General features: G+C 32.2%; 124 protein-coding genes and 27 tRNA genes (2 of these 151 only partly in view). 135 read left to right on the forward strand and 16 right to left on the reverse strand.

Annotated features, from left to right (window positions below; all coding sequences use genetic code 11):
* The 19 genes from C7J89_RS06250 to C7J89_RS06320 form a co-directional block, all read left to right on the forward strand.
* Positions 1 to 14: transfer RNA gene (locus C7J89_RS06250), tRNA-Ala, on the forward strand (it extends 62 nt beyond the left edge of the window).
* Positions 15 to 31: 17 nt separating this feature from the next.
* A tRNA-Met gene (locus C7J89_RS06255) sits at positions 32 to 105 on the forward strand.
* A 26-nt stretch (positions 106 to 131) separates the two neighbouring features.
* Positions 132 to 205 (forward strand) — tRNA-Ile (locus C7J89_RS06260).
* A gap of 8 nt (positions 206 to 213) precedes the next feature.
* Positions 214 to 306: transfer RNA gene (locus tag C7J89_RS06265), tRNA-Ser, on the forward strand.
* Positions 307 to 350: 44 nt separating this feature from the next.
* Positions 351 to 443, forward strand: a tRNA-Ser gene (locus C7J89_RS06270).
* 17 nt (positions 444 to 460) lie between these two features.
* A tRNA-Met gene (locus C7J89_RS06275) sits at positions 461 to 534 on the forward strand.
* A 12-nt stretch (positions 535 to 546) separates the two neighbouring features.
* A tRNA-Asp gene (locus tag C7J89_RS06280) sits at positions 547 to 622 on the forward strand.
* 4 nt (positions 623 to 626) lie between these two features.
* Positions 627 to 699, forward strand: a tRNA-Phe gene (locus C7J89_RS06285).
* Positions 700 to 711: 12 nt separating this feature from the next.
* Positions 712 to 784, forward strand: a tRNA-Thr gene (locus C7J89_RS06290).
* Positions 785 to 790: 6 nt separating this feature from the next.
* Positions 791 to 874, forward strand: a tRNA-Tyr gene (locus C7J89_RS06295).
* A gap of 13 nt (positions 875 to 887) precedes the next feature.
* Positions 888 to 961 (forward strand) — tRNA-Trp (locus C7J89_RS06300).
* Positions 962 to 963: 2 nt separating this feature from the next.
* Positions 964 to 1,036: transfer RNA gene (locus C7J89_RS06305), tRNA-His, on the forward strand.
* 11 nt (positions 1,037 to 1,047) lie between these two features.
* Positions 1,048 to 1,119, forward strand: a tRNA-Gln gene (locus C7J89_RS06310).
* Between the two features lie 6 nt (positions 1,120 to 1,125).
* Positions 1,126 to 1,199: transfer RNA gene (locus C7J89_RS06315), tRNA-Cys, on the forward strand.
* Between the two features lie 8 nt (positions 1,200 to 1,207).
* Positions 1,208 to 1,282: transfer RNA gene (locus tag C7J89_RS13200), tRNA-Gly, on the forward strand.
* 18 nt (positions 1,283 to 1,300) lie between these two features.
* A tRNA-Gly gene (locus C7J89_RS13205) sits at positions 1,301 to 1,375 on the forward strand.
* Positions 1,376 to 1,393: 18 nt separating this feature from the next.
* Positions 1,394 to 1,468 (forward strand) — tRNA-Gly (locus tag C7J89_RS13210).
* A gap of 18 nt (positions 1,469 to 1,486) precedes the next feature.
* Positions 1,487 to 1,561, forward strand: a tRNA-Gly gene (locus tag C7J89_RS13215).
* A 39-nt stretch (positions 1,562 to 1,600) separates the two neighbouring features.
* A tRNA-Leu gene (locus C7J89_RS06320) sits at positions 1,601 to 1,684 on the forward strand.
* A 200-nt stretch (positions 1,685 to 1,884) separates the two neighbouring features.
* On the opposite strand, the gene C7J89_RS06325 is transcribed toward C7J89_RS06320, so the two are convergent.
* Genes C7J89_RS06325 through C7J89_RS06335 form a run of 4 tightly spaced genes read right to left on the reverse strand, consistent with a single transcriptional unit; the run spans position 1,885 to position 4,394 of the window.
* A complete protein-coding gene (locus C7J89_RS06325; RefSeq protein WP_103296167.1) occupies positions 1,885 to 2,931 on the reverse strand; it encodes a tyrosine-type recombinase/integrase in 1,047 nt (348 codons plus the stop codon).
* A gap of 54 nt (positions 2,932 to 2,985) precedes the next feature.
* On the reverse strand, positions 2,986 to 3,612 hold the full coding sequence (locus C7J89_RS06330; protein ID WP_103296166.1) for a hypothetical protein: 627 nt from the start codon (positions 3,610 to 3,612) through the stop codon (positions 2,986 to 2,988).
* The gene (locus tag C7J89_RS13480; protein ID WP_258027144.1) at positions 3,609 to 3,743 is read right to left on the reverse strand and encodes a hypothetical protein; all 135 of its coding nucleotides are present in this window, start codon (positions 3,741 to 3,743) and stop codon (positions 3,609 to 3,611) included. The genes C7J89_RS06330 and C7J89_RS13480 overlap by 4 nt, the downstream gene beginning before the upstream one ends.
* Positions 3,744 to 3,755: 12 nt before the next feature.
* On the reverse strand, positions 3,756 to 4,394 hold the full coding sequence (locus C7J89_RS06335) for an XRE family transcriptional regulator (protein WP_103296165.1): 639 nt from the start codon (positions 4,392 to 4,394) through the stop codon (positions 3,756 to 3,758).
* 192 nt (positions 4,395 to 4,586) lie between these two features.
* Between C7J89_RS06335 and C7J89_RS06340 the strand changes: the two genes are divergently transcribed.
* Together C7J89_RS06340 and C7J89_RS06345 are read left to right on the forward strand one after the other, a co-directional pair.
* The gene (locus C7J89_RS06340; protein ID WP_103295501.1) at positions 4,587 to 4,841 is read left to right on the forward strand and encodes a helix-turn-helix transcriptional regulator; all 255 of its coding nucleotides are present in this window, start codon (positions 4,587 to 4,589) and stop codon (positions 4,839 to 4,841) included.
* A gap of 13 nt (positions 4,842 to 4,854) precedes the next feature.
* Entirely contained in the window at positions 4,855 to 5,166 is a 312-nt protein-coding gene (locus C7J89_RS06345) for a Thoeris anti-defense Tad2 family protein (protein ID WP_106884399.1), read from the forward strand.
* Here C7J89_RS06345 and C7J89_RS06350 read toward each other — a convergent pair.
* Positions 5,156 to 5,818, reverse strand: a complete 663-nt coding sequence (locus C7J89_RS06350; RefSeq protein WP_103295500.1) for a hypothetical protein — start codon at positions 5,816 to 5,818, stop codon at positions 5,156 to 5,158. The genes C7J89_RS06345 and C7J89_RS06350 overlap by 11 nt on opposite strands.
* Before the next feature lie 64 nt (positions 5,819 to 5,882).
* On the opposite strand from C7J89_RS06350, the gene C7J89_RS06355 reads away from it, so the two are divergent.
* The 59 genes from C7J89_RS06355 to C7J89_RS06620 all read left to right on the forward strand — a co-directional run bounded on the left by C7J89_RS06355 (position 5,883) and on the right by C7J89_RS06620 (position 46,030).
* The gene (locus C7J89_RS06355; protein ID WP_103295499.1) at positions 5,883 to 6,176 is read left to right on the forward strand and encodes a DUF771 domain-containing protein; all 294 of its coding nucleotides are present in this window, start codon (positions 5,883 to 5,885) and stop codon (positions 6,174 to 6,176) included.
* A gap of 15 nt (positions 6,177 to 6,191) precedes the next feature.
* On the forward strand, positions 6,192 to 6,374 hold the full coding sequence (locus C7J89_RS06360; protein ID WP_103295498.1) for a DUF1270 family protein: 183 nt from the start codon (positions 6,192 to 6,194) through the stop codon (positions 6,372 to 6,374).
* 67 nt (positions 6,375 to 6,441) lie between these two features.
* Positions 6,442 to 6,705: a DUF1108 family protein gene (locus tag C7J89_RS06365; RefSeq protein WP_103295497.1), complete on the forward strand. Its 264-nt coding sequence runs from the start codon at positions 6,442 to 6,444 to the stop codon at positions 6,703 to 6,705.
* Complete coding sequence (locus tag C7J89_RS06370) at positions 6,702 to 6,932, forward strand: DUF2483 family protein (RefSeq protein WP_103295496.1); 231 nt, start codon at positions 6,702 to 6,704, stop codon at positions 6,930 to 6,932. The genes C7J89_RS06365 and C7J89_RS06370 overlap by 4 nt, the downstream gene beginning before the upstream one ends.
* Entirely contained in the window at positions 6,916 to 7,608 is a 693-nt protein-coding gene (locus C7J89_RS06375; RefSeq protein ID WP_103295495.1) for an AAA family ATPase, read from the forward strand. Before C7J89_RS06370 ends, C7J89_RS06375 begins: the two co-directional genes overlap by 17 nt.
* Entirely contained in the window at positions 7,601 to 9,016 is a 1,416-nt protein-coding gene (locus C7J89_RS06380; RefSeq protein ID WP_103295494.1) for a DEAD/DEAH box helicase, read from the forward strand. The genes C7J89_RS06375 and C7J89_RS06380 overlap by 8 nt, the downstream gene beginning before the upstream one ends.
* 14 nt (positions 9,017 to 9,030) lie before the next feature.
* On the forward strand, positions 9,031 to 9,597 hold the full coding sequence (locus C7J89_RS06385) for a DUF669 domain-containing protein (protein WP_103295493.1): 567 nt from the start codon (positions 9,031 to 9,033) through the stop codon (positions 9,595 to 9,597).
* Complete coding sequence (locus tag C7J89_RS06390; RefSeq protein ID WP_103295492.1) at positions 9,578 to 11,884, forward strand: phage/plasmid primase, P4 family; 2,307 nt, start codon at positions 9,578 to 9,580, stop codon at positions 11,882 to 11,884. The genes C7J89_RS06385 and C7J89_RS06390 overlap by 20 nt, the downstream gene beginning before the upstream one ends.
* 280 nt (positions 11,885 to 12,164) lie before the next feature.
* Positions 12,165 to 12,371, forward strand: a complete 207-nt coding sequence (locus tag C7J89_RS06395) for a hypothetical protein (RefSeq protein ID WP_103295491.1) — start codon at positions 12,165 to 12,167, stop codon at positions 12,369 to 12,371.
* Positions 12,368 to 12,706: a VRR-NUC domain-containing protein gene (locus C7J89_RS06400; protein ID WP_103295490.1), complete on the forward strand. Its 339-nt coding sequence runs from the start codon at positions 12,368 to 12,370 to the stop codon at positions 12,704 to 12,706. The genes C7J89_RS06395 and C7J89_RS06400 overlap by 4 nt, the downstream gene beginning before the upstream one ends.
* Positions 12,684 to 12,875: a hypothetical protein gene (locus tag C7J89_RS06405; protein WP_103295489.1), complete on the forward strand. Its 192-nt coding sequence runs from the start codon at positions 12,684 to 12,686 to the stop codon at positions 12,873 to 12,875. Before C7J89_RS06400 ends, C7J89_RS06405 begins: the two co-directional genes overlap by 23 nt.
* A 2-nt stretch (positions 12,876 to 12,877) precedes the next feature.
* Positions 12,878 to 13,114 (forward strand): hypothetical protein, encoded by a 237-nt coding sequence (locus C7J89_RS06410; protein WP_103295488.1) that lies wholly within the window; start codon positions 12,878 to 12,880, stop codon positions 13,112 to 13,114.
* Positions 13,111 to 13,788: a hypothetical protein gene (locus C7J89_RS06415; protein WP_103295487.1), complete on the forward strand. Its 678-nt coding sequence runs from the start codon at positions 13,111 to 13,113 to the stop codon at positions 13,786 to 13,788. Before C7J89_RS06410 ends, C7J89_RS06415 begins: the two co-directional genes overlap by 4 nt.
* Positions 13,785 to 14,258, forward strand: a complete 474-nt coding sequence (locus tag C7J89_RS06420) for a DUF3310 domain-containing protein (protein WP_233432446.1) — start codon at positions 13,785 to 13,787, stop codon at positions 14,256 to 14,258. The genes C7J89_RS06415 and C7J89_RS06420 overlap by 4 nt, the downstream gene beginning before the upstream one ends.
* Before the next feature lie 2 nt (positions 14,259 to 14,260).
* The gene (locus C7J89_RS06425) at positions 14,261 to 14,953 is read left to right on the forward strand and encodes an N-6 DNA methylase (protein ID WP_106884400.1); all 693 of its coding nucleotides are present in this window, start codon (positions 14,261 to 14,263) and stop codon (positions 14,951 to 14,953) included.
* Positions 14,950 to 15,144 (forward strand): SAV1978 family virulence-associated passenger protein, encoded by a 195-nt coding sequence (locus tag C7J89_RS13585; RefSeq protein WP_103295486.1) that lies wholly within the window; start codon positions 14,950 to 14,952, stop codon positions 15,142 to 15,144. Before C7J89_RS06425 ends, C7J89_RS13585 begins: the two co-directional genes overlap by 4 nt.
* A 5-nt stretch (positions 15,145 to 15,149) precedes the next feature.
* Entirely contained in the window at positions 15,150 to 15,605 is a 456-nt protein-coding gene (locus C7J89_RS06435) for a hypothetical protein (protein WP_103295485.1), read from the forward strand.
* Positions 15,606 to 15,713: 108 nt separating this feature from the next.
* Positions 15,714 to 16,265, forward strand: coding sequence for a hypothetical protein (locus C7J89_RS06440; protein ID WP_103295484.1), 552 nt, complete (start codon positions 15,714 to 15,716; stop codon positions 16,263 to 16,265).
* Positions 16,265 to 16,417 carry a hypothetical protein gene (locus C7J89_RS13220; protein WP_159031770.1) on the forward strand — a complete coding sequence of 51 codons (153 nt, stop codon included), beginning with the start codon at positions 16,265 to 16,267 and terminating at the stop codon, positions 16,415 to 16,417. Before C7J89_RS06440 ends, C7J89_RS13220 begins: the two co-directional genes overlap by 1 nt.
* Positions 16,418 to 16,915, forward strand: a complete 498-nt coding sequence (locus tag C7J89_RS06445) for a dUTP diphosphatase (RefSeq protein WP_103295483.1) — start codon at positions 16,418 to 16,420, stop codon at positions 16,913 to 16,915. It abuts the gene before it with no gap.
* 36 nt (positions 16,916 to 16,951) lie between these two features.
* The gene (locus C7J89_RS13295; RefSeq protein WP_170066440.1) at positions 16,952 to 17,125 is read left to right on the forward strand and encodes a hypothetical protein; all 174 of its coding nucleotides are present in this window, start codon (positions 16,952 to 16,954) and stop codon (positions 17,123 to 17,125) included.
* Positions 17,122 to 17,376, forward strand: a complete 255-nt coding sequence (locus C7J89_RS06450; protein WP_106884401.1) for a DUF1381 domain-containing protein — start codon at positions 17,122 to 17,124, stop codon at positions 17,374 to 17,376. Before C7J89_RS13295 ends, C7J89_RS06450 begins: the two co-directional genes overlap by 4 nt.
* Before the next feature lie 16 nt (positions 17,377 to 17,392).
* Positions 17,393 to 17,593: a hypothetical protein gene (locus C7J89_RS06455; RefSeq protein ID WP_103295482.1), complete on the forward strand. Its 201-nt coding sequence runs from the start codon at positions 17,393 to 17,395 to the stop codon at positions 17,591 to 17,593.
* Between the two features lie 168 nt (positions 17,594 to 17,761).
* Complete coding sequence (locus C7J89_RS06460) at positions 17,762 to 18,022, forward strand: hypothetical protein (protein ID WP_103295481.1); 261 nt, start codon at positions 17,762 to 17,764, stop codon at positions 18,020 to 18,022.
* A 1-nt stretch (position 18,023) separates the two neighbouring features.
* Complete coding sequence (locus C7J89_RS06465) at positions 18,024 to 18,206, forward strand: hypothetical protein (protein WP_103295480.1); 183 nt, start codon at positions 18,024 to 18,026, stop codon at positions 18,204 to 18,206.
* Positions 18,207 to 18,209: 3 nt separating this feature from the next.
* Entirely contained in the window at positions 18,210 to 18,368 is a 159-nt protein-coding gene (locus tag C7J89_RS13225; RefSeq protein WP_159031771.1) for a hypothetical protein, read from the forward strand.
* A gap of 1 nt (position 18,369) precedes the next feature.
* A complete protein-coding gene (locus tag C7J89_RS06470) occupies positions 18,370 to 18,813 on the forward strand; it encodes a hypothetical protein (RefSeq protein WP_103295479.1) in 444 nt (147 codons plus the stop codon).
* Positions 18,814 to 18,816: 3 nt separating this feature from the next.
* Positions 18,817 to 19,005, forward strand: coding sequence for a transcriptional activator RinB (gene rinB / locus C7J89_RS06475; RefSeq protein ID WP_103295478.1), 189 nt, complete (start codon positions 18,817 to 18,819; stop codon positions 19,003 to 19,005).
* The gene (locus tag C7J89_RS06480; RefSeq protein ID WP_103295477.1) at positions 19,006 to 19,419 is read left to right on the forward strand and encodes a DUF722 domain-containing protein; all 414 of its coding nucleotides are present in this window, start codon (positions 19,006 to 19,008) and stop codon (positions 19,417 to 19,419) included.
* A 111-nt stretch (positions 19,420 to 19,530) separates the two neighbouring features.
* The gene (locus C7J89_RS06485) at positions 19,531 to 19,848 is read left to right on the forward strand and encodes an HNH endonuclease (RefSeq protein ID WP_103295476.1); all 318 of its coding nucleotides are present in this window, start codon (positions 19,531 to 19,533) and stop codon (positions 19,846 to 19,848) included.
* Positions 19,849 to 20,099: 251 nt separating this feature from the next.
* Positions 20,100 to 20,465: a hypothetical protein gene (locus C7J89_RS06490; RefSeq protein ID WP_103295475.1), complete on the forward strand. Its 366-nt coding sequence runs from the start codon at positions 20,100 to 20,102 to the stop codon at positions 20,463 to 20,465.
* A complete protein-coding gene (locus C7J89_RS06495; RefSeq protein WP_103295474.1) occupies positions 20,462 to 22,114 on the forward strand; it encodes a terminase TerL endonuclease subunit in 1,653 nt (550 codons plus the stop codon). The genes C7J89_RS06490 and C7J89_RS06495 overlap by 4 nt, the downstream gene beginning before the upstream one ends.
* 18 nt (positions 22,115 to 22,132) lie before the next feature.
* Entirely contained in the window at positions 22,133 to 23,305 is a 1,173-nt protein-coding gene (locus tag C7J89_RS06500) for a phage portal protein (RefSeq protein WP_103295473.1), read from the forward strand.
* Positions 23,286 to 24,065, forward strand: a complete 780-nt coding sequence (locus tag C7J89_RS06505) for a head maturation protease, ClpP-related (protein WP_103295472.1) — start codon at positions 23,286 to 23,288, stop codon at positions 24,063 to 24,065. Before C7J89_RS06500 ends, C7J89_RS06505 begins: the two co-directional genes overlap by 20 nt.
* A 17-nt stretch (positions 24,066 to 24,082) precedes the next feature.
* The gene (locus C7J89_RS06510) at positions 24,083 to 25,294 is read left to right on the forward strand and encodes a phage major capsid protein (RefSeq protein ID WP_103295471.1); all 1,212 of its coding nucleotides are present in this window, start codon (positions 24,083 to 24,085) and stop codon (positions 25,292 to 25,294) included.
* Between the two features lie 17 nt (positions 25,295 to 25,311).
* Positions 25,312 to 25,482, forward strand: coding sequence for a hypothetical protein (locus C7J89_RS13300; protein ID WP_170066441.1), 171 nt, complete (start codon positions 25,312 to 25,314; stop codon positions 25,480 to 25,482).
* Positions 25,483 to 25,487: 5 nt separating this feature from the next.
* Positions 25,488 to 25,775: a hypothetical protein gene (locus C7J89_RS06515; RefSeq protein ID WP_103295470.1), complete on the forward strand. Its 288-nt coding sequence runs from the start codon at positions 25,488 to 25,490 to the stop codon at positions 25,773 to 25,775.
* Positions 25,756 to 26,109 carry a phage head-tail adapter protein gene (locus C7J89_RS06520; protein ID WP_233432447.1) on the forward strand — a complete coding sequence of 118 codons (354 nt, stop codon included), beginning with the start codon at positions 25,756 to 25,758 and terminating at the stop codon, positions 26,107 to 26,109. The genes C7J89_RS06515 and C7J89_RS06520 overlap by 20 nt, the downstream gene beginning before the upstream one ends.
* Positions 26,106 to 26,501, forward strand: coding sequence for a hypothetical protein (locus tag C7J89_RS06525; RefSeq protein WP_103295469.1), 396 nt, complete (start codon positions 26,106 to 26,108; stop codon positions 26,499 to 26,501). Before C7J89_RS06520 ends, C7J89_RS06525 begins: the two co-directional genes overlap by 4 nt.
* A complete protein-coding gene (locus C7J89_RS06530; protein ID WP_103295468.1) occupies positions 26,501 to 26,923 on the forward strand; it encodes a hypothetical protein in 423 nt (140 codons plus the stop codon). Before C7J89_RS06525 ends, C7J89_RS06530 begins: the two co-directional genes overlap by 1 nt.
* Positions 26,924 to 26,961: 38 nt before the next feature.
* Positions 26,962 to 27,600: a major tail protein gene (locus C7J89_RS06535; protein WP_061855036.1), complete on the forward strand. Its 639-nt coding sequence runs from the start codon at positions 26,962 to 26,964 to the stop codon at positions 27,598 to 27,600.
* A 106-nt stretch (positions 27,601 to 27,706) separates the two neighbouring features.
* Complete coding sequence (gene gpG, locus C7J89_RS06540) at positions 27,707 to 28,039, forward strand: phage tail assembly chaperone G (RefSeq protein ID WP_103295467.1); 333 nt, start codon at positions 27,707 to 27,709, stop codon at positions 28,037 to 28,039.
* Positions 28,040 to 28,125: 86 nt separating this feature from the next.
* Positions 28,126 to 28,278, forward strand: coding sequence for a hypothetical protein (locus tag C7J89_RS13305; RefSeq protein ID WP_170066432.1), 153 nt, complete (start codon positions 28,126 to 28,128; stop codon positions 28,276 to 28,278).
* Positions 28,279 to 28,323: 45 nt separating this feature from the next.
* On the forward strand, positions 28,324 to 33,858 hold the full coding sequence (locus C7J89_RS06545) for a peptidoglycan DD-metalloendopeptidase family protein (RefSeq protein ID WP_103295466.1): 5,535 nt from the start codon (positions 28,324 to 28,326) through the stop codon (positions 33,856 to 33,858).
* Between the two features lie 15 nt (positions 33,859 to 33,873).
* Positions 33,874 to 34,698, forward strand: coding sequence for a phage tail domain-containing protein (locus C7J89_RS06550; RefSeq protein ID WP_103295465.1), 825 nt, complete (start codon positions 33,874 to 33,876; stop codon positions 34,696 to 34,698).
* Between the two features lie 8 nt (positions 34,699 to 34,706).
* Complete coding sequence (locus C7J89_RS06555; protein WP_103295464.1) at positions 34,707 to 36,293, forward strand: phage tail protein; 1,587 nt, start codon at positions 34,707 to 34,709, stop codon at positions 36,291 to 36,293.
* Positions 36,286 to 36,852 (forward strand): hypothetical protein, encoded by a 567-nt coding sequence (locus C7J89_RS06560; RefSeq protein ID WP_103295463.1) that lies wholly within the window; start codon positions 36,286 to 36,288, stop codon positions 36,850 to 36,852. Before C7J89_RS06555 ends, C7J89_RS06560 begins: the two co-directional genes overlap by 8 nt.
* Before the next feature lie 12 nt (positions 36,853 to 36,864).
* Positions 36,865 to 38,799: a phage baseplate protein gene (locus C7J89_RS06565; RefSeq protein WP_103295462.1), complete on the forward strand. Its 1,935-nt coding sequence runs from the start codon at positions 36,865 to 36,867 to the stop codon at positions 38,797 to 38,799.
* 15 nt (positions 38,800 to 38,814) lie between these two features.
* Positions 38,815 to 40,296: a BppU family phage baseplate upper protein gene (locus C7J89_RS06570; RefSeq protein ID WP_103295461.1), complete on the forward strand. Its 1,482-nt coding sequence runs from the start codon at positions 38,815 to 38,817 to the stop codon at positions 40,294 to 40,296.
* Entirely contained in the window at positions 40,296 to 40,700 is a 405-nt protein-coding gene (locus C7J89_RS06575; protein WP_103295460.1) for a DUF2977 domain-containing protein, read from the forward strand. The genes C7J89_RS06570 and C7J89_RS06575 overlap by 1 nt, the downstream gene beginning before the upstream one ends.
* A complete protein-coding gene (locus C7J89_RS06580; protein WP_103295459.1) occupies positions 40,675 to 40,836 on the forward strand; it encodes an XkdX family protein in 162 nt (53 codons plus the stop codon). The genes C7J89_RS06575 and C7J89_RS06580 overlap by 26 nt, the downstream gene beginning before the upstream one ends.
* 36 nt (positions 40,837 to 40,872) lie before the next feature.
* Positions 40,873 to 41,316 (forward strand): hypothetical protein, encoded by a 444-nt coding sequence (locus tag C7J89_RS06585; protein WP_103295458.1) that lies wholly within the window; start codon positions 40,873 to 40,875, stop codon positions 41,314 to 41,316.
* Positions 41,289 to 41,702, forward strand: coding sequence for a hypothetical protein (locus C7J89_RS06590; RefSeq protein WP_103295457.1), 414 nt, complete (start codon positions 41,289 to 41,291; stop codon positions 41,700 to 41,702). Before C7J89_RS06585 ends, C7J89_RS06590 begins: the two co-directional genes overlap by 28 nt.
* A gap of 38 nt (positions 41,703 to 41,740) precedes the next feature.
* Positions 41,741 to 41,998 carry a phage holin gene (locus C7J89_RS06595; protein WP_103295456.1) on the forward strand — a complete coding sequence of 86 codons (258 nt, stop codon included), beginning with the start codon at positions 41,741 to 41,743 and terminating at the stop codon, positions 41,996 to 41,998.
* The gene (locus C7J89_RS06600; protein WP_103295455.1) at positions 41,998 to 43,371 is read left to right on the forward strand and encodes an N-acetylmuramoyl-L-alanine amidase; all 1,374 of its coding nucleotides are present in this window, start codon (positions 41,998 to 42,000) and stop codon (positions 43,369 to 43,371) included. Before C7J89_RS06595 ends, C7J89_RS06600 begins: the two co-directional genes overlap by 1 nt.
* An 882-nt stretch (positions 43,372 to 44,253) precedes the next feature.
* The gene (locus C7J89_RS06605) at positions 44,254 to 44,709 is read left to right on the forward strand and encodes a Panacea domain-containing protein (protein ID WP_103295454.1); all 456 of its coding nucleotides are present in this window, start codon (positions 44,254 to 44,256) and stop codon (positions 44,707 to 44,709) included.
* 2 nt (positions 44,710 to 44,711) lie between these two features.
* Positions 44,712 to 45,281, forward strand: coding sequence for a hypothetical protein (locus tag C7J89_RS06610; protein ID WP_103295453.1), 570 nt, complete (start codon positions 44,712 to 44,714; stop codon positions 45,279 to 45,281).
* Between the two features lie 133 nt (positions 45,282 to 45,414).
* Entirely contained in the window at positions 45,415 to 45,699 is a 285-nt protein-coding gene (locus tag C7J89_RS06615) for a hypothetical protein (RefSeq protein ID WP_103295452.1), read from the forward strand.
* Between the two features lie 94 nt (positions 45,700 to 45,793).
* Positions 45,794 to 46,030: a hypothetical protein gene (locus C7J89_RS06620; RefSeq protein ID WP_103295451.1), complete on the forward strand. Its 237-nt coding sequence runs from the start codon at positions 45,794 to 45,796 to the stop codon at positions 46,028 to 46,030.
* A gap of 284 nt (positions 46,031 to 46,314) precedes the next feature.
* Here the strand turns inward: C7J89_RS06620 and C7J89_RS06625 are convergent, their stop codons facing one another.
* The gene (locus tag C7J89_RS06625) at positions 46,315 to 47,199 is read right to left on the reverse strand and encodes a sulfite exporter TauE/SafE family protein (protein ID WP_103295450.1); all 885 of its coding nucleotides are present in this window, start codon (positions 47,197 to 47,199) and stop codon (positions 46,315 to 46,317) included.
* A 480-nt stretch (positions 47,200 to 47,679) separates the two neighbouring features.
* Between C7J89_RS06625 and C7J89_RS06630 the strand changes: the two genes are divergently transcribed.
* The 13 genes from C7J89_RS06630 to fumC all read left to right on the forward strand — a co-directional run bounded on the left by C7J89_RS06630 (position 47,680) and on the right by fumC (position 63,433).
* The gene (locus tag C7J89_RS06630) at positions 47,680 to 51,252 is read left to right on the forward strand and encodes a YSIRK-type signal peptide-containing protein (RefSeq protein ID WP_158260858.1); all 3,573 of its coding nucleotides are present in this window, start codon (positions 47,680 to 47,682) and stop codon (positions 51,250 to 51,252) included.
* A gap of 174 nt (positions 51,253 to 51,426) precedes the next feature.
* Positions 51,427 to 52,713: an LLM class flavin-dependent oxidoreductase gene (locus C7J89_RS06635; protein WP_103295267.1), complete on the forward strand. Its 1,287-nt coding sequence runs from the start codon at positions 51,427 to 51,429 to the stop codon at positions 52,711 to 52,713.
* A 205-nt stretch (positions 52,714 to 52,918) separates the two neighbouring features.
* On the forward strand, positions 52,919 to 53,716 hold the full coding sequence (locus tag C7J89_RS06640) for a carbon-nitrogen hydrolase family protein (protein ID WP_106884403.1): 798 nt from the start codon (positions 52,919 to 52,921) through the stop codon (positions 53,714 to 53,716).
* Between the two features lies 1 nt (position 53,717).
* Entirely contained in the window at positions 53,718 to 55,043 is a 1,326-nt protein-coding gene (locus tag C7J89_RS06645; RefSeq protein WP_061854311.1) for an APC family permease, read from the forward strand.
* Between the two features lie 144 nt (positions 55,044 to 55,187).
* Positions 55,188 to 56,246: a PTS sugar transporter subunit IIC gene (locus C7J89_RS06650; protein ID WP_061854312.1), complete on the forward strand. Its 1,059-nt coding sequence runs from the start codon at positions 55,188 to 55,190 to the stop codon at positions 56,244 to 56,246.
* 154 nt (positions 56,247 to 56,400) lie between these two features.
* Entirely contained in the window at positions 56,401 to 57,864 is a 1,464-nt protein-coding gene (locus C7J89_RS06655) for an ABC transporter substrate-binding protein/permease (protein ID WP_103296011.1), read from the forward strand.
* Entirely contained in the window at positions 57,857 to 58,579 is a 723-nt protein-coding gene (locus C7J89_RS06660; protein ID WP_061854314.1) for an amino acid ABC transporter ATP-binding protein, read from the forward strand. Before C7J89_RS06655 ends, C7J89_RS06660 begins: the two co-directional genes overlap by 8 nt.
* 151 nt (positions 58,580 to 58,730) lie before the next feature.
* Positions 58,731 to 59,846: a tRNA epoxyqueuosine(34) reductase QueG gene (queG, locus tag C7J89_RS06665; protein ID WP_103296010.1), complete on the forward strand. Its 1,116-nt coding sequence runs from the start codon at positions 58,731 to 58,733 to the stop codon at positions 59,844 to 59,846.
* A gap of 13 nt (positions 59,847 to 59,859) precedes the next feature.
* A complete protein-coding gene (trmL, locus tag C7J89_RS06670; protein WP_061854316.1) occupies positions 59,860 to 60,330 on the forward strand; it encodes a tRNA (uridine(34)/cytosine(34)/5-carboxymethylaminomethyluridine(34)-2'-O)-methyltransferase TrmL in 471 nt (156 codons plus the stop codon).
* 182 nt (positions 60,331 to 60,512) lie between these two features.
* Positions 60,513 to 61,112 carry a 6-phosphogluconolactonase gene (locus tag C7J89_RS06675; protein ID WP_048792910.1) on the forward strand — a complete coding sequence of 200 codons (600 nt, stop codon included), beginning with the start codon at positions 60,513 to 60,515 and terminating at the stop codon, positions 61,110 to 61,112.
* Positions 61,113 to 61,149: 37 nt separating this feature from the next.
* Positions 61,150 to 61,329 (forward strand): SAS053 family DNA gyrase inhibitor, encoded by a 180-nt coding sequence (locus C7J89_RS06680; RefSeq protein WP_061854318.1) that lies wholly within the window; start codon positions 61,150 to 61,152, stop codon positions 61,327 to 61,329.
* 118 nt (positions 61,330 to 61,447) lie between these two features.
* A complete protein-coding gene (locus C7J89_RS06685) occupies positions 61,448 to 61,864 on the forward strand; it encodes a hypothetical protein (RefSeq protein WP_061854319.1) in 417 nt (138 codons plus the stop codon).
* A 183-nt stretch (positions 61,865 to 62,047) separates the two neighbouring features.
* The gene (gene fumC, locus C7J89_RS06690) at positions 62,048 to 63,433 is read left to right on the forward strand and encodes a class II fumarate hydratase (protein WP_061854320.1); all 1,386 of its coding nucleotides are present in this window, start codon (positions 62,048 to 62,050) and stop codon (positions 63,431 to 63,433) included.
* Positions 63,434 to 63,491: 58 nt separating this feature from the next.
* Here fumC and C7J89_RS06695 read toward each other — a convergent pair whose 3' ends face one another.
* Positions 63,492 to 64,316, reverse strand: a complete 825-nt coding sequence (locus C7J89_RS06695; protein WP_103296009.1) for an RluA family pseudouridine synthase — start codon at positions 64,314 to 64,316, stop codon at positions 63,492 to 63,494.
* 160 nt (positions 64,317 to 64,476) lie between these two features.
* Between C7J89_RS06695 and C7J89_RS06700 the strand changes: the two genes are divergently transcribed.
* The 3 genes from C7J89_RS06700 to C7J89_RS06710 all read left to right on the forward strand — a co-directional run bounded on the left by C7J89_RS06700 (position 64,477) and on the right by C7J89_RS06710 (position 67,646).
* Complete coding sequence (locus C7J89_RS06700; protein ID WP_061854322.1) at positions 64,477 to 65,586, forward strand: GAF domain-containing sensor histidine kinase; 1,110 nt, start codon at positions 64,477 to 64,479, stop codon at positions 65,584 to 65,586.
* A gap of 23 nt (positions 65,587 to 65,609) precedes the next feature.
* Positions 65,610 to 66,233 (forward strand): response regulator, encoded by a 624-nt coding sequence (locus C7J89_RS06705; RefSeq protein ID WP_061854323.1) that lies wholly within the window; start codon positions 65,610 to 65,612, stop codon positions 66,231 to 66,233.
* A gap of 117 nt (positions 66,234 to 66,350) precedes the next feature.
* A complete protein-coding gene (locus C7J89_RS06710) occupies positions 66,351 to 67,646 on the forward strand; it encodes a dicarboxylate/amino acid:cation symporter (RefSeq protein WP_103296008.1) in 1,296 nt (431 codons plus the stop codon).
* 57 nt (positions 67,647 to 67,703) lie between these two features.
* Here the strand turns inward: C7J89_RS06710 and purU are convergent, their stop codons facing one another.
* Positions 67,704 to 68,552: a formyltetrahydrofolate deformylase gene (purU, locus tag C7J89_RS06715; protein ID WP_103296007.1), complete on the reverse strand. Its 849-nt coding sequence runs from the start codon at positions 68,550 to 68,552 to the stop codon at positions 67,704 to 67,706.
* A gap of 427 nt (positions 68,553 to 68,979) precedes the next feature.
* Here purU and xdrA point away from each other — a divergent pair, with 427 nt between their 5' ends.
* From xdrA to yhaM, 6 genes are all read left to right on the forward strand, one after another.
* Positions 68,980 to 69,444 (forward strand): XRE family transcriptional regulator XdrA, encoded by a 465-nt coding sequence (xdrA, locus tag C7J89_RS06720; protein WP_103295441.1) that lies wholly within the window; start codon positions 68,980 to 68,982, stop codon positions 69,442 to 69,444.
* A 223-nt stretch (positions 69,445 to 69,667) separates the two neighbouring features.
* Positions 69,668 to 70,798: a DUF445 domain-containing protein gene (locus tag C7J89_RS06725; protein WP_061854327.1), complete on the forward strand. Its 1,131-nt coding sequence runs from the start codon at positions 69,668 to 69,670 to the stop codon at positions 70,796 to 70,798.
* Positions 70,799 to 70,867: 69 nt separating this feature from the next.
* Positions 70,868 to 71,212 carry a YlbF/YmcA family competence regulator gene (locus C7J89_RS06730; RefSeq protein ID WP_048792920.1) on the forward strand — a complete coding sequence of 115 codons (345 nt, stop codon included), beginning with the start codon at positions 70,868 to 70,870 and terminating at the stop codon, positions 71,210 to 71,212.
* A gap of 202 nt (positions 71,213 to 71,414) precedes the next feature.
* Positions 71,415 to 72,599: a metallophosphoesterase family protein gene (locus tag C7J89_RS06735; protein ID WP_061854328.1), complete on the forward strand. Its 1,185-nt coding sequence runs from the start codon at positions 71,415 to 71,417 to the stop codon at positions 72,597 to 72,599.
* A gap of 1 nt (position 72,600) precedes the next feature.
* On the forward strand, positions 72,601 to 75,534 hold the full coding sequence (locus tag C7J89_RS06740; protein ID WP_103295442.1) for an ATP-binding protein: 2,934 nt from the start codon (positions 72,601 to 72,603) through the stop codon (positions 75,532 to 75,534).
* Entirely contained in the window at positions 75,534 to 76,475 is a 942-nt protein-coding gene (gene yhaM / locus C7J89_RS06745; protein ID WP_061854330.1) for a 3'-5' exoribonuclease YhaM, read from the forward strand. Before C7J89_RS06740 ends, yhaM begins: the two co-directional genes overlap by 1 nt.
* Before the next feature lie 114 nt (positions 76,476 to 76,589).
* Here the strand turns inward: yhaM and prsA are convergent, their stop codons facing one another.
* From prsA to C7J89_RS06765, 4 genes are all read right to left on the reverse strand, one after another.
* Entirely contained in the window at positions 76,590 to 77,591 is a 1,002-nt protein-coding gene (gene prsA, locus C7J89_RS06750; RefSeq protein WP_061854331.1) for a peptidylprolyl isomerase PrsA, read from the reverse strand.
* 198 nt (positions 77,592 to 77,789) lie between these two features.
* A complete protein-coding gene (locus tag C7J89_RS06755; protein WP_103295443.1) occupies positions 77,790 to 78,359 on the reverse strand; it encodes a DUF3267 domain-containing protein in 570 nt (189 codons plus the stop codon).
* Between the two features lie 185 nt (positions 78,360 to 78,544).
* Positions 78,545 to 78,919: a YtxH domain-containing protein gene (locus tag C7J89_RS06760; RefSeq protein ID WP_061854333.1), complete on the reverse strand. Its 375-nt coding sequence runs from the start codon at positions 78,917 to 78,919 to the stop codon at positions 78,545 to 78,547.
* Positions 78,920 to 78,994: 75 nt separating this feature from the next.
* The gene (locus C7J89_RS06765; RefSeq protein WP_061854334.1) at positions 78,995 to 79,420 is read right to left on the reverse strand and encodes an HIT family protein; all 426 of its coding nucleotides are present in this window, start codon (positions 79,418 to 79,420) and stop codon (positions 78,995 to 78,997) included.
* 129 nt (positions 79,421 to 79,549) lie between these two features.
* On the opposite strand from C7J89_RS06765, the gene ecsA reads away from it, so the two are divergent.
* Positions 79,550 to 80,287, forward strand: coding sequence for an ABC transporter ATP-binding protein EcsA (ecsA, locus tag C7J89_RS06770; RefSeq protein ID WP_103295444.1), 738 nt, complete (start codon positions 79,550 to 79,552; stop codon positions 80,285 to 80,287).
* Entirely contained in the window at positions 80,284 to 81,507 is a 1,224-nt protein-coding gene (gene ecsB / locus C7J89_RS06775; RefSeq protein WP_103295445.1) for an ABC transporter permease EcsB, read from the forward strand. The genes ecsA and ecsB overlap by 4 nt, the downstream gene beginning before the upstream one ends.
* A 64-nt stretch (positions 81,508 to 81,571) precedes the next feature.
* Here the strand turns inward: ecsB and C7J89_RS06780 are convergent, their stop codons facing one another.
* Positions 81,572 to 82,075 carry a hypothetical protein gene (locus C7J89_RS06780; protein ID WP_061854337.1) on the reverse strand — a complete coding sequence of 168 codons (504 nt, stop codon included), beginning with the start codon at positions 82,073 to 82,075 and terminating at the stop codon, positions 81,572 to 81,574.
* Between the two features lie 267 nt (positions 82,076 to 82,342).
* Here C7J89_RS06780 and hemE point away from each other — a divergent pair, with 267 nt between their 5' ends.
* The 14 genes from hemE to C7J89_RS13515 all read left to right on the forward strand — a co-directional run bounded on the left by hemE (position 82,343) and on the right by C7J89_RS13515 (position 91,989).
* Positions 82,343 to 83,377 carry a uroporphyrinogen decarboxylase gene (hemE, locus tag C7J89_RS06785; protein WP_103295446.1) on the forward strand — a complete coding sequence of 345 codons (1,035 nt, stop codon included), beginning with the start codon at positions 82,343 to 82,345 and terminating at the stop codon, positions 83,375 to 83,377.
* 68 nt (positions 83,378 to 83,445) lie between these two features.
* Entirely contained in the window at positions 83,446 to 84,369 is a 924-nt protein-coding gene (hemH, locus tag C7J89_RS06790; protein ID WP_103295447.1) for a ferrochelatase, read from the forward strand.
* A gap of 18 nt (positions 84,370 to 84,387) precedes the next feature.
* On the forward strand, positions 84,388 to 85,782 hold the full coding sequence (gene hemY / locus C7J89_RS06795; protein ID WP_103295448.1) for a protoporphyrinogen oxidase: 1,395 nt from the start codon (positions 84,388 to 84,390) through the stop codon (positions 85,780 to 85,782).
* A gap of 79 nt (positions 85,783 to 85,861) precedes the next feature.
* On the forward strand, positions 85,862 to 86,419 hold the full coding sequence (locus C7J89_RS06800; protein ID WP_103295449.1) for an RBBP9/YdeN family alpha/beta hydrolase: 558 nt from the start codon (positions 85,862 to 85,864) through the stop codon (positions 86,417 to 86,419).
* 329 nt (positions 86,420 to 86,748) lie between these two features.
* Positions 86,749 to 86,822 (forward strand) — tRNA-Met (locus C7J89_RS06805).
* 12 nt (positions 86,823 to 86,834) lie between these two features.
* Positions 86,835 to 86,910, forward strand: a tRNA-Asp gene (locus C7J89_RS06810).
* A gap of 4 nt (positions 86,911 to 86,914) precedes the next feature.
* Positions 86,915 to 86,987, forward strand: a tRNA-Phe gene (locus C7J89_RS06815).
* Positions 86,988 to 87,002: 15 nt separating this feature from the next.
* Positions 87,003 to 87,078, forward strand: a tRNA-His gene (locus tag C7J89_RS06820).
* Positions 87,079 to 87,091: 13 nt separating this feature from the next.
* Positions 87,092 to 87,165: transfer RNA gene (locus C7J89_RS06825), tRNA-Gly, on the forward strand.
* 11 nt (positions 87,166 to 87,176) lie between these two features.
* A tRNA-Asn gene (locus C7J89_RS06830) sits at positions 87,177 to 87,251 on the forward strand.
* A 1-nt stretch (position 87,252) separates the two neighbouring features.
* Positions 87,253 to 87,324 (forward strand) — tRNA-Glu (locus C7J89_RS06835).
* A gap of 47 nt (positions 87,325 to 87,371) precedes the next feature.
* Positions 87,372 to 87,460: transfer RNA gene (locus C7J89_RS06840), tRNA-Ser, on the forward strand.
* Positions 87,461 to 88,504: 1,044 nt separating this feature from the next.
* Positions 88,505 to 88,744: a hypothetical protein gene (locus C7J89_RS06845; protein WP_061854342.1), complete on the forward strand. Its 240-nt coding sequence runs from the start codon at positions 88,505 to 88,507 to the stop codon at positions 88,742 to 88,744.
* A 668-nt stretch (positions 88,745 to 89,412) separates the two neighbouring features.
* Positions 89,413 to 91,989: a YSIRK-type signal peptide-containing protein gene (locus C7J89_RS13515; protein WP_159031772.1), complete on the forward strand. Its 2,577-nt coding sequence runs from the start codon at positions 89,413 to 89,415 to the stop codon at positions 91,987 to 91,989.
* 268 nt (positions 91,990 to 92,257) lie between these two features.
* Here the strand turns inward: C7J89_RS13515 and C7J89_RS06855 are convergent, their stop codons facing one another.
* Complete coding sequence (locus C7J89_RS06855; RefSeq protein WP_103296174.1) at positions 92,258 to 92,689, reverse strand: GNAT family N-acetyltransferase; 432 nt, start codon at positions 92,687 to 92,689, stop codon at positions 92,258 to 92,260.
* 392 nt (positions 92,690 to 93,081) lie between these two features.
* Here C7J89_RS06855 and C7J89_RS06860 point away from each other — a divergent pair, with 392 nt between their 5' ends.
* Both C7J89_RS06860 and C7J89_RS06865 read left to right on the forward strand, forming a co-directional pair.
* Positions 93,082 to 93,369 carry a hypothetical protein gene (locus tag C7J89_RS06860; RefSeq protein WP_103296170.1) on the forward strand — a complete coding sequence of 96 codons (288 nt, stop codon included), beginning with the start codon at positions 93,082 to 93,084 and terminating at the stop codon, positions 93,367 to 93,369.
* A 127-nt stretch (positions 93,370 to 93,496) separates the two neighbouring features.
* Positions 93,497 to 93,907 (forward strand): YolD-like family protein, encoded by a 411-nt coding sequence (locus C7J89_RS06865; protein WP_103296171.1) that lies wholly within the window; start codon positions 93,497 to 93,499, stop codon positions 93,905 to 93,907.
* 616 nt (positions 93,908 to 94,523) lie between these two features.
* Here C7J89_RS06865 and C7J89_RS06870 read toward each other — a convergent pair.
* Both C7J89_RS06870 and C7J89_RS06875 read right to left on the reverse strand, forming a co-directional pair.
* Positions 94,524 to 95,162 carry an HD domain-containing protein gene (locus C7J89_RS06870; RefSeq protein WP_103296172.1) on the reverse strand — a complete coding sequence of 213 codons (639 nt, stop codon included), beginning with the start codon at positions 95,160 to 95,162 and terminating at the stop codon, positions 94,524 to 94,526.
* 293 nt (positions 95,163 to 95,455) lie between these two features.
* On the reverse strand, positions 95,456 to 95,638 hold the full coding sequence (locus tag C7J89_RS06875) for a hypothetical protein (protein ID WP_103296183.1): 183 nt from the start codon (positions 95,636 to 95,638) through the stop codon (positions 95,456 to 95,458).
* Positions 95,639 to 96,010: 372 nt separating this feature from the next.
* On the opposite strand from C7J89_RS06875, the gene C7J89_RS06880 reads away from it, so the two are divergent.
* The 15 genes from C7J89_RS06880 to C7J89_RS06950 all read left to right on the forward strand — a co-directional run.
* Positions 96,011 to 97,906: a glycosyltransferase gene (locus C7J89_RS06880; RefSeq protein WP_159031773.1), complete on the forward strand. Its 1,896-nt coding sequence runs from the start codon at positions 96,011 to 96,013 to the stop codon at positions 97,904 to 97,906.
* Between the two features lie 261 nt (positions 97,907 to 98,167).
* On the forward strand, positions 98,168 to 98,386 hold the full coding sequence (locus C7J89_RS06885; RefSeq protein WP_103294881.1) for a hypothetical protein: 219 nt from the start codon (positions 98,168 to 98,170) through the stop codon (positions 98,384 to 98,386).
* A gap of 280 nt (positions 98,387 to 98,666) precedes the next feature.
* Entirely contained in the window at positions 98,667 to 99,383 is a 717-nt protein-coding gene (locus C7J89_RS06890) for a trypsin-like serine peptidase (RefSeq protein ID WP_103294882.1), read from the forward strand.
* 743 nt (positions 99,384 to 100,126) lie between these two features.
* Positions 100,127 to 103,522, forward strand: coding sequence for a YSIRK-type signal peptide-containing protein (locus tag C7J89_RS06895; RefSeq protein ID WP_219727442.1), 3,396 nt, complete (start codon positions 100,127 to 100,129; stop codon positions 103,520 to 103,522).
* A 205-nt stretch (positions 103,523 to 103,727) separates the two neighbouring features.
* Positions 103,728 to 104,573 carry an NAD(P)H-binding protein gene (locus C7J89_RS06900; protein ID WP_233432425.1) on the forward strand — a complete coding sequence of 282 codons (846 nt, stop codon included), beginning with the start codon at positions 103,728 to 103,730 and terminating at the stop codon, positions 104,571 to 104,573.
* A gap of 630 nt (positions 104,574 to 105,203) precedes the next feature.
* Positions 105,204 to 105,878: a Wzz/FepE/Etk N-terminal domain-containing protein gene (locus C7J89_RS06905; protein WP_103295754.1), complete on the forward strand. Its 675-nt coding sequence runs from the start codon at positions 105,204 to 105,206 to the stop codon at positions 105,876 to 105,878.
* Between the two features lie 13 nt (positions 105,879 to 105,891).
* A complete protein-coding gene (locus C7J89_RS06910; protein ID WP_103295753.1) occupies positions 105,892 to 106,578 on the forward strand; it encodes a polysaccharide biosynthesis tyrosine autokinase in 687 nt (228 codons plus the stop codon).
* The gene (locus tag C7J89_RS06915) at positions 106,575 to 107,324 is read left to right on the forward strand and encodes a tyrosine-protein phosphatase (RefSeq protein WP_103295752.1); all 750 of its coding nucleotides are present in this window, start codon (positions 106,575 to 106,577) and stop codon (positions 107,322 to 107,324) included. Before C7J89_RS06910 ends, C7J89_RS06915 begins: the two co-directional genes overlap by 4 nt.
* Positions 107,325 to 107,350: 26 nt before the next feature.
* Positions 107,351 to 109,153 carry a polysaccharide biosynthesis protein gene (locus C7J89_RS06920; RefSeq protein ID WP_103295751.1) on the forward strand — a complete coding sequence of 601 codons (1,803 nt, stop codon included), beginning with the start codon at positions 107,351 to 107,353 and terminating at the stop codon, positions 109,151 to 109,153.
* The gene (locus C7J89_RS06925) at positions 109,146 to 110,339 is read left to right on the forward strand and encodes an MATE family efflux transporter (RefSeq protein ID WP_103295750.1); all 1,194 of its coding nucleotides are present in this window, start codon (positions 109,146 to 109,148) and stop codon (positions 110,337 to 110,339) included. The genes C7J89_RS06920 and C7J89_RS06925 overlap by 8 nt, the downstream gene beginning before the upstream one ends.
* Complete coding sequence (locus C7J89_RS06930) at positions 110,329 to 111,531, forward strand: hypothetical protein (RefSeq protein WP_103295749.1); 1,203 nt, start codon at positions 110,329 to 110,331, stop codon at positions 111,529 to 111,531. Before C7J89_RS06925 ends, C7J89_RS06930 begins: the two co-directional genes overlap by 11 nt.
* Before the next feature lie 5 nt (positions 111,532 to 111,536).
* Positions 111,537 to 112,088 (forward strand): acyltransferase, encoded by a 552-nt coding sequence (locus tag C7J89_RS06935; RefSeq protein ID WP_103295748.1) that lies wholly within the window; start codon positions 111,537 to 111,539, stop codon positions 112,086 to 112,088.
* Position 112,089: 1 nt separating this feature from the next.
* The gene (locus C7J89_RS06940; RefSeq protein WP_103295747.1) at positions 112,090 to 113,091 is read left to right on the forward strand and encodes an NAD-dependent epimerase; all 1,002 of its coding nucleotides are present in this window, start codon (positions 112,090 to 112,092) and stop codon (positions 113,089 to 113,091) included.
* Positions 113,092 to 113,109: 18 nt separating this feature from the next.
* Positions 113,110 to 114,384, forward strand: coding sequence for a nucleotide sugar dehydrogenase (locus C7J89_RS06945; RefSeq protein WP_103295746.1), 1,275 nt, complete (start codon positions 113,110 to 113,112; stop codon positions 114,382 to 114,384).
* Positions 114,385 to 114,395: 11 nt separating this feature from the next.
* Positions 114,396 to 115,343, forward strand: the 5' portion of a protein-coding gene (locus tag C7J89_RS06950) for a glycosyltransferase family 4 protein (protein ID WP_233432454.1). The gene runs 198 nt beyond the window's last position; only the first 948 of its 1,146 coding nucleotides appear in the window; it begins with the start codon at positions 114,396 to 114,398; its stop codon lies beyond the right edge, outside the window.

Raw genomic sequence — 115,343 nt, forward strand, 5'->3', positions numbered from 1 at the left:
GCTAGTCTCCACCATATAAAACATATTTAACGGCGGTGTAGCTCAGCTGGCTAGAGCGTACGGTTCATACCCGTGAGGTCGGGGGTTCGATCCCCTCCACCGCCACTAAATTTTATTTTGAATTATATTTAGGACCTTTAGCTCAGTTGGTCAGAGCTAACGGCTCATAACCGTTCGGTCGCAGGTTCGAATCCTGCAAGGTCCATTAAATACGGAGGAATACCCAAGTCCGGCTGAAGGGATCGGTCTTGAAAACCGACAGGGGCTTAACGGCCCGCGGGGGTTCGAATCCCTCTTCCTCCGCCATTTATTTTTCAGCAATATAATTCAATAAAATTATTTATTAATACGGAGGAATACCCAAGTCCGGCTGAAGGGATCGGTCTTGAAAACCGACAGGGGCTTAACGGCCCGCGGGGGTTCGAATCCCTCTTCCTCCGCCATTAATTATTTTTATTACCGCGGGATGGAGCAGTTCGGTAGCTCGTCGGGCTCATAACCCGAAGGTCGGTGGTTCAAATCCGCCTCCCGCAATTACATATTTTTGGTCTCGTAGTGTAGCGGTTAACACGCCTGCCTGTCACGCAGGAGATCGCGGGTTCGATTCCCGTCGAGACCGCCATTATGGTTCAGTAGCTCAGTTGGTAGAGCAATGGATTGAAGCTCCATGTGTCGGCAGTTCGACTCTGTCCTGAACCATTTTTTATACAAGCCGGCCTAGCTCAACTGGTAGAGCAACTGACTTGTAATCAGTAGGTTGGGGGTTCAAGTCCTCTGGCCGGCATCACATGGAGGGGTAGCGAAGTGGCTAAACGCGGCGGACTGTAAATCCGCTCCTTCGGGTTCGGCAGTTCGAATCTGCCCCCCTCCACCATCTATAATTTAATAGGGGCATAGTTCAACGGTAGAATAGAGGTCTCCAAAACCTTTGATGTGGGTTCGATTCCTACTGCCCCTGCCATGGCGGTTGTGGCGAAGTGGTTAACGCATCGGATTGTGGTTCCGACATTCGTGGGTTCGATTCCCATCAACCGCCCTTAATATTAATGGGCTATAGCCAAGCGGTAAGGCAACGGACTTTGACTCCGTCACGCGCTGGTTCGAATCCAGCTAGCCCAGTTAATTGGCGGCATAGCCAAGTGGTAAGGCAGAGGTCTGCAAAACCTTTATCACCGGTTCAAATCCGGTTGCCGCCTCCATGTGATATGCGGGAGTAGTTCAACACTTAGAACAGGTTCCTTCCCGGAACAAGGTATAGGTGCAAATCCTATCTTCCGCTCCATTTAATTTAATAACTCATGCGGGAGTAGTTTAACTCTTAGAACAGGTTCCTTCCCGGAACAAGGTATAGGTGTAAGTCCTATCTTCCGCTCCATTTAATTTAATAACATATGCGGGAGTAGTTTAACTCTTAGAACAGGTTCCTTCCCGGAACAAGGTATAGGTGTAAGTCCTATCTTCCGCTCCATTTAATTTAATAACATATGCGGGAGTAGTTTAATTCTTAGAACAGGTTCCTTCCCGGAACAAGGTATAGGTGTAAGTCCTATCTTCCGCTCCATAATTGCTTCCAATGGGAAGTTTTTTATTTATCTATTGAGCCGGTGTGGCGGAATTGGCAGACGCGCGGGACTCAAAATCCCGTTCCTTCATTGGAGTGTCGGTTCGAACCCGACCACCGGTATATTCTAACAATCATAGAGTATCAGTATTTTTAAGAAATCCCATAACGACGGGGTTTCTTTTTATTTTTTCTATCATTAGAAATCATTAAATATAAATATTTTGGTCACTGTGTGGTCACGCGAGCCAATTTTTATGTTACGTGTCCAATTGCGTGACCAGAAATCTTTGTAAGTTAACGACCACAATGGATAGGGCGATTTATAAATTTTCCATTAGCTTTACAGTGCGTTCTTTATCTTCTTCCAAACTCTCTTTAAGTAGATGACCATATTTATTAAGTGTGACTGATATATCTGAATGACCTAGATACTTAGAAATGTAATAAATATTAATGCCTTTATATATTAAATAAGAAGCTACCGTGTGTCTAAAAGCATGGCTGGTTATTTTTCTTTTAATACCTAAATTCGTACACGCTTCTTTTAAAGATTTATTTATAGTAGCATTTGTAATTTGTTTCCCATCATAAGCAAATAAATATTTATTAATATGAGTAGGGCGTTTATTTGCATAATTAATGAGTATTTTAATTAACTCTTTAGAAACAACCACATGACGAGGGGCAGTCCTATTTTTTGTACCATTTAAAAATATTTCGTTTTTAGTTTCGTTTATATCTTCGCGTTTTAAATTAATACAATCACTATAACGACCACCAGTTTCAATCATGAGTAGTATAATATGTGTGGATGCTGATAAATGGTGCGTACGTGCTTTATAATATTTTTTCAATGCCGTTAGTTCTTCGATATTTAAATATTTATCTGTTTCTTGTTTATTAGGTGCTTTAGTAGACTTAACTGTAATATCGAAAGTAAAATTTTTAATGAGTAATCCATCGTAAATAGCATTTTCAATCACTTTCTTACACAATGCGTGTATACGTCCTAACTGGTCTTGTGATAATTCAGATTTATATTCGGTTAAAAACTTTTGATATTGTGGTCGAGTTATTTTATTAATAGGGGTGTCATCAAAATACTCGAATATCTTTTCGTATATACGATAGTTATCTTTATATGTTTTTGCAGATATATAAGGTTTTTTATAGGTTTCTATCCACTCTAGTGTATATTGCGAAAAAGCAATTTTATTATCTAGATCAATACCTTTTGATGCATCGTTATATCTTTCATTACCTGCGTATTCTGCTTCTCTCTTTGTTCGAAATCCACCTTTTCGGTAACGTTGCTCATTATATCTGAAGTCGTATTGCCATTTACCATTGCGTTTAGTTATGTTCATCAGTATTCCTCCTTAAAAAAGATAAAAATATATAGGGCACTGTAGGAGTGCCCGTTATTTATTCGCTATAGTTTTAAGTAATTCTATAATTTCATTATTTTGTTTAATTAATTTTTCATTTTGCTCGCATAATTCTTTGTTATCTTTTAACATATTATCCATTAATTTAATTTGTGCTAAGTTTGTATCTAATTGGCCTATATTCGTATTTATAATTGTATTTTGATAGGGGTTACCACTTATTTTTGCCCAACCACTTTGAAAACTATCCAAATTACTTTTATAATTTCCATCGATTAATAGTTTTTGAGTTTCTTTTGTTAAATTTGTTAATCCTCTTCTTGCCATGTAGCCACCCAATGCAGCTTTAGCTTCTTTAAATTCAATTTGTTCATCGTTTAAATTATCAAATTTTTTGTTTACTTTCTCTTCTTTTCTTAAATTCTTCTCAACTATTTCTCTACTTTGTTCTTTTTCTCTCTCGTTAATACGATTGCTTAATTCAGAGAACCAGTTTCTATCACTCAAACTAATAGGAGTATCATCAAGATAAAATAATACTAAATAATCCTTCTCATTTCGAGTTAAAGATTTGTAAGTTTTCAACTCTTCATCGCTTAATGTTTTCTTATATTTACCTTCATTCCAACTAACTTTAGTTTGCTCTTTAAATGTAATCATTTTTTCTCTCCTTTATCTTTTATTTCATCCTGTCTTTTCATTTCTCTAGCCAAACCTTCCATAGTAAAAACAGGTATTTTAACTTTAATTTCACCGTTAACATCTATAAATTTTTCGTTTTTAATTTCCATATTAACCACTCCTTATTCAAAAGATTGATAATTGTATATAACTTTACCTATTACTTCTATTTCATCCAAACTATCTAAATTGAATGTGTTAGTTTTAAATTCGTCAGAATAGCTACTAGGATCTAAATGTAACTTAGTTTCTGTACGACGAACACGTTTTACTGTGTATTCACCGCCTAACCGCAAAACTAAAATATCATTGTTGTTTAACTTATGGTCTTGATTAATTCTATAGTCATGAACGATTATGTATGAACCATTAGCTAATATTTTATTCATACTATCTCCATTTACTTGTAAAGCGATACATTCTTCAGGGTTGCGACCTTTATATACAAAAGAGGGAGTTCTAACTTTTGAGTCTTCTATAGAAACCTCTTCAAAATTACCAGCAGACACTTTGCCAAAATAAGGGATTTCAATTTCTTTATCTAATTCTGGCATATCTATAATTTCTACTTCTCCTAATAAGTAACTTTTAGAAACATTAAATAGACTAGAAATTTTTTCAATCATACCCATTCTTGGTTCGTTTTTACCATTTTCCCACATTCTTATTGTACCTTCAGAAACATCTAATTTTTTAGCCATTTCTACTTTTGACAATCTGTTTTCAAGACGTATTTCTTTGATTGAATTTTTGAAAGCCATTTTTAAAACCTTCCTTTATATGTAGTTCGTATCTTATATATTATTATACTATGAAAAATCGTAATTTCAACACTTAAAATACGAAAATTTAAAATAAATATACGAAAATGAATAAAAAAATTACTGTAAATACTTGTAATCGAATTTAAAATGCGATAAACTATAATTAACTTAAAAAAAGGAGGTATACAAATGACTAGTTCAGCTGAAGGTTTAACACTCGAAGAGTGGAGATCTAGAAAAAAAATTACTCAAGCAGATTTTGCTAAAAAAATTGGAATATCACCATCCACTTATAATATTTGGGAAAATAATCCAGAAATTATAAAACCTAAAGATGCATTTAGGATTGCAGGTATTCTAAAAGTCTCAATCGATGAGATTATTTTTTTAAAAGACAAATCGTATTTTAAATACGTTTTAGTCGAAGAAAAACAACCAACTTAAAGGAGGAAACGGAATGAACATTCAAGAAGCAACAAAATTAGCGATGGAAAATGGAACAGCTATTTATCGCTCATCACAGTTCGACAGAGATGCTGAGCCAGGGAGCACAGTTGAATTTATACCAACTAACTCACATGGCTATATAGTAACTGTACCCAATCAAAAAGCCTTCACACCAATGTGGCAACCAATGGCAGAAGACTTATTAGCAAATGATTGGGAAGTGGTAGGGGCAGAAAATAAAAAACCTCAAACTACTCATGGTAGTGAGCAGAATGAGGAATCAAAATTTGATTTAGGCGTAGATGTAAATCTTAATCTTTAGAGTAAGGATAAAAACTATAGAGATACATTAATAAAGCCATTACAACTACGATTAGAGACCTTTCAACATGCAAAGAATTATCATTTATAAAATTTATTAGAAAGTTACCTGCATCAGTAGTAATTGCAAAATGCCCAGAATTTTTAACATAGACGTTGTAAGGGAGTGCATTTTTATCCAAGAACATTTTTTCAAACTTATTATCGTTTGCTTGATATTGATAATTTTTTACTGGATTGGTCGTATTGATGGTTTCAACCAAAGTAGAAATAGCAGTTGGATTGATATAAAGATTTCTAATAGCCTTTTGAGCTTGAAACACTATCTCATCATTAAACCTATAAGTATTCTTAAAAGAATGTATAAGTTCTTGAGAAAATAATCGCTTAGGCATTATTGCTGAATTAGATGATTTCATTGCTTTAGCTAAACCTGTTTGCAATCTTAAAAAATCATTAACAGATTCAAAGTTATTTTTATTTAACAAGCTTAAAACTACAGACGACTGTATATCGGAATACTTTTTAGCATTAAAAGCTATGCTTCTTAAATTTTGATCATGCTTATTAGTTATATTTTGCGCATAATTTGTTTTCAGTTTTAGGTCACTAATTATTTTCTGTAATTCAGAATTGATATATGGATTACTCATTAATTAAACACCACCCACTATCGCAGTAGCGATAACAACATTATACACGAAAGGAGTGATTGAGATGACACAACTTACAGTAACGATACCACCTGAATTTGTATTAATAACTACAGATGAACATACACAGTTATTGATGAATCAGCAAAAAGCAATTTGGAGTAAGAAAGACTTTGTCGAAAATTCACCGTTCAAATCTGAAACAACAGTCAACGAAAGAATATTGGATAAACCAAGATTTCGGAAAATATTAGAACGTGAAAATATTGCAAGTTATCCAGGTAATGGTCGTAAGAATTGGTGCTTTGATGGACCTAAAGCATATGAGTTTTTAAGAAAGTATCGAGATGAATTTTAGAAAGGAGGGATAGGCATGAACAAATCATTTTATATTGCATTCACAGCGTGGATGGTATTTACACTAGTTTTAATGCTCATCGGTGTTTACTTCACAACAGCAATATTTGTAGGGACATTCATTGCAGCATTGACGTATGCGTTCTTTGATAACTATTTTTTCGAAAATAAAAAGACTGCAAAGCGCGCCAACGCTTAACAGTCAGAAAGTATATTTGTGTAATTAGACAACACAAGTATACCACCAAAACTAGGAGGTAGACAAGATGTATTACGAAGTAGGTACTACAAAGAGTAAAAAAATAGAATTATTAGGGTTCAAATTTAAAATCAATATTTATAGAAATGAAGATAGTATCGATGTCACATTAGTCGATGAAAACAATAAATTTATTGATGCTATTCAAATCTACGAAGAATATGCAGGATTAACCACTGCTCAGGAAATACTTGAACAAGCAGCATTTAATTGGATTTATGAAAATACAAGTGAAACAGATCGCATTATGAATCGAGTGATGCAGTGGTGAATGAAACAGTAACTTATATTATTCGTCACAGAGATATGCCGATTTATATCACTAATAAACCTACCGATAGTAATTCGGATGTTAGCTATTCAACAAATAGAAATAGAGCAAGAGAATTCAACGGTATGGAAGAAGCAAGTATCAATATGGATAACCACATAGCGATTAAGAAAACAGTAACAGAAATAACTGAATACGAGGAGGTTAATGATGAGTTTTCAAATTAAGTCTGCAAAAAACATGAACAAAAATACTGATACATTTTTAATTTACGGTTCCCCTGGTAGAGGGAAAACACACACGATTAATTTCTTATCTGGAAAAACACTTTATATCAGTATAGACAAATCAGAACGACCACTTAAAGGTAATGAGAACATTGACATTTTAGACTTTAATACCCATGAAGCTTGGCAGGAGTGGGGAGATTTAACTATATGGTTAAACGACCAAGATATTAGCGAATACGACAATATTGTTATTGATAACATTTCAGAATTATTTAGATCCATGCTAGCAAATTTAGGTCGAAATGGTCGTAATAACCGTACTCCTGAAATGGCACATTACCAACAGGTCGATTTTTTCACAATAGATAGTTTTCGTTTCTTACAAAATTTAAATAAGCGACTAGTGTTTCTGGCGTGGGAAACGACAGCAGAACATTACACAGAAGGTGGACAACAATTTACAAGAACAATGCCTGATATCAGACATACAATTCGTGACAACGTTGCAGGTTTGTGCCAAGTAGTTGCACGATTAGTTATCAATGAAAAATCAGGTAATAGAGGTTTTATTTTACAACCTAGTAATACAGTTTGGGCTAAAAACCAATTATCCCAAGATGAACATTGTAAACAAGATGAATTGTTCCAATTAGGAAGTGGTGAAAGTGACTAGGTTCCAACTATTCGATTATCAACTTGAGTTAGTTGATAAGGCAAGAAAGTTATTACCTAAAAATCAAGGCGTATTAATACAAAGTCCACCAGGTAGTGGCAAGTCAGTAATGATTGCAGAAGTAGTGAAGAAAGCAGTTCAAAAAGGTGGTCGCATATTATTCATTGTTCATCGTAAAGAATTGATAATGCAGATTACTAAAACTTTAACTACGCACGGTGTGGATTTAAATCATGTAGATATACTCTCAGAAAAAAGAGCGAAAAATATACTCGAACAATTAACACCACCGACAATTATATTAACTGATGAAACACATCATAGTAGAGCGAAGACTTATACAGAAATATATGAGCATTTTCCACAAGCACTGCGTTTGGGGTTTACGGCGACACCTTGGCGATCAAATGGTAAAGGGTTCACTGATATATATAACGAAATGGTCGAAGGTCCAAGTGTTGAGTGGCTTATTAACAATAGCAAATTAGCAGATTATGAATACAAAAGTATTGTAATGGCAAATACTTCTAAACTAAAAAAGTCATCAACAGGTGACTATACAAAGAAATCTATGGATGAGGCTATACCTAAAGCGATTTACGGTGACATTGTTGCTAACTATAAAAAATATGCTTACGGTCAGAAAACTATACTATATGCCCACAGTGTTGAATCTAGTAAAGATATAGCTGAAAAATTTCAAAGCCAAGGCATCAATGCTGTTCATGTAGACGCTAAAACGAAATCTGTTGAACGTGAACAAATCATGAATGATTTTAGAAATGGCACTATCAAAGTTTTATGCAATGTGGATTTAATTAGCGAAGGTTTTGATGTTCCAGATTGCACTTGCGTAATCCTAGCAAGACCCACAGATTCATTGGTTTTATTTATGCAGCAAGCTATGCGCTCAATGCGTTATCAACCTAATAAAAAAGCATTGATTATAGATCACGTCGGAAATTATGCGAGACATGGACTTCCTGATACAAAGCATAATTGGAAAAAATATTTCAATGGTTTTAAGAAAAAACGCAATCAACAAGAAAATAACGAATTAGGTTTAACATCATGTGATGAATGTTTTGCAGTCTACGAAAACACATTACCTGCATGTCCCGAGTGTGGTCATGAAAACGAAACAGAAAAAGAGAAATCAGAATTAAACAAAGTAGATGCTGAACTTACAGATATTAAACCTTTTAAAGTAGATTACACACTCAAACGATATAGCAAAGACAATATATCGCAATCAGATTTAGAAACATTAGAAGATTATTATTTATACGCAAAAGCAAATAACTACAAAGAAACATGGATTAAATTTAACTATCCAGAATGTTCAAGAATGAACTTCCCGCAATTTTACGCACAGATTAAACCATTAAGAGAAAAATATAAAAATTAAAGGAGAAATTAATTATGACATTATTTACAACAGATTATTCAAATATCGAGGAAAACAATCAAGAATTTGGACCACTTCCAGAAGGTGATTACGAAGTTATTATCAAAAATGCAACAGAACGTTCAACACCTAACGGTAAAGAAGAAACGCAATTAACTTTAGTAGTACGTAACGATTTAACAAAAGTACCTGAATTAGCAGAACAAAAAGGTAAATACGCTAACCGACACATCTTTGTTGATGAATGGAAACGTACGATTGACGGTGAATACAAATATAAAATGGATAATTTCATGCACTATTTAAATGGTGTAGGTGTTCCAGAAGGAACAAAAGTAGAAAGCTTTGAACAATTACTTTCTATGTTCCGTGGCAAACCTGTAAGAGTTTTCGTTAAGCAAGAAGAAAATGAATACAAAGGCAACAAACAAACAGTAAATCGTGTAGCACCATGGAATTTTAAAAATACCAAATACCCACAAGTGAATCATGAGTGGAAAGAAAAAGATAAAGACAGTAAACAATCTACTAACCCGTTCGAAGGTGGTGCAGATATTAACGATGACGACTTACCTTTCTAACATTCCAGATGAATTAAAACAACTTAATAACTGGTGCGTTTGGAAACTTCAAGAACGCAATGGTAAAAAAACTAAAATACCTTTCAATGCTGAAACAGGAGAATTTGCGAAATCAAATGATAAAAGCACTTGGTCAAGTTATGAAACAGCAGTTAATGCAGAAGGTGTCGACGGTATAGGGTTCTTCTTTGAACCCCCATACCTTGGCATTGATATAGATAAAATTGATGATGATCTTCACAGATATAAACAAGGAGATAAACTCGACAATATCGTTAGTGAATTCAACGAAGCATTTAAAAGTTACACAGAAGTAAGTCCTAGTGGCACAGGATTACACATAATTGTTAAAGGTAAAATACCGGGCAGTCGTAGACGTAAAGGTAACATTGAAATGTACGACAGCGGCAGATTCTTTACTATGACTGGCAAACGTATTGGTAAGTATACAGAAGTAACAGAAACATCTGAACGCGTATTTAAAACAATTTATGATAAGTATCTACCTGATAATACAGTTAAATATCCAACACAGAACAATTACCAACAAAATATCCACAACTTATCAGAGATTGATGTAATCAATGAAATCTACAAATCAAAGCAATCAAAATTATTCGATGACTTAATGAAAGGTAATTTTGAACCTTATTATAATTCTCATTCTGAAGCAGATATGGCACTTGCAAATATTCTAGCATTCTGGTGTGCAAAAGATTATTCCCAAATGGATAGTATATTCAGACAATCCAATCTATATAGAGATAAATGGGATGAGAAACGTAAGAACTCCACATACGGAGAACAGACATTATTCAAAGCAATCAATGAAGCAAATAACATTTACACACCAAAAGAAGAAAAGGAACCGCTGCGTTATGCATTAAGCCACATCTTTGATACTAAAAAAGAAGAAGTAGATTATCCAGTACGTAGTTATGATGATACAGGCAATGCAGATCGTTTTATCGATAGATACGGTAACTTGTACAAATTCAGTTACGTAGAAAAGAAATTTTATATCTACGATGGTACTAAGTGGACCTTAGACGATAGAGGTTCAATACGTAAGCTCATTGATGAAATGATAGAAAGCATGAAAAAAGAAAAAGTAATACACAACGAAGATGTTACGGAAGAAGAAGCTAAAGAGTTCTTCCAGAAATTTTATAAAAAAACACGTGGTACCCAATCTAAGAAAAATATCACAGATGAACTAAAACATCGTAGACCTGTAACACCAGATAGCTTCGATAAAGATAACATGCTGCTCAATGTAGCTAATGGATATATCGATTTAACTAGTCGTGAATTATACAAACATGACATCAATAAAATGTTTTCTCAAATTACGAATACTGATTATTCAGAAAAAATGCAACCTGCAGTATGGTTAGATTTCTTAAACGACATCTTTGCAGGAGATAAAGAAGTTATTCGATACATTCAAAAAGCATTAGGTTACTCCTTAACTGGAAGTACAAGAGAACAAGTGATGTTCATACTTCACGGTAAAGGACGTAATGGTAAAAGTATATTCGTTGAAACCATAGCAGAGATACTTGGAGATTACTCAAACAACATGCAAGCAAAATCGTTAATGGTTAAGAAAAACGACAATGTAAATACAGATATAGCTAGATTGAGTAAAGCAAGATTTGTTACTTCATCAGAACCTAACGAAGGTTTCAGATTCGATGAAGGACTAATTAAGCAAATTACTGGTGGAGATAAAGTTACTGCTAGATTCCTATACGCAGAAGAATTTGAATACACACCTAAATTCAAGATATGGGTTTCAACAAACCATAAGCCAATTATTCGTGGTACTGACGACGGAATATGGAGACGCTTAGTACTAATACCATTTGAAGTTCAGATACCCGAAGAAAAAGTCGACAAAGATCTAAAGTATAAATTACTTAGAGAAGCACCTGCAATCTTAAACTGGATGACTGAAGGTGCATACATGTGGATGCGAGAAGGATTAGAAATGCCAGAGAAATTAAGAAGTGCCGTTGCTAGCTATAGAACTGAAATGGATGAATTACAAGAATTCGTCAATGATAAATGTACCATTATTGACCAAGGTAGAGAAAAAAACAAAGACTTATATAACGCTTATGTTGATTGGTGTAATGAAACTGGAAATTATAAGTTAACTTATAAAAAGTTCACCGAAAAGATGAAAGAGAAGTATAAGAATAAAAAAATGAATGACGGTATTAATTTCTTTGGGATTGAATTGAAACAAAAGTATAAAGGGTTAGAAGAAGTTTTGAAATAGTGACGAAGTGACGGAGAGAGTGACGCAAATTTCAATGCATAAAGATTCGATAAACATTGATACAACAGTACTTTCAACATTATTTTTTCAAAGAGTGACGCAAATTTTTACAAAAGTATAATACGTAAAATAAAGAAACCTAATTAATATAGATAAAGTTTTTAAGATTTTGCGTCACTACGTCACTTTGAGTATCTAAACCCTTGTAGTTATGGGATTTTAGATTGAAAATTATCGTCACTTTTATCGTCACTTAAACAAACTTAGCGGAGGATAAAAAATGATAAAACAATTAATTAATAGCAATGAAGATTTGAAAATAGTAATCGAATTTCAAGATGAAGACGGATATACACTTAAAGATTTTGTTCGTATTGAAATGTGGGCATTGTATGAAAATGGTGATATTGCTCCTATGGTTTTAGGAAAAGAAGGATTAATAAATGGTAAAGAATTAAGTACATTTAGAGGCTTTCATATTGTATGAAATCAGAGCAAACAATACAAAATGAAATAATCATTGCTGTAAACAAATTAGGCCATAGATTGTGGAGAAGTAATGCAGGCAAAGTTATTACAAAAGATAATCGTGTAATTCAACTTATGCCTAAAGGCTTCCCCGATACAGTAGGTTTTCGTAAATCAGACGGTAAATTTATTGTTATTGAAGTTAAGACTGATAAAGGAAGGTTAAGACCTGAGCAAGAAAAATTTAAAGCATTTGCAGAAAAACAAAATATTCTATACGGGATAGCAAAAAATGTGAACGATGCAATCAAAATCATAGAAGGTGATCTAAATGGAAGAAACAATCAAGATTAAATATAACGTCGAGTTTGAAAAGACAATTACATTTCCAGCTCATCCTAATGACGATAACTGGGAACTGGAAGAACAAATACACAATCACATGCAAACAAATAAAGATGAATATACAGATGGCAAGGTTCGTTGGATAGAGGAACCGACCATTACTGACAGGGGGATATGAGAATGATATTTAAAAAACGTAAAAATTATAAAGTGCAGGTAGAAATTAACTTAGAGGATTTTAATGAATTGGTAAGTAGTGTGCATTCTACGATAGACCAACTAGATAACAATATTAAGAAAACACAACATTTAAGAAGTGAAATTCATCGACTTTCTCAAAAACTAGACAAAGATATAAAACGCATTAATAACTATAAGTTCAAAACTAAAGTTAAGAATGTGGAGGTTAAGAAATGATATTTAAAGGCGAAGAAATTTCATTAAAAGGATTAGCAAGAAGAACAGGTATTAGTTATGGCACGTTGGAGTATAGATATAACCATTTAGGATTACGTGATGATGACTTACTGAATGGCGTACCTTATAAGAAAAATGCTGCATTAACGTATAACGGTGAAACACACACTGTATCTGAAGAACTTAAAAAAACTTTATATAAAAAAGGATTAAGCGTGAAACTCGTTCAAAAAAGATTAGATGCAGACTGGGATTATGATTTAGCAATAAATTTAAGCAAAGCTTACGTTACTGTGGACAATACAATTTGCTTACAAATTAAAGTTAATAAGCACTTTTATCATTTCCCTTATGATGAGTTACTGGACTTATATGAGGACGAAATTACCGTAAGAGGACTTATTAATAGTTTAAGAAATGGCAATGACATTTACGACATCGTACCGACTGGCACTGTTGTTTATATCAATGGTGTAAAACAAACAGGCGAGCCTGATGTATTCGATGAAATGGAAGATGAATATATCGAGAAAAAAGTACAGGCGTACAAGGCAGAGCGTCAACGTGAGAAGAAAGCACATCTGTATAAGGTACCACAGAAACATAATGAAAGTAAGTATGCGAAGTATCTGTGGGAAAGCTACACATTCAAATGTAAAGAGGTGGCTAGATGAGTGAAGTTAATCGTTTATCGAATTTAAGCAACGGAAGATGGATAGAATTTGTTAACAAGATGGGACAAACAAAATTAGGACGATTTGAAAGCATAGTTAGAACAATACATGACTATAAAATAAAAGGAAAAGTCATAAAATTTAATGGTGATATAGCCTATATTGACGAAAATACAGATTGGATACCAGTAAGTTATGAAAAACAAGAGGAGTTGGAAAAGATGTATACAAATGACTTACAACAACGTAAACGTAACGACACGGTAAACCACCCAGCGCATTATACTTATGGAGATATAGAAGTCATAGACTATTGCGACCAAGTGTGTAAGCAGTATCCACCTGAGTTAGCACCTTATGTATTTAATGCTATCAAATATTTAAGTCGTTCAAATATGAAGAATGGCCGAGAGGACATTGATAAAGCAAAATTTTATGTGCAACGACTTTTTGATAAGTGGGAGGGCTAATAATGGCGGATATACTAACTAAAATTAATGACTTACTTGGTATCAAAGAGAGTTATAAAGCACCAGACAGACTAATGGAAATATTATATATGGATAAATCAGAGCGAGATAAGTATTTTATAGACTTCTTAAACGCCTTTGACAAAGATGTAACTTACGACTGGTTCCATGATTACTTTCAAGATGAGCATGCAGATAGAAGAAAACAAAAACAAGATTTTACACCTCAATCAGTTAGCAAACTATTAACTCAAATGGTAGGCAGTGAAGGTAATACTTATTATGAACCGGCAGCAGGCACAGGTGGTATTGTTATCGAGCGTTGGAATTATGACAGAATGAATCACAGTCCATTTGATTATGAACCTAGATATTATTACTACACGGCAGAAGAATTGTCCGATAGATCGATACCATTTCTATTATTCAATATGTTGATTAGAGGTATGAATGGGACTGTTGTTCAATGTGACGTCCTAACTAGAGAAGCAACTGGTGCTTTCTTCATACAAAATGATGCAAATGATTTTATGGGTTTCTCAAGTTTAAATCTACTACCTTATAACGAAGATACAGAGGAAGAATTGAATATAAAATTTACTGATAAAAAATACAAACCTATTAAGCAAACAAAGGAAATACCTAAATGGTTGCTTGCCGATACTGAGATAACAGGAATGGGGAGTACATCATGAGATCCACATACTTCACTAACAAGCATTACCTAACGAAAGATAACCGACGTATTGCCCACATACATATTGTGGGTGATGCGTACACAGTATGTGGGCATTATAGAAAGTTTACTGAATTTAAGCGACGTACGTTTGATAAAGCAGCATTTGAACAGTTTTGTAGCGATAGAGGATTAAGTATAGAGGAGTGAGAGAAATGAAGATTAAACAACAGAAAACGATGACAATGAAAGAATATTTACATTACGTTATAGATAACACAGAGCTATCAGATATAAGTAGATATTACAGTTATAATTCAGATGGAGAGCATGGAGATGTAGAAATAAAATTATATGACTTAGATAATAAGACAGATACAGTATTAAAAGAATTTACTGAAGATAAAGAACTAATGGTTGTTGTTAGTGAAGAAACAGATGTTACAGAGAGTACAGTGCTACCCAAATTGTTAATTATATTAAAGAGTAACCAGCTAATTTTCCAAGACGACAATGGTAAACAACGTGCATTTACTTATAAAAGCACTTCAATAAAATCTATGTTATACAAAGCACAATCTCAAAAAGATAATGTAGATACAATTCATATCGTAAATGACGATGGAACGCATACGTTAATCTGGACACACGATAAAGGACTGGTGGAGTAGATGATACTTAAATTTAGAGCGTGGTTATCTTCCGATGAAAGATTTGCCAATCGTAGTTTAGAGTTAACTAACGATTATTTTGAGTATTTACTAGAGGAGTGATGGCGAATGAGTGAACCGACTAGAGGTGACTTATTAGAATTTATGAAAAAACATGGACCTGAAAACGTAGATTCAATAACAGATAAAGATAGTGCGATTAAACATTTTAGAACTTCAAGCAAAGTATATAAACAGCAACGCGACCAATACAAAAACGAACGCAATACTTTAATCGACGACGTAGCCATATTAAAGGCTAACAACACGAAATTAGAACAAGAGTTAGCAGCTGCATTAAATGGAGAATTAGCCACCTATGACGAATTACAAAATTATGTGTTGAAATTACAAAGTGAATTAGCAGAATACCAAAGACGAGATGAAGAATTTGAGAACATCGTAGAGAGAGCAATAGATGTTGCAGAAAGTTATAGTAATGATAACGATCGTTTAATCAGACGCAACCAGAAACTCGAAAGCTACGTGCGTATGTGGGATAAACTTACCAAATGGAAGCAAGGGAAGTTAGCAGAACGTTGTAATAATGATTTATTACATGAGTTGAGTTATACGATGAATGAGTTGGAACGAGATATGTATAAGGGGAGAGATAAATAATGACCGAAGAAATAGAAGTAACGGTGACTCAACCACTAACAGAATTGCAGTTAACTAAAGATAGCAGTGTGCAAGCTATTCCATTAACCAATGAAGCCTATAAGGCACAGGTTAATACGTTAGATAAATATTATAATGGGAGAGATATTTAAATGGAAATCAAACTATTAAGTAATAACGCAACAATGCTAACACGTAATAACTTAGACGCTGGTTACGACATTTACGCAGCAGAAACAGTAATACTTGAGCCACAAGAGAAAGCACTCATTGCTACAGACTTAGCTGTTAATATTCCAGAAGGATATGTAGGATTACTAACAAGCAGAAGTGGTGTGAGTAGTAAGACACACCTTGTTATTGAAACAGGAAAGATAGATGCCGGTTATCAAGGACATATGAAGATTAATATTAAGAATGATAATGCAGATGATGGTGCAGAAACTATTTTCCTAAGAGATATATCGGACGAAAAGATATTTGAAGAAGAACGTAATATATATAAACGTGGCACATATCAAATCAACAAAGGCGACCGACTAGCACAGTTAGTTATCGTACCTATATTTACCCCAGAGTTAGAACCAGTTAAGGAGTTTAGCAATGAAACAGCAAGAGGAGAAAAAGGGTTTGGAAGTACAGGATACTAAAGACATACTACAAAAAGTTAAAGAGGTGTTGAGGAAATGAGAGAACAAAGCAAAATTATATATCGTGGTTGGAATAAAGAAATTTTCATTTTACAAGGTAAGAATATATCCGATTGTACTTTAGTTCGTATAGTAAGTAAGTTTTCTGAATTATACACAGAATATAACATTGTAGTTATTCCTAAAGAAGTGGAGTTTGAAATTAAATGACCCAACACCTAATACGCACACTAACAGATTCAACCGGTCACACTTTCACTCATATTACACAAGCACGAGAGAATGAAACGTTTACTGTGGTTGAGGCAGAGAGTAAGGAAGAGGCTAGGGAGCAAGCGAAGAAACCTAAAGGGTTATTAGAAATCAAACCATCTCCATTCAATAATAGTCCAATCAGTAGAGCATTATCGAAATCTCAACGAGGACCAAGTAGAAGAGATATAGAACATTATGGAGAATAAAAAGGACAGTGAGTAAATGAACAAATACACATTACGTGAATTGATAGATAAGAATGGTGTAACACAAACTGAAATTGCGAAAGCTATAAATAAAATTCAGTGTCCAGTATGTGGAAGTTTCAACACAGAATATGATTACTTAGTAGATGCAGAAACTAAAAGAAATTTAGGTATAGGCTTCAAATGTAATGAGTGCAAATCATACGGAATATATTAATAGAAAGGGCAGTGAACAATGTTAATAACCTTAATCATTCTCATAGCTCTTATGATAGGGGTAATAGAAATAATTACTCAACGGTACGTAGAAAAGAAACCTGCCAGTGATGAATTGAAAGAATATTTGAAACATAAAGCAGAGGAGAATAGAAAGGACAGTGAATAAATGGAAAATTTAATAGTAGGAGCAATGTTCATTGTTACTGTCATCTGCTACACCGTTTATAAGATTGACTGTAACCATGTGAATAAGCCTAAAAATAATTATCCTACTGGTGGATTAAGTAACCATAGAAGTTTAGAAAAACCAAAGAAAGCTAAAGGTACGAAGATACCACTCAGAAGTAAAACAGTTAATCATGAACGATTCACTGAAGAAGAATTGATGGCAATGTTCGGTAAAGACTTTAGAAAGGACCGTAAGTGATATGCAAAACACAGATGACAAGGTGTTAACCGTTGAAGCAGAAATAATGCTAAAGGAATCTAAGATGCAAGGGGATAAACAGCAAGCGTTGTTAGGTGTTTTAGAAAAATATGGATTGAGTAAAGTTGAAGCTATGAAGGCTTTATTGGAATTAACTAGAATAATTGAAGATGTGGAGGACTAACCAATGAAAAATAAAATGAACTTAAGTTTAACCATTGAGAACATGAACGAACTAACTTTATTAACTAAGAGAGTAGAGCGTGCAACAAAAGAATTGAGACAAGCTATAAAAGAACTTAATAAATTCAAACTTAAAATGAATATGGAAACGGAGGAAAAATAATATGGTAACAATAATAGCAATAGGTTTATTAGCATTAGCAATAATAATTAATACAATTTCAATATGGCATGTAAGTCGAAGCGAAGAAAACAGTAGCAGTTTTATATCAAGCAGTCCACTAAGTGAACATACTTCATATGAGACGAAAAGCCGTATTAACAAATTAGAACAAACAATTGAAGAAGCTCAACCTTTCATTGATAAATACAAAAAAGAACGTAAGCAAAACCACTGGAAACAATACAATGATTGGAAAAAAAATAACGACTATGATGGTAAATGCGCAGAATGCCACGGTCAAGATTTCGAATTAGATACAAATTACAAATACACTTTTCAAGGCGATTGGTGTTGGGAACCATCTAAAGAATATCCTAAATCAGCAGAATACAAATGTAAAACGTGTGGAGAAGTCGTAAGCCAATGGGAATACAAGGAGGACTAATCTATGAAATACATTAAACGCATAGTATATATTGTATCGCTACTAGCACTATACGAACTAAGCAAATACGTTACGAACGATATTATCATACGCTTAACAGCTAACGATGATATAGATGCACCGTGCGACTACGATATTGATAGTCATGCAGATTTAAACGGAGTTCATAACTATAATGCGGGAGGTAAGTAAATGCGTAAGTCTACAATCAATTACTTAGAATCCGAACTCATTCAATATAATAGTACACAAAAACGTATGAATGATTTAAGGGAAGAAATACAATATCCTTGGCAAGAACATGATGAGAATATAGGTGGAGGGCAGAGTAATACTATTAGTAGCACAACAGAATGCAGAGCAACAAGGTTAGTTACTGATAGAAGGTTAGCACATATGGAACGTGTATCAGAAGCTATCACTAATGTGTATGACAATGCAGCACAAGTAGAGCGTGACCTTATGGACTTGATGTACTTCGATAAGCCAAGGAAGTATACAGTAGATGGTGTGATAGATAGATTGAATGTAAGTAGAGCGACGTTCTTTAGATTAAAGAAGCGAGTACTGTGTAACTTAGCAGATGAGTTAGGAATTATACATTGATACTTATGTGAGACTTTTGGCACGTGTCAAGGTGTTATTATGATAGTATCAGATATTATATATTCAAGGCATACCACATAAGTGGTGTGTCTTTTTATTATGAGGTGACACATGGAAGTCATAGACTACAATACATACAAGGTACGCAAGTCTTTCTATAATAGTAAGTCATGGCAAGAGGTACGAGCCTATGTACTTCATAGAGATAGCTATGAATGCACTTGGTGCAAAGAAGAAGGTCGAGTGACTACTAATGACTTAGAGATAGATCATATTAAAGAGCTGCAAGATAGACCAGATTTAAAATTAGAACCTGATAATCTTCGTACATTATGTATGGCTTGTCACAATAAAAGACATCAACGCTTTCAATATGGAGGTAATCAATTTAAGCCGAAAGAAAATAAATGGCAAGATGAAAAATGGTAAGTAAGAATAATATAAAAATTTTATAAGATATATACTATCGAAATAATATAACTTCATTATATAAATAATATGCTTTTAGTATTGTATGATTTTTTTATCTAATATTTATTTTAATACCCCCGGGTTGAATTAAATGCTTTTATTTTTTATCTCGGGAGAACGGCGAGTAGGCTCGACTTTGCAAAAATTTGAAAAATAATCACATATAACCCTATACCCCCCTACCCCTATATGTAGAAAGGAGTGAGAACATGGAATTAAATGACAAACAACGTAAGGAACGTGACAAGCTAGTCGCAAAAGAAGAAAAAAGATTGCTTGAGATATATAAAGAGTTACCAAATGAAAAATTGAAAGTCGCACAAGGGCTTATTAAGCAAGCTGCGCGTAATAGAGTTATGCTCAACTACATGTGGGAGGATATACAAGATAATGGCGAATATGATTTATTCCAACAATCGCAAAATGTACCTGCATATGAAAGAGAACGGCCTGTCGCACGCTTATACAATACCCGCGACCAATCTTACCAACGCGCTATTAAACAATTAACTGACTTATTGCCTAAAGAGGCTAAGCCGGTTGAAACAGATGAACCAGAAGATGATTATGTATGATCCGTAACAAGTATGTAGATGAATATATTAATCAATGGCGTGAAGGTAAGATAATTTTAAATAAAGAACGTATTGATTTAATCAATTATTTGGAAAGCACAGTGCTAGTAAAAGATAATGTACATTTCGATGATGAAAAGATAGAAAAGTGTATTCGGTTTATTAATAAATGGTATTTTCCAGTACAACCTTTTCAAAAGTTTATTATTGCTTTCGTATTCCTTATAGATGATGAAATGGATACACCATACTTTACTGAAATTGCATTATTCATGGGTAGAGGTGCTGGTAAGAATGGATTTATCAGTGCGATGAGTGATTTCTTAACTACACCTATCCACGGTATTAAAAAATACGACATTTCGATTGTAGCGAACAGTGAAGACCAAGCGAAAACATCATTTAATGAGATTTACGATGTGTTACTTGAAAATAAACGTAACAAAACAGGTGAACGTCCAAAAGCACCGTATGAAGTGAGTAAAACAGAAATCAAAAACCGTTCAACAGGTTCTATTATTAAATACAACACTTCGAATACGAAAACTAAAGATGGTGGTCGTGAAGGTTGTGTTATCTTCGATGAGATAGCAGTTTACGAAAGACCTGACATGGTTAACGTCAAACGTGGTGGTTTAGGTAAGGTACCACATGATAGAACATTTTATATTTCAACTGATGGATATGTTCGTGAAGGATTTATGGATAGTATGAAAGATAGAGTGCTTGAAGTATTAGAAGGTCGTAATAGTGAAGATAGAATTTTCCCTTTCTATTGTAAGTTAGATGATGAAAAAGAAATCGATAACGAAACAATGTGGGAAAAATCTAACCCAATGCTTCACCCTCCACTCACTGGATATGCAAGAAACTTAAAACGTAAAATCAAAGAGGAATATAATGTCTTGCACATTAATCGTTCTAACAAACCTGAATTCATGACGAAACGAATGAACTTACCGGAATTAGACCCTGAAAGCATAGTTGCACCATGGGATGAAATTAAAGCAACAAACAAACCATTCCCTAATTTAGAAAATAAAGCCTGCATTGGTGGTCTCGACTACGCATTAGTTAGAGACTTTGCCAGTGTGGGCTTATTGTTTAGGGATAATGACCAATATTATTGGAAAACACATTCATTTATACGTCGTGAATTCTTAGAAACGACACATCTTGAACCACCCATAGAACAATGGGCTGATGATGGATTATTAACGATTGTCGACGATGATGTTATAGATATTTCATACATTGTGAATTGGTTTCAAGAACAACAAAGTAAATACAATCTAACAAAGGTAATATCTGATAACTTCAGAACTGATATTGTAAGACGCCCTTTTGAAGACGCTGGCATACCTTTAGAGGTTATTAAGAATCCAACTGCAATCCATGGATTACTTGCACCTCGTATAGATACGATGTTTGCTAAAAAAAAAATTGCATTCGGGGATAATCCTTTGATGCGCTGGTTTACTAATAATGTGGCAGTCAAAATGCAACCTGATGGTAGTAAGAAATATATTAAAAAAGACGAAGTTAGACGTAAAACAGATGGATTTCATGCCATGTTACATGCGTTGTATCGTGCGGATGAAATTTTAGAGTATGATCAACCATTTATTATGGCAGATATTGCATTTTAATTAGAGAGGGGTGATGAATTGAGTATATTTGATAGGATACTTGGAAAGAACGAAGCTATAGAGTTTAGTTATGACTTTGAATTATTACGGGAGACGTCACACAAAGCTTATGTAAAACGGTGGGCACTAGATACTTGTATTAATCACATAGCTAGAACGATTAGTCAGACAAAATTTGAAATAACTGATGGCGATAGTAAAGATGCATCGTCTACTACACATTACAAATTAAATGTAAGACCAAACACGGATGAGAGTGCTGCGACATTTTGGCAAAAAGTTATTCGTAAACTCATTTATGATAATGAAGTGCTTATTGTAGTTACTGATTCTAAGGATTTAATTATTGCTGATGATTTTGTGCGAGAAAAATACGCTTTATATGACGATATTTTTGACCATATTATGGTAGGCGAATTCGAATTTGAGCGAAGTTTTAAAATGAGTGACGTTATTTACTTAGAATACAATAATGAATCAATTAACAATATGTTAAGTGGTTTGTTTAGTGATTATGGTGATATATTCGGAAGATTGATTAAATCTAATCTTATGAATAATCAAATTAGAGCAACGTTAAGTACAGATGCAAACTATTCATTGAATAACCAATCACAAAAATCAATGCAAGATTTTATTAATAAAGCTTATGAGGCTTATGCAAGTAATGATATTGCTATTGTACCTATTCAAAAAGGTTATGAATATCAAGAGCATACGACGAGTAATAGTAAAAATACGTCACAAATCGATGATTTAGCTAAAGTACCGAACCAATTATTAAGCTATGTGGCACGTAATTTAGGTATTCCCGTAGGACTTATAAATGGCGATACAGCCGATATTGAAGCTATGACTGATAATTACATGAAGTTTTGTATTAAGCCAATTATTGAGAAAATAACAGATGAATTAAATGCCAAGTTATACAGTGAACGAGGCTATAAAGAAGGCAAACGTATTAAAGCCATATCGATAGATCAAAAAGGACCGCTTGAAGTGAGTGAAGCAGTAGACAAACTCATTGCAAGTGGTTCTTTCAATAGAGATGAAATTCGTGTGCTCACTGGTTTTGAACCAATAGGTACAGAAGAAATGCAAAAATTTATTATCACTAAAAACTATCAAACTGTGGATGAAGCAAACACTGGTAGTGAAGGAGGTGATATAGATGGCGAACAACGAGATTGATATCTATGGTTTTATCGACAATACAACTGTTGAAGGCATGACAATTAGTCCGCAAACAATTAAAAATCAGTTAAGTGAAATGAAAGATGAAGATGAAATCATCGTTAACATAAACAGTAACGGTGGCGACGTGTTTAGTGGTGTGGCTATTTACAATATGCTACGTAGACAAGATGCTCACATCACTGTGAATGTCGATGGTCTTGCTGCTTCTATTGCATCAGTGATTGCTATGGCAGGTGATACGATTAATATGCCGAATAATGCAGTTATGATGATTCACAATGCATGGACGCAAGTTACTGGCGATTCGAGAGCCTTTAAGAAACAAGCTGATTCCTTAGAGAGAATTAATTCTGTCGTATTTAATAGTTATCTTGATAAGAACCCTGACATTGATCATGCGCTTCTTCAACAATATATGGACGAAGAAACATGGTTTACAGCTAATGATGCAAAAGATGTTGGACTTATTGACAATATAACTGAAAGTACAAGAGTTGCTGCGGCAGCGACATCTACAATGATGGGAGGTGAGCATTTCATGAGCAAATACCGTAACGAAGGTACAGAACAACCTAAAAAAACTGATGAACCTACAGCAGATGACGTAATGGCGATTTTACAAGAGATTAAATCAGATGTTAAAGCTGTACGTGAAAAAGTAGAAGGTGAAGACGATTCGAAAAAAGAAGATGACCCTCAACCACAAGCACCACAAAACAGCTTTGCTAGATTATTTAACATGCAAACAAAATAAAAAGGAGGCCAATTATTATGGCAATTGATTTAGAAAACAAAGAACAGTTTCAAAACTCGCAAGAGTTATTGAAACAATTTTCAAACATGAATCCAAAAGCTTCTGATGAAGAAGTGAAAGAAAAGTACACAGAATATATGAACGCATATAGCGAGGATTTAGCGAACGCTATCCGTAAAGATATGCAAAAAGAACAAGGTGATAATTCAGTTCTAAATTCACGTAATGTGAATCGTTTAACGAATGAAGAAAAGAAATTCTATAACGCATTAGTATCTGAAGATCACGTGAATACTGATACAAACTGGAAAGATGGAGAGTTACTACCTGAAACAGTTGTTGACCGTATTTTTGAAGATATTGAATCAGAACACCCATTATTAAACCATATCAACATTCAAAGAACAGGTTTAAAAACGCGTGTGATTCGTTCAGTGCCTGAAGGTCAAGTAGTATGGGGGAAAATCTTCGGTGAAATCCGTGGACAACTTGAAGCTACTTTCTTCGAACAAGATGTAACTCTTGGTAAAGCAACTGCATTTGTTGTTGTTCCTAAAGACTTAAAAGATGCTGGCGTGCAGTGGGTTGACCGTTATGTACGTTTACAAATTAAAGAAGCCTTTGCAGTAGCGATTGAAAAAACAGCTATTCAAGGTTTAGGTAAAGCTCAGGACCAACCTGTTGGATTAATGAAAGAAATTAATCGTTCAAATGGTGCTGTTTCTGATAAAGCTGTAGCAGGTACTTTAACATTAAAAGACCCTGATACATCTATTAGAGAAATTGGCGATGTTATCAAAAATCTTTCAACTAAAGAATTTTATGACAAAGACGGTAATGTGAAAACATCTAAAGGTGCTAACGTATTAAACAATGTGGTTATTGCGTTAAACCCTGCAGATTATATCTATACTGGTGTTGCATTTATGCAATTACACAATGGTAGTTATGTAAGCCCAATTCCATTTAACATGACATTCGAACAATCAGAATTTGTACCTCAAGGTAAAGCTGTAGCGTTTGATAAAACACGTTATAACTTCTATGCAGGTAGCGAAGTGATTGTACGTGAATTCGACCAAACATTAGCATTAGAAGACATGGACTTATATACTGCAAAACAATTCTTATATGCAGAACCAGATGATAATAAAACATCATTTGTATACGATGTTGATTTCTCTACTCTAGGCGCACCTAAAGCAACTGATGCTAGTCCACAAGCTTAATAAGGAGGCAGTAATTAATGGCTCAATTCAAAGTTAAAAAAACTTATGAGGACCTCGAAATTGGGCGTGTGTTAAAACCTAAAGAACAAGTCGAAATGACTGTTAAACGTTCTGAAGAAGTTGAAAAGACACTCGCCGACAATGGTTTCGAAGGTCCTTTTTTAGAACGCGTTAAAGAAAAGAAGTGATTTAAATGATACAACAAGAACACGTTGATCAATTTAAAGCACGTAATCGTATCTTTTATGATATGGAAGATGAACGTATTAAGAACGATTTAGAGATGTCTTATATAGATATAAAAAATAAATGTGGTTTTTTCGACATTGACGAACTTTCTCTAGGTCGTGAACTTGTTTATGAACGTACACGTTATGTTTTAAATGATAAGTTGGAAGAATTTAATGATAATTTCTTATCGAGTATCGTACAATTTCAAATTACTAATATGGAGGTGTTTGATGATGGCGCAAACACGTAGGCAATTTATAACAGGTGGCGAAATGCGTACACCTGTTAAATTTTATAAAGCAAATACTGACGATGAGTTTATGCCAGGTGAATCTGTGAGCGAACTTTATTATCAATGTTTTGCGAATGTCTATCCACCATCTGAAAAAGACCTCAACGTTACAGATAACCAAGCAAGCATTACGATGGTTACTTGGTTTCCTGTTGGTTTAGAGATTACGAATGATATGTATTTTGAAATTGATTTACCACGATACAAGCATAAGCAATATAATATCTCACTTGTGGAAGATGATACGGATAATCACTATAATATAAAAATTGTTGGAGAGTTAGCAGGATGAGTGTAGATATTCGAGGTACCAAGTCAATGCTTGAACAAATAAAGCGTCAATATGGCGAAGAAAAAATGCTCAAAACAAAAGATAAAGCATTGCGTAAAGGTACAAGATTCTTTGTGTCTGTATTGCATGAACAGTTTCAAGTGTTTAGAGATACAGGGGCAAGTATTAAAGAAATATCACAAACTGAACCTTATAACATCTACGGTGATATTCGTATGATTAAAGTGTTTTGGGAAGGGCCTATGAGCCGTTATGCTATTGTCCATTTAAATGAATACGGAAGCGTTAAACATCCTGCCCCAAGAGGTTTAGGTGCTATCGCTAGGACAATGTATATAACTGAAAAGCCATATAAAGAAATAATTAGAGAAGTATTGGAGGCGGAATTGTAATGTTCGACATGTTGAAAACTTTAAAACTTTATTTAGCCAAAGACGCAACAATTAATCAATATTGCAAAAACCGCATTCGTGCTTATACGATACCTGAAACGGCAGATAGGACGGATACCAATATACTGATTATTCCTTTAATTGCGCCCACCCCAAGCACCTACGCAAGCGATAAAAATTTAACAACGGATTATTTATATCAAATCGATGTACGTTCTAAAAGTTATGAAGAAACAAAGTTAGTTTCTGAAGCAATACGTTTAGTTATGAAAAGTATTGGTTTTGGACAACAAGACGGTACAGATGAATACGATAGTGAACTAAAAGCTTATTTTGAAACACGTCGCTATCGTGGTAATCCTTATACAATAGATGAATTACGACATATAGACAAAGATATTGAGCCTACGTTAAATACGTAAGGCTATTTTTTATATATAAATTTAGGAGGAATTATAATATGGGTAAATATAATGCTGCTACTGGCTTAGGCAAAATGTATTACACAGTATTAAAAGAACAAGACGGCGTATTAACACCAGGTGAAATTAAAGATGTTGATTACGTTCAAGAATTAGAAATTGAGTTTGGTGAAGATTTAGAAAAAGCATACGGTTCAAATAAAGTAGCTGAAATTGCAAAATCAGCTGGTGAAACATCATTAAACTTAACATTCCACAAGTTACCTATCGATGTTCAAAAAGACATTTTAGGTTTAGTATCACATTCTGAAAAAGAAGATGTGTACGGATTTAGTAATGGTGGAGGCATTGACTACGTTGCTGTTGCGATTCCACGTACGATGGAAGATGGATCTATGGAATGGTTTGGACTTTCACAAGGCGTATTCACTCGACCTAAAAAAGAAGGTAAAACAAAAGAAGATAAAGTGGAATTCGGTTCAGATGAAATCGAAGGACAATTCATGGAACGTCAAATCCCTGGCTTTGAGGACGCTCAATCAGTAATTATGGCTTACGAGCCTAAAGGGGTAAATGAAGGTCGTGACACAGTATTCAAATCAATCTTTGGTAAAACACTAAGCACTAATGAAGACCAAGGACAAACTTCAGGCGCTGTGACTGCACCACAAGCATAAATAATTTAAGGCGACTTTAACCGGTCGCCTGTTTTTGTATACAAAAATAAAAAATCTAAATTAATCGGTCGAATATAAAACCTGATGAAAAAGGAGAAATAAAATTATGGCTAATAAATATGTAGAATTACAAAACGAAAAAGGCGAAACAAAAAGATACCAACAAGCACCATTCATTAAAGGTAGTGTGGCACGTAAAGGTATGCGTATTGGTAAGAAAGCACAAAAATTAGAACATCCAGAAAATTTACCAGAAGACTTTGAAGACCAATTCTTTGATGAATTATATAGCTTCGTAGCAAATGATTTATATGCAGGTCAATTTACACCAGAAGAATTTGAAGATGGTATTGATGTGCATGAAGTTGTTAACGTTGCAATGAAACAATTAACAAGTGTTATGGGTGTTGACGAGGGAAAGACAGCGAAGAAGAAATAGACGATTCAAGTCTTTCTGATGAAGATTTTACTTTTGAAAAACAGTCTGAACACCTAGATAATCTTTACCTCTATCTTATGGAAGAATTGGGATATAAATTTCACGAAATCGATGAAACAGATATATACCAACTTACACGTATGATGATGAAAGGCAAAGAGAACAACAGCAAAGTGACAAAAGTGAAGTCAAATGAAAGCTTGATTGGTGCGATAACAGGACGAGATCCTCGCGACTAATCAAGCTTATTTTTTTGAAATATTTTAGGAAAGGAGAGTGAATACATGGCTGATGAAATTAAAGGTTTCACGATTGATCTCGGACTCGATAGTTCTGATATAGACAGAGGACTTGCTAACTTAGAACGTAAGTTAAAAACAGCAGATGCACAAATGGAATCGAACTTATCTACATTTGATAAAGCTGAACGTTCAATTGATAAGTATGAAACAGAACTTGATGGCTTGAACAAAAAACAAGAACAACAAGCTAGAATTAATGAACAAGCACAAAAGAAACTAGATCAATTACGTAATGCACAAGATAAAACAACACAAGCCTTAAAAGAAGCCGGGGCACAAGTTGAAGCAACTAATCGTAAATATGGTCGATTAGAAAATGAGTTTGTTCAAATCAATAATAAGTTAGATGCGCATAAAAAAGCTGTTAAAGATGCACAAAATGCACAAAAAAGTGAACAGAACACTTTAACTGCAATGACGGCTGGAATGAAGAATGCGAAATCTAATGTAGATGCATTATCTGATGAACTTAATCAACTACAAGCTAGTGGTAAAGGTTCCGAAAAAGAAATTGAGCAATTAAAAAATAAATTAGCAAGTGCTCAAACTGAACTAAAAACGTTCTCTAATTCTGTTGATAATTCTAAGCGTAAATTGAATGAATCGAAAATGGCAACTGCTCAAGCTAAAAGTGAGTTAGAAAAATTTAGTAACGAAAATAAAGAAGCTGCAGCTAATGCTAAAGCAGCTATGGACGTAGCAGCAAGAGAAGCCAAAAAAGCAGAGAATGCTTATTCAAGCTTAGAACGACAAGTTGGTCGCTTACCATCTGAAATCGATAAAGCTGAAGCTAAAGTTTATGAAGAAGCTTTAGCATTTAATGTGCTTCAAAATCGTATTGATGAAACTACTGACGAAATGCGTGCTTTAAATCGTGAACAAATGCTATTATCTGCTACATCACGAATGATGGGCAATGCATGGGGTGGCGCAAATAGTGCGATGAGTAAAATTGCTAACACATTAAGAAGTGTGGGAGAAATTACTCAAGGAACTATCGCAGGCATTGTTATACAACAAATTAGTTCTATTGTTCCTATAGCTGGCGGTGCAGTTAATGCGATTGCCGGTATTGGTGGTGCCGCAACTGCCGCTGCAGGTGGTGCCATTGGTATGGCTGGTGTATATGGTACTGCTTTAGGTGCAGTTTCATTATTCGCCGGTCAAGCTAAGACTGCTTTATCTATGTTGGAAGATGGACAAATCGCAGTTACAAGTCAAGTACGTAATTATCAAACTGCTTTAAGTGGTTTGAAATCACAGTGGCAAGGTATCGTGCAATCTAATCAAACTGCAATCTTCAATACGATGGCAAATGGTATTAATATTGCGCGTACTGCTATCACACGATTAACACCATTCATTACACAAACAACTAATCAGATCGCAAGGACTTCAGCTAAAATGCGTGATTGGGTAACATCTTCACAAAACGCTCAAAACGCATTTAAAATGATTAATAATATTGGTCCTCCGATATTCCAAAATGTACTTAATGCAGCTATGCGCGTAGGAGACGGATTAACAAACATATTCACTCAATTTGGACCATTGTTTAGTTGGGTTGGCGCTGGTGTTGAAAGCTTAGCTAATAAATTTAATGCTTGGGCGAATAGCGCATCCACAAATAATGGTATTGCACAGTTTATTAATTATACGAAAGTGAATTTACCTATAGTTGGACAGATATTTGGTAATATCTTTGGTGGTATTATCGGATTATTCCAAGCGTTTAGTGGACAATCTCACACAGTATTACAAGCCATGCAAAGTGTGACTGCAACATTTAGAGATTGGGGTAAAAATCTTAAAGGTACAGAAGGATTTAAAAACTTCATTGCTTATCTTAATACAAATGGGCCACATGTATGGCAATTATTGAAAAACCTAGGTACGATTTTTGTTTCATTAATACAAGGTATGGCGCCTGTAGGTGCTATGATGCTTAAATTGTCTATGACAGTAACTGGTTTTGTTGCTTCTATGATGCAAGCACATCCAATGATAGGTAAAGTCGTTGGCGCTATGACGGCACTTATAGGAACTGCATTATTAGTAGGTAAACCATTCTTCATTTTACGTGGTGCTTTACTAGGTGCTACTGGTGCAACAACTTTATTCGGTGAAGCTGGTGCGTTAGCTGGATTAAGAATGAAAATAGCGTCAGCTGCAACTGCAATTTGGAGAGCAATGATTATCTCTACAAGTACAGTCATGAATGTTTGGCGAGGTCAAGTTGCGCTTACTACAGTTTTAACTGGTAAGTATTCAATGGCAACTAAATTGGCAGCCTTAGCTACACGAGGTCTAGGTTTAGCTATTCGCTTTATGAGTGGTCCAATTGGTTGGGTTATTACAGGTATAACTGCATTAGTCGCAGCTATCATATATCTGTGGAAAAATAACGCTACATTTAGAAATGCAGTCATTCTTGCATGGTCGGCTATTAAAGCCACTGCTATTTCCGTATTTGGTTTCTTAAAAGTTTATATCGTAACTGTTTGGAATGCGATTAAAACTGCATCAATTATGGTATGGAACGGATTGAAATTAGCAGCGATTAATACTTGGAATGGTATTAAATTCGCAGTACAACATCCGATTCAGTCACTCAAATTAATACTAACTGCATTGTGGACTGGTATAAAAATGGGTGCTATCGCCATTTGGAATGGAATTAAAATATCTGCAATTGCTATTTGGAATGGTATCAAAAACGGCGTAATGTTTGTAGTTAAACACTGGAAACAAATTCTATTTGCTCAATTCTACATCATGAGAGCCGTAATACCGGCAATATTCAGAGTTATTAAAACTGTTGTTGTTAATGTTTGGAACGCCATGAAAAACACTGTGGTAAGAGTTGCTAAAGCACTTTGGAACGGTGTTAAAGCTACATTCCATGCATTAAGCGTAGGTGTTCGCACGATATTTAACGGAGTTAAAAACTTTGCTTTTAAAGTTTGGACTTCAGTTAAAAACGGTGTAATTTCACGCGCTAAAGCTTTATGGACAGGCGTAAGAGTTGCTTTTAATGCGCTTAACAAAGGCGTGCATGCAATTTTCAATGCCGTTAAGAATTTCGGACTAAAATTATGGACGAATTTCAAAAATGGAGTCGTTTCAAGAGCGAAAGCATTGTGGAACGGTGTACGTGCTACATTTAACACATTGAACAAAGGCGTTCATAACATTTTCAATGCTGTGAAAAACTTTGCATTAAAATTATGGACAAACCTTAAAAATGGTGTAATTTCGAGAGCAAAAGCGCTCTGGAATGGTGTGAAAAGTAACTTTAATGCGTTATCTAAATCAGTTCATTCTATATTTAATGCGATAAGAAGTTTTGCTATTAGACTTTGGAACAATTTGAAAAACAAAATAGTAAGTCTCGCTAAAAACATTTGGGATGGCGTTCGTGTAAGATTTAACGGTTTGTTGAATAGTACTAAATCTATCTTTAACAAAATTAAAGGTTTTGCTTTCAACACTTGGAACGCAATCAAAAATAAACTAATTAGTTTTGCTAATGGTATTAAAGATAAAGTTACTGGCGCATTTGGTAAAATGCGAGATAGCTTAAAAGGTATCATAGGTAAAATTAAAAGCTTTATCGGCGATATGGTTGACGGTGTTAAATCCGGATTAAATAAATTAATCGATGGTGTCAACTGGGTAGCCGGTAAATTAGGTATGGATAAATTACCTAAAATTAAACTCCACACTGGTACTGAACATACTAATACGACAACAAATGTTGTGAAAAACGGTAAAATTGCTCGTGATACTTTCGCAACTGTGGGAGATAAAGGTAAAGGTAACGGTCCAGGTGGCTTTAGACATGAAGCAATTAAGTATCCAAACGGCAAAGTTGCTATAACACCTAATAGAGATACGACGGCTTACTTACCACAAGGATCTACAGTATATAATGGCGCACAAACACACGCTATGCTTAGCCAATCTACGCCACAATTTTCTATGGGTACGATGCCTAGGTTTGCTAATGGAACGAAGAAAAAGAAAAACTGGTTTGACGCAGCAAGTGGTCAAGCAGGTAAAGTTGTCGGTAAATTTGGCGCCAAAGCGAGCGATTCTGCACACGGTATTAAAGAAGGTACACAGAAAGCTTTAGAAGGTGCCGGTAAAATAGCTAAAGGTGCATTTAAGAAAATTGGCGATGTTATGGACTATGCCGAACATCCTGGTAAATTAGTCGATAAAGTTATTTCTGCAGCGGGTGTTAACTTTGATTTCATTAAAGGCTCTTTACCAGCCCAAATGATGAAAGGCATGTTTGGCAAGCTTAAAAAAGGCGTAGCAGATTTCTTTTCACAAGGCTTTGATGACCAAGGTGGCGGAGATGCTTCTAAATTGCTACGTTATAAACAAATACAAGGATTCGGAAAATATACAGGTGGCTTATCATTCAATGGTGGACGTCACTATGGTATTGACTTAGCTTATCCAAGTGGTTCGAATGTGTACGCAACTAATGATGGTGTACTTTCATCACTTCATGACTACGGTGGTGGTAATGTTGCAAGGTTGTTAATGAATAAGTTCACATTATACTTCATGCACTTATCTAAAATTTTAAAACATGGTCATGTTAAAGCTGGCGAACTGATTGCTAAATCAGGTGGTACAGGCGCATTCACTACTGGACCTCACTTACACTTCCAAGTTGATAAAGGACGTCAAATGGGTGGCGTAAACAACGCTGCAGCCATTGACCCACTTAAATGGCTTAAAGGTCATGGTGGTGGCGGAACGAAATCAGGTAAAAAATGGGGTTCTACTATTAAGAAAGCCCTAGCAATGAATGGATTACCGACAACTTCTGCCTATGTTAATGCTTGGGCAAGACAAATTGATAGTGAGAGTAGTGGTAATCCAAATGCAACGCAAGGTGTTAGCGATGTAAACAGTGGAGGTAATGAGGCACGTGGTTTAGTACAAGTTACACCAAAAACGTTTGCTTCTATGAAATTTAAAGGCCATGGTAACATAACTAATCCATTAGATAACTTATTGGCTGGTATTCATTGGGCTAAATCCGCTTATGGTAAAAACATGTTAAGCGTTATCGGACACGGTCACGGTTACGCTACAGGTGGATTAATCAAAAAAAGTGGCATGTATAATATCGCTGAAGGTGGTTATCCTGAATATGTTATCTCAACTGACCCTAAACGACGTACAGATTCTATGAAACTACTAGCACTTGCATCTCAAGAAATTGATAAAGGTAAGACAAGTGGTAATAAACGTCCACATCAATTAGGCAAACCTAGTGTTCAATCAAGTGGAAGTGACCCAATGCTTGAAAAAGTTGTTGAAAATCAAAATGTACAAATATCACAATTACAAAACATGGTTGATAACTTAGTCAATTTAGTAAGTGAAACAATACAAATCAAGAATCAACCAAAAGGATTTTCAGAAAGTGATGTAAGTGGTGCTCAAGGTAAAAAAGCTAGAATGAAATCATGGAATGCAGGAATGCAGGTTTAGGAGGTGTTTAATAAATTGGTAAATACAGTAAGAATATTCAATGATGATTTTGACATCAAATTAACTGATATTCCAGGTTTAAAGTTTTTAGATCACGAAGAAGGTGACGTTGAAGTTCAAGCCAATACACTTGAACGTAAAGGTAAAGATGGTGTCGGTGTCGGAACAAGTACATTTGGTCCTTTTAAACTTGTTTTACGTTTCTTCTATAGAGGTAAGGATTTAGCTGATTACAATTTAATGAAACAAAAATTAAGGGGTCTCTTATTTAGAAGGGACCCTTATTACGTTGTACATTCAGAAATGCCAGGGAAAAAATACGCAGTTTATTGTGAAAGTAATGCCATAGCAGATATTTACGATAGAAATGGTACGTTCGAAGTCAGTTTCGTTGTATTCAAAGGCTATTCTGAATCGCTTAAAGATACTTTAAGCGTCGATTTCCTAAATGATGAATGGCAATTTGGTAATGGGCTCATTACTGATAACGACATCAGTTATAGACAGAATGGTAAACGCTTTGTTATCTATAACGGTTCATTTGATACGATTGACCCACTTAATCACAAGTTGATTATACGAATCAAAGCCGACGCACCCAATGGATTTACAATGCATAACTACCACACGAACGAATCGTTTACGTATTACGGTGCTTTACAAGCATATCAAACTTTAACTTTAAATGGTGTACATCCGATTATAGGTAATAATCGTGTGGGCGTAGATACGAATTACGATTGGATAACACTAGCACCTGGTAACAACAACATTGAAATTGAAGGTAACGGTTTATCGAATGTGTATGCAGAATTTGAATTTAATTTTATTTATAGGTAGGTGAGAAGATGAAAGAACTTGTAGTTAAAAATAAAGCTGGAAATTATGCTGAAGTTTTAACCGATTATGATTATGATTCATTTAAATATGAATACGAAAAGAATAACGAACGTTCAATCTCTCTCACTGCTTATAAAGCAAGTGGTAATGAAGATATATTCGATATGTTAGTCAATGAAAACTACATTATCGAGCACGGACAATATTTTGTAATCAAATCCACATCACTTAAATACGATAGTCAAATGGTGCTTAACGACATTGTCGCTAAGCATATTTTTATGGACTTTCAAAATCATTATGTAGATAAGGATATATCAAAAGAAACACTTAACGATACACAAGTTGATGAAACGAATGCACCACAATACACACTAGATACTTATTTATCATTTGGTTTCAAAAATAATAATCTAGGTTTTAGTTATGAGGTCATTGGCGATTTCAATCAAACCGCAGCCGTTTCAGAACTCGGTGGACAAAATGGAATTGAGTTCATTGTTGCTGGTGCAGAATTGTTTAATTATATCTATTTCGCAGATAACAAAAAGATTTATTTCTATACACCCGATACGTTTTATAAACGTTGCCAAATACCTATTATCTATCGTGCTAATTCAGATGAATTACAGTGCGACATTGTAACAACTGATATGAAAACCTATGTTAAAGGTTATGGCAAAAAGAAAACAGCCGAAGAAACGAAGAACTATCAACCAATGAAGCCGAAAGATTTTAAACTTACAGGTACATTTAATAAAGATGGCACTTGGTATTCTGAAACAAGTGGGGCAAGTTATAACAAAACATTTACTTGTAAATGGGGCAACGAAACACTCACATGGACGAATAAACAACTTTCTCGTGGTGGCATGGTTGATGTTTATTTAGATGATAAAAAGATTGGTAGTTATTCACAATATAGTAAACGTTCAAAAACCAATCAGATTGTAATTAAAAAAGGATTAGACAAAGGCAATCATAAGTTTAAAGTCGTTTACAAAGGTGCGAAGTCAGGTGTTGATTATAAGAAAAAGACACCTCGATTTTATATAGGTACAGAGAAAACAACGGTGCTTAATTTAACAGCTGAACTGAAAGGCGAAGATGTTTACCACGTTGTAGATGAATATAAAGCGTCCACATTCGATACATTTGGAATGATGCAAGCACCTACTGTGTTTGATGATAATGCAACGACTAAAACGCAGTTACGTGCAAGTATGTTAGAACAATTGAGTGATAGTCCGACGGTTGAACTTGCTACAAATTACTTAGGTAGCGAAGATGACAAATATTATATAGGTAATGATGATATTGCAGAAAATAATATTGTTCGCTTTGTGCATAAGCCATTGCAATTCAACAGTGATCTAAAAGTCGTAAAACTTACACGCTATCATTCAAAAGTAAACAAACCTGTAGAAGTTGAGTTTAGCAATGCGAAACAAGATATTATCGATATTCAAAATAAAATCAATTTACGTATCAAACGTGCAAATAGTGCAATTGCCAATGGCAGTTGGACGACAGATAAAAATATCCAATATAACTTTATGTCAAATGTCGTAGGGAGTGTGTTAGTCGATGAGTAAAGAAGTACCTATAGTATTTATGCAAGACCCTAGGACTGGAGAAAATTTTTATGTACAAACGGATATAAGTGCTGTAGATGGAATGCCTGACGATTTCGCAGATTATGATTTAGGAGATATACAAGACAATGTTTCTACGATAAATAACAGTTTAGGCACAGTTCAAAGTCAGATAAATAGTTTACAGTCACAAATAAACAGTTTAGTTACAGACACAGGTTGGCAGAACATTAAACTTAATAATGGTATAACTGCATACAGTTCATCAGAAACGCCAAAGGCTCGACTTATATCGGTCAATGGGGTTTCTTTTTTATCGCTTAAAGGTGCTTTGAAAGGATTAACTGCCACAGGAACCATCGGTACATTACCAACAACTATGACAGCGTATGTAAGCGATTCGCGCGGATTTGTACAAAACACAACTAAAGTTAGTAACACATTAAACTTTGCGCGTTGGCGTGTTCAAACCAATGGCAATATTGATTTAGAAGGTGCGACACAATCCACGATAGATAGCACACATTGGTTCCCAATCGGAACAACACTCATGCTTTAAGGGGGAAAATAAATGGAACAATTAAACCTACAAAAGAGTTTAACACTCACACTAGGTCAAGAATTTAGACAACAGTTGCATACGAACTTTGTACGCACTGAAGATTTTGTGAATGAATTAAAGCAATATCAAAATTATCACGAGAACGATGAAGTCAACGCTCATAATTCAGAACAAATTAACCACATCATTAATGGTAATGTTAAAAATGCGCTTGTTGATTTAGATAAGCGTATAAGCAATTTAGTATTATCCAAAGCTAAAAATAGCTTACAAGAAGTTAAAGACGCCCGTGTGGACAATAAAGGCGAAAGCCACGATACATTATACGACCGTCTACGTTCTGACGCATCAGAATATACATTAGATAAAGATACCGTCATGCAATCTGTCGAAGATGCAAAAAACAAAGTGTTAGCACAAGAATTTATGTTTGATATACCTAATCAAGGTTGGCAATACTTAACAAACTTATCACCGTTTACGAATAGTGTTATGCAATCTTTTCACTTAGATAATCGCACAGGTATTTTCTACCAAACACAAGTGTATGGTAGTAACTACAAATTAACGAAAATGAAAACGAACGGTCAACTATTATCACAAATGGAAGTCGTGGGTGGTGGACATGGTACACACAACGGTTATCGTTGGATTGATGATAAGTTATGGATCTATTCATTCATCTTAGATAATGACGGTAATAATAAACTTGTACGCTTTTCTTATAAACCGAATGTCAGTATCAAATACGGTGATTACGATATGGAAGAAGTATTTACAGGGCATAAAGATTTACCTTACATTACCCCTGTCATTAATGAACATGAAGGATTAATCTTATTCCGTATTGAGTACCCTTCAAGTGAGTGGACAACACGCGATGCACGTAACTATATTGAAGTGAGACGTTTGAAAGATATAGACAATCGTGTAGATAAAGTCTTATACCGTATGGACATTCCACTGCGATTAACTGACGGTACGATAGGACAACCAATGCAAGGAATTGCTTTTGACGAAAATAAATTATATTGGTATTCAGGTGATAGTGACCCCGCGATACCTAACTTCATTACCGTATTTGACTACACAACAGGTAAACAACTTTACCAAAAAGCATGTGATATAGGTAAAATTGGTAATGAGTTTCCAGGTAACTTTGCCGAAGCAGAAGGCTTACAAATTTATTACGATATTGAAACAGGTAAGAAAGCCTTACTTGCGGGTGTTACAGTGGGTGCACCGAACTATCGTGCGCATCAAATACATGGGATATTCATGCGTGATGTGTACGATAAATTAACAGCACAAGCGACACCCGTATTGATGACAGAAACGGGTGGTCGAACTAAGACTTATCCTTTATCAGAATATAATCGTTTAGCTGATGTAACTGAACCTGGCGATTATTACATGACAACTGTCGACACAATGAAGCTAACTGATTTCCCAGTACCACCAGAAATGAGAACTGCTGGTTGGTTTTTACATGTATCAGCTTCTAATGTTGCAGGTGATGCACAACAGACACTAATTAGAAATAGCTATACACGTGATTTAATGATATTTAAACGAATGGTATCAACATATCGCTTAGGTGGCGGAGAAATCAGCACAACAAATTGGAACCACATTAAATCGGACTCTGTTAATGGTGCAGCTGAAGGTGTGCCTGATTATATAACGAATATGAACCAACTAGGAGTTATTACTAATAAGCGTTGGTATATAGATACAGAACGTTCAAGTCAGCTTAAAGATCATCCTAACCCTGGAGTTGCGGGTTGGACGTGTGATGTTGAAAGTATTTCATCAAGTACATTTAAAGTAGTTTTATCACGTGTAACAACCGGGGCAGCCATTCAAAAATATGAAGCTTATTTTGATGCTAATAAAAAAGTTAGAAATTCACCTTGGACTTTATTTCAAGGCGTGACAGTATAAAGGAGGTTTTAACATATGAGTATGGATAAAATAGCTAATTTACAACTTGAAACAACAGCACAATATCAAAGTTTAAGTAAACTCAATGTCCAATTTTGGAATCAAGATAGAGAGACGGCAACACTACAATTTAGAATTACTAGAAATGACTATCCTTTAGCTTTAAGTGAAGAAAACGTCAAAGTTTTCATTGCGCTTGAATCAGGGGATAGTTTTTTAGTGGACGATAAATTGGATTTCGTAGATCAATTAAACGGTGTTGTAAGTTATACAATACCTACTTATTTTATGAAAGTGGCTAAAGAAGTTAAAGGGCAAGTTTATGTAACAACATTAGATGAAGAAGAAGTTGTAGTGCAAAGACAATTCACATTTAATGTAGCTAATGATTTAATTGCTTCATTACCCGCCGAAGATAAAATTAGAGAGTTTAAATACTTTTCTGACATGCGCGCAGAAGTCGCAGAAATGATGACGAAGTTAAATAGTGACTTTGAGAATATGAATGACTATGTTACGCAGGTACAAAATACAACGCAAGAAGGTATCACATCGTTAACTAAGTTAATTGATGATAAAGAAAAAGCTTATAATGCTAATCACACTGCTAAGATGAAAGAATTGAATGATAAAGGTACAGAATACAGTACGAAGTTTGATGAAGATAAGCAGTATATGAATGAAAAATTCGAAGCCTTTAAAACTTCTGTCAATGGTAGTGGATTAGTTACGACTGGGCAATCTGCAAACTGGCAGAAATATAAATTAACAGCAGACGGTGGGTATAGAATATATCTTAAAAAAGGTAGTTTTAATAACGTTTTAGATTTAGCTACTGGATATTATGAGACAGTAGTTAATGGTTCAGCTTCTATTCAAGGTTTTCCAACATCAATTAGTGATAGTGCTTTTGTCGAGATTGATGTTATGAAAACAGACAATGCAAGAATGCAGATAAAGGTTGTACAAAGTTCCAATGGTAGAACGTTTATAAAAAATATTCATACAAACGGGGAAGATATAATTGGTTGGAAAGAAGTAGCTTTTATTGATGCTAATAACCCTTACGAAACAACCACTGGCTCACAAGCGAAAGCAACAACAGCCGAAAATAATGCGAAACAATATACGGATACTAAATTCGCGAAACGTAATAGCGTGCTATTTGAAGGTAATGCAAATGGTGTGGGTACACCAATAAATTTAAATGAAACTTTAGATAATTTTATCGTTCTCTACATCTTTGGAGACTTTCCAGGTGGAGAATTTGCGACGTTAGGAAATCCGCAAGGGACACGCAATATTAACCTTAATGTTGATAATATTGTAGGATTAGACGCAACAGGAACTAGCACTTATGAATGTTCGCTATCTAAAGTGAATCGACAACAACTACAAATTAATTCAGATAACTTTATGAACGTTATAGACGGTACAAGTTCAGGAGCGAATGCTAATCGGTTCACTATCCAAAAAATCGTGGGGGTGTATAAATAATGCGTATAACTATAAATGATAATAATGAAATTACAGGTTACGCCATTGTCGGTGGTATTGAAGGTGATTTTGAAGTTGATGATAGCATTGTTCCTCAAGACTTCGCTCAAAACTACAAACCGAAATATTATTTATACCAAAACGAACAAATCGTAGTTAATCCGAATTATGAAGAAGAATTAAATACACCATATGTACCACCTGTGATTACATCAAATGGACCCGATGATGAATTAAGGAGAATGTTTGCGAATATGCAGGAACAACTTGTTCAAGGCAATATGATGGTAGCACAAGTTGCTCAACAAAACGCTGATTTAACACAAGAAATAGTCAACATGACAAATGAAATAGAACAACTTAAAGGAGTGGATAAAGATGAAGATGTTGTTTCCGAAGTTTAATGATATTAAAACTATGTATGGCTGGGGCTGTTACACTAACGATAAAATAAAATGGTTTGTAGACATGCAAGTTATTGATAAAGAAGAATACGCATTAATCACAGGCGAAAAATATCCAGAACAACCACAGGCTTAGGCTTGTGGTTTTATTATATAGAAAGTGGGTGAATCAATGCTAGAAGATAAAAAAGGATTAAGTCTTTTCCAAATGATCGTTGTTGTGTATTGTATTGGATTTGGTATGTACTCTGACTGGCGTGGAGGTTATTGGGTATTTTTTGCTGATAAAGCTGCGTCAGAATCTCCATTATACATGACAATGCATGAAATAATCAGTCTATTCTGGTGGGGTATACCATTCTTAATTTCTGGCATATTATTAATTATTGCTGGATTAATGGTACCTTACCATAAAACGAATAACTGCTTTCTATACTTGTTTACCATAGGGCACATTATTTCTATGGTGTTTTATTATATCTTCACACTCGCAGGCTTCCATAATGCCATTAATATTTTAACACCCGGTCAAAACTTAACATGGGCTGTTATTTCAGGTGTGATGGCGTTTATTGGAGGTGTGTCATTGTGGAATCAAAAGACAATGAAAAAGTAAGTTATTACTTACCACGTCATGAGTTTTTAGAGAAACGTCTTGAAATGTTTAAGTACATTGATGACGGCGATAAACGTGTGGAGAACCAGTTAGAACAGGTTAATTTAAGCTTACACACATTCATAGAGAGTCAAAAGCCTATGCAAGAAACGATGAATGGTTTACTTGAAGAAACCAAATCTATGAATAAAAACATCACAAAACAAGTAAGACGTACGGAAAAGCTAGAAGATGAACAAGAACGCATTAAAGCATCAATCACAACGATGCAAGAAGAACGAACACAAAAAGTTTCAGAACGTAATAAATTGATATTAGGTATTGTAGGAACGCTACTTGGTGCAGGCGGCTTCGTTCCTTTTTTAGCGCAAATATTCTTTAAATAAGTCGACTTCGGTCGGCTTTTTATTATGGAGGTTTTTAAATGGACACAGGAACAATAGTAAGAACAATTATTTTAATAGCAGCATGGATTAATCAAATATTAGCAATCAACCATATTTCGCCTATTCCCGTTGATGAAGTAACAATCAGTTCTGTTATCACAGGGCTAGCTTCATTATGGACATGGTGGAAAAATAATAACTTTACCCATGCAGCAAAGCAAGGCCAAAAGAAAATACATGCAGTTAAGTCAGGTACTGATACTAATGGGCGTATGCCTAGTGGAGATGAATTATAATGCGTACATTAAAAGATGCAATTAAATATTTGAAGTCAATGGAAGGAAAAGCCTGGAACCCAGACCACGCCTATGGTTTTCAATGCTTTGATGTAGCTAATCAATGGTGGTTATATTTATTTGGTCATACACTAAAAGGTATAGGTGCTGCCGACATTCCTACATGGAATAACTTTGACGGTGAAGCGACAGTATATAAAAATAATCCTAGCTTTTTAGCACAACCAGGAGATGTTGTGGTTTTCAACAGAAACTATGGCGAAGGTTATGGCCATGTAGGTATCGTTTTAAGTGCCACACTAAATTCAATGCAAATTTTAGAGCAAAACTGGTTAGGTGGGGCTTATTGGACGCCACCCGAAGTGACGACACGACGTACACATGGGTATGATACTGAAATGTGGTTTGTACGTCCGTTCTACGCTAAAGCAACTGTAATTAATACATTAAAATCAAAAGCTACACCCGTTAAGAAAGCTAAAGTTAATAAAGGTAAGCGAATTATGCTAGTAGCTGGTCATGGATATAACGACCCAGGCGCTACAGGTTATGGCACAAATGAACGTGATTTCATTCGTAAGAACATAGTACCTAACGTAGCTAAATATCTTAAACAGGTTGGCCATACCGTAGCTATATATGGTGGCAGTAAACAAGATCAAGATATGTATCAAGACACTAAATATGGTCAACAAGTCGGCAATTATCAAGATTACGGCTTATATTGGGTAAATAAACAAAAATATGATATTGTAGTAGAATTTCATCTTGATAGTGCTGGGGCTTCAGCACAGGGTGGACATGTTATCATACCAAGTGCATTCCCACCAGATAATATTGATAAAGGATTACAAAATGCATTAAAAGGTACAGTAGGAACAATAAGAGATATAACACCACGTACGGATTTGATGCATTGTAATGTTGCGAATAAGATAAATATCAATTACCGTTTAATAGAATTAGGTTTCATTACTTCTAAACACGATATGGATTACATCACTAAACATTTACAAGCATTTACAAAACGATTAGCCGAAGGTATTAATGGTCGACAAATTAATCAACCGGCAAGTAAAAAGCCAAAAGCGCAAACAAAATGGGTTTGGAAAGGTCGTTTTACACCAAATACTGCCATTAAAGTAAGAACATCGCCTTCATTAAAGGGTGAAGTGGTAAGTCAAGATGTTATGAAATTCACAAAGGTTAAAACGATTAAATTTAATTTTATCGTTAAAGCAGAAGGTTATTGGTGGATTAGTTATACTTCAAAAGGTAAAACTTATTATAGTGCGATATGTAAAATTACTGATAAAAAAGAACGCATTAAAAAAGAAAAGTATTGGGGCAAATTAACGTGGGGTTGGAAATAAGTATGTTACACTAAATCTCTACACAAATAATGTGTAAAATATACGGTAGTGCATAATTAGAGTAGTCTCCTAGGGCTACTCTTTTTTTATAATAATATATATTAATTAAACGCAATTGTTTAAAATAACTAAGTATGTTATAGTTTATAAATCCTAAGTACAATATGGGATTATTTATTTATATCAAAGAGCAGGTTTCCTCCAGACGCTTGCTCTTTTTATTTGTTTTGCCCAATATATTGTGATAAATTATCTGCAGAGGTATAGGGCCTCTTAATTATTCTCTTTTTGATTAACATGAATTTCCCTAAACAGGCTCCCCATAGCCTGTTTCTTTTTGTGTTAAAAATGTAATTGTGTTAGATTGACAATAGAGTTTTGCCAACTCTAACCTTTCATGTTTTAAACGTGTTATACGATTTGCAGACAGGATCCAACGCCCTGTCTGTTTTTATGTTTTGAACAATTCATATTGGGTACAATAATCATACATGCAAAAGTTATCCAACTATTGATTTTAAAAAATAAATCAACTCTCTACCATCCAAGCATGTCACTGGATGAAACTTTGGTTTAAAGGGCAGGCACAAAAGTGCTTGCTCTTTTTGTATATAAATGATAAATTTTATCAAGTTAATATTTTAAATAAACATTAGCTCTGTTCAGGGTAGGCACTTATGTGCTTGCCCTTTTTATGTTAAGGTAAACATACATGCACAAATTCTCTTAGCATAATATAATGTGAGGTTATATTCACATCCTTGCCACCTAAGCATGTCACTGGGTGGTTATTTTTTATGTTCGCTTTTATACAAAAGTTTAAAATAATTTACAAAAAGTATCGATTATAATATATAATATAATAAAGAGGGAGGGATTAATATGAGTGAAGAATTAAAAGAAATTATAAATTGGTTCCTATCAAAAACATCTATGTCCCCAAAAAAATTACAAAAATTACTTTACTATGCTCAATCTTGGACAATAACTTTAGAAAATGAAAAATCTGACGACATAAAAAATAAATTGTTCAATGAAAATTTCGAGGCATGGGTTCATGGGCCGGTAATACCAACTGTATATCATGAATACAAAAAATATGGTTATTCTAACATACCCAAAATTGATGAAAATATTCAATTTGACGAGGATAAAGAAAATATATTACAACAAGTCTTTGAAGTTTATGGTGGGTATAATGGTAATGAATTAGAAAATATTACTCACCAAGAAGAACCATGGCAAAAAGCTAGAACAGGTTTCTCTAGTTTAGAAATATGCCAAAATATAATTTCTGAAAAAGATATGTTTGAATACTATATGAAACAAGCTGAATAAAAATGCCAAAAAGAAAAAACAAAAAAGTTAAAAATAAAAACCAAATTCGACAAAATATAACAAATAGAAAAAGTGTAAAAGAAGACTTCAGGATTGTATTAGAAAACGAAAACTGGCTAAGAACATGTAAAATTGATAAAGAAAATTTTACTAATATGTACAGTGATTATAGATCACTAGCAAAGACTTTAACTAAAGTTATGACAGAGTTATTACCAGATATTGAAAAAAATGGGTATGATATTTTTAATAAACAAAACATCTATTATTCTAGAACCGCACATTGTCATTTAGTAGATAAGAGTAAATTTGAAATTGTACAAAAAATTGTAAACGAAATTAATGATAGAGAATTAGATATTTTTAGTGATGAAGAAAAAAAGTTATGGCAATATGGTATAACTGGAGGAATTAGAATTATTTGCATATACGATCAAGCTAATAATAACGTCCACCCTTTATTCATAGACCCCCATCACTTAATTCACTCTAGTATTAAGTACAATCAGCAAGACGTAATGACAAACCATTTATGTCCTGTCAAAACTTTTAACGAAAATTCTTTTGAATAACCGTATCTTAACTGATGCGGTTATTTTTTATGACTTATATGTTATTTTCTTTTTTAATTATGTTATTAGTATTGCTAAATATAAAATATAATATATAATTTTGAATACATATAAAAATAAAGGAGATAGAAAATTGGAATTTTTAGCAACTATTATAGTAATAGGTTGTAGTTTTTATATTTTTAAAAATTTATTCCTAATTTTAAGCAGTATTGTAGGAGATTTCGTATTTTCAAATAATATTTCAAGGTCTGAAGATGGAAATCAATTTATAGCTATCGTAAGTACATTAGTTATCACATTTTTATCATTAGTCATTATATTGGTTTTAAGTTATACGATTTTTAAAGGGTTTTATTTACTGCCAATAATAGCAATTAGTTTGTATTTTAAATTTGGTACTGATGCTGGTAAGTAGTTATATTAAAATACAATTAGTCTCACCTTAAGGTGGGCTATTTTTTTATTTACACACACGAACACTTGTTCTATCATATAGATGAGGTGATTTTATGTATAAAGGTATAGACTATAATGCTATGGTGGAACGTGCAAAGCAATTAAAGCATACGACAGTACAAGTGACAGACTTAATGAGTGCTGAAGAAAAAGAAATATGGAACAACATGCACGAGGTACGAAAAAGTTCGCTGCGATTAGCATTTGTGCTGTTGTTAATTAAACTTGATTTAGATAGACAGATTGTGTATTCCGTTTACTTGAATGACGATAGAATATTTATAAAATAAACCCACCTAAATGAATAGATGGGTCGAGTTTCTTCCATTATATAGTGTGTAAGCAGATACCGTAGTTCGGGATTTGCTTAAAAATACAAAAGTATCAATATATTTTTGGTCACTGACTGGACACGTTAATTGATGAAACCTAGGCGCACAAAGACTTTCGTAATTTGAACAACCCGACCACCGGTATTTATAATAACGTTGTAACCTCACTTAAAGGTGGGGTTTTTTTATTTATCTATATTTAAATATATAAAAAGCCTCTATATAGAGGCTTTTTGTTTTTATCATGAATTTGATGTTGATACTTTTGTTTTATTTCTTAAAGCTGTTGTTAATACTAATGATAGCCAAGTTAACACAACGATAATTTTTATTGTGAATATAGCACTTGTATTATTTATAAATATTGATGCAAGCGAACTAATATTTGTATAAACTATCAAACCACCAACCCCTATAGCAAGTATGTTTATCGGTAAAGATTTTACTAGCCAAGCTGATAGTGGGGCTGCTATAACACCACCGATGCCTAATACTAAGACTAGGATCCAATTTATTGAAGCCCAATTTAGGAATATTAAAAAACTTAGTGATGAAGATATTGTTACGAAAAATTCACTTGCAGATACCGTACCGATTACATAACGAGGTTCAATTTTTTTACTCGAAAGTAGCAAAGGGGTATTTACTGGGCCCCAGCCACCGCCACCAATCGAATCTAAAAAGCCAGCTATAGCTGCTTGAGGTAATAGTACCAAATTAGATACTTTTTTAAAACCAGCATTTTTGTCTATCTTTTTATCACTTTTGAAAAGAAATTGGTAAATAATATACATACCTAATAGTAAAAGGAATACTGATATTATTGGTTTCATATAGTCTCCATTTACATTACTTAAAAACATTGCGCCAACAAAAGCAGCAATTGAACCAGGTATCGCTAGTTTTAATACTGAAGGTTTATGTACATTATTAAATTTCAAGTGTGATGTACCAGCCGCAGCAGTAGTTAGTATTTCTGAGAAATGAACTGTCGCTGATGCTATAGCAGGCGTAATTCCAAATGTTAATAAAATAGAGGATGCTGAAGCACCATAACCCATACCTAGTGAGCCATCTACTAATTCAGCTAAAAAACCGGCTAAAGCAAATATAATAATTTTTTGCATGATAACACTCCTTTAATCCTATTTTTTATATTCTTATCAGAATACTAGGGATTAATTCCAAAAATTTGAACTCCAACTTTGTTTTTAGTTGAGTTCTGGTAAATACAAATCATATATTAGAATTTTCTGAATTTATATTTAAACATATTACATTTATAAATAATTCGTGTCAATAGTTTATTTTAGTTAAAAATTTAAAAAGAAGAATAAGTTCAATTATAGCCAACTTTAATTTATTTATTTGAAAGATAAAACAAAGCATGAAAGTAATAATACTACCTGTCTTTTATTAGTCTAAGTACATATCTGTTTTTTACAAATATTTTGATTAATTTTACTTTCAATTCAAACTATCTTTCTAAGCGCGCAAGGCTTCTATATAATAGTTTTGAAATGTTTATATAATTTTTTATAGTAATAAATAGATATCTATGTGTTATGTACTCATTTTTACTTTATTGAATAAAGGAGTAAATTATTGTGAGAAGTTATAAAGCACATATTTCAACGAGAAAGAATAGTTATGCTATTCGAAAATTTAGTATCGGTATTGCTTCAATTTTAGTGGGTAGTGCATTATTTTTTGGATATAATCAAGAAAGCCATGCATCATTACAAGTAACAGAAGATAGCAATAGTTCGACTAATAATATTAATGCTGATGTCGTCCAAAGTAGTGGAGCAATAACTAAACAAGAGGGTATTCAAAATACAACTCAAAATGAAAGTGTTGAAAAAGTTAGTAATAATGTTAATGAGGATGCTTCATTAAACAATAATGTAAACCTGCAGAATAACCAATTACTAGCCTCAGAGCAAGCTAGTGAAAATAATAATTTAGTAGGTTCTTCTAAATCGAATGAACATCAAGCATCGGGATCAGAAGTTTCTAGTGATACATCTTTAGAAACGCAGTCAAATAATAATGTAGAAGAAACAAAAGCTAGTAATACATTAAATCAACTAATTTCTAATAACACTCAAAGTGATCTAACTACAACGCTAAATAATAATGAAGCGAGCTCTCAAGAGTCTAATTTTGACACTAAATCAGTAGTTTCTGAAAAGCAAAAAATTTATCCAGCTCAAGTTGTTAGAAAAAATGTAAATGCACATACGAAAGATGTTGATGTTTTAAAATTGATAGAAAATAATAGTAAATATCTTTCTGAAGAAGAACGTAAATTATTTTTACGAATGGCTACGCGGTATTCTTCTTTTGTTTCACGAGATTGGAATCATATTTATAATAAAAATTATAATGGTATATCATCTAATGTAAATATTAGAACAATTGGTTCACAAAATGCACAAAATACTAATAAACTACTTAACTCAATGTATAATTTAATTGAAAGCAGAGATAATGATAATTTTTACGCTGAATTAACCACTGATAGTAAGACAAGTAATCTACTTAATTTTTATAATTTAGACAGAAACATAAGAAATGAAGATGGGCATCCCGTTGCGACTTTAACATTAAGAAAAAATACTACTAATTTAACTGAATATCGTGGTGGAAGATGGTTACCTTGGAAGGTAAGGTATGAACAATGGGGATTGAGAACTAATGAATCACTAGATAAAAAAATAGAAACGGTTGTCGCAAAATATAAATGGAATGGTGTATTACATAATGATGTTTTAACAAGAAATAATAAAGGATTTTATTGGTTCAAAGAGGATGAAGCTTTTAGTGTTAATAAAGCAAATGTTGGTGGAACCATAGATATTATTATTACATTTAAGAAAGATGCAATCATAGATAAATTTAAAGACTTTGCTTGGGGCTATATTATTAGCGATTCAAAAGAGTTAGATACAGTCGCTGGAGCTAATATTGGATTTGAAAAATTAAATTTCACAAAAAATAACTTCGTTACAGTTTTTAATAATAATGTCTTAAATAATTTAAAGCGTAAAGTACAAAGTAAATTGGAAAATTCAACTACTGGGGATAGTGTTAACCAAAATCACTACTTAACTTTATTAAATCGGATAACACAAAATGTAACAAGTAGCGCTGACTATAAACGTGCACTATTAAATTTAAATAATCTATATGACAGATTAAATGTTGTTGAAAATGAAGTCAAACCAGTTGCTACACTTCGAAAAGCGGTTTCTTCTGATTCTAAAATAATTGATGTTTTTAAATACATCGAAGAAAATGAACAATACTTATCTGATGAAGAAAGGAAGTTCTTTTTAAGAACAGCAGTACGAAATACTTCGTTACAACGCAATGATTGGGAAAAATTATATAATAAAGACTATAATACGCTTTCAAGTAATGTAAGTAGTAAGAATTTAACTAATACACAAGCAGAAAATGCTAATAAAACTTTAAATTCATTATATGACTTAATTCAAAATAGAAATAATGATAATTTTTATAAAGAATTAACAAAAGATCCACAAGCAGTTGGACTGTCAAATCATTTTATAGTTAAAAATAATGTGACACAAAGTGAAGGGCATCAACTCGTTGATATTGATTTAAGTAAAAATTCAATTTCATTATCTGAGTATGTAGGCGGAAAATGGTTACCATGGAAAGTGAGATATGAACAATGGGGTCTAAGAACAAATGAATCACTGAATAATAAAATTGAGCAGGTAAAAGTTAAATATCAATGGAATGGTAAAGAATTAGAGAGAATCTTAGAAAGAAATAGCAAAGGATTTTATTGGTTTAAAGAGGACGAAGTTTATGATGTAAATAAAGCAAATGTAGGCGGTAAAGTAACATACCAAATTAAATTTAAAAAAGATGCTATTTTAGATTTAAATAATGATATGGCATGGGGTTACATTATCAGTGATTCTAAAGATTTACAAACTTTAACAGGAGCAAACATAGGCTTTAAAAAATTATCTTTTAGTCATATAAAAAATAATTTTAACCAACAAACTGTTGCTAACCTTAAACAACAATTAATCAATTTTATAAATAAAAATAGTGTGAAATTAACTAATGGACAACAGAGAGTAACTGAAAATTTAAATCAAGTTAACGCAATAAGCTCTGACAATGTAACGAATGATTCTTTGGGTGAAGTTAAACAACAATTAAATGACATATTACAAAATTTCGAACAGAAATTAGTTTTAGCAGATCTTGAGCACAGTTTCGTTAAAATTCCTCCAAATAAACAACATCTTAGACTATATGCTCAAGAAAGTAATGATGAATATTATCATAGTTTTCAATCGGCATTAACTAATCCAGCAAATTCAATTAACTCTGATGGATCGTTAACTATAAAACCCAAAGGTTATTTCATGTATAATTTAAAAGCAATTAATAAACTAGCACCTGGAAAGATGATCAATTTAAAAGTTTTAGTGGGAAATATTAATGATAACACTAAACTTCAGTATAGTGTGCAAAGAAAAGATAATACGTATGCAGTAATAATCACGGATATTCCTAAGACACGTGAAGGCGTATATCAATTATCAAACTTTATTGTTCCAAAAGATGCTGTGAAATTATCATTGCGATTAGATAATAGAACGGGTACTAGCGATGCATACATTAAATCATTCAGTCTAACACCTACAAATAATGATAATTTAAATGATTTATTCACACAAAATCTAATTGTGACACCAACTGCACGCCAACATATAGGGAAGTTTGCAAAAGAAAGCAAGGATAAATATTTCGCAAGTTTCCAATCCTTACACACTCAAACTATAAATTCGTTAAATCCGGACGGTTCACTAACTGTTCTTCCAAAAGGTTACTTTTTCTATAATTTAAAAGCTGTAGAAAAATTAGCACCAGGAAAATCTTTCAATATCCGAATAGGAGCAACTCAGGTAGATAATAATACTAAAATTGAGTATGCAATTTATGATAAGCAAAATAATTTATTAGTAAAAATTACTAATATTCCTAAAAATGAAGACGGTACATATAAGTTAGATAATATTATAGTTCCTAATAATGCAAGTAGAATTGCATTAAGAATTGATAATAGAAAAGGCACGACTAGTGCACGTTTAACAGGTTTATATGTTGTTCCAGTACGAGAAGTTTGAAATAGCTAATTTATATTTTAAGGCAGCCAAAATTGGCTGCTTTTTTTATTAGATTTATTAGATTTTTAATTACTTATTAATTTTTAAATTGACTGATTGCTCAGAAAATGGTAACTTAAAGTTTATTAAATAACTCGGAATAGTATGGATTTAGGGGGAATAGAGTTGAAAAGAATGAAATTAGGCTTTTTTATGGCTGGATATGGTCATCACGTGGCAAGTTGGAGACATCCAGATGTAGCTAAAAGGGGCACAATGGACTTAGAAAGTATAATCGAAAATGTTAAGACTGCAGAACGTGCAAATTTTGATTTTGTATTTATATCTGATGCTTTATTTGTCGATAAAAAGACCCATCCTGATTTAATGACTAGATTTGAACCTATCAATTTAATGTCTGTTATTTCAAGAGAAACAAAAGATATTGGCTTAATTGTTACTGCTTCTACGACCTTTTCACAACCATTCACACTTGCGCGTGACTTTGCTACGTTAGATCATATAAGCAATGGCAGAGCTGGTTGGAATATTGTAACTTCAGGCGTAAACGATACAGCTCAAAATTTTAACGGTGCTCAAAATATGGAACATGATTTACGCTATGATCAAGCTGCAGAATTTGTTGATGTAGCTCAAAAATTATGGCATTCATGGGACAAGGTTACATTTGATAGAGACCAAAACAAGGGTCAATTTATAAGTGCTGAAGAACCTGAAGCAGTTGATTATAAAGGAAGTTTCTTCCAAGTAAAAGGCCCGTTAAATATTGAACGTTCTCCTCAAGGCCATCCGCTAATGGTACAAGCGGGTTCATCAAAAAAAGGTGTTGAATTTGCTTCGAAAATTGCTGAAGTAATTTTCACAGCCCAAACAGATATTGATGCCGCAACAAAATTTGCTGATAACGTAAAAGAAAAAGTTCATGATGCACGAGGTAATAATCAAGAAGTAGTGATAATGCCTGGAATTTTTCCGGTTATTGGAGATACAGAACAAGAGGCTAAGGATAATTATGAAGAATTACAAGAGTTAATCTTGCCAGAAATTGGCCTAGAATTATTATCATCATACTTAGGTGACATTGACCTTAGTGGATATGATTTAAATATGCCTTTTGATCAAATTAATTTAGATTCAGGTAATGGCATTCAAAGTCGAATTGAAATTATACAAGAACATGCACGTAAAAATAATTTGACGTTGGATGATGTAATGAAATCTGTAGCCGGTGCAAGAGGACATCATATTACAGTTGGTACTCCTGAAAAAATAGCAGATAATATGGAAGAATGGTTCGTAAAAGGGGCAGCTGATGGCTTTAATGTAATGCCACCACTTATACCTACACAATTTGAGTTATTTGTTGAAAAAGTGGTACCTATTTTACAAGAAAGAGGCTTAGTTCAAAAATCTTATAATGTTGGAACATTACGTGAAAAATTAGGCTTAAAAGTGAAATAGTAATTTAAACAAAAAACTAAATATATGATACTGGTTCCTTAACTTTTAGAAAACTGGTTCTTTTTAAACTACCAATAATTATAGTAAAATTCAGACAATTATTAATGTGTTAATTAAAGAAAAACTTTAATTACTAAATTAATTGTAAGTATTTGTTTGAACTAGTTATTGGTAGTTTTATTTTTAAACAAAGGGGAGAAGTATCATGAAAATAACGTTAGCACAAACACAACCTGACGTTGGGGATTTAGCTACAAATGTTAACAATATTTGTTACTTATTAACACAGGCCAGTGAAGTTCAGAGTAAGCTTGTTTTATTTCCAGAATTGTCATTATCAGGATACGTTACAAATCAACGAATTTTAGAGTTAACAGCGATTGCCGAAAATGATAATTATATACGTAAAATTAAGCAATCTTGCGAACAAAATAATATAGACACAGTAATCTCATTTCCTGAAATAGAAGGACAGTCATATTATATTACTTCGTTATACATAGATCATAATGGTGAAACTTTAGCTAAGTATCGCAAAACTCACTTATTTGCAGATGAACAAAAGCTATTTAACAAAGGTGAAGATTATCCAGTTTTTAATACGCAATTTGGTAAATTAGGCATGATGATTTGTTATGATTTAGAATTTCCAGAAGTTGCTCGTTTATTAAAACTTCAAGGGGCGGAAATGATCTTAATCTCTACAGCAAACATGCAACCATATGAACACCATCAAGATGTGTATTTAATGAGTAGAGCACTTGAAAATGAAGTGCCTGTTGCAATAGCAAATCAAGTCGGTATTAATGAACCACATCACTTTTTTGGTCATAGTGCAGTCGTCGATCATAATGGGCAATTTTTACTAAAGCTTGATAACGTTGCTCAAGCGCAACATGTTAATGTCAATTTAAATATTGCTAGAGATGCTGATTTAGATTACGTAAATAATTTACATTCTAATATTTATCAAAAACTCTCTTCAGTAAAGGAGAGTGTGTAATATGGAACAAGGTAAACTACAACAGTCTTTATCACTCTATCAAGTAATTATGTTTGGTTTAGCGTATATGGCTCCTATGATTGTATTTGGTACATACGGTACATTATTTGAAACAACAAATGGCTTTGTACCTTATGCTTATTTATTTGCAACAATTGCCATGTTATTTACAGCGTATAGTTATGGTCAGATGGCGAAGGCTTTCCCGTCAGCTGGATCTGCTTATACATTTGTATCGAAAAGTATGAATCGCTCATTAGGATTTATGATTGGATGGACAATTTTACTAGATTATTTATTTTTACCACTTGTTATTTGGTTAATAGGTGCTGAGTATTTGAGTACTGCATTTCCAATCGTACCTAACTGGTGTTGGATAATCATTTTTATCATTGTTACTACATTAATCAATATTATTGGTATTAATACAACGACAACGATGAACTTACTTATCATGGTATTTCAAATATTAGTTATCGCTATTTTTATAATTCTATGTGTATGGAGCGTCGTACATGGTATGGGTGAAGGACATTTAGTTAGTAAAAATGTCTTCGTTTTACCACAAAGTCATATAACGCCTGTTTTAGCTGGTGCCTCCATAGCTTGTTATTCATTCTTAGGCTTTGATGCGGTAACGACTTTAGCAGAAGAAACAAAAAATCCAGAGAAAACGATTCCAAGAGCCATAATGTTAATTACATTAATTGGTGGATTTTTATTTATAGTCGTAGCATACGTACTTTCAATTACAATACCTAATTTCGATGCCATTCAAAATACAGAATCTGCGGCATTTGAAATTGCTAAAATAGTAGGAGGAAACTTCTTATCAGCATTATTCTTAAGTGGATTAATTTTAGCTCAGTTTGCTTCTGGTTTATCTGCCCAAACAAGTGGTGCGAGATTATTGTATGCGATGGGTAGAGACGGCGTATTAAATAAGAAAATATTTGGTTTCGTCGGTAAAAGAAGTCAAACACCATTATTTAACTTAATGTTTATCGGTGTAGTTGGACTTATCGGTATTTTAATGAGTATTAGCACATCGACATCATTTATTAATTTTGGGGCATTTATCTCATTTACGTTCGTTAACCTAGCAGTTATCATTCACTATTTTGTCAGACAACGACAACGTAGTGGCGTAAAATTAATTCCATACTTAATTGTTCCAATCATAGGTGTTATTTTAGACGTTAGTCTATTCGTAAGTCTAGATAAACATGCACTAATTCTCGGTTCGCTATGGACTTGTGTAGGTTTTGTATATTTACTATATATTACAAAATGCTTCTCCAAAGCACCACCAAGTTTATCATTCTAATATAAAAAAGCTCAAAACCTCTTTTGATGGTTTTGAGCTTTTGTTATCTTAATGAATGACTAAATACTTTAATAATTCAATATTGTAGTTTAATAAGTTATATAATATTATTAGTTCTAAGATACATAAAGAGGAGATAGTCTTATGAGTAAAACTAAAGTTGCCCCACAGCAATTTTTTATGAATATTTTAAATGCAGTAGGTGCAGGTGTTGTTATAGCTTTAATTCCAAATGCCTTATTAGGTGAATTATTAAAATTTTTTAAAGAAGGCAATGATTTATTACAAACTACTTATGAAATAGTCGTAGTTATACAATCGTTTATGGCATTTATTATTGGTGTCTTAACTGCGCATCAATTCAAATTTAGTGGTGCAGGTGCAACGATGGTTGGTGTTGCTGCAATGATTGGTAGTGGTGCGGTAAAATTATCAGGAAATGGCATCTCATTAAATGGTATTGGCGATATTATCAATATCATTATTGTTGTGATGATTGCGAGCTTTTTATTTTTAATTTTACAGAATAAATTAGGCTCATTGGAAATGATTATTTTACCAGTATTAATTCCTGTAGTTAGTGGCATAATAGGATTATATACTTTACCATACGTATCCAAAGTGACTAAAGGTATAGGGCATATTATTAATTCGTTTACAGAATTCAACCCAATGTTAATGTCAGTGTTAATATGTGTGGCATATGCCTTATTAATGGTGACGCCAATTTCTCTTGTAGCTATTGCTACTGCAATTGGTTTAAGTGGATTAGGTAGTGGTGCTGCTAATATGGGTATCGTCGCATCTTGTGTAACTTTCTTATTTGGATCTATAAGAGTCAATTCTACTGGAGTGAATTTAGTATTAATTATTGGAGCAGCTAAAATGATGATACCAGTATATTTGAAAAATCTTATCATAGCAGTACCTTTAGCAATTAATGGTATTATATGTGGATTAGTTGCATATTTTATAAATATACAAGGAACGCCTATGTCTGCTGGATTTGGGTATACTGGTCTTGTAGGACCTATCAATGCTTTCAATAGAATGTCTGGGGACCCTACTACAAACATTATACTGCTCGTATTTGGGTACTTCATTATTCCGTTTGTTGCAGGTTTCTTCGTTCATGAATTATGCAAAAAATTTATAAATAAATACAGTGATGAATTGTATAAATTTGAAATACCAGAACAATAATATTAGAACTAGGAAGGTTATAGCTTCAACGCGTGAACTTTCCTAGTTTTTTATATATTTTTATGATTTCTTTTAAAAGTTACGCAAAATCATATTGAATATATTTACGGAATTATGTATAATAATAAAATAATTGAGAAAGGGGTCATTGTTTATGAAAGTATTTGGGAAAATTATGTTGGCAACTATTATTATTTTAAGTTCTATAAGCCTTTATATTAAGCCAACAACACATGCTGCAGAAGATAAGCAGTGGGAAAAAATTAAAAAAAGAGGAGAATTAAGAGTAGGTTTATCTGCAGATTATGCCCCTTATGAATTTGAACATAATGTTAATGGGAAGACGAAGTATGCAGGGATTGATATTGAATTGGCTAAAAAAATAGCTAAAGACAATAATTTAAAATTAAAAATTGTAAATATGCAATTTGATAGTCTATTGGGAGCTATTAAAACTGGAAAAATTGATTTGATTATATCTGGTATGACCCCGACTCCTGAGCGTGAAAAGGAAGTTGACTTTTCGAATCCGTATATGACTGTTACACAAAAAATGATTATTAAAAAAGCGAATGAGGATAAATTAAAAACGCTTGATGACTTTACAAATAAAAGAATCGGTGTACAAAAGCAAACACAACAAGAAACGATAGCCAATGAAGAAATTAACAATGCTCAAGTACAATCTTTAACAAGAGTGCCTGAAGTCATCATGTCATTAAAAAGTGGTAAAGTTGACGGCATGGTTATAGAAGGACCGGTTGCTGAAGCTTACTTAAAACAAAACCCGGATTTAAAATTTGCAAATGGAGTTAAGTTTAAAGAGGGTGAGAAACAGACTGCAATTGCAGTTCCAAAACATTCACCAACATTGATGAAACAATTAAACTCAACAATTAAAGAAGTAAAAGATAAAAATTTAGTTGATAAATATAAAGATAAAGCAGCAGAAGCTATGAAAAAAGATGACGGCAACTTCTTCACTAAATATGGTAGCTTCTTCTTAAAAGGTATAGGCAATACAATTCTTGTATCTATTGTAGGTGTAGTTTTAGGTGCATTATTTGGCGCAATTATCGCATTGTTTAAATTAAGTAAATTTAAACCTCTAAGATGGTTAGCATCTGCGTATATAGAATTTTTAAGAGGGACGCCATTACTCGTACAAGTATTTTTAGTTTACTTTGGATCGACAGCAGTTTTAGGGCTCGATATTTCAGCATTGATTTGCGGTATGATTGCACTCGTGATTAATTGTTCAGCTTACATAGCAGAAATTATTAGAGCTGGTATTAATGCAGTTGATAAAGGTCAAATGGAAGCGGCGCGTAGTTTAGGTCTATCTTATGGCCAAACGATGAAATCGGTAATTTTACCTCAAGCAATTAAAAATATTTTACCAGCTCTAGGTAATGAGTTTGTAACGGTTATTAAAGAATCATCTATCATTTCAGTTATTGGTGTAAGTGAAATTATGTTTAATGCACAAGTTGTTCAAGGTGCATCATTCGATCCGTTCACGCCATTACTAGTAGCAGCAATATTATACTTTGTACTTACATTCACGTTATCTCGTGTTATGTATTTCTTCGAAGGGAGATTAAAAGTCAGTGATTGATATTAAAAATTTAACTAAAAACTTTGGCCAAAACGAAGTGTTAAAAGGGATAGACTTAACAGTTGAACGTGGTGAAGTAGTAGCAATTATTGGACCTTCAGGTAGTGGTAAAAGTACTTTATTAAGATGCATGAATTTATTAGAAACTCCGACTAGTGGAGATGTAATATTTGAAGGTAATAATTTAATGGACAAAAATACTCAACTGGAACAGTTGCGTCAACAAATGGGTATGGTGTTCCAAAACTTTAATCTTTTTCCACATAAAAAGGTCATCGACAATGTATTGTTAGCACCAACATTACTAAAAAAAGGTAATGCTAACGATTTACGTAGCGAAGGCTTGAAACTATTAGAAAAAGTAGGATTAGGTGATAAAGCCGATGCATATCCTGCGCAATTGTCTGGTGGGCAAAAGCAAAGGGTGGCTATCGCACGTGCCTTAGCTATGAATCCAAAAGTATTGTTATTTGATGAACCTACATCGGCTCTAGACCCAGAAGTGGTAGGAGATGTTTTAGCTGTAATGAAAGATTTAGCTAAAGAAGGTATGACAATGGTTGTCGTTACTCATGAAATGTCATTTGCAAGAGATGTTAGTGATAAAGTTGTCTTTATGGCAGATGGCGTAGTAGTTGAATCAGGTACTCCAACTGAAGTATTCGATAATAGACAACATGAAAGAACTAAGTCATTCTTAGCTAGAGTATTATAAGTAAGTTTAAAAAAAGCAGTAATATCTTGTTATGTTAATAATGAGATATTGCTGTTTTATTTTTATGTTTTTATCATGATATTCAATTATTCTATATACATTTGCGATGTGTTACACTATTATATGTATGTTTTTTAAATGGAGTGAGTAAATGGATATTAAGCAATTAAAACAAGATGTTATTACATACGCACATTCGATTGGTATAGATAGTATAGGTTTTACAACTGCAGATCCATTTGATGAATTGAAACAAAAACTTATAGATTATCATGAAAAAGGTTATGCTTCTGGTTTTGAAGAATCGGATATTTCATTGCGCACCGAACCTAAACTTTCATTGCCAACAGCTAGGTCTATTATAGCTATCGCAGTAGGATATCCTAATAAATTAAAAGGTGCTCCTAAAAGCGTAAAAGGTGATAGAAGAGGCATGTTTGCTCGCGCGTCATGGGGACAAGATTATCATACGATAATGAGAAATAGACTAGATAAATTAGCTGAGTATTTAAAAACTAAAGTGCCTGACGTTGAAGTACAATCAATGGTAGATACTGGCGTTCTATCTGATCGCGCTGTAGCCGAAAGGGCTGGCCTTGGTTTTGCTGGAAGAAATGGTTTTGTTATTAATCCCGATTTAGGTACATGGACATACTTAGGTGAAATGCTAGTTAGTATTCCATTTGAACCTGATGATCCACTTATGGACAGTTGTGGTGATTGTACTATATGTGTAGATAGATGTCCTACAGGTGCTTTAGTAGGTGATGGTCAATTAAATAGCCAAAAATGTATTAGTTTCTTAACCCAAACTAAAGGATATATGAAAGACGAATATCGTTATAAAATTGGTAACAGATTATATGGTTGTGATACATGCCAACAAGTTTGTCCTAAAAATAAAGGAATTAATACGCAACATGACGATATCGTATTAGAACCTGAAATCCTGAAACCAAGATTAGTGCCATTACTAAAAATGAGTAATAAGGAATTTAAAAATACTTATGGTCATTTAGCTGGAGCTTGGAGAGGTAAAAAGCCAATTCAAAGAAATGCAATTTTAGCTTTAGCCCATTTTAAAGAAACTACAGCAATTCCCGAGTTGAAAGACGTTGCATTAAACGACCCTAGACCTATGATTAGAGGTACTGCATATTGGGCAATTGGTCAAATATTGGGGGATGAAGCAACTGAATTTATAAATAAACATTATGCTTCTGAAATTGAAGAAGTACAACAAGAAATGATTAAAGGATTAGAATAGGAGAGTTAACCTTATGACGAATCACATCGTATTATTTCAACCTGAAATACCAGGTAATACAGGCAGTATCGCTAGAACTTGTGCTGGCACATATACACATTTACATTTAATAAAACCATTAGGCTTTAGTACAGATGATAAAATGTTAAAACGAGCTGGTCTTGATTATTGGGATAGTGTTAATATCACTTATCATGAAAGTATTGAGGAATTTTTTGAAGCAACTGAAGGTAATTATTATCTATTAACAAAATTTGGGAAAAAGACTTATTCCAATTTTGATTTTTCTAATAGAGATGAAGAACATTACTTTATTTTCGGACGTGAAACGACTGGTTTACCTGATTGGGTTAAAGAAAAGTATCAAGATACTGCTTTAAGAATGCCAATGAATACTAACATTAGATCATTAAATCTATCTAATACGGCATCGATTTTAATATATGAAGCTTTAAGACAACAAGATTTTCCAAACTTAACGTAATTGATATAGTTAAAATAGTGAAATGACAGATAAAGACTTGTATAATTAAATTATCTAGAATGATAAATTATACAATGATGTTAATAATGGTATAAACAATGCGTTTATTAGCTTACAAACTAGGGTAGTAGTAAAGCAATGTAAACGTCTATATTTAATAGATAACAAGGAGTGCAAACACTATGGCAATGAACTTTAAAGTTTTAGAAAATGAAAATATCGTAGCAGAATATGTAGCTGATATTTTAAGAAAACAATTCAATAACAATCCGACAACTATTGCTGGGGTACATCTTGCAAAAGATAATGCGCCTGTTTTAGATGAACTAAAGAAAAATGTTGATACACACGCTGTAGATTTCAGTCAAATTAATATTTTAGATTATGATGACAATAAATCATATTATGAAGCATTAGGTGTACCAGAAGGTCAAATTTACAATATATCATTTAGTGAAGATACAGAGTCATTTATCGGTGATAAAATCAAAACTAAAGAGAATAAAGGTAAATTAATTTTACAAGTAGGTTCAATTGATAGTTCAGGTAATTTAGATGTTAGTATTCGCCAAGGATTATTAAATGCACGTGAAGTATTTTTAGTTGTTACAGGTAGCGATAAAAAAGAAGCGGTGCATAAATTATACGAAGAAAACGGTAAAACAAGTTATGAACCAGCAGATTTAAAAGCGCATAGAATGGTTAATGTTATTTTAGATGAAGCTGCTGCTGAAGGTTTACCTGAAGACGTTCGTCATTATTTTACTGCCAAATTTGCGTAATTTAATACAATGAGTTAGTTATGAGAGGTGAATTATAATGACTCATGAAAATAAACATCAACAACATGAAAATGATGAAAACATTGAAAATGAAATGGTTGATGATTACTCTGATTTAGTCGAATTAGGCAAGGAAATGGAACAAATTTCGGAAGAAAACGATGAAGATAAACTTAACAAAACGCATGATTCAGAAACACGCTCCGATTTAGACTAAATATGATTAACACTATTGATTACGTATCAATAGTGTTTTTCTATTCACAAAAGCAGTCATCATTTTGTTATGCATGTGTTATGATAAAGACATTAAATTGGTTAAGGAGAAAATAAGAATGATAGCAAAAAATTGGAAATACATAATGATCGCAGCTGTCGTTATTAATTTAATTTCAATCAAAGGTTTCCCAATGGCAATTGGAGCGATATATTTACCTATTTTATTCAAAGTAATAAAAATGCAAATTAATTTATCAAAAGGATTAGTAGATAATGTAAATCCTAAAACATTTATTAAATCAAACCAAACAGGTGTTATTATAAGTGTTATTTGTTGTATTGTAATATCAGTTTTATTGATGAAACCATTAAACAATTTTTATAGTAATTTAGATGGAATTTTAGGTGCATTAATAACAATAAGTCCTTTAACGATGATAATAGGGGCTATATTGTTAATATTAACAGCTATTGGCGTTATTCAAGCTGCTAAAAACTTCTATGCTAATACTACAATGACTGACAACAACTAAATAGAAGTACTGAACTAGAACAATTTTTCAAAATTTCATTTTGTCTTATTTGTTCTAGTTTTTTATTTCAATACAATAATTTGACTCTTATCATGAAAACGCTATATTATGTGATTGCCCGACTAATTTAATTAATGATATACTAAAGTTGAACAAAGATAATCACAGGGGGAGAGACACATTATGTCTGTAAGAATTGAACATGATACATTTGGAGAAATAGAAGTACCAGCCGATAAATATTGGGGAGCTCAAACTGAACGTAGTAAAAGAAATTTCCCTGTCGGCAAAGAACGTATGCCTATCGAAGTTGTTTATGGCTTCGCTCAATTAAAAAGAGGCGCAGCTCTAGCTAACCATGAATTAGGTAAATTATCCGATGTTAGAAAAGATGCAATTGTGCATGCTTGTGATCGAATTTTAAATAAAGAGTTAGACGAACATTTTCCATTAGTTGTATGGCAAACAGGTAGTGGTACTCAAAGTAACATGAACGTAAATGAAGTTGTAAGTTTTGTTGCCAATCAATACTTAGAAGAGCAAAACGAAACAGCAGATATTCATCCTAATGATGATGTAAACAAATCACAAAGTTCAAACGATACATTCCCAACTGCAATGCATGTTGCGCTTTATACTGAAATTGAAACTAAATTAGAACCAGCACTAAAATCTTTAAGAGATACATTTAAAGATAAAGAACAACAATTCCAAGAAATTATTAAAATTGGACGTACACACTTACAAGATGCGACACCAATTAGATTAGGCCAAGAAATTAGTGGTTGGAGATATATGTTAGATAAATGTGAAACGTTATTACATGAATCTAAAGCACATATTTTAAACTTAGCTATTGGTGGTACTGCTGTAGGTACTGGAATCAATGCACATCCTGAATTTGGTAATAAAGTAGCGAAATTTATTTCTGAAAATACTGGATATCCTTTCGTATCATCAGAAAACAAATTCCATGCTTTAACGTCTCACGATGAAGTTGTGCAATTACATGGTACTTTAAAAGCATTAGCGGCTGATTTAACTAAGATTGCAAATGACGTAAGATGGTTGGCATCTGGTCCACGTGCTGGCTTAGCTGAAATCTCTATCCCTGAAAATGAACCAGGTTCATCAATTATGCCTGGTAAAGTGAATCCAACGCAATGTGAAATGTTAACAATGGTTGGCGTTCAAGTTATGGGTAATGATGCAGCAGTAGGTATCGCAAGTTCACAAGGTAACTTCGAATTAAACGTTTATAAACCAGTGATTATGCATAATACATTACAATCTATTTATTTATTAGCAGATGGTATGCAAACATTTAATGATAATTGTGCTGTAGGTATCGAACCTATCAATGAAAACATTGATAATTACTTAAATCAATCATTAATGTTAGTAACGGCTTTAAATCCACATATTGGATATGAAAAAGCTGCACAAATTGCCAAAAAAGCACATAAAGAAGGATTAACACTAAAAGAATCTGCAATTCAATCAGGTCACTTAACTGAAGAACAATTTGAAGAGTGGATTAAACCAGAAGACATGGTAGATCCTAAATAATCATTTATTAAATTAAAAACGTTACCGCATTCATTGCGGTAACGTTTTTTTATAAATCTTATTTGTCGTCTAATGATACAGAAATAAGCTCTTGTGTAAGTGGATGTGTAAATTCAATTTGATGACTGTTTAATTTTAATTGACGTAACGTAGAGTTTCCATATAGTGGATCACCTATAACAGGATGTCCAATTTCTGCTAAATGTACACGAATTTGATGAGTACGTCCAGTATCTAATTTTAAATCTAATTCACAAACATTTTCATCTATCATTTTGGAATCAATAATGTGCGTAATCGCGCGTTGGCCAGTCGTTGAAATTCTTCTACGATTTGGATGGAACTTATCTTTTCCAATTGGCATATCTATCGTTTGAGGTTTAATAGGTAACAAACTATGAACGTGTGCTTTATATATACGTTCTATTTTATTTTCTTCTAGCATTTTATCTAATATTTTTTTCATTATTGGATTTTTAGTTACGATAAGTAAACCTACAGTTTCTTGGTCAAGTCGATGTATTGGCTCGACGTAATCACTATCGATTGTATAAATGACATGATTCATTAGTGTGTTACTCTCTTTTAAATCATTCGGGTGAGTTTTCACGCCTTTAGGTTTCATAACAACTGCAATATCATCGTCTTCATAATAAATTTGTGCATATCTATAACTTGGTAAATAATTACTTTTTTCTTCAGGTGTAGGGATATAGACCTCATCACCAGCATATACCTTAGTTGTAAATTTGCTTATTTCACCATTTATTGTTATTTCCTTCGACATATTTAATAAATGTAAATCTTTTTTAGGTAATGTTAATGCTTGAAATATCTCTCTTAATGTTTTGCTATCATAGCTTTGTGGGATTGTAAATTTCATAACTTCCTCCTCAATATTCTTTATTATCATACCATATTCATATCGTTTAAAAAATTAACTTTAAGAAATATATAAGAAAGTTAACGGACTATTTTCAATAATAAATTTAACATTGTATAATGTTAATTAATTGAAAAGTGTTCAAGACTGGGGCGGTAAAATGGAAAAACCAACGCGTTTGGCTTTGCTGAAAGAAATAGCAGAGTTTTTAAATGAAGAGACAGAAACATATGATATGATGCAAGGCGCACTTAAATTTTTAATTAATGGTAGTGATTTTAGTACAGGCTGGATATTTTTTATTGATCATGAGGGCAATCATGAACTTGTTTCTGATACCAATCTACCAGGTGCGTTGACTAAAAATAATTGTCAGTATATGCAAGAAGGTACATGTTGGTGTGTACAAGCATATAATAACGAAAAATTAACAAAGGCTTCTAATATAATTAACTGTTCCCGTATTAATTTAGCCACAAAGGCACATTACGAAGAAACAGATGGTATTACACATCATGCGACAGTACCATTAAGATCAGGACAAGAGCAGTTTGGACTGTTAAATGTTGCGACACCATATACAACAAGTTATAGTGAAGAAGATTTAGAACTATTAGAATCGGTGGCATTTCAAATAGGTTCTGCTATTAAACGTATTTGGTTGACCGACCAAGAAAAAGAAGCGGCACGAATAAATGAACGTAATAGGTTGGCACGTGATTTACATGATTCAGTAAATCAAATGTTATTTTCAGTAAAACTCACAGCACATGCAGCTAAGGCAATGTCCAAAGAAGAAATGTCAAAAAATGCATTTAACACGATTGAAGAAACAAGTCAGCAAGCTGTAAATGAAATGCGTGCATTAATTTGGCAATTAAAGCCGATTGGATTAGAACAAGGCTTAGTTAATGCCTTAAAAAGTTATTGTGAAATGATGCAATTAAATTTAAATGTCCAAGTAGAAGGCTTAATTAACGTACCAAGTTTAATAGAAGAAAATGTGTATCGTATTTTACAGGAAGCAATTAATAATGTGAAAAAGCATGCAAACACAAAGGAAATAGAGCTGACATTAAATCAACATGATAAATATTTATATATTGAAATCGCAGATTATGGTACAGGATTTAATATTCAACATAAGTCACATCAAGTATCACATGGATTGAATAATATGAGACAACGTATAAAAATGATTAATGGTAAAATTAATATTCAATCTAGCAATGGACAAGGCACAAGAATAACATTAACCATTCCAATTTAAGATTGATTGAAAGGAAGAGTAATATGCATCGAATAATACTAGTAGATGATCACCATATAGTAAGACAAGGTTTAGAATTTTTACTATCTACAGTTGAAAATTTAGAAGTTATTGAAGGATTTTCAGATGGAGAATCATTTTTAAATTACATAGCAGAAAATGAATTACCAGATATTGTACTGCTGGATTTAGTAATGCCTAATATGAATGGTATAGAAATTACCGAGAAGTTAAAAACGACATACCCTCAAATTAAAATATTAGTATTAACAAGTTATATTGACGATGAACACGTCATTTCTGCTATCGATAAAGGCGCCGACGGATACGAAATGAAAGATGTTGAGCCTGAGCAACTTATAGATTCAATTAATAGAGTATTGAATGGCGAAAAAATTATTCATCCTCAAGCTCAAAATGTAATAGAAAGTGTTAATAAAAAACCTCATATGACGAATAAATTATCAAAGAGGGAAATTGAAGTGTTGACCGAAATGGTCAAAGGCAAAACGAATAAAGAAATAGCAGCAACGTTATTTGTTTCTGAAAAAACTGTTAAAACACATGTCAGTCATATATTTAATAAATTGCAAGTTACTGATCGTACGAAAGCTGCAATTTACGCGATGGAAAATAAATTAATATAAAAAAACGTAGCCATGTATTGATATTTTAATGCATGGTTTTTTTGTTCTTTGTATATTTATACTTCCCAAAATGTAAAATTACTATATAATAAACAGTAATAACAAGGAGGGATGAAAATGAAAACAAAGAATCTTAGTATTAAAATTGTTATTGCTCTTGTTTTAGGAATTACCGTGGGTTCAATTTGTAATATTTATGCACAGTCTAATTTTGTAACTAGTATTGATAAGTATGTATTTAACGTAGTTGGGCAAATATTCTTGAATCTAATATTTATGTTGGTAGTACCTGTTGTATTTGTATCTATTGTATTAGGGGTTGTAGGCGTAGGGGATCCAAAGTTACTCGGTGGCATAGGAGCTAAAACACTCGCATTCTTTTTATCAACTACTGCTATAGCTATATGTATAGGAATCGCATTGGCTTTAATATTTAAACCAGGTGCTGGACATTCGGATTTACTAAATAGTGAAGATGTAACCAAGTATCAGCAAACTTTAAATAAGCAAAATGAAAGTCAAGATTCCGCTGCTAAACAAACTTTTGATCAGACATTGATTAATTTATTCCCTAAAAATCCATTACAAGCTATGTCGGAAGGTAATATGCTACAAATCATCACTTTCGCAATCTTTATCGGTATAGGTATTATAATGGTAGGGTCCAAAGCACAAGTCGTTCATAGGTTTTTTGAACAATTTAATGAGGTACTCATGTACGTTATTACTATGATTATGAATTTATTTGCACCAATTGGGACATTCGGCTTAGTTGCACACGCATTTACAGGTGCTGGATTTGGTGCCATTAAACAGTTGGGATTATATTTCGTTATCGTTTTAGCTGCACTATTAATTCACTTCTTCGTAGTTTATGGTGCTGCAGTTAGAGTATTAGGCAAACATAGTCCTTTAGCATTCTTTAAAGGATTTCTACCTGCAATTACACTTGGCTTTAGTTCATCAAGTTCAAATGCAGCATTACCTGTATCAATGAACTGTACTAAAAAAATGGGTGTAAGACCAGAAATCGCTAGTTTTGTTCAACCATTAGGTGCCACAATAAACATGGATGGTACGGCAATCATGCAAGGGGTTGCTACAATTTTTATTGCACAAATCTCTGGTGCACAGTTATCAGTACTACAATTAATTACAGTTGTAGTTGTCGCAGTAGTTGCTTCCATAGGTACAGCAGGGGTGCCAGGCGTAGGATTAATTATGTTAGCAATGGTCTTAAATGCTGTTGATTTAAATCCAGCTGCTATCGGTATCATACTTGGTATTGATAGATTATTAGATATGACTAGAACTTCGGTAAATATTACTGGAGATGCCGCTTGTGCTTTAATTATTTCAAAAAATGAAGATAAAAAAATTGAACATGCGCAAGTCCAACATGCACATAGTTAATTGAATATACTGAAAAATAAAAGCCTAACAATTGCTGTTAGGCTTTTTTATCTCACTTTATGAAAAGACTACTGTTTTGTTATTATTTGTAATGATTACTTTGTGAAGTACATGATATTCAACTGCTTGTGCTAGTACAGTTGATTCTACGTGACGACCAATTTTTCTTAAATCTTGAACGCTGTAGCGGTGATTAACTCGAGTAACATCTTGTTCTATAATTGGGCCTTCGTCTAAATCAGAAGTAACATAATGGCTTGTTGCACCTACAAATTTAACGCCACGTTCCCAAGCTTGTTTATATGGGTTAGCACCAATAAATGAAGGTAAAAATGAATGATGTATATTAATGATTTTATGTTTGTGATGACTTACAAAATTGTCTGTAAGAATTTGCATATATTTTGCTAATACAATTAAATCTGTATTATGTTCTGCAACAATTTTAAGTATTTTACCTTCGACAACTGATTTTTCTTCATTGTTTGGTACGTAATAAAATGGAATATTAAGGTTTTCAGCAAAACGACGATTATTTTCATGGTTACTTACAATACATACAACCTCTGCTGGAATTTCTCCACGTTCAATTCTTAATAATACTTCATTAAAAGCATGATCTTCTTTGGAGACAAACAATGCGATTCTTGTATTCTCTGAACTATCAAATAGCTCGAATGAAATATCGTGTTTATGTAATTCTTCTTCTAATACTGGTTTTAATTCTGGTACTTTATCAAATTCAAATCTTAAATATAATTTTCCCTCGTCATCATTATTGTTGTATTCAGTAAAATGATCGAGATGTAATATATTAGCATCATATTTAGCAATTAAGTTTGCTATTAATGAAGTGATACCAACTTTATCTTTACATGTTGCTAATAAAATAAATTTGTCATTCATTGCTTTCACTCCTAATTTACAAAGTAATTCAAATTATAAGTAAAAATATACTAACTGTAAAATTATATCACTCAGATATGAAAAACAGGCGAATTTAAATTTTTGCATGATAAGTATTGTATAATGCGCTATAATATATAGATAGTTATTTTAGTTAAAATGAGTAAAAAGTAAAGAGATATTATATTATAAAATTGAAATGTTAAAGAGGACTATAGATATTTTGGAATTATTGCACATTTCTCAAAATTTTGATTATAGGACACATATGTCACAAACATTTGTAAAATATAATGAAAATTAAATTTCTCTCTTTTATTTTGTTTCATAATGTATTAAGATGTAATTTGTGTTTCAAGAAGCGTGTATTATTGCAATTTCTTGTGTCCGGATAAAATTATTCTTTTATGAAAGGTAGATTAAAGTAATGGATAGACAGAGTTTTACAGATTTAATTCAAACAAAATTCAAAATGGTACGTATTGAGGCGGGCTATACTCAAGATACAATGGCCCAAACAATCGGACTTTCAAAAAAGACATTAGTTCAAATTGAAAAAGAACGTGTTTTACCAAACTGGACAACTTGCGTATCAATTTGTGCGTTATTTAGAGATTCAGACGTACTAAATAGTGCTTTTGGTTGTGATCCTTTAGAAATGGTTCAAACAATATCTAGAGGTCATTGTGCATATCCAAATCATTCTACTACAAGTGATATTTATTGGAATACTGTTGATAGCAGAAATGGTTATATTTTACAAAGTAACAAAGTAAGTGATATTTACCGTGTGTTAAACCAAGAGACGCAACCAATATTTGGTACATCTAAATTAAGAGAAGCTGAAACATATTTTGGAAAAGTTTCTAAAGAGGAACTTATGCACGTATAAAACTAAAATTGTGATAGAAGAATTATTAAATATTGCGAAAACCCATGTTAAATAATTTAATCACAGTCCATCTTATATGACTAAATTACCTTTAATATGATTTAGTAAAAATGACGTTACCACAACTTGTAAATGAAGTGGTAACGTTTTTTAATACTTAGAAAGTGTGATACAACTATTAGGACTAAATGCAATATGAAAGAAAATATAAAGGAGATTACTTATGCATGCACTATTAATCATTTTATTTATGATTGTCATTGGGGCACTCATCGGTGGTGTAACAAATATTATAGCTGTAAAAATGTTATTCCACCCGTTCAAAACATATTATATTTTTGGAAAAAGAGTGCCATTTACGCCAGGTTTAATACCTAAACGTAGAGAAGAAATCGCTTCGAAAATAGGGCAAGTGATAGAAGATCACTTATTAACTGAAGAAGTTATTTATGCTAAATTGAATGCACCTACATCTAGGGCAGCTATCGAAGAGTTGCTCAAAGAGCAAATTCAAAAATTAAAAAACGATAATATAACAATTCAAGATATTTTAACAAAATTAGATATTAAAGATACTCAATTAATTAATGATAAAGCTACAGATTTAATATCTACTAAACTTAGTCAATATTATCAATCTAATTGCAATGAAAAATTAACAGATTTACTACCTACCGAAGTAGAACAACTACTCGATGACAAAGTCGCTCATCTACACGAACTATTATTTGAACGCGCATATATTTATTTAAATTCAGAAAAGGGTACACAAGATATATCATCGATGTTAGAGACTTTCTTTAATGAAAAAGGAAAAATTGTAGGTATGCTACAAATGTTTATGTCTAAAGAAAGTATCGTTGACCGTATTCAAAGTGAGTTAATTAGATTAACGAGCCATCCGAAAGCAAATGCAATTGCTAGTAAAATCATAAATAATGAGTATCAAAACTTAAAACAGCAGCACTTGAATGAAGTACTTGATGATGAAAAATTTGCAGGAATGCAACAGTCAGTGGCGACGTTAATAGTGAATTACCTTAATATCGATAAACAAGTAAATACACCGATTCATCAACTCATGCCTGACTTCATCAATTATTTAGAAGATAGCGTGTCAGTTAAATTGACGAACGTTATTATAGATAATATCTGTCGTCACATTACACCAATCATGCAAAAAATAAATTTAAGTGGTATGGTTGAACAACAAATTAATACATTCGACTTAGATTATATTGAAAGATTAATTATCGATATTGCCAATAAAGAATTGAAATTAATAATGTTATTAGGCTTTATTTTAGGTGGTATTATAGGCGCATTACAAGGTGTGATTGCTATTTTTGTATAACGTCATAAAGTATGTTATTGTTATTACCGATGTGGTTAAAACACATATATATAAAAGGAGTGAAGATCAATGGCAGTAAATTTATACGATCATGCAAATCAATTAGAACAAGCATTAAGAGAAAGTGATGAATATCAAGCAATCCAAAATGCTTACGCTAAAGTAAAAGAAAACGAAGAATCTAAAAAATTATTCGATGAATTCCGTGAAACTCAATTAAGTTTCCAACAAAAACAAATGCAAGGTGAAGAAATCGGTGAAGAAGAGCTACAAAAAGCACAAGAACAAGCTCAACAAATCGAAAATGACTCAAACATTTCTGAATTAATGTCAGCTGAACAAAATATGAGCCAAATTTTCCAAGAAATCAACCAAATCATCGTTAAACCTTTAGATGAAATTTACGCTGACTAAGCGTTAAATTATATTTAATTCAAAGCTACAATGCACTTTTGTGTATTGTAGCTTTTTGTGTGTCGACTGATATGAAAATAATGTGATAAAATATAGAGATAAAAGTACGTGATAAAACAAATTGTGAGCATAAGTAAACGACATATCATTGTTGACACGTTACCTTTAAATACACTCTTTGAACAAAGGAGAACTATAATATATGGTTAAATTTATTCATTGTGCTGACTTACATTTAGATAGCCCATTTAAATCAAGAAGTTACTTAAGCCAGTCAATATTTGAAGATATGCAGAACAGTGCTTATGAGAGTTTTAGAAAGATTGTCGATTATGCTTTAAACGAAACGGTAGATTTTATAGTTATTGCCGGAGATTTATTTGATAACGAAAATAGAACTTTAAGAGCAGAAGTTTTTTTAAAAGAACAATTTGAAAGATTAGAAAAAGAACAAATTTTTGTTTACATATGTCACGGCAATCACGATCCGTTATCAAGTAATATTGGCACTGAATGGCCAGGCAATGTCTCTGTTTTTTCAGAAAATGTAGAAACATACCAAACTATTACTAAAAATGGTGAAGAAGTTTTTTTACATGGATTTAGTTATCAAAATGATGCAAGTTATGAAAATAAAATTGATGCATATCCTACGAGTCAAGGTCAAAAAGGTATTCACATTGGTATTTTACATGGTACTTATAGTAAAACTAATACAAGCGATAGATACACTGAATTTATATTAGAAGATTTAAATAGTAAATTATATCAATATTGGGCATTAGGACATATTCATGAACGCCAAGAGCTAAGTGACATGCCTCAAATTCAATATCCAGGAAATATTCAAGGCAGACATTTTAAAGAACTTGGTGAAAAAGGTTTCCTTTTAGTAGAAGGGGATAATGTTAAATTAGATTCTAAATTTATTCCAACTCAATTTATTAGATTTGAAGAAGCTACTATTGATATTGATAAAACTTCAAAACAAGGTCTATATGAAGCCATTCAATCATTTAAAGATTCTGTTAGAAATCAAGGTAAGTCAATATATCGATTAATGCTAAATGTTAATTCGGATACACCGATACCAACACAAGATCTTGTTCAAGTTAAAGAGATGATTACTGATTATGAAAGAAATGAACACAATTTTGTGTTTGTTGAAGATTTTAAAGTTAATTACAATTACGAAGAAAAACATCCATTAGTTAATGAATTTTCAACAGAATTAATTGACGATAATACAGTATTTGAAAAAGCCATGTCAGATTTATATTTAAGCCCTAAAGCTTCAAAATATCTAGACAATTATACTGAATTCGATAGAAGGTCTTTAGTGGAACATGCAGAGAATCTTTTAAAGACCGATATGAGAGGTGAATAAGTTGAAAATAAAATCATTAGAAATATATGGCTATGGTAAGTTTATAGAAAGTAAGATTGATTTTAATGATACATTTACAGAAATTTATGGTGAAAATGAATCAGGAAAATCAACAATTCAAGCATTTATACATTCTATTTTATTTGGTTTCCCAACTAAAAAAGAAAATGAACCACGTTTAGAACCTAGGTTAGGTAATCAATATGGTGGGAAATTAACTTTAATTCAATCTGATGGTTCAGAAGTGGAAGTTGAAAGAATCAAGGGTAGTGCTACTGGTGATGTAAAAGTTTACTTGCCAAACGGTGCAATCAGAGATGAAGAATGGTTGAAAAATCAATTAAATTATATTTCGAAACGTACATATCAAGGTATCTTTTCATTTAATGTTTTAGGCCTACAAGATATTCACCGTAATATGAATGAAACACAACTTCAAGACTATTTATTACAAGCAGGAGCACTTGGTTCAACTGAATTTACAAGTATGAGAGAATCGTTGAATCAGAAAAAAGATGAAATATACAAAAAGAACGGGCGTAACCCTTTAATAAATCAACAAATTGAACAGTTAAATGATTTAGAACAACAAATTCGTGATGAAGAATCGAAGCTAACTGAATATAAAAGATATGTCGATGATAAAGATAAAGCATCACGTCGTTTGGATAATTTGAAACAAAATTTGGCGCAATTATCAAGGCTGCATAGCCAAAAGCAAAAAGAAGTAGCATTGCATGAGCAAACACAAGAATGGAAATATTTAGAGTCATCACTGAATATAGAACCGGTTCAATTTCCTGAACAAGGTATTGATCGATATGAAGCTGCTAAAATTCAAACTCAAAATCTAAAAAGAGACATTGGTTTAAGAGAAGAAAAATTAACGCAACTAGAGCAAGAGACCGAAAATATTGCTGTAGCTAAACAATCTGACATCGATGCGATTAACAGCTTATATCAACAAGAAAATGAAATAAAACAAAAAGAAATGGAATTAAAATCCATTGAAAAAGAGATTCAAGACAAGGAACGCGAAAAAATTGGCTTGAAATCTAATATAGGTTGGCAAGATGTTTATCATGATGTAGATAGCACAGAAGCAATGAAAAGCCATGTAAATGATCAAATTAAAATAAAACAAGAACAATCTGCTTATTTACAACAATTAGAACGTAGTTTAGAAGAAAATAAAATTGATACTGAAACGAACAACTCTGAATTAAACGCATTAGAAGCTGATATTGTACCTGACGAAACGTTTGAAAAGAAAAAACAACATAGCCAACAGGTATTTGAATTACAAGAGAAAAATAATCTTTTCCAAAAGATGAGAGACGCATTTGAAGTCGAACAACAAGAAAATCAACGAAAACAAAATATGTTAAGAGTAAGTTTAATCGTCTTAGCATTAATAAGTGTAGGATTAACTATCTTCTCATTTGTATCTGCTAACATAATATTTGGTGTGATATTTGCCATTTTAGCCGTTGTGTTCGTCGTAGGCATTTTCTTTGTGAAACAGAGAACGATTGGCCATACTGAAACATTTACGAAAGAAATAGAAGATTTAGAATACCAAATTAATCATTTAGAAAATAACTACGACTTAGACTTTGATTTAGATGACCAATTCAGAATTAGAGAACAATGGCATAATGCTGTTAAAAATAAAGAAGCACTCGAGAAAAAAGAATACTATTTAAAAAATAGTATTGATCAAGCTAGACAATCATTTGATAACGCTCAACAAAATATTGATAACGTTAAAGCTAATTTATATTTATCAGATAAAATTTCAGATGAATTAATCATTGATAGTATAAATACTATGAATAAGATTAAAGAGTATGATAACCATGTTGAAGAATTAAAACAACAACAACAGCAATTAAAACAAGAACTAGAAACGTTTTATAATCATGGGCAAGAAGTTACGAAAGATCAATTAGTACAATTCAATACATTATCTTTCTTCCATGACATTAGACAATGGTTAAGCAGTGCTAGAACAAATGTAGAAAAATATAACAGAAACAATGATCAAATTAATTTGATTTCAAATGAAATTAAACAATTAAAACATCGTTTAGAAGAAAATCAAAATGTTATTTCTGAACTATTTGCATTTGTGAATGTTGCTGATGAAGAAGCATACTATAGACAACATGAGCATCACAAAATTTATCATCAACAATTAAATCGTTTTAATGATTTAACGAAATATCTAGAAAACCAAAACTATAGTTATGAAGATAATTCAAGATTAAGTCAAAAAACGACAGCTCAATTAGCACAAGAAGACGAAGTACTTTCTAAGCAAGTTGATGATTACAATGATCAGTATTTAACTATGCAATCAGAAGTAAGTGATCTTAATTCAAAAATTTCACATATGGAAACAGATAGCACTTTAGCTAATTTAAGACATAGATACCATATTCTAAAAAATAAATTGAATAATGCCGCGAAAGACTGGGCTAGTTTAAGTTATTTACAAACTCTAGTAGATGAGCATATTCAACAAATTAAAGATAAAAGATTACCACAAGTTATTAATGAAGCAACAAGCATTTTTAATCATTTAACGAATGGTAGTTATGTACAAGTCACATATGCTAATGATGATTTAATGGTGAAACACCAAAATGATCAAATGTATTTACCAGTTGAACTCAGTCAATCAACGCGAGAATTACTTTATATTGCGTTACGATTCAGTTTAATCATGACATTAAAACCATATTATCCATTCCCAATTATCATTGATGATGCATTTGTGCACTTTGATAAGAAACGTAAAGAGCGCATGATGGATTACTTACGTAAAATACCGCAAAGTTATCAAATTTTATACTTTACTTGCGTTAAAGATTCAAGCGTACCATCTAAACAAATCGTTACATTAAATAAACTAGAGGAAGGCGGTAAATAATGCGAAATGTAGAAAAATTAAATCCAGGAGATTCAGTCGATCATTTCTTCCTTATTCACAAAGCAACACAAGGTGTAACAGCGCAAGGTAAAGATTACATGACATTATACTTGCAAGATAAAAGTGGCGACATAGAAGCGAAATTGTGGACAGTCACTAAAGAAGATATGAAATTATTACAACCAGAAAAAATAGTGCATGTTACTGGTGACGTTATTAACTATCGTGGACGTAAGCAAATGAAAATTAATAAATTTAAATTAGCTACGGAAGAAGATAATGTTAAAACGCAAGACTTTGTTGATGGGGCACCTTTAACACCAGACGAAATTCAAGAAGAAATCTCTCATTACATGTTAGACATTGAAAATGCGAGTTTACAACGTATTACAAGACATTTAATTCGTAAATATCAAGAGTCATTTTTCACATTTCCAGCAGCGAGTTCACATCATCATAACTTTGCAAGTGGTTTAAGCTATCACGTGTTAACAATGTTAAAAGTTGCTAAATCTATTTGCGATATTTATCCTACGCTAAATCGCAGTTTATTATATAGTGCTATTATTTTACATGATTTAGGTAAAGTTAAAGAATTGAGTGGACCTGTAGCAACGACTTATACTGTAGAAGGAAATTTATTAGGTCACATTTCTATTGCAAGCGAGGAAGTTGCAGAAGCTGCGAGAGAGCTTAAAATAGAAGGCGAAGAAGTGATGTTATTAAGACATATGATCTTAGCTCATCATGGTAAAATGGAATTCGGTTCACCAAAATTACCTCATTTAAAAGAAGCAGAAATATTATTTTTCATAGATAATATCGATGCAAAAATGAATATGTTTGATAAAGCATATAAAAAGACCGAAAAAGGTCAATTTACAGAACGTATTTTTGGTTTAGAAGGTCGTCAATTCTATAAACCAACGTCGTTAGACTAAAATTTAAAATGCAAGGTAGTAGGGCATAGCGTCATGTTATGCTCTATTTTTTTATAATAATAAGGCTACTTACTTTTATATAGAAAGTAAGTAGCCTTATTTGAATTATTGATATTATTGTCCAGTAGACATTGTTGCGTTTCCGCCTGAAGTAGCGCCTGCTGATTGTTGTTGCTGTTGCTGCTGTTGTTGTTGTTTAATTTTTTGTGGATCTAAAATTGAACCTTCAATTGCTTTTTTAATATCTCTGTCTTTATAATCAACTTTGTACTCTTTAAGTAATGATTTATATGCATCTGTAAGTAATTTAGGATCTTTTTGTACTTTTTCTTGAATTAATTTTGATTTAAGTTTACCTTTTTCTTTATCGAAGTCAGATTCTTTATCTGCTTTAATAATATGGTAACCATAATCAGTTTTTACAATTTTAGAAACATGGCCTTCTTTAAGTTTGAATAATGCTTTTTCAAACTTGCTGTCCATTTGGCCTTTGATAACGTAGCCTAAACTTCCGCCTTTTTTAGCTGATGCTTTATCTTGAGATTCTTTTTTCGCAATTTCACTGAATTTATCTGGGTCTTTTTCTACTTGTTTTTGAATATCTTCAGCTTTTTTCTTCGCATCTTTGTCAGATAAACCTTGTTTATCATCTTTATTTTCTTTAACTTTTATTAAGATATGAGAACCTTTTTTAGTATCTTCTTTTATCTCTTTATCAGAAAGGTTTACTTTATCAGCAAGAAGTTGTTTTTGGTATGCTTGTAATTTTTTCTGTTCTTTATAGTCATCTAGTGTCATGTTTTGTTGTTTAAGCATGCTCTCGAATTGGTCTTTGCCACCATATTGTTTTTCTTCTTTACTAATATCTTTATCGATATCTTGAGCATTTACTTTATCTTTATATTTATCAGCTAATAATTTGTTAAGTAAAATTTGGAATGAACTGTTAGCAATTTGTTCGTCTCCTAATTTATCCATAACGTCAGATACTTTAACGTCACCAGCTTTAGATGAAATAAGAGTGTTTTCTTTTGAATCTGTAGCATTATTGCCGCATGCGCCAAGTAAGATTGTACTAGCAGCAACAGGAATTAAGATCTTTTTAAATGATTTCATAGTTGGAAACTCCTTTTGTAATAATAACAACGTAAATATAACATAATATAGCGCTATGACCAATTATAAAGGCAAGATATAGGACTATAGTATTAGGGGATAAGCCAAATTTTCATAAATAAAAACTAAAGATATTATACAACTCATTAAAAATTGAGTGGCATAACATCTTTAGTTTGATTGTAATTATGATTAATTTTAAATTCTATCTTTTAGAGTTTGGCGAGCATCTACCCAATTTAAGACATTAATACCAGTTTGATGCTCTTCAATATAAGAACCTTCATTAGAAAAAATAATAATTTTTAAATATAGAAAATCCATAACTGAGTATCCAACATTCAGTGCTAATACAAACATAAGATAATGGCCGAATTGCGGGAATAACGATGTTAGATATGCACAAGTTGTAGTAATTACAATGAATGGCATAATTAAGTCGATACAGAAATAATACTTATTAACCGGCGTATTAACATAAGTGTTATAAAAAGGTACGCGCTTATGTCTTAATAATTTATATTTTTTAAAAGATTTATAATAGGGCGATAAAAAGATTAAATGTATCGCTTTATGAATTGGATATAAAATTAAAACGATGATTAAAAATATTAAAAAATAACGATCAGTTAATTTAGTATCTGAGAAATAACGCATAATTTCGAAACTGACTAGAAAAGTAATAATTGTCGTTACGAAACTTAAGAATGCAATCCTAGGTAGCCCAAAACGCGCGTTAATATCAATTTGTCGTGAACATAAATACATACGTCATTATCTCCTTGCATTCATTTACTGATTCAATATACTTCCGTATTATCTACCTATTTAAACAGTGCGTCAAGCTAATTTTAATACAAAAAAATAGAGTCGAGAAACAGTGGCATAATAAGACTTTAGGATAGCTATTATCTTATTAAGCAATGACTTCGACTCTATTTATAAAAAGGTTATTACTTTTCTTCTTTATCAAATGCGTGACTGATTTCTTCGCCGCGATTTTGTAAGTTCTCAATGTGAGATTGTAAACGTTCAATATTCGGATTGATATCAGATTGAAAGTTGCCAATTAGTTCTTTAACTTCGTCGCCAATTGAGCTACCAAATTCTGTACTTTCAGATTTAATTTGAGATACATAGTTAATAATATCATTAACATTTTGTTTAATAGTATTTACTTCACGATTAAGTTCAGATTCTGCACCAGTAGGTTGACCAGCATTGCCAGCAAGTTTTTGATGGTTTTGCTTTTCTCTATTCATTAGTACAACGCCAACACCAGTAGCTACACCAGCGCCTAGTCCTAATAAAACTTGAGTTGCTTTCATATATATTCTCCTCATTTCTAATATCTCAATTATTAATATTTTTCCTTACCCTTAAATTATAAGAAGTAAGCATAATTAGTCAAATTGAGCAGCTATTTCTTTTGCAATTTGAGCTTTTAGCTCATCATTGATTGATTCTTCATGTGTTTCCCATTTATAACCAAAACCATCAGTATCATTTTCATAACGAGGTAAGAAGTGGAAATGGAGATGGAATACAGATTGGTCTGCAAATTCTCCGTTATTTTGAATGATATTTAAACCGTCTGGATTAAAGGCCTTTTTGATCGCATTAGCAACCTTCGGTAATGCTACGCCGATATGTTGCATTGTTTCAGCATCAGTTTCAAAAATATTAGGAGACGCTTTTTTTGGTATGAGTAAAGTATGACCTTTTGTCACTTGTGAAATATCTAAAAAAGCATAAACATAGTCATCTTCATATACTTTGAAACTTGGTATTTCTCCTGTAATGATTTTGCTAAAAATTGTTTCAGTCATAAAATCTACACTCCTTATATTCATCTTATGAACTATTATAGCATTCTATAGTAAACTACGTCATATATCATCTATATGTTTATCACTAAGACGTGATTTTTGATACAATATAGTGCATGGAGGTGCCAAATGACAGTAAAAGTTGAAAATTTAACAGGTGGTTATGGTAAAAAACCAATAATTAATGATATCAATTTTGAATTACAAGCAGGTGAAATAGTCGGCTTAATAGGATTAAATGGTGCTGGTAAAAGTACGACAATCAAACACATGCTGGGTTTATTAACTCCAATGGATGGAAAATTAACTATTTCTGGTATCAATATTAATGAAGATGTAGAACAATATAGACGTAAGTTATCTTATATACCAGAATCACCTGTCATATATGATGAATTAACACTAGAAGAACATATTTATATGACCGCTATGGCATATAATATAAGTAAAGAAACAGCAATGGATCGTGCGCGCCCATTACTAAAAACTTTTCGTTTAGAAGACGAATTAAATATTTTTCCGAGCCATTTCTCTAAAGGTATGAAGCAAAAAGTAATGATTATATGTGCATTCATTGTTAACCCGGATTTATACATTATAGATGAACCGTTTTTAGGTTTAGATCCATTAGGGATTCAATCGATGCTTGATTTAATGGTAGAAAAGAAAAATGAAGATAGAACGGTATTAATGAGCACACATATTTTAGCTACTGCAGAAAAATATTGCGATCGTTTTATTATTTTAGATAAAGGTAAAATTGTAGCAGTGGGTGATTTAGATACCTTGAGAAAACAAACAGGATTACATGACAAAACATTAGATGAAATATATATTCATGTAACTCAAGGTGGGGAACAATCATGAATCAGTCAGCACAAGCGCTCTTCAAATCTAGAAAACTAGAAATTGCAAAAGAGAAACAGTATTATAATAAATTTGTATTCAACGGTCACTTCGGTATATTTTTACTTATATTACTCGGAGCGTTCATATTGGGTTACGGTCAGTTTCTAAAGTCTATACCAACAAATTTAAACTTTCCGTTGATCGTAGGTGTCATTTTAGCACTTACATCGTTATTTCCAATCAGAACATTACTAAAAGATGCTGATAGACTGTTTTTATTACCTTTTGAAAAGCATATGACGGAATATATGAAACGCAGTTTAAAGTATAGCTACTTTTTACGCTTGCCTATTCAAATATTAATGGTAATTATTTTCTTTCCATTATTTTATGTGTTGAACCATCAAACATATATGTTTTATATAATGTTTGCTATTTTGACATTGGTGTATCCATTTATTGGATTGATATTAAAGTGGGAATGGTACAAATATAAACTTGAGAGTTGGTCTATTCATTTATTACTATTTATAATTTTTCTTACTGGTTATTATTTAGTATTAGAAGTGAAAAGTTTTACCGCGATAACGACAATCATTATTTTAATCGCGCTTATTTATATTATTCGTTATTGTAATAAAAAAGAGCTTTATCCATGGGAGAAAATGATTGCTTCCGAGGCGCAACATCGAATGAACTATTATAAATTTGTGAATATGTTTACAGATGTTAAGCATTTAAAAGAAACTGCAGTAAGAAGAAGTTATTTAGACCCATTGTTACGTATTCCAAAGCATAAGCATTTTAATGAAAACTATATGTATTTATTTTTATTTTATAGAAGCTTTATGAGAGGAAAAGATGCATTTAATATAATCATTAGATTAATAGTTATCGCTTTAATATTGATGATTTGGTTAAATCAAATGTTTATTTCGGCAATTATTGGCGCGTTATTTATGTATATTATTATTTTACAGATGGCGCAGTTTTATACACAACAAGCATATGGTTTATGGCCTCAAGTATGGCCAGTACCAGACAGTAAAGTTATAAAAGGGTATGAACAATTTTTATATCGATTGATGTTAGTGTTAGGCATAATATTTAGTATTGTCTACATTATCATACAGCCAACACAGTTTTATTTTGCTATTTTATTCTTTATCGTTGGATGGCTAACGATAAATAGCGTTATTAAGAAATTAAAATATCAAGAAACATTACTTAGAGACTAAAAAAGTGGTTATTCTGATTTAAGCGTGTGACGCCGTAATCATGAATAACCACTTTTCATTGTCTTTAATTGTCATCAATTGGATATAAGAAACGTTCGAAGTAAGTTGAAAATTGACCACTAGAACCGAAAAATTGACTTAATGATAGTTTGTCAAAGTGATTGTTAAATAGAGTGGAATTTTTAAAAGTTTCGTAAGTACTTCGTGAACTGAAACCAAAATAAATTTTATAAGTTAAGCCTTCAACAGGTTTTAAGAAGCGATAAGACTTAAATCCAGCAAATTGTGAGAAATCTGCTGATATACCTAATATTGTTTTTTCTAATTGATATGCATGATCGTCAGTAGTTGGAATGAATAGAACTGCATAAAAATTATCTTTATTTAATTCGCCTTCTGATTCTATAACATCATAAACAATAGGTTCTTTTAAAACTGTAGTATCATCAGTTTCTTCTATTATTACTGATGAATCAGAAGTTGAAAACTGTAATAAATCATGGTCTGGGTTGTTAATTCTAATTTGATTTAAGTAACCAAAAGTACCATATGAAGCATACAATTTCATAATTTCTTTATCCCCCTTAGTTAATAAGCATGTGTTAAAGATTATAACAAAAAAGGTATATACACAATACACTTATTTAATTATTTTAAAAATTATGCTTTGTCAATATTATAATAGATTTAAAAAAGAAAACAATAGCCAAAACAATTGTATTTTTACAATTTAAACAGTATGGCATTTTTATGACATTTAAGCAGAAAAAAATACGGCGAGCCGTGCAATATGATATTATAAATAAGAATGATTATAATGTAGGAGGATTTAACGGTGCATAATAAAAATAATACAATACTTAATATGATAAAAGGTCAACATGTTGACCACACACCGGTATGGTTTATGCGTCAGGCAGGAAGGTCGCAACCCGAGTATAGAAAACTAAAAGAAAAATATTCTTTATTTGAGATAACACATCAACCTGAGTTATGTGCATACGTTACGCATTTACCTGTCGATAATTATAATACTGACGCTGCAGTATTGTATAAAGACATTATGACACCACTACAACCAATCGGTGTAGATGTGGAAATTCAATCTGGTATAGGTCCAGTAATTCATAATCCTATTAAGTCACTTAGTGATGTTGAAAAATTAAACGATATAGATCCAAAAAGAGACGTACCATATGTATTAGATACGATTAAATTATTAACGACTGAAAAATTAAACGTACCATTAATTGGTTTTACTGGTGCACCATTTACATTAGCTAGTTATATGATTGAAGGTGGACCTTCAAAAAATTATAATTTCACAAAAGCTATGATGTATAGTGATGAACAAACATGGTTCGCTTTAATGGATCATTTGGTTAATATATCAATTTCATATGTAGTAGCTCAAATCGAAGCAGGTGCTGAATTAATTCAAGTGTTTGACTCATGGGTGGGTGCACTAAATGTACAAGACTATGAATATTATATAAAACCTGCGATGACTAAATTAATTTCTGGAATTAAGGCACAATATGACGTACCTGTTATTTTATTTGGTGTTGGCGCTAGTCATTTAGTTAATCAATGGAATAGCTTACCAATAGACGTCTTAGGGCTAGACTGGAGATTATCTATTAAAGAAGCAAGTGACTTAAATATCACAAAAACGTTGCAAGGTAATTTAGATCCATCTTTATTACTTGCACCATGGGATGTCATAGAAAGTAGATTAAAAGATATTTTAGATCAAGGAATGAATTACGGGCAACACATATTTAACTTAGGTCATGGTGTTTTTCCTGAAGTAAAACCTGAAACACTAAGAAAAGTGACAGAATTTGTACACAATTATACCCGTCGATAAAGGGTATAATCTAATTAATGAGTAATGGTGAACGAATTTTTTAAGTTTAATACAAAGGATGATAAAGCATGGTAAAAACAGTAGGACTATTGGTTATGGCTTATGGTACTCCATATAAAGAGAGCGACATTGAAGATTATTATACAGATATTAGACGTGGTAAAAGACCAACAGATGCTGAATTACAAGATTTAAAAGATAGATATGAATTTATCGGGGGACTATCTCCTTTAGCTGGTATGACTGATAAACAAGCGGAAGCTCTACGAGATGCGTTAAATGAAACTTATGAAGACGTAGAATTCAAACTATATCTTGGACTAAAACACATTACGCCTTATATAGAAGAGGGCGTTAAACAAATGCATGATGATGGTATAGAAGAAGCTGTAACCGTCGTTTTAGCGCCACATTTTTCTAATTTCTCTGTAGGTTCGTATAATAAAAGAGCAAAAGAAGAAGCGGATAAATATGGTATTAAATTAACGCACGTAGAACATTATTATCATCAAGAAAAATTCCTTCAATATTGGACACAAAAAGTTAATGAAACGTTAAATGAAATTCCAGAAGATGAACATGACGATACAGTTTTAGTAGTATCTGCACATAGTTTGCCAAAAGGTATGATTGAAAAATCAAATGACCCTTATCCTAATGAATTACACGAAACAGCAAAATTATTATCTTCACGTTCAAATATTAAACACGTCGCAGAAGGTTGGCAATCAGAAGGTAATACGGGCACACCATGGTTAGGACCAGATGTTCAAGATCTAACACGTGAATTATATAAAGAACATGGATATAAAAACTTTATTTATACGCCAGTTGGCTTTGTATGTGAACATTTAGAAGTTTTATATGATAATGATTACGAATGTAAAGTAGTCTGTGACGAAATTGGTGCTAATTATTATCGACCAGCAATGCCAGATACTGATCCATTGTTTATTGGTGCCATCGTTGATGAAATTAAAAAATTATTTTAAGAGGTAGCGTGATTTTTAGTGGCTAAAAGTGTTGCAATAATTGGAGCGGGTATTACCGGTTTATCAAGCGCATATTTTATAAAAAAGCAAAATCCTAATATTGATGTAACTATTTACGAAGCTACAGATAGAGCTGGAGGAAAAATTCAAACATATAGAAAAGATGGCTATACAATTGAATTAGGTCCAGAATCTTATTTAGGCCGTAAAAAAATTATGACTGATGTAGCAGAAGAAATAGGGTTAAAAGATGACTTGATAACCAATCAAACAGGGCAATCTTATATTTATGCTAAAAATAAACTTTATCCAATCCCGGGTGGCTCTATTATGGGCATTCCTACAGACATTAAACCATTTATTTCTACAAAACTTATTTCGTTAAAAGGTAAGTTAAGAGCAGGTTTAGATTTAATTAAAAAACCGACAAAAATGAATGAAGATATTTCGGTAGGTGCTTTTTTTAGAGACAGACTCGGTGATGAAGTCTTAGAAAATTTAATAGAGCCATTAATGGGTGGTATCTATGGAACTAACATTGATGACTTAAGTTTAATGAGTACCTTCCCAGAATTCAAAAAGCGTGAAGAACAATTTGGCAGTTTAATTAAAGGCATGAAACATGAAAAAGAACAACGTATGAAGCAGCGTCAATTATACCCAGGCTCTCCAAAAGGGCAATTTAAACAATTTCGACATGGTCTAAGTTCTTTTATCGAATATCTGACAGAATATGTAGAAAATAAAGGCGTTAAGATTAAATATAATACAGCTATAGATGATGTTATCGTGTCCCAACAAAATTATAAATTGATTATTGGAGACGACAGTAAAACATATGATGGCATTATAATTGCTACACCACATGAAGTATTCATGAACTGGTTTAAGGAAGATCCAGCGTTAGATTATTTTAAAACGATGCAATCTACAACAGTAGCCACTGTCGTAATGGCATTTGATGAACAGAATATTGAAAACACGTATGAAGGTACAGGATTTGTTATTGCACGTACAAGTAATACTAATATTACCGCATGTACTTGGACAAGTAAGAAGTGGCCATTTACAACGCCTGAGGGTAAAGTGCTAATACGTGCTTACGTAGGTAAACCCGGAGATACGGTAGTCGAAGAGCACACTGATTCCGAAATCGTTAACATTGTTAGAAATGATTTGAGTAAGATGATGAAGTTTTACGGTGATCCAGATTTTAGTATCGTAAATAGATTACCTCATAGTATGCCACAATATCATGTTGGTCATATAAATAAAATTAAAGAGATACAAGAGCACATTGCTACAACATATCCGAGATTACGTATTACTGGTGCGCCGTTTGAAGCGGTTGGCTTACCAGACTGTGTTGCTCAAGCTCAAGAATCTGTTGAAAGTATGTTAGTTGAATTATAAAAAATATAGTTGAGGTGTGCATATATGCCATAAGGTATGTATGCAACTTCAACTTTTTAATATAAATGAGGTGAAAGATATGACAGATATCGTTATTGTACATTCAAAACTAGGGGATGCAACGAATCATTGGTATGACTGGTTACGTAATAATTTACAATTGGAAGGTTATAACGTTACATTGTTTGATATGGCAGATGCCTATTCTAAGCCATTAAAAGCTTGGGTAAAAGCAATGGACGAACAAGTTAGCATAAGTAAAAATGATACATATTTTATTACTCATGGTTATGGCACATTGGCTGCACTTAAATATTTAGAGTTACAAGAAATAGATCCTATAGAAGGTGTATTTATTATTTCTGGTTTTAAAGAAGATGCAACAGCTATTGATGACAATTTATCTGTAAATAATGAGAAGTTTGACTATGAAAATATTAAAAACAAAGCACAACAATTTTATGGTTTATGCGCAAAAGACGATAAATATATTTCATATAAAGAAACACAACGCCTAATGGATATTTTGAATGGTAAATGTAAAGTTACGTCTTACGGTGGTCATTTTATAGATGAAGATGGGTTCTCAACATTTATTACGTTACAAGAAAACATTCAAAAAATAATGGCTAAATAAAGGGAGGGGGCTCTTGAATTTCAAAAATGGGAATGAAGTGAGGGGATGTTTGAGCGTTATATGGGGGTTTTTGGATTAAAATTAATATAAATTCATCACTAAAATTAAAATATTATTGTTATAATCCTTTTTTACACTAAAAAGTTCAGGGAAGTTATTGACTATAGTACAGAAAATTAATATACTTAAAAAGGCTTAAAAAACAGTCGCGTTTTGCAAGTAACAAGTTGAAATTAAACGTTTTTGTTAACAAATAGTTCTTGACTTGATAGTGATAAACATGGTAAGATAATTTGGTAAGCCAATCGTAAAGAATTTAATATTATTACCGCGGGATGGAGCAGTTCGGTAGCTCGTCGGGCTCATAACCCGAAGGTCGGTGGTTCAAATCCGCCTCCCGCAATTACATATTTTTGGTCTCGTAGTGTAGCGGTTAACACGCCTGCCTGTCACGCAGGAGATCGCGGGTTCGATTCCCGTCGAGACCGCCATTATGGTTCAGTAGCTCAGTTGGTAGAGCAATGGATTGAAGCTCCATGTGTCGGCAGTTCGACTCTGTCCTGAACCATTACTTTTAACTTTGGCGGTTGTGGCGAAGTGGTTAACGCATCGGATTGTGGTTCCGACATTCGTGGGTTCGATTCCCATCAACCGCCCCATAATCGTTAACTAGCGGGTGTAGTTTAATGGCAAAACCTCAGCCTTCCAAGCTGATGTTGTGGGTTCGATTCCCATCACCCGCTCCATCTAATATTATTCCACAGTAGCTCAGTGGTAGAGCTATCGGCTGTTAACCGATCGGTCGTAGGTTCGAGTCCTACCTGTGGAGCCATGGCCCCGTGGTCAAGCGGTTAAGACACCGCCCTTTCACGGCGGTAACACGGGTTCGAGTCCCGTCGGGGTCATACAAACAGAAGTGAAAAATCGCTTCTGTTTTTTTATATTCTTATATGGAGAGTTGTCCGAGTTGGCCGAAGGAGCACGCCTGGAAAGTGTGTAGGCGCCACAAGCGTCTCGAGGGTTCGAATCCCTCACTCTCCGTAATTTCGATATTCCTCGTTATTCATCGTTTAACAGAACGTTGATATAACGGGGGTTTCTTATATATCGAGGTTCTTCGTTAAGCACCGTTTATGAAATTCTATGCCAATTTAACGCCAACGTCCTCACATTTTTTATCTCATTACGCCAATGATGTTGGCATTGCTTCTAATGCAGTCATGGCCTTATCTTTCTCTTTTTCAGCAGTTTCATATAACAAGTAAGAGTATACAGCCATCGTCGTTTTTATATTGCAATATCCTAATCGTTTTTATATTGCAATATCCTAATCGTTTTTATATTGCAATATCCTAATCGTTTTGAAATGTAATATATTGCAATATCCTAATCGTTTTGAAATGTAATATATTGAAATATCATTATGAAGTAAATAAAAGCAGTGTATATAGTAGACTTAGATAAGACTTTATTCAGATTTTTTTACTCAATTACAGTTTAATTTTTAGCTTTTCACTTAGAATATAAAATTCTTAAATTAATTGCTGTGGAGAATGTCTACCAGCAAATTGAGATTCAATCCATGATATGTTTTTAATTATTTTTATTGTCTAAAGAGTTAAATCTATGTTCAACATTTGAATACATATTATATACGGATAGCTTTTATTTGAAATAAGTATAAGCTAATGCATATTTTACTAATCAACGCTATATCTTTACTACTTTGGAATATTTAATATACTAGTTAACTTGTTGTAAAGTATTCTATAGATAGAAGATTTATTATATTCAACTTCAAACACTAGCTGCAAATAGTAATAGATGCACCATTTGCAGAAGTTAATGTAAATAATATTCTAAGTCAAACTTCATTCTGCTGCGTTGTTTGCTTAATCGATCTTAATATAGAAAAGAATGCAAACCAATTATTATCATGTAAATGTTTTAGGTGATAAAGATAAACGACAGTAAAAATATATTACAATTCATAACAAAGATTAAACAAGTAAATTTAAGTTAATTAACACAGACAAGTGGCTTTGAAATACCATCAAAATTTTATGATAAAAAGAGGTGGGTAATATGAGTGAATTTATAGAAAGAAAAGAATTTGATCAATTTGAAAAAAGAATTGAAGATAATTTTAAAAGTCTTAATTCTAAAATAGATAGGTTACCTATTACTTTTGAAGATAAAATAGAAAAACATGTTAATAATGCTAAGTTTCGAATCATAATGTGGATAATTGGTACTGCTATTGCAACTGGAAGTTTGATTTTAGGAGTTATAGGCTTAGGTGCTAAAATATTAGGGTTATACTAACACTCATTAGCTAGTGGATGTTTTTAAATTCTATAAAAAGCAATGTAGATATAATTATTAGTACAACTTACAATAAAAAAAGATATTAATGCTTCTGTCATTAGACACATTAAAAGAGTAGAACATAAATTAAAAAATTTTAATTTTAATAAAGCTTTGGATTTATATGAATATGAAAGCCCACCTAAATAAATAGGTGGGCTTTTTTGATGTTAAATATATTTCGAGAAAGTCCTTTAAATATTGATTGTAAAAGATTTATAGAATTCTTTAGTTTAAGATACTTTGATATTCTTCATTCTTCGAAAATTATGTAGTGTAACATCATTTTATTTACTTTTATATGGATAAATATTTACCAATTTGAAGTTTTGTATAGAACTATTTTAAATTAGCAATAAATGTTACTTTCCCTCTAAATTCTTTATTATTCTTCAATTTTTCAAACTTTTAATACCTTTTTCATGTGAATATGAGTTAACTAATTAGATTAAAATATGGATGAATTTGTCCTAATTTTTACAACTATGTAGTTATAAATTTACCATATGGCCTTGTTATCTTCTTTAAATCAATAACTATACATATAATTAAATTCGGACGAATTATTATTAAAAAAGATAATATATATTAATTTGTAGAATATAATAGTAAGGTAGGTTATTAAATTGGAATTCTTCAAAGAAGATACAGCTAGAAAACGTAATAAATATTCGATTCGTAAATTTAGTGTAGGCATCGCCTCTATATTAGTTGGGAGTGCCTTTGTTTATAGCAATAATGAAGCACAGGCTGCTGAAGCAGAAGTAAAAAATAATGTCCAACAAAATGAAACAGCTCAACCTAAAGCACAAGGGGCAACTAATACTGAACAGGTTACTACTAATCAAGAACAAACAGTACAAAGTTTAAATACTGGAAGTAATCAGGATGTTAATAAAAATAGTGCAGGCGGTAATTCAACAACGCAACCTAATAAGCAAGCAACAAATAAAAATGGACAACCTAATGTAGTCAAAGCGCCTGTTCAATCATCTGGAAACGCTCAAACTAACAGTGCAGTCGGAAGTAATACACAGAAATCACAGAATAGTGTAACGCAAAATAATTCCGCGGATGATAAGGAAATCAATAAATTAAAAGAGCAAGTAAACAATAAAATAAATAAACCAAGTGGTAACTCAAGCAGTAATAATCTTGATAACAAAGATTATTACGCAAAATTAGTGACAAAAGCTACGAGTGATTTAGAAGATGCCGCTGAAAAGCATCGCGCGAAATTAACTTTAGAAACGATCAATAAGCGTGTAGATACTGCTCTTAAGGAAGTAAAACCTGTCAATATAGAACAAAAAACAGTGGATCAACATACAAAATATAAAGAAGTATTTGATTATATTAATAATCAAAAGCAACATCTTTCACAGCCTGAATTAGAGTTGTTCTTAAGAAATGCGTCTCGTGTGACTGACTTCCCAGATATCTGGAAAAATTATAACGCGCTATCTGATCAAGCGACTTTAGGTAGATTACCTAATTCTCAAGAAAATATTACGTATCTAAATAAATTACTAACTAATTTACAAGATTTAGTTCAAAATCGTAATAATACTAATTATTACAAAGAGCTTGCTAAGGATAAAGTAGTTAAAGAACTAGAAAATCACTTTAAACTATTGAATATTACTGAAAAAGATGGCTACCAAGTAGCAAATATCGAAATCAAAAGAGATAGTGTAGATATTAATGAATATGAAAATGGTAAATACAAACTTTGGTTGAACCGCTTTGAACAAAGAGGATTAAGAACTAATGAAGCTATAAATAATAAAATTGCTAAAGTTACAGTTACTTATCGTTGGAATGGTCAAGATTATGAAGAAGTTTTAGCTAGAGACGAAAAAGGGTTCTATTGGTTTAGAGAAGATGAAAAATTCTCTGGTGGTAAAAAATCAGTGGGTGGAAGTATTAATTTCCATGTAACGTTTAAAAAAGATATAGTCTTAAACAAAGATACGGATAAAATTTGGGGCTATAATATTAGCGATGGTAACAATGTAGAAACTATTTTTGGAGCTAATATTGGATTTAGTAAAATTAATTTCGACAGCCAAGCTAATGATATTAACACTAAGACATTGACGCAGTTAAAAACTAAAGCGTTAAGTCACATTGATGCCTTAACACAAGTTTTCGATGATAGTAATGATATTAAAGGTTTTAAAGAACAAGTTAATAGTATCAATACTTCACCAAAAAATACAACTGAACTTGAAGAGGCTATCGATAAGTTAACAGAGGTTACGCACAAACTTGTTAAGGGTGCATTAAAGCATAACTTAGTTGCTGTACCTAGTCAGGGACAACATATTGGCCAGTATGCGCAACAAGTTGAAGATGGTTATTACTTAGGCTTCCAAGCATTAAATACTAATCCAGTTAACTCACTAAATGCCGATAGTTCATTAACTATAAATCCAAAAGGATACTTCTTCTACACGCTAAAAGCTGAGAATGAACTTGCAGCAGGTAAAAAAGTCAATGTTAAAGTAGTTACTAGTAAAGTAGATCCTAGAGCCAAATTTGAATTAGGGGCTCAAGATGCTAATAATACTTATATTGGCAATCTAGCGACAATAAGGAAAGTTAAGGAAAACGTTTATGAGTTAACTGATTATACTATACCTCAAGGCGCGAAGAAAATTGTGTTGCGTCTAGATAATAGAAATGGAGTTGACGCAGTTCAAGTAAGTGGATTTAAAGTGATTTCATCTGATCATAGTAATCCTAATGGTCAAAATCTATTGGTAATTCCTGGCAATAAAGAAAACATTAAGGATTATGCTGCTACAAATAGCGACCCATACTTCTTAAGTTTCCAAACGCTTAAAACTGACCCATTAAACTCGTTAAACGCAGACGGTTCATTAACTTTAAAACCAGGCGGTTATTTCTTCTATAATTTAAAAGCACAAGATAAATTAGCACCAGGAAAACAATTTAGTATTAAAGTATTGTCTAATTCTAATAATGCTAATACTAAATTTGAATATGCATTCCATAGCAGTAATGGAGAATATGGCAAAACGATTAAGGCGATAACTCAAACACAAGATGGAGTATATAGCGTTGAAGACGTTGTAGTACCAGACAACGCGACTGATGTATCATTAAGATTAGATAATCGTTTAGGTAAACAAGATGTTGTAGTACAAGGAATTTTTGTATTACCTAAAAAACAATAGTTGAAGTAGTTGTTGATACGTAATATCTACACGTAATTTTAGAATAGACGAGTTAGAATTTTAGCGACTTTATATGTCCTAAAATAAAAAAACAGTAGAAATTCAATTTTAAGAACTGAATTTCTACTGTTTTTCCTATTTAAAGGCCGTTGGTTAAAATTTCTCTTGTTATCCTAGCAAATACGAAAAGCTTCTTTGTTAATAATGTAATGAATATATATTTTATGTAAAACATTTAAAAAATAAATTAAAAGCAGTAGTTAATAAATTATAGTTTTAAATGTAAAATAGGATAATTTCTACCTTGTGCATCTTTTTTTGATTCTTTATATTGCTTGAATCCATTCTTTTGATAAAATTTTAAAGCATTATGATTATCTTTATTAACGTCAACGTATTTTATATCGTTCTCTCTAATTAAATATTGTAATATTTCTGTGCCATAACCTTTATGGAAATGTTCAGGTGCTATAAATAACATTTCTAAATTTTGTTCATTTATACCTGAAAATCCGACAACTTCGTTATCATTAAACCATAAATATGCATCGACATATTTAAAGTAAGTAGGAATTTCTGTTTTTAACGTTAATCTATCAGTTTCTGTTAAAAAATCGTGTGTTGCACATACTGATTCTTCCCATATTTTTAAGGCGGTTGTATAATCTTTTTCATTAAGTGGGTATTTTGTTAGCTTCATATTTTTATCTATCCTTTAAAATTGCTATTTTAATTATAATATATGTAAAAGTTTAATGAAATTAAACTAGGTTATCGAGGTTTTAAAATAAATAATAATAAAGATTGTTTGATTCTTAATTTGAATAAATTTTACTTATATATTAATTTTGAAGCGCTTAGAAAAATTTTGAGAGTTATACTATGATGTATAACTCACATTGATTTTTGTGCCTAAGATGCCACTATTTTTTTTATTTTGAGTTTTTTCTGTACTTTTTATAATAAGTTTCGTAATATAATGCTAAAAATATAGCTATTAAATATAGTGATTTTGTTAGAATTCAATTAAAAAATAGCGCTTTATCATTTAGAATCTAGAAAAGTAATTTTAAAAAAGTAGTAGGTGATACTATGAATAGTGAGTATGTTACAACTTTAGAGTTTGAACATTATCAAAAACATATGAATGCACGATTTGATAACATTGATAACAGTATTAATGAGCTTAAAGAACTTTTAAATGCTACGAACAATGATTTGAAAGATAGAATAAAAAATACCAGATTAGAGACTTTAGAGGCTTTAAATTCTAAAATCGAATCTAGTATTAATAAAATGAAACATGCACAAACGAAATGGTTTATTGTCACTGTTATTGCAACTAGTGCTTTAGCTGGTAGAATATTTGGCATATATTAGTATACTATACAAGTTTTCACTTTATAATTCTTAGGTATCTAATAAAAAGTTCGCATCTTAAAAGGGTGCGTATTTTTTTATTTACTTATACGAACATACGTTCTATTATAGTAAAGAGGTGACTGAGATGAAAATCATTAATAAAGGTATGCCAGAACCTTATTGTTATGAATCTGACTATCGTAAAATACCACGTAAGTACTTAAACCCACGTATTCCCAGAGGGAGAGGTAACGTAAAATGGCAGCCATTTGCTACAATGCCAGAGCAGTTCGCTAGGATAGAGCAATATATGCTTGACCAAAATAAAATAGAAAGACCTATGTTATCAGAAGATCAATTAAATATTTTAAATCAAAAATTAATAGAAAAAATGTTTAATCATCCACATATTGCTTTTAAATATTTTGAAGATGGATATATTAAAGAAATAAATGGATATATTCATAAGGTAGATGTACATAACTGTGAATTGCAATTGTCTATTAACGGTGAGATTACAAAGTTTAGCTTAGTAGATATAGTAGAAATTAACTAAAAAAGAAAGATAGTAAATTATACTGACACATGAAATAGCGTACTAAAAATTATTGTATTAATTTTTATTATAAATCGGTGGGACGTTGCATAATATGATTATTTTCATATATTTTTAGTAGTTTACTTTATGCTAAACATTGGAACAATGCTAAAACTTATTATTATATGATATGACATATTAAATTTATAAGTAGATTTTGCATTAAACTCCTTATTATTTACTTAAAGGCTATAGAATATATATTTTTCAGTAAATATAAAGTAATATTTTAATAGTTTTTATTTAATGTGGGAGGGGGTTAGTGAATGAACAATAAATATTTATTGCTTAATAAGATTGTTGCAGCGAGTATCTTTGCTGAGGGATATTTAATTATTTCAAGAATGTTTTGGAGATAAGTATATACCTAGAGTATAAGACTCATTGTAAGGATTGAAATAGGCTATATAAATGCGAAGGGGACAACAATATTATTTGTATAAGCACAATTTTTAGTCCCACCTAGGCAAGAATGACTAGCATTGAAAGTAGCTTGATATAGGCTCATTCTTAATTAAGTCATCTACTTCCAATGAAAATTAGAGCCTGAAACGATATGTCTCAGGCTCTACATTTATTGATCCCATTTTGAGCGTAAGATACAAGAACAGAAATTATTTTGTGGATATTCAGGTTCAAAGTATTTGATGACGTCTGATTTAATATTGCCAAATGTTGTTTCTGGTTTGTGTTTAAAACCATCATAAAATGCTTTAATCACATCTTTTTTAAAATTACCTCGTGGAAATTTTGTCACTATAGCTTTTCTAATATCATCAGAATATTGGTTCCAGTTGTCACCCATAACATCCATACCTACGCCATGATAAAGTAAGGCTACGTTATTTTCTTTATGCTCTGCAACACCGAGCGTAGTATGCAAAGCAATCGCATCCCAAGCCAATTGTAGATCTCGTTCATCGTAATTATAAGTATCTAAAAATTGTCTTACAGCGTTGGCACCATCAACCTCGAATCTTAAATCATCACTACTATAATGATTTGTAAGTCCTAAATCATGGAATAAAGACGTAATATATAACAATTCTTTATCATATTTTAAATTATCTTGAGTCCCCTTAATTTCACCAAATAGATATACTCGATTTGAATGGTTCCAAATGAGTTCATTTCCGTATTCATGCACAATACCTTGAGCATCTTGAACAATTTTACTGTCTGGTACATTAATTTCATCAATATTATTAATCATATTAAAACGCCCCTTTAAGTAATATATGTATAAATTCCCTTAAAAGACTAACTAAAAACAAGACTTAATAAAGATTGTAGACTAAATTAATTTGAAATTTGATGTATATAGTTAATAGGGACAGTATTAATTAAATAATAGATTTTGATGTATTAAAAACAAAATTTCTTATTACAATAAAAATAAGTAAAATATGCGCTATTGTTCTATATAAAAACACTTTCGACTAAACTCATATTAATATGAATTCAATCAAAAGTGTCTTTTATTATATATGCTAATGATCACGAAAATTAATTATCATTATTATTAAAAAAGGAATCGACTACATCAGCTACATTTTCACGAGAATCGTCTTTTTTAGATTTTTGTTTAAGGTCTTCGTCATCTATTTTTTCATCCATAATACCTTCAATTCTATTTTTTACTTCTCTTCTAGTCCATCCCATTTTTTTAATTTCTTTTTCATAATCCATGCTGTATTAGCTCCTTGGTATTGTTTCTATTAGTTTTTGGAATTGTTCTTAATTTAATTTACATAATTAGAAATTTTATGCTATTAAATAATAAATTATGTTAATCACTCACATTATATTGTATTTTACAAATTTAGTAAATATTCTGCATCAATTTGTAACAAATTAGAGTATTTGTAACTAAATTTTTGGTGAAATGTGCCAATTCGTAGTTGATCTAAAATTAAAAGAAAGGTAGTTTAAAATAAAATTTTTTTACTTTAACAATATATATATTTCAAATATCGATAATAATATTACTCTAAAACTATAATTTTTTTATAATTTGTGTTACTCTCTAATACAAGTAAGTATTCTAAAGGGGCGTTATATTTGAAAAATATAATATTTATAACAAGTAGGTTGGACAAAGATCACGGTGGCTTAACAGCATCTTTGTTAAACAAAGCTAGAATTTTATATGATTATGAAAATATAAAATCTAAAGTATTAACATTTCATGCTGACCATAATTTTCGGGAAACAAGCGCAGAAATTAAACAAAGATATGACTTAGAGGGCAAAGTCGACATTATTAATTTAAATGATTTTTTTAGAACGCAATGTTCAAATAGGGATAAAAAGCAATATGATGTAGATACGGATGGGTTAATCAGTGTTAAGGTGAATGATAATAAAATGGAATACTATCATGAGGGTTTAAAAAAACTTGAGGTCACATATAAAAATGACTTAATTCACGAAGTTAAACATTTTAGTGATAATAGTATATGTGTAAAAAAAGATATTATTGATAAAGATGGTTATTTATATTGGACAAGTTATTATTATGATAATAAACTTTCTCGCCAAGTATTTTATAAACTCGATAAAACACCTATTGTTACAAGAGAGTACGATGCTACAAGTAACAAACAAAAAATAAAAAACGTCGTGTTATTTGAAGATACACCAATTAGGTTTGGCAACTTTGATGAATTTAAAGAATATTTTATTAAACAGTTTATTACAGATGATTACACTTATTTAGTTGGGGAAGCTAGAGCACTTGATCCTAATATAATGAATATTACCGATGCTAGAGTTAGGAAAATATTTATGACACATAGTATTCATTTAAGACCTGGTACTGACGTTATAAGATTAGGAAATAGACAAGTTTTAAATAATTTAAATGATATTGATGCACTCGTATTACTCACTCAACAGCAAAGGCAAGATATCATTGATAGGTTTGGCTATAGAAATAATTATTACGTTATACCACACTCGATTAAAATTTCAGATATTTCGCAAAAAAGAACGCGTGATAAGGTAGTGCTAATCTCACGGTTACATGAAGAAAAAAGGTTAGACCATGCAATTAAAGCATTTAAGCAAGTAGTTAAAGCTAAACCAGAAGCAACATTACATATTTACGGCGATGGAGATGAAAGAACTAAATTACAAAACTTAATCAATAAATTAGGTTTACAAGAACATGTAAAATTAATGGGTTATTCAAGCGATGTCGATGAAATTTTACAGACTGCTGCCTGCTCCATACTTACATCACAATATGAAGGGTTTGCATTAGTGATCCAAGAAAGTATTGCGAATGGTACGCCTGTTATTGCTTATGATATTAAATACGGGCCGTCTGATATGATAGACCACGGAGTTAACGGTTATTTAGCTGAAAATGGAGATATAGAAGATTTAGCATCTTCTATAATAAATTATTTAAATAAATCAACATCCGAGCAACAAAAGTTTTCTGCAGCTGCAATTGAAAAAGCGAGTCAATTTTCTAATGAAAACTTTGCTAAGTCATGGGTGAAGTTATTTGAGCAAACAGAAGAGAACAAAACTGTGTTTAAACCTGAGGCAAAGCTCATAAATATTAATCAGAAAAAGATCAATAAAAATAAATATAAAATAGATATAAAAGTGAAGTTAAATGCTGAAAAAAATGTACAACCAGAATTTATAGGTGTTTTTTATCATAGATCTACTTTAGAAAATAATAAAATATCAAAGTGTGATTGCGTCGATACTAAAGTTACTCAATTGGAAGGGGATTTATTTAAAATTGAAGTACCATTTCATGCTGATAAATATAAAAAGAAAGAAATCTATGATTTATCGCTAGAAGTGAAAGATGAATCACAATATCATAATATTAGAATCGGTAACCAAAGAGAAAGTTTTAATATTCAAAATCTAGCTACTCGTAAAGTTAAGCCATACTATACAAAGAATCACGATAATTTAAGTTTTAAATTATAAAACATAACATTTAAACTTATTAATTCATAATACTTCGCTATGTTAAGTTAAAGTTAGCATAGCGGAGTTTTGTCGTTTATTAAAAGTAAATTATCAAAGAAAGTTAGTAAAAAAGTTAGGCAATATAAGTTGTAGTATTTAAGTAAATAGATATAGATTTATAGCTATTTCTAATTTAAACTCATCAAATTTAGTCTAGAGTAAGATTAATGTTAACAAGTAGCACATGACTACCAAATAATAAATGTTTGAGGTGATGACATGCCTAACAATATTGATAGAAATGAATTTGAACAATATGAAAGAAGAATTGACGAAATGTTTGAAACTTTAAATGATAAAATAAATAATTTACCTAATATTATAGAAGATAAAATGAAATATCAAATTGCGGATATAAAAAATACCCAAATCAAGTGGTTTGTGGGCACTATACTTGTCACGCTTGGGTTAGCCGGGAGAGTATTCGGTTTGTATTAGAGTCTGGGACATAATAATGTCTTCAGGCTCTAATTTTTATTGTCACTAGATGACTGAATTAAAAATGCGGTTATATCAAGATTATTTCAACTCAAATCATCTATGCCGAGGCAGGGCTATAAAATTTTCTTATAAAAATAAGATTTTCCCCGCTCCTTTTTTACTTTATATAAGAGTGATCTTTACCTATTTAACGTGAAATATATATAAATATATAAATTTAGTTTAATATTTTAGATACTTTACTTAAATATTAATATTTACAACAAGGAGTGAAATCATGAAAAAAATATTAATGCTTTTATCTATATTTGTTACTTTACTTTTTGGTGCAGTACCACAGGCACAAGCTAACGACGAAGGTGTTATCGTTACTGATACGACTCAGGGGAATCATTTATTTACATCTAAATTTGAATTCGATGGCATTTGGAGTACAGCGGTAGCGTTATCGCCGACAACGTATTTAACGGCGGGTCATGCAGTTAAATATCAAAGTCAAGAAGCGGAGTTAGGTTATATTTATCCTGCATATTCGGGTATTTTAGATCCATTGTCTTATATGCCAATTACGCAAAGTATTAATTATACCAATAATAAAATTACAGGCGGCAAGGACATTGCACTTATAAAAGGCACTGAACCTTCTAAAAGTATGGAGCACTATTTAGCTGAAAAAGCACCTAAGATTAAAGTGGTTGATGAAATAAGTGATTTTATAGGTCAAGAGGTATATACAATCGGCTATCCTAAAGAAACGAGCGGTAATTACCAAGTAAAAAAAGAAGGTAAAATAACAGCTAAAGGCAATACGTCAGGAGGAAAAACGATTGAAACTGACATCGCGCCGACTGCCGGTGGAGGACAATCTGGTTCGGGACTTTATTTAAAAGAAACTGATGAATTAATTGGTATATTGTCAGGCGTAGGTGGTTCAAGTACATATTTTGCACCTATAACAACTGAAGTAAATAATTGGATTGAAAATAATAAATAATGCTATAAATTATATTGAAAGTTAGATTATTTTACTCAACTATCTACAAAATTTACTAAATTCTTAAAGACTATGTACTTAACGACATAATATAAGTATTGTTGTCACGAAGAGTTACTCGCTCTTCACTACAAAAACTGAATATCTGTATTCATAAACATGATGATAGAATTCAGTTAACACTTCGAGCTTAAAATTTGGAAGGAGGTTATTTATAATGAGTAATAAAATTCAATTATTAGGTGTAGCGAGTTTTTTATATTTAACTTTTAATGGTTATATTTTAGCGTTTTAATCATTATTTTAGCTAATATACTCACATCACATACTATGAGACGAGTCTGGGACATCATATTGTCTTCAGGCTCTTTTTTTGTTGTCAGTAGATGGCTGAATTGAAAATGCACTTATATCAAACATTTTTAACTTTCCGAGTCGAGACTATAAAACTTCTTACAAATAAGATTTTTGTCACGCTCGCTTATTTTTAGCAGCACAAGATGAACAATAGTCAAAAATATACTATTGAATCAATTAGAATGATTGTTATCAAGTATATACGAATGAGCAAAACTTTTTATTTTTACCTATTCCACTCTATTATTTTACTTAAAACTGAAAGTATCTTTTATTAATCATTAAATGTATTTATAATACTGATTTGACTAACGCTAATAAATTTATATTATATAACTTTATTAGATTGTGTTAGGCAAAAATTTAATAATGGGAGTAGGATTAAATTGAAAAATATTCAAGAATTTGCAGCTAGAAAACACAACAAATATTCAATTAGAAAATTTAGTGTCGGTATCGCCTCGATATTAGTAGGAAGCATCTTTTTCTATAATAACAACGCTCAAGCATCGGAGAACCAACCAGTACAAGAAGGCTCACAAGTTACAGAAAGTATTGACGATGATGCACAAGGACAATCTCAGCAACAAAATGACACGGTAGATGCAACAAACAATGCGAATACTAATGCGAACGAGGGTGCTCAAGTTAGTGAGCATAATACCACAGCTGATAACGTTTCTAATAGTGTTCAACAACCTAATGCGCAAGCTACTTCAAGTAGTAGTCAACCGCAAGTGGTACAAGCTCCTGCAGTAAATTCAGCGGATAACAATCAAGGACAAAGTGTTTCAGAAGCACCTAAAGTTTTACAACAAGCTCAAGTGGCTCCAAAAGAAATTGCGGCAAATACAAAAAAAGTTGACGTTTTAAAATATGTTGAAGAAAACAAGCAATATTTAACTGAAAATGAACGTCAATTCTTTTTACGTGCAGTATCTAGAGAAGTACAATTTCCAGATAAAGATTGGCAAAATATTTATAAAGGACAATATAACTCTATCGGTGCTGATGTTAATGATCGTGTAGTAGGAGAGCAAAAAGTAAGAGGAGTTAAAACAGTTGTAGATGCTGTTCAAAGACTAATAGCCGATCGTGATAAAGATAACTATTATACTGATTTAAGATTAGACGATACAGCTAGACGTACAAATAGTTTTACAGTTAGTAATGATATCGTAAAGGATGACGAAGGTAGACAATCTATTAAATTAGGCTTAAGAAAAGAATTTGTGCCAATTTCATACCCACAAGGTGGTAAATGGCATCCATGGAACCATCGTTTCGAACATTGGGGATTACGCACAAGTGAATCGCTAAGTAAAAAGATTGAAGAAGTTAGAGTTCAATATAAGTGGAATAAGAAAGCCTATGATCAAGTGATGACAAGAGACAAAGATGGGTTCTACTGGCATAAAGATGACGAAGCTAACGGCTATAAACCACATTATGGCGGTGGAGTAGACTTTTTAGTCAAACTTAAAAAAGGCGTTATCCTAAACAAGGATGAAGACAAAGCATGGGGTCATATTATTAGTGACGCAAGGCATTTCCATCCTATGGCAGTAGTAAGCTACGAATTTAAGAAGTTTAATTTTGAGAATCAAAATTTTGATAAGAACTTTAACGCTAGTAGTTTAGCGACGCTTAAAGACGCTTTAAATAATAAAATTAATGATGCTCAACGAGGTTTTGCAGACGTAGACGCGAATAAAAATTATTACTTGGGATTAGTTACAGCGGCGGTAGCCAATGTACAAACTGCTGAGCAATATGTTAATGCTAAAGCGAAATTAGCTAACATTGATAAACGTGTAAGTTATGCATTACAAGAAGTTCGTCCAACAACGGTTCAAAATCGTCAAACGGTTAATGCCAATACTAAAGACGTCGACGTCTTAAAGTATATCGAAGCAAATAGTAAATTCTTATCAGATGAAGAACGCAAATTCTTCTTACGTCAAGTTACACGTCATTCAGGTTTCCATAACCGTGATTGGAATAATATTTATAATAAAAATTATGATAGTATCTCTGAAAATGTAAATACAAGAACAGTTGGTGAAAGTAATGTTGCAGAACTTAATAAATTATTAACTGCAATGTACGAGCTAATCGAAAGTAGAAATAACGATCAACATTATAAAGAATTAACAAGCGATCAAGCTAGCCAAGACTTAAATAATTCATTTACTTTAGATAATAACGTAACTCAAAACAATGGCCAACAAACAGTTAAAGTTACTGTAAGTAAAGCTACATTACAATTTTCAGACTATCAAAGTGGCGACTGGTGGGATTGGAAAAAACGCTTTGAACAATGGGGCTTACGTACAAATGAGGCACTTAATAGAAAAATAGATAAAGTCGTCGCGAAGTATCGTTGGAACGGTCAAGATCGTGAAGATGTTTTAGTTAGAGATAGCAAAGGTTTCTATTGGTTTAAAGAGGATGAGAAATTCACAGAAGGTAAAGCTAAAATCGGTGGAGGCGTAGATTTCCATCTAACGTTCAAGAAAGATGCCGTTCTCGACAAAGAGAATGATAAACTATGGGGTTACGTTATCAGTGACTCTAAAGAATTGGAAACAAGGGCTGGAGCTAACATCGGATTTGGTAAAGTTGACTTTACTCCTGTACTAACTACTATTAATACTCAAACTTTGACTAACTTAAAACAAGATTTACTCAACAATATTCAAACCTTAACGCCTGTATTAACTGCAAACGAGCAAAATGCCGAAACATTTAAAACTAAAGCTGAAGCAGTAACTACAAATAATTTAAATGAACAACAATATGAACAAGTTAAAGCGCAGTTAGCGGCAATTACGCAAGAAGTTGCACAAGCGGCACTGAAAAATAATTTAGTTACAGTTCCAACTAATAGAGAACATTTAAGCCAATATGCTAAATTATCAAACGATAATTACTTCTTAAGCTTCCAATCTTTAAACACAGATCCAACTAACTCGCTTAATGCAGATGGTTCAGTGACGCTAAAACCAAACGGTTACTTATTCTATAATTTAAAAGCTGAAAATGCATTAGCGCCTGGTAAACAAATTAACCTAACAGTATTAGCTAGTAAAGTTGATAGTAATGCTAAATTTGAATATGCAGTACAAGGTGAGAATAATAATTATATAGTTGAAGTTACTCAAATACCTAAGATTGGTGAAGGTCAATATAAATTACAAAACTTTACGATTCCACAAGGTGCGAAGAAGTTTGCGCTTCGTTTAGATAACCGTCAAGGTACGACAGATACGCACGTAAATCTATTTACGTTAGTGCCTGAAGATAATCAGAAAAATAAAGCAGAAAACTTATTAGTAATTCCTGATAACTTCCAACATATCGGTAACTATGCTAAATATATGAAAGACGGTCAATTTTTAAGTTTCCAAACGTTAAATACTCAACCGATTAATTCATTTAATCCAGATGGTTCAGTAACGTTAAAACCAAAAGGTTACTTATTCTATAACCTTAAAGCGGAAGGAGAGTTAGCTCCAGGAAAACAATTTAATATTTTAGTAATGACAAGTCAAGTTGATGCAAATACGAAATTGGAATATGGCTTCCACGACCAAAATAATAGATTAAATAATACAGTAACTGCTATTACTAAAACTGATGAAGGTTCATATAGAATAGATAACGTTACAGTACCGCAAAATGCGAAAGATGTCGCATTAAGATTAGATAACCGTACGGGTACTTCTGATACGATTATTCAAGGTGTATTCGTCTTACCGAAAAAAACAACAGAAGTTTAATATATACAAAGGCAACTCGTTAAGAGTTGTCTTTTTGTGTTTATGGAAACAATTTTTAAGGTAAATAGGTATAGAAATTAATATTTAATGGATTGTTGTGTTAAATTAAATTTTGTAAGTTTAAATAGTTTGAACTAAATAAATTGCTTTGACTTTTCATGAATGATACATTTTACATTGTAAATTTAAATAAAAGAGGTAATAAATGATGATAGTTATAACGGGAGCAACAGGTACATTAGGTCAATTAGTTGTGGAGGAAGCATTAAAAGTATATCCGGCAAATGAGTTAGGGGTAAGTGTACGTGATGCTTCAAAAGCACAGTACCTTGCTGATCAAGGTGTCAGTGTGAGAGAAGGAGATTTTAAAAAACCAGAAACGCTAGCGACAGCATTTAAAGGTGCTGATCAGTTAGTAGTTATTTCTGGGAACGGACAAGGTGATGAATTAGTTCAAGCACACACTAATGTAATCAATGCAGCGAAAGAAGCAGGTGTATCAAGATTACTTTATACTAGCCAAATTGGTAGTTCACCAGAGTCACACTTCCAACCTATGGTAGATCATTATAAAACTGAACAATTACTAGATAATAGTGGACTAAACTTTGTATCTTTACGTCATGGTTTTTATTCAGCTAGTGGACAATTCTTCTTTTCACTTGGTATAAAAAATGGTGAATTACGTTTACCTAAAGATGGACCGGTAAATTGGACGACTCATGAAGATTTAGCAAAAGGTTTGGTAGCAATATTACAAGATGAATCATTTGATCAACAAATTCCTATCTTAACAAGTAATCGCGCATTGACAATGGAAGAAATTGCTCAAGAATATACACAAGAAAACTTAACAAGAGTTGTGATTAGTGATGAAGAATTTTATGAACAACTGAATGCAATTCCTAATTTACCTGAAGCACAGAAAAACATGTTTATTGATATATTCCATGCAAGTGTAGAAGGTGATTTTGATAAAGCTTCTCCTTTATTAGAAGAACTTATTGATAAAAAACCAGACGACATAGTGACTATTTTAAATAACAAATAAAATAGCTATAGTGAGATTTAAGGATATAAGTAATAGTTAAATTACAAATAGCAATTTCATATTTATATCTTTTACTTATATGTATATAAATTTTACTTAGATTATAGATTTTAACATTAAAGAAATAATTGTTGATATAATAATTGTAGGTGTTATTACACCATTTATCTCCATTAGTAACACATAGGGTTAAGGGACAATCGCAAAAGCGATTGTCTTTTTTGGTTTTAATATATATAAAATATGTATCTTCTTAAGTACTTAAACTTCTTTATTAAATGCTTTTAATTATCGTTATTTAAAATAAAGCTCTTAATAAAATTGCTGCAAATATTAAGCAATGCTACTGCTCGTCGCTTCTTTTTTACTTTTTATGAACTTAATTTTACTTTGCTTTGCAAAATTAAATTTCATAGTTTAAATAGTGCTATAATGCCAATGTATATAAACATAAAAATATATTATGTTTATATTTACTATTTAATTTCTTATTAATTAAAATAGAAATTAAATATGCTTGTTCGATGTTCTCGAGAATGAAAATAGAAAGAGAGATAGGAGCGTGACATGTTTGGAGACATAAAATTAGAACTCAAATATGACCATTAAATAGTAGTTATAGGAGGCAACATGAATAGTACTTTAAATTTATTAGAAATTAGGAAAATAGTTAGAAAGAACATCGTTTTGCTCATAACTGTGCCGCTTATTTTTTTGTTTATTAGTATCGTCATAACAAATTACTTTATTGATGATAAATATGTAGCGAAAACACAATTATTAGTATATGAAAAAAAGACACAGCCTCTAAACTTTAATAATAAAGTACAAGAAATTCAATCAAATTTACAACTCGTAAATACGTATTCAGAAATTATTAAAAGTCCTAGAATTTTAGACAAAGTTGCTAAAGACAGCAATATAATATATGAGGCAGATGCATTAGCTAAAATGTTAACTGTAACGAATCAGACGGACACACAAATTTTAAATATAGCGATTCAAAGTAAAAATGCCAAAGAAGCTGAGCGTATCGCAAATAATGTAGCAAAGACTTTCCAAAAAGAAATACCTAAGATTATGGATGTAAATAATGTATCTATATTATCAAATGCAAATAATTCTGCTGTACAGGTATCACCTAAATTATTAATCAACGCAACTATTGGTTTTACAAGTGGTGCAGTGTTAACGATTATTATGATAGTAATTAGACATTTAACAGATAAACGAATAAAAAATGAAACAGATGTAAAAGAAAACTTAGATATTCCTGTACTTGGATTAATTCAAAAATATGATTGAGAAGAGGGCAAAAATGTTTAAAAAAACTGTAAAGAATACATCAAATCTATTTGTACATCATAATCCTAAATCTGTGATAAGTGAAAAGTTTAAAACAATTCGATCTAATATAATGTTTTCGAACGCTACAAAAAGTATTTTAATCACGTCTGAAAAGCCTTTATCTGGAAAAACGACAATTTCTTCAAATATCGGTGTGACATATGCTCAAGCAGGTTATAGAACGTTAATTATTGATGGTGATATGCGTAAACCGTCACAACATTATGTGTTTAATTTATCAAATTCTGCAGGTTTGTCGAATTTAATTATTAATAAAGCAACTTTTAAAGAAGCTATTAAAAGCACTGAAATAGAAAATTTGCATGTATTAACGTCAGGCATTGTACCTCCGAATCCGTCTGAATTAATTGGTTCAAAAAGGTTTGTTGAAATTTATAAAACGCTAGAAGAAATTTATGATTTTATAATTATTGATACGCCACCTATTAATGCAGTTACAGATGCTCAATTATTTGCACAAGTAGCTAAACATAGCATTTTAGTTATTGATGTACAAAGAAATGATAGGGATGAAGTGAAAAAAGCTAAAGATTTATTAGATGCTGCGGGAGCAAAAATTATCGGGGCCATTCTTAATAAAGCTTCATTAGACAATACGTCGGATTATTACTATTACTATGGAAAAGATAAACAATGATAGATATACATAATCATATTTTACCTGGTATTGATGATGGTCCGAAAGATATTGCACAGTCAATCGATTTGTTGCAACAAGCTAAGTCACAAGGTATAACAGGCATTATAGCTACGCCACATCATTTAAGTCCAAGATACACGAATAACATTCAAAATGTTAAGTCATTAATTAATGAAATGATGCAAATCCCAGCAATTAGAAATATCGGTATAACTATATACCATGGACAAGAAATAAGGTTAACTGATCAAATTGTAGATGAAATTACGAAAGGGAATATCTCTGGGCTAAATGATTCGCAATATTTATTGATAGAGTTCCCATCAAATGAAGTGCCATTATATACGAAACAATTGTTTTATGAACTACAACTTATGGGATTTATACCTATTATTGCGCATCCAGAAAGAAATAAAATATTAGCTAATGATCTAAATATGCTATTTGACTTAATTAATATAGGTGCTTTGAGTCAATTGACAGCTAGTTCACTATTAGGAAACCTAGGCAAAAAAATACAAAAAACTTCACTCAAAATGATTAGTTATGGACTAGCGCACTTTGTGGCATCTGACGCACATCATAGCGTATCAAGACCTTTTGAAATAAAACAATTATTTAAACATAGAAAATTAAAAAAATTAAATACCAAAATTGAAACGATGTTTAACCATTCGCAATTAATAATTGAAAATTCAACTATAGATAAGCAGCAACCTATTAATGTTACCACCAAGAGATAAATTAACACAAAGTAGAGGTGAATAGAATGACACATTTCAATACTAGACAACGCTTATTCATTCTTACTGCAATAGATTCTCTCATCGTTTCATTCTCAATATTTTTAGGGTATTTTATTTTAAAACCATTCTATGAATTTTATCCTATAAAATTTTTAATATTAAGTTCCGTTATTTTACTCATATCTCATTTTGGGACCGCATATTTTTTCGGTCTTTATCATAGAGCATGGGAATATGCGAGTATTAGTGAACTAATGATTATAGTTAGATCAATTACGACATCAATATTAATTACCGCAACAATCGTGTCTTTAATTTTGTGGACCCATCTATTTATTAGATTGTACTTTATTACATGGATGTTGCATTTAATTTTTATTGGTGGTTCTCGCATGTTTTGGAGAGTTTATAGTAAAAAGGTGATTGGTCAGCCATTAAAGAAAAAGCCAACATTGATAGTTGGTGCAGGCCAAAGTGCATCATTATTGTTAAGACAAATGAGTAATATGGCTATGGAACCGGTGTTGGCTGTAGATGATAATCCTAACAAACAAAAGATGGTATTAATAGACGGCGTGAAAGTACAAGGGACGATAGCACAAATACCTGAGTTAATAGATAAATACAAAATCCAAAAGTTAGTCGTAGCAATCCCATCTCTTGAACAATCTAAACTGGCGAGTATTAATGATATGTGTAACGAAGCTGGAATAGATCTTTTTAAGATGCCCAATATTAATGATGTATTATCAGGGGAACTTGAAGTAAATCAATTGAAAAAAGTAGACGTCGAAGACTTGTTAGGTAGAGATCCTGTCGAATTAGATATGGCGCAAATAGCTAAAGGTTTAACGAACCAAACTGTGTTAGTCACTGGTGCTGGTGGTTCAATAGGTTCAGAAATATGTCGTCAAATATGTAATTTTCGGCCTCAAAAAGTAATTTTATTAGGTCATGGTGAAAACAGTATTTATTTAATTAATCAGGAACTAGTGAATAAATTTAAAAACGCAATAGAAATAATTCCAATTATCGCCGATATTCAAAATAAAAAGCAAATGGCTACAATAATTAATAAATACAAACCACATGCAATCTATCATGCTGCGGCGCATAAACATGTACCATTGATGGAATCAAATGTAGAAGCGGCATTTAAAAATAATGTTATAGGTACGAAGAATGTTGCTGAACTAGCTAAAGCTGCGCACGTTAAAAAGTTTGTGATGATTTCGACCGATAAAGCTGTTAACCCAACTAATGTGATGGGGGCTAGCAAACGTATTGCAGAAATGATAGTGCAGAGTCTTAATGATAATAAGAGTCCGACTCAATTTGTTGCTGTTAGATTTGGTAACGTGCTTGGTTCGAGAGGTTCGGTTATTCCTTTATTTAAAAAGCAAATTGAACAAGGCGGTCCCGTTACAGTTACTCATCCAGACATGACGAGATATTTCATGACTATACCGGAAGCAGCAAGATTAGTGTTACAAGCAGGAGCGCTTGCAAAAGGCGGTGAAATCTTTGTGTTAGACATGGGAGAGCCAGTAAAAATTGTCGATTTAGCTAAGAACTTAATTAAATTAAGCGGGAAAAATAGTAACGACATTAAAATTGAATATTCTGGGATTCGACCTGGAGAGAAATTATTTGAAGAGTTATTGAATGACGATGAGGTACACCCTCAACAAATATACGACAAAATATATATAGGAAAATCAAAAGTATTTGAATCTGCAAAATTATATCAATGTATTAAACAAATAGGATTAGGCGACATCGATATTATAAGTTTTGCTAAAAGAAGTGAAAAATATCTTGAATAAGAATTTTTTAGTTTATTTAGCTGGTAATGTGATTTTCGGCTTTACTCAATGGTTCGTAATCGTCTTAATCATTAAATTTGGCACAAAGTTAGAACTCGGTGCATATACGTATGGAGTAGCTGTTATAGCACCTATACTACTGATGATGTCATATGGTTATAGCACATTAATAGTTACGAAACCTGAACTACAAAAATCAATGATCTATCTCACACGATGGCTCAATATGACCGTTACATTCACATTGTATGGATTATTCGTTTGGTTATTGTCAGATATAACAAGTGACTTATATAAATTAATGGCTGTAATTGCCTTAAGTAAGATTGCAGAAAGTTTAATGGAAATAGATTATAGCTATGCTATTAAGTTAAACAAACATTGGAAAGTCGGGGTTTATAAAATTATCTTTTCACTGTTCCAGCTATGCTTAATCGTGGTGGGTTACTATAAATGCGCTAATTTATTTCTTCCATTATTAATTTATAGTACAACAGTTATTATTTTCGCAACTTACAAAAGTAGAAGGCAGCTTAGCTTCAAAACATTTAATTGGCAACAATTGTTAATGTTAATAAAGTTTGGGATGCCGTTGTCTATCGCTTTGTTTTTATCATCTTTAAACACCAATATACCTAAGTATGCTTTAGAGAATTATAAATCACTTGTTGATGTAGGTATCTTTAGTAGCTTAATCATTTTTTACTCAGCAGGAAATGTTTTTTATTATTCATTGTACAATTTTTTATTACCGCGTGTTGTTGATCGCCAACACAATAGATCATTTTTACAACGACTATTATTGTTGATACTAACGGGTAACGGAGTGATTTTGCTTGGATTAATAATTTTAGAGGTTTGTTTTATAGAATCTGCTATTAAATTAGTATTTAACGCTCAATTTTTAAATTATAAAAGGGAACTTCTTATTATTATAACTAGTAGTTTTGCGGTTTATACCAGTACATTATTAGATTTATTTATTAACACGTTCCAAAAATACACATACAATACTGTTACTCAAATTATTAGTGTGTGTGTAGTGTTTATTGGAAGCATATATTTGATTCCAATTTATTCAGTTTTTGGAGCTGCGTTAACATTTGTACTTTTTGCGATTACCGTTTTTAGTTTGAAATTGCTTATATCAATTTTCATTATTAGAGGAGTTAAACATGGGGATTAAATCAATAATTGTTGCTTTAATTTTTCTTGCTTTATTAGTGGTATCTCTATGGCAAGGTTATGGTAATTTTTTTATTCTGATTTTTTTCAATTTATGCGTTTTATCTTTTATGTTGGTTAAGAGATACGATATTAAATTGATAGTACTTGTTTTAATACAGTGGATTTTATATGCGTTTTTCTTAGTGATTCATCAATATGTGCATATTTTGCCAGGTTCGGGAAACGACGATTTACGCTTTGAAAAATTAGCCGATAACTATTATTATCATTATCTTTTTGCAACCAATGTGGATTTATTTCAGAATTCTAGAGCTTATTCACAATTTTTAGCAGTAATTTATTTTATAGGGAGACCCCATATTTTAATTCCAGGATTAGTAAACATTACCGTACATACAGTAACAGTTATTCTACTTTATAAAATATGTATGCATGTTTTAAGTAATTCAAAAATTTCCATTATAACTGTAACGCTGTATACGTTTTATCCTATATATATATTTACGACTGTAATTACATTAAGAGAAATGTTTATCATTATGTTTATTATGTCATTTTTACACGCACTATTAAAATTATATAAAACAAAAAATATTAGTCATTTCTTTTATGCAGTTTGTGCCATAATCATTGGCTCAATTTTTCACATTGGCTTATTAGGGTTGTTGTTGGTCTTAGCATGTTATTTTGTCGTTATATCTAATGTACATATGACATTTAGAATATTGCTAGGTATTTTGTTTATTACTAGCTTTGTTATTTTTATTGTAAATTCTAACGATGCAAAGGTACAAAATACTATTAACACAGATGACCATACGAAGATTCTAGATCTTAATTCGAGAGCAGATTATATATCTGTAAATGAGGCTAACGGTATACAAACCAAGTTGAAACAAGTGACTTATTTTTTGTTAAAACCGTTTCCGTGGGAGGTTCGCACGCTATCAGACATCATTGGATTATTTGATATTTGTGTGATTTTAGTAGCTACTTTTTTAGCAATACTATTATATAAGCATACTAAAAATAAAATGATTTTGATTGTTTTATTTACTGTTTATGGCATGTTCATCACTTTCGCAATAGGCACGTACAATTATGGAACTGCTCTAAGACATAGGGACAAAGTAGCAATGCTTCTAACTATGTTTATAAATTACTACATATTTTACAAAAAAAGGAGGTAAGACGTGTGGTATTTAAAGTACTAAGGGCCATTAGTAAATTGCTAAAGTTATTACCAGTTAATTGTCGTTACATGCTTTATGAATTAAATACAGGAACAAATTTAAAAATACAAATTGCATTTAGATATGTTATTGTAGCAAGTTTATGCACAAAAATAGGAGATAACGTTTTTATTGGCAAGTATGTTTCTCTTAAACATTTAAATAATATTGAATTTGGAAGCAATGTCAGTATACATGATATGTGTTATATCGATGGCTACGGTGGCATCAAGATAGGTAATGACGTATCAATAGCACACGCTTCTTCAATATTAAGTTCATCACACACTTGGCATAATAACGTTGTGCCAATTAAATATAACGACATTATTAAGGGACCTGTAATTATTTCCAATGATGTTTGGATAGGTTGCGGGACAAGGATTTTAAGTAATGTAATGATAGAAGAAAGAACAATTATTGCAGCAGGCACCATAGTGAATAAAAATCTTCCAACGGGTCATTTAGGTGCTGGCGTACCAATGCAAATTAAAAAGAATTTGGAGGAATTATAGCATGAAGGTAATCATTACCGGAGTAGCAGGTTTTATTGGTGCTCATTTAGCACGCAAGCTTATTGACAAAAACATTATTGTTATTGGTATCGATAATTTAAATGATTATTATGATGTGAATTTAAAGAAAGATAGATTATCGATGATTGGCACAACTAATTTTAAATTTTACCAGCAAGATATTGCCGAATTAGAACAACTGCAAGAAATTTTTAAAAATGAGGAACCTAATGTTGTTATAAATTTAGCTGCACAAGCGGGTGTAAGATACAGCTTAACGAACCCGCATACATATATTGATGCTAACGTAAAAGGTTTTATGAATATCTTGGAATGTTGTCGACATTATCAAATTGAGCATTTAATTTATGCATCTTCTAGTTCTGTATATGGTGCTAATACCCAACAACCTTTCAATGTTCATGATAGTGTCAATCATCCACTCAGTATTTATGCAGCGACAAAAAAGGCAAATGAATTAATGGCACATACTTATAGTTCTCTTTATCAATTGCCAACGACAGGGTTAAGATTTTTCACCGTATATGGACCATGGGGTCGACCAGACATGGCATTGTTTAAATTTACAAAGGCTATCATAAATGAAGAAAAAATTGATGTTTATAATTACGGCAATATGATGCGTGATTTTACATTTGTAGACGACATTGTGGAATCAATTTCAAGACTAGTTGAAATACCTGCAAATGAAAATAAAGCATGGGATAGTGTGAACCCGGATCCAGCAACTTCTTTTGCACCATATAAAATTTATAACATCGGTAATAGTAAACCAGTTAAGTTGATGGATTTCGTTGAGGCTATCGAACGTAAGTTAAATAAAAAAGCGATTAAAAATTACATGGAATTACAACCAGGAGATGTACCTGAAACATACGCAAATGTAGATGACTTGTATAGAGACATTAATTTTAAACCACAAGTTAGTGTAGATGAAGGCGTAGGACAATTTATCGATTGGTATGTAAATTACTATAAATAAAGAAAAGGAATGTTGTCAGTGAAAAAGAATATTGCAGTAGTGGGTTTAGGATATGTTGGACTTCCAGTAGCTGTCGCATTTGGCAAAGAAAATAAAGTAATAGGTTTTGATGTAAATACACAACGTATTGAAGAATTAAATAGTCATATTGATTGTACGAATGAAGTAACTATAAATGAATTAAAAGAAGCAAATATTAAATTTACCAATCATAAAGAGGAACTAACTACAGCAGATTTTATAATAGTAGCTGTTCCTACACCCATAGACGAACACAATCAACCAGATTTAACACCATTAATAAAAGCAAGTGAAACAGTAGGGTCAGTATTACAAAAAGGGACTATTGTCGTCTTTGAATCTACTGTATATCCTGGTGCAACCGAAGAAGTATGTGTGCCAATTTTAGAAAAAGAATCGAAACTTGTTTACGGCAAAGATTTTTATGTAGGATATTCTCCTGAACGCATTAATCCTGGAGATACGACACACCGATTTACGACCATTAAAAAAATTGTTGCTGGTCAAAATGAGACAATCACAAATGAGATGGCTGAAGTATATGAGTCTGTAATTGAAGCGGGTGTTTATAAGGCTTCATCGATTAAAGTAGCAGAAGCTGCTAAAGTCATAGAGAATACACAACGCGACGTCAATATTGCCCTAATGAATGAATTGGCAATTATTTTTAATCAATTAGATATAGATACATCAGAAGTGTTAAAAGCAGCAGGAACAAAATGGAACTTTTTAAATTTCAAACCTGGTCTTGTCGGAGGGCATTGTATTGGTGTTGACCCATATTATTTAACTTACAAAGCAGAATCTATAGGGTATCATCCTGAAGTTATTTTGTCTGGCAGAAGAATAAATGATAATATCGCCAAATTTATCGCTTTAAATATTATAAAAGCATTGATTAAACAAGGTATAACAATTCAAGGTGCCAAAGTTAACGTCTACGGGCTTACGTTTAAAGAAAACTGCCCAGATTTAAGAAACACAAAAGTGATTCAAGTAATTAAAGAGCTTAAAGAATATGGGTTAGAGATATATAGTCATGATCCGGTTGCTGATAAGGTAGAAGCTACGAAAATTTATGGTATTGAGTTACAAGACTTTGAAACACTGCCACAAGCAGATGTAGCAATTTTTGCGGTAGCACATGATTTATACTTACAACAAAAACAAAGTTATTTAAATCTCATAAAAGATAAAGGTGTTATTTGCGATGTTAAAGCTATAATTGCTGACGACGATGTTAAAGCAACCCAATATCTTTGGAGGTTATAATAGTGAGAATTATGCAAATTGCCGCGATAGAAATGACACATAAAAAGTTATTGAAAAATTTAAATGAAACATGTGTGAGACAAGGATTCGACGTTCATTGCGTTAGCAAAATGGAGCACCATTTTGACATGGTAACGAGAAAAGGAATTGTTTATCATAATATAAATATCGATAGAGATATTAAATTAATTAGTAACATTAAAACGGTGTACGAATTAATAAAATTGATGAGACAAGAAAAACCAGATATTGTACATGTACATACACCGGTAGCAGCAGTTTTAGGTAGATTAGCAGCTAAAATAGCAAAGGTGCCGGCAGTTATTTATACGGCACACGGATTTTATTTTCATGATGGTATGCCAAAAAGTGGTTATTACATTTATTATTTAATTGAAAAGATAATGGCTAAATTCTTTACAGATTACTTATTTACGCAAAGTAAAGAAGACTATGAAGTAGCGACAAGACACCACTTCTTGTCACGAAAAAATGCATATCATTATCATTGGATTAGTAATGGGATTGATTTCGAAGATAAATTTAATTATGACAAAGTTAATCAACAAAAGATTAAACTATTAAAGAAAAAGTATGACATTAAAAAAGATGATTTAATCATTACATTTATTGGCCGTCTAGTAGAAGAAAAAGGAATTATTGATTTACTTGAAGCAGTAGAGCGAGTGAAGTATCAAAATATTAAAGTCTTTATTATTGGTGATACCCATCAAAGCGAACGTGATACGATGACTTTTAAAAAGTTAGAAAAATATAAAAAGCATCATAACATTATTTTTACTGGTTCATTAGATAATATCAGCGATTATTTATATTTAAGTGACATATTCTGTTTACCTTCATATAGAGAGGGAATGCCTAGATCAATTATTGAAGCGATGGCAATGAAAAATGCAATTATTACTACAAATATAAGAGGATGTAGAGAAGAAGTTGAA

It is taken from the genome of Staphylococcus kloosii (assembly GCF_003019255.1).
Classification (GTDB): domain Bacteria; phylum Bacillota; class Bacilli; order Staphylococcales; family Staphylococcaceae; genus Staphylococcus; species Staphylococcus kloosii.

Bases quoted from the DNA above. Each gene is read 5' to 3' on its own strand.
- C7J89_RS06505 (WP_103295472.1), top strand. From the start codon at position 23,286: ATGGCGAACAACGAGATTGATATCTATGGTTTTATCGACAATACAACT.
- yhaM (WP_061854330.1), top strand. From the start codon at position 75,534: ATGCGAAATGTAGAAAAATTAAATCCAGGAGATTCAGTCGATCATTTC.
- C7J89_RS06395 (WP_103295491.1), top strand. From the start codon at position 12,165: ATGATAAAACAATTAATTAATAGCAATGAAGATTTGAAAATAGTAATC.
- C7J89_RS06675 (WP_048792910.1), top strand. From the start codon at position 60,513: ATGGCAATGAACTTTAAAGTTTTAGAAAATGAAAATATCGTAGCAGAA.
- C7J89_RS06330 (WP_103296166.1), bottom strand. From the start codon at position 3,612: ATGATTACATTTAAAGAGCAAACTAAAGTTAGTTGGAATGAAGGTAAA.
- C7J89_RS06555 (WP_103295464.1), top strand. From the start codon at position 34,707: ATGAAAGAACTTGTAGTTAAAAATAAAGCTGGAAATTATGCTGAAGTT.
- hemH (WP_103295447.1), top strand. From the start codon at position 83,446: ATGGTAAAAACAGTAGGACTATTGGTTATGGCTTATGGTACTCCATAT.
- C7J89_RS06930 (WP_103295749.1), top strand. From the start codon at position 110,329: ATGGGGATTAAATCAATAATTGTTGCTTTAATTTTTCTTGCTTTATTA.
- C7J89_RS06535 (WP_061855036.1), top strand. From the start codon at position 26,962: ATGGGTAAATATAATGCTGCTACTGGCTTAGGCAAAATGTATTACACA.
- C7J89_RS06920 (WP_103295751.1), top strand. From the start codon at position 107,351: ATGACACATTTCAATACTAGACAACGCTTATTCATTCTTACTGCAATA.
- ecsA (WP_103295444.1), top strand. From the start codon at position 79,550: ATGACAGTAAAAGTTGAAAATTTAACAGGTGGTTATGGTAAAAAACCA.
- C7J89_RS06730 (WP_048792920.1), top strand. From the start codon at position 70,868: ATGGCAGTAAATTTATACGATCATGCAAATCAATTAGAACAAGCATTA.
- xdrA (WP_103295441.1), top strand. From the start codon at position 68,980: ATGGATAGACAGAGTTTTACAGATTTAATTCAAACAAAATTCAAAATG.
- C7J89_RS13220 (WP_159031770.1), top strand. From the start codon at position 16,265: ATGACCGAAGAAATAGAAGTAACGGTGACTCAACCACTAACAGAATTG.
- C7J89_RS06650 (WP_061854312.1), top strand. From the start codon at position 55,188: ATGAGTAAAACTAAAGTTGCCCCACAGCAATTTTTTATGAATATTTTA.
- C7J89_RS06680 (WP_061854318.1), top strand. From the start codon at position 61,150: ATGACTCATGAAAATAAACATCAACAACATGAAAATGATGAAAACATT.
- C7J89_RS06345 (WP_106884399.1), top strand. From the start codon at position 4,855: ATGAACATTCAAGAAGCAACAAAATTAGCGATGGAAAATGGAACAGCT.
- C7J89_RS06705 (WP_061854323.1), top strand. From the start codon at position 65,610: ATGCATCGAATAATACTAGTAGATGATCACCATATAGTAAGACAAGGT.
- C7J89_RS06440 (WP_103295484.1), top strand. From the start codon at position 15,714: ATGAGTGAACCGACTAGAGGTGACTTATTAGAATTTATGAAAAAACAT.
- fumC (WP_061854320.1), top strand. From the start codon at position 62,048: ATGTCTGTAAGAATTGAACATGATACATTTGGAGAAATAGAAGTACCA.
- C7J89_RS06465 (WP_103295480.1), top strand. From the start codon at position 18,024: ATGCAAAACACAGATGACAAGGTGTTAACCGTTGAAGCAGAAATAATG.
- C7J89_RS06855 (WP_103296174.1), bottom strand. From the start codon at position 92,689: ATGAAGCTAACAAAATACCCACTTAATGAAAAAGATTATACAACCGCC.
- C7J89_RS06520 (WP_233432447.1), top strand. From the start codon at position 25,756: ATGATGGCGCAAACACGTAGGCAATTTATAACAGGTGGCGAAATGCGT.
- trmL (WP_061854316.1), top strand. From the start codon at position 59,860: ATGACGAATCACATCGTATTATTTCAACCTGAAATACCAGGTAATACA.
- C7J89_RS06625 (WP_103295450.1), bottom strand. From the start codon at position 47,199: ATGCAAAAAATTATTATATTTGCTTTAGCCGGTTTTTTAGCTGAATTA.
- C7J89_RS06755 (WP_103295443.1), bottom strand. From the start codon at position 78,359: ATGTATTTATGTTCACGACAAATTGATATTAACGCGCGTTTTGGGCTA.
- C7J89_RS06700 (WP_061854322.1), top strand. From the start codon at position 64,477: ATGGAAAAACCAACGCGTTTGGCTTTGCTGAAAGAAATAGCAGAGTTT.
- C7J89_RS06585 (WP_103295458.1), top strand. From the start codon at position 40,873: ATGCTAGAAGATAAAAAAGGATTAAGTCTTTTCCAAATGATCGTTGTT.
- C7J89_RS06545 (WP_103295466.1), top strand. From the start codon at position 28,324: ATGGCTGATGAAATTAAAGGTTTCACGATTGATCTCGGACTCGATAGT.
- C7J89_RS06765 (WP_061854334.1), bottom strand. From the start codon at position 79,420: ATGACTGAAACAATTTTTAGCAAAATCATTACAGGAGAAATACCAAGT.
- C7J89_RS13300 (WP_170066441.1), top strand. From the start codon at position 25,312: ATGGCTCAATTCAAAGTTAAAAAAACTTATGAGGACCTCGAAATTGGG.
- C7J89_RS06735 (WP_061854328.1), top strand. From the start codon at position 71,415: ATGGTTAAATTTATTCATTGTGCTGACTTACATTTAGATAGCCCATTT.
- C7J89_RS06495 (WP_103295474.1), top strand. From the start codon at position 20,462: ATGATCCGTAACAAGTATGTAGATGAATATATTAATCAATGGCGTGAA.
- C7J89_RS06510 (WP_103295471.1), top strand. From the start codon at position 24,083: ATGGCAATTGATTTAGAAAACAAAGAACAGTTTCAAAACTCGCAAGAG.
- prsA (WP_061854331.1), bottom strand. From the start codon at position 77,591: ATGAAATCATTTAAAAAGATCTTAATTCCTGTTGCTGCTAGTACAATC.
- C7J89_RS06870 (WP_103296172.1), bottom strand. From the start codon at position 95,162: ATGATTAATAATATTGATGAAATTAATGTACCAGACAGTAAAATTGTT.
- C7J89_RS06410 (WP_103295488.1), top strand. From the start codon at position 12,878: ATGATATTTAAAAAACGTAAAAATTATAAAGTGCAGGTAGAAATTAAC.
- C7J89_RS06455 (WP_103295482.1), top strand. From the start codon at position 17,393: ATGAACAAATACACATTACGTGAATTGATAGATAAGAATGGTGTAACA.
- C7J89_RS06400 (WP_103295490.1), top strand. From the start codon at position 12,368: ATGAAATCAGAGCAAACAATACAAAATGAAATAATCATTGCTGTAAAC.
- C7J89_RS06530 (WP_103295468.1), top strand. From the start codon at position 26,501: ATGTTCGACATGTTGAAAACTTTAAAACTTTATTTAGCCAAAGACGCA.
- C7J89_RS06375 (WP_103295495.1), top strand. From the start codon at position 6,916: ATGAGTTTTCAAATTAAGTCTGCAAAAAACATGAACAAAAATACTGAT.
- C7J89_RS06865 (WP_103296171.1), top strand. From the start codon at position 93,497: ATGAAAATCATTAATAAAGGTATGCCAGAACCTTATTGTTATGAATCT.
- C7J89_RS06360 (WP_103295498.1), top strand. From the start codon at position 6,192: ATGAACAAATCATTTTATATTGCATTCACAGCGTGGATGGTATTTACA.
- C7J89_RS06685 (WP_061854319.1), top strand. From the start codon at position 61,448: ATGATAGCAAAAAATTGGAAATACATAATGATCGCAGCTGTCGTTATT.
- C7J89_RS13225 (WP_159031771.1), top strand. From the start codon at position 18,210: ATGAAAAATAAAATGAACTTAAGTTTAACCATTGAGAACATGAACGAA.
- C7J89_RS06605 (WP_103295454.1), top strand. From the start codon at position 44,254: ATGAGTGAAGAATTAAAAGAAATTATAAATTGGTTCCTATCAAAAACA.
- C7J89_RS06845 (WP_061854342.1), top strand. From the start codon at position 88,505: ATGAGTGAATTTATAGAAAGAAAAGAATTTGATCAATTTGAAAAAAGA.
- C7J89_RS13585 (WP_103295486.1), top strand. From the start codon at position 14,950: ATGAGATCCACATACTTCACTAACAAGCATTACCTAACGAAAGATAAC.
- C7J89_RS06450 (WP_106884401.1), top strand. From the start codon at position 17,122: ATGACCCAACACCTAATACGCACACTAACAGATTCAACCGGTCACACT.
- C7J89_RS06620 (WP_103295451.1), top strand. From the start codon at position 45,794: ATGTATAAAGGTATAGACTATAATGCTATGGTGGAACGTGCAAAGCAA.
- C7J89_RS06350 (WP_103295500.1), bottom strand. From the start codon at position 5,818: ATGAGTAATCCATATATCAATTCTGAATTACAGAAAATAATTAGTGAC.
- C7J89_RS06900 (WP_233432425.1), top strand. From the start codon at position 103,728: ATGATGATAGTTATAACGGGAGCAACAGGTACATTAGGTCAATTAGTT.
- C7J89_RS06560 (WP_103295463.1), top strand. From the start codon at position 36,286: ATGAGTAAAGAAGTACCTATAGTATTTATGCAAGACCCTAGGACTGGA.
- C7J89_RS06355 (WP_103295499.1), top strand. From the start codon at position 5,883: ATGACACAACTTACAGTAACGATACCACCTGAATTTGTATTAATAACT.
- purU (WP_103296007.1), bottom strand. From the start codon at position 68,552: ATGAATGACAAATTTATTTTATTAGCAACATGTAAAGATAAAGTTGGT.
- C7J89_RS06580 (WP_103295459.1), top strand. From the start codon at position 40,675: ATGAAGATGTTGTTTCCGAAGTTTAATGATATTAAAACTATGTATGGC.
- C7J89_RS06595 (WP_103295456.1), top strand. From the start codon at position 41,741: ATGGACACAGGAACAATAGTAAGAACAATTATTTTAATAGCAGCATGG.
- ecsB (WP_103295445.1), top strand. From the start codon at position 80,284: ATGAATCAGTCAGCACAAGCGCTCTTCAAATCTAGAAAACTAGAAATT.
- C7J89_RS06725 (WP_061854327.1), top strand. From the start codon at position 69,668: ATGCATGCACTATTAATCATTTTATTTATGATTGTCATTGGGGCACTC.
- gpG (WP_103295467.1), top strand. From the start codon at position 27,707: ATGGCTAATAAATATGTAGAATTACAAAACGAAAAAGGCGAAACAAAA.
- C7J89_RS13480 (WP_258027144.1), bottom strand. From the start codon at position 3,743: ATGGAAATTAAAAACGAAAAATTTATAGATGTTAACGGTGAAATTAAA.
- C7J89_RS06655 (WP_103296011.1), top strand. From the start codon at position 56,401: ATGAAAGTATTTGGGAAAATTATGTTGGCAACTATTATTATTTTAAGT.
- C7J89_RS06385 (WP_103295493.1), top strand. From the start codon at position 9,031: ATGACATTATTTACAACAGATTATTCAAATATCGAGGAAAACAATCAA.
- C7J89_RS06365 (WP_103295497.1), top strand. From the start codon at position 6,442: ATGTATTACGAAGTAGGTACTACAAAGAGTAAAAAAATAGAATTATTA.
- C7J89_RS06885 (WP_103294881.1), top strand. From the start codon at position 98,168: ATGCCTAACAATATTGATAGAAATGAATTTGAACAATATGAAAGAAGA.
- C7J89_RS06640 (WP_106884403.1), top strand. From the start codon at position 52,919: ATGAAAATAACGTTAGCACAAACACAACCTGACGTTGGGGATTTAGCT.
- C7J89_RS06760 (WP_061854333.1), bottom strand. From the start codon at position 78,919: ATGAAAGCAACTCAAGTTTTATTAGGACTAGGCGCTGGTGTAGCTACT.
- C7J89_RS13295 (WP_170066440.1), top strand. From the start codon at position 16,952: ATGAGAGAACAAAGCAAAATTATATATCGTGGTTGGAATAAAGAAATT.
- queG (WP_103296010.1), top strand. From the start codon at position 58,731: ATGGATATTAAGCAATTAAAACAAGATGTTATTACATACGCACATTCG.
- C7J89_RS06905 (WP_103295754.1), top strand. From the start codon at position 105,204: ATGAATAGTACTTTAAATTTATTAGAAATTAGGAAAATAGTTAGAAAG.
- C7J89_RS06490 (WP_103295475.1), top strand. From the start codon at position 20,100: ATGGAATTAAATGACAAACAACGTAAGGAACGTGACAAGCTAGTCGCA.
- C7J89_RS06875 (WP_103296183.1), bottom strand. From the start codon at position 95,638: ATGGATTATGAAAAAGAAATTAAAAAAATGGGATGGACTAGAAGAGAA.
- C7J89_RS06710 (WP_103296008.1), top strand. From the start codon at position 66,351: ATGAAAACAAAGAATCTTAGTATTAAAATTGTTATTGCTCTTGTTTTA.
- C7J89_RS06460 (WP_103295481.1), top strand. From the start codon at position 17,762: ATGGAAAATTTAATAGTAGGAGCAATGTTCATTGTTACTGTCATCTGC.
- C7J89_RS06325 (WP_103296167.1), bottom strand. From the start codon at position 2,931: ATGAACATAACTAAACGCAATGGTAAATGGCAATACGACTTCAGATAT.
- C7J89_RS06940 (WP_103295747.1), top strand. From the start codon at position 112,090: ATGAAGGTAATCATTACCGGAGTAGCAGGTTTTATTGGTGCTCATTTA.
- C7J89_RS06915 (WP_103295752.1), top strand. From the start codon at position 106,575: ATGATAGATATACATAATCATATTTTACCTGGTATTGATGATGGTCCG.
- C7J89_RS06860 (WP_103296170.1), top strand. From the start codon at position 93,082: ATGAATAGTGAGTATGTTACAACTTTAGAGTTTGAACATTATCAAAAA.
- C7J89_RS06435 (WP_103295485.1), top strand. From the start codon at position 15,150: ATGAAGATTAAACAACAGAAAACGATGACAATGAAAGAATATTTACAT.
- C7J89_RS06780 (WP_061854337.1), bottom strand. From the start codon at position 82,075: ATGAAATTGTATGCTTCATATGGTACTTTTGGTTACTTAAATCAAATT.
- C7J89_RS06610 (WP_103295453.1), top strand. From the start codon at position 44,712: ATGCCAAAAAGAAAAAACAAAAAAGTTAAAAATAAAAACCAAATTCGA.
- C7J89_RS06695 (WP_103296009.1), bottom strand. From the start codon at position 64,316: ATGAAATTTACAATCCCACAAAGCTATGATAGCAAAACATTAAGAGAG.
- C7J89_RS06575 (WP_103295460.1), top strand. From the start codon at position 40,296: ATGCGTATAACTATAAATGATAATAATGAAATTACAGGTTACGCCATT.
- C7J89_RS06415 (WP_103295487.1), top strand. From the start codon at position 13,111: ATGATATTTAAAGGCGAAGAAATTTCATTAAAAGGATTAGCAAGAAGA.
- C7J89_RS06600 (WP_103295455.1), top strand. From the start codon at position 41,998: ATGCGTACATTAAAAGATGCAATTAAATATTTGAAGTCAATGGAAGGA.
- rinB (WP_103295478.1), top strand. From the start codon at position 18,817: ATGAAATACATTAAACGCATAGTATATATTGTATCGCTACTAGCACTA.
- C7J89_RS06420 (WP_233432446.1), top strand. From the start codon at position 13,785: ATGAGTGAAGTTAATCGTTTATCGAATTTAAGCAACGGAAGATGGATA.
- C7J89_RS06570 (WP_103295461.1), top strand. From the start codon at position 38,815: ATGAGTATGGATAAAATAGCTAATTTACAACTTGAAACAACAGCACAA.
- C7J89_RS06515 (WP_103295470.1), top strand. From the start codon at position 25,488: ATGATACAACAAGAACACGTTGATCAATTTAAAGCACGTAATCGTATC.
- C7J89_RS06800 (WP_103295449.1), top strand. From the start codon at position 85,862: ATGACAGATATCGTTATTGTACATTCAAAACTAGGGGATGCAACGAAT.
- C7J89_RS06890 (WP_103294882.1), top strand. From the start codon at position 98,667: ATGAAAAAAATATTAATGCTTTTATCTATATTTGTTACTTTACTTTTT.
- C7J89_RS06480 (WP_103295477.1), top strand. From the start codon at position 19,006: ATGCGTAAGTCTACAATCAATTACTTAGAATCCGAACTCATTCAATAT.
- C7J89_RS06470 (WP_103295479.1), top strand. From the start codon at position 18,370: ATGGTAACAATAATAGCAATAGGTTTATTAGCATTAGCAATAATAATT.
- C7J89_RS06335 (WP_103296165.1), bottom strand. From the start codon at position 4,394: ATGGCTTTCAAAAATTCAATCAAAGAAATACGTCTTGAAAACAGATTG.
- C7J89_RS06565 (WP_103295462.1), top strand. From the start codon at position 36,865: ATGGAACAATTAAACCTACAAAAGAGTTTAACACTCACACTAGGTCAA.
- C7J89_RS06910 (WP_103295753.1), top strand. From the start codon at position 105,892: ATGTTTAAAAAAACTGTAAAGAATACATCAAATCTATTTGTACATCAT.
- C7J89_RS06645 (WP_061854311.1), top strand. From the start codon at position 53,718: ATGGAACAAGGTAAACTACAACAGTCTTTATCACTCTATCAAGTAATT.
- C7J89_RS06445 (WP_103295483.1), top strand. From the start codon at position 16,418: ATGGAAATCAAACTATTAAGTAATAACGCAACAATGCTAACACGTAAT.
- C7J89_RS06635 (WP_103295267.1), top strand. From the start codon at position 51,427: ATGAAATTAGGCTTTTTTATGGCTGGATATGGTCATCACGTGGCAAGT.
- C7J89_RS06405 (WP_103295489.1), top strand. From the start codon at position 12,684: ATGGAAGAAACAATCAAGATTAAATATAACGTCGAGTTTGAAAAGACA.
- C7J89_RS06425 (WP_106884400.1), top strand. From the start codon at position 14,261: ATGGCGGATATACTAACTAAAATTAATGACTTACTTGGTATCAAAGAG.
- C7J89_RS06390 (WP_103295492.1), top strand. From the start codon at position 9,578: ATGACGACTTACCTTTCTAACATTCCAGATGAATTAAAACAACTTAAT.
- C7J89_RS06485 (WP_103295476.1), top strand. From the start codon at position 19,531: ATGGAAGTCATAGACTACAATACATACAAGGTACGCAAGTCTTTCTAT.
- C7J89_RS06340 (WP_103295501.1), top strand. From the start codon at position 4,587: ATGACTAGTTCAGCTGAAGGTTTAACACTCGAAGAGTGGAGATCTAGA.
- C7J89_RS06525 (WP_103295469.1), top strand. From the start codon at position 26,106: ATGAGTGTAGATATTCGAGGTACCAAGTCAATGCTTGAACAAATAAAG.